Annotated in this window: 123 protein-coding genes and 1 rRNA gene (1 of these 124 only partly in view); 16 read left to right on the top strand and 108 right to left on the bottom strand. The window is 72.0% G+C overall.

Features of this window, described 5'->3' with window-relative positions; all coding sequences use genetic code 11:
* The 6 genes in view from tkt to pgl are tightly spaced (at most 46 nt apart) and all read left to right on the top strand, a layout consistent with a single transcriptional unit that may run on beyond the window.
* Positions 1–1,295, top strand: partial view of a transketolase gene (gene tkt / locus JOL79_RS07080; RefSeq protein WP_230984436.1) — the 3' portion only. 739 nt of this gene lie to the left of the window's left edge; the window shows 1,295 of its 2,034 coding nt (coding positions 740–2,034); its start codon lies off the left edge, out of view; the stop codon is at positions 1,293–1,295.
* Positions 1,296–1,303: 8 nt separating this feature from the next.
* A complete protein-coding gene (tal, locus tag JOL79_RS07075) occupies positions 1,304–2,407 on the top strand; it encodes a transaldolase (protein ID WP_210154872.1) in 1,104 nt (367 codons plus the stop codon).
* Between the two features lie 6 nt (positions 2,408–2,413).
* Positions 2,414–4,039, top strand: coding sequence for a phosphoglucose isomerase-related protein (locus JOL79_RS07070; protein ID WP_210154871.1), 1,626 nt, complete (start codon positions 2,414–2,416; stop codon positions 4,037–4,039).
* Positions 4,040–4,085: 46 nt separating this feature from the next.
* A complete protein-coding gene (zwf, locus tag JOL79_RS07065; RefSeq protein ID WP_230984398.1) occupies positions 4,086–5,801 on the top strand; it encodes a glucose-6-phosphate dehydrogenase in 1,716 nt (571 codons plus the stop codon).
* 34 nt (positions 5,802–5,835) lie between these two features.
* Entirely contained in the window at positions 5,836–6,759 is a 924-nt protein-coding gene (opcA, locus tag JOL79_RS07060) for a glucose-6-phosphate dehydrogenase assembly protein OpcA (RefSeq protein WP_307848367.1), read from the top strand.
* Positions 6,756–7,532 carry a 6-phosphogluconolactonase gene (gene pgl, locus JOL79_RS07055; protein ID WP_210154870.1) on the top strand — a complete coding sequence of 259 codons (777 nt, stop codon included), beginning with the start codon at positions 6,756–6,758 and terminating at the stop codon, positions 7,530–7,532. The genes opcA and pgl overlap by 4 nt, the downstream gene beginning before the upstream one ends.
* Before the next feature lie 111 nt (positions 7,533–7,643).
* Here the strand turns inward: pgl and JOL79_RS07050 are convergent, their stop codons facing one another.
* From JOL79_RS07050 to JOL79_RS06895, 32 genes are all read right to left on the bottom strand, one after another.
* Positions 7,644–8,576: a hypothetical protein gene (locus tag JOL79_RS07050; RefSeq protein WP_210154869.1), complete on the bottom strand. Its 933-nt coding sequence runs from the start codon at positions 8,574–8,576 to the stop codon at positions 7,644–7,646.
* Positions 8,577–8,709: 133 nt separating this feature from the next.
* Positions 8,710–8,979, bottom strand: coding sequence for a GNAT family N-acetyltransferase (locus tag JOL79_RS07045; RefSeq protein WP_230984397.1), 270 nt, complete (start codon positions 8,977–8,979; stop codon positions 8,710–8,712).
* Positions 8,980–9,430: 451 nt separating this feature from the next.
* Positions 9,431–9,835, bottom strand: a complete 405-nt coding sequence (locus tag JOL79_RS07040; protein ID WP_210154867.1) for a hypothetical protein — start codon at positions 9,833–9,835, stop codon at positions 9,431–9,433.
* Between the two features lie 37 nt (positions 9,836–9,872).
* Entirely contained in the window at positions 9,873–11,048 is a 1,176-nt protein-coding gene (locus JOL79_RS07035) for a hypothetical protein (protein ID WP_210154866.1), read from the bottom strand.
* A gap of 35 nt (positions 11,049–11,083) precedes the next feature.
* Positions 11,084–11,380: a hypothetical protein gene (locus JOL79_RS07030; RefSeq protein WP_210154865.1), complete on the bottom strand. Its 297-nt coding sequence runs from the start codon at positions 11,378–11,380 to the stop codon at positions 11,084–11,086.
* A gap of 219 nt (positions 11,381–11,599) precedes the next feature.
* A complete protein-coding gene (locus JOL79_RS07025; protein ID WP_210154864.1) occupies positions 11,600–12,019 on the bottom strand; it encodes a hypothetical protein in 420 nt (139 codons plus the stop codon).
* 7 nt (positions 12,020–12,026) lie between these two features.
* Positions 12,027–12,404, bottom strand: coding sequence for a DUF6283 family protein (locus JOL79_RS07020; protein ID WP_230984396.1), 378 nt, complete (start codon positions 12,402–12,404; stop codon positions 12,027–12,029).
* A 15-nt stretch (positions 12,405–12,419) separates the two neighbouring features.
* Positions 12,420–12,728, bottom strand: coding sequence for a hypothetical protein (locus JOL79_RS07015; RefSeq protein ID WP_210154862.1), 309 nt, complete (start codon positions 12,726–12,728; stop codon positions 12,420–12,422).
* Positions 12,725–13,096, bottom strand: a complete 372-nt coding sequence (locus JOL79_RS07010; protein ID WP_210154861.1) for a hypothetical protein — start codon at positions 13,094–13,096, stop codon at positions 12,725–12,727. Before JOL79_RS07010 ends, JOL79_RS07015 begins: the two co-directional genes overlap by 4 nt.
* A 14-nt stretch (positions 13,097–13,110) precedes the next feature.
* Complete coding sequence (locus tag JOL79_RS07005) at positions 13,111–14,064, bottom strand: hypothetical protein (RefSeq protein ID WP_210154860.1); 954 nt, start codon at positions 14,062–14,064, stop codon at positions 13,111–13,113.
* Positions 14,065–14,066: 2 nt separating this feature from the next.
* Positions 14,067–15,482 (bottom strand): hypothetical protein, encoded by a 1,416-nt coding sequence (locus tag JOL79_RS07000; protein ID WP_210154859.1) that lies wholly within the window; start codon positions 15,480–15,482, stop codon positions 14,067–14,069.
* Positions 15,483–15,595: 113 nt separating this feature from the next.
* Positions 15,596–16,063, bottom strand: coding sequence for a hypothetical protein (locus tag JOL79_RS06995; RefSeq protein ID WP_210154858.1), 468 nt, complete (start codon positions 16,061–16,063; stop codon positions 15,596–15,598).
* A gap of 132 nt (positions 16,064–16,195) precedes the next feature.
* A complete protein-coding gene (locus JOL79_RS06990; protein WP_210154857.1) occupies positions 16,196–16,501 on the bottom strand; it encodes a hypothetical protein in 306 nt (101 codons plus the stop codon).
* Positions 16,498–17,265: a peptidoglycan recognition protein family protein gene (locus JOL79_RS06985; RefSeq protein ID WP_210154856.1), complete on the bottom strand. Its 768-nt coding sequence runs from the start codon at positions 17,263–17,265 to the stop codon at positions 16,498–16,500. The genes JOL79_RS06990 and JOL79_RS06985 overlap by 4 nt, the downstream gene beginning before the upstream one ends.
* 3 nt (positions 17,266–17,268) lie before the next feature.
* Entirely contained in the window at positions 17,269–17,568 is a 300-nt protein-coding gene (locus JOL79_RS06980; RefSeq protein WP_210154855.1) for a hypothetical protein, read from the bottom strand.
* Complete coding sequence (locus JOL79_RS06975) at positions 17,565–18,281, bottom strand: glycine-rich domain-containing protein (RefSeq protein WP_210154854.1); 717 nt, start codon at positions 18,279–18,281, stop codon at positions 17,565–17,567. Before JOL79_RS06975 ends, JOL79_RS06980 begins: the two co-directional genes overlap by 4 nt.
* 16 nt (positions 18,282–18,297) lie before the next feature.
* Positions 18,298–18,597: a hypothetical protein gene (locus JOL79_RS06970; protein ID WP_210154853.1), complete on the bottom strand. Its 300-nt coding sequence runs from the start codon at positions 18,595–18,597 to the stop codon at positions 18,298–18,300.
* Positions 18,598–18,611: 14 nt separating this feature from the next.
* Positions 18,612–19,601: a hypothetical protein gene (locus tag JOL79_RS06965; protein WP_210154852.1), complete on the bottom strand. Its 990-nt coding sequence runs from the start codon at positions 19,599–19,601 to the stop codon at positions 18,612–18,614.
* Between the two features lie 95 nt (positions 19,602–19,696).
* Positions 19,697–19,948 (bottom strand): hypothetical protein, encoded by a 252-nt coding sequence (locus JOL79_RS06960; RefSeq protein ID WP_210154851.1) that lies wholly within the window; start codon positions 19,946–19,948, stop codon positions 19,697–19,699.
* Between the two features lie 190 nt (positions 19,949–20,138).
* A complete protein-coding gene (locus JOL79_RS06955; RefSeq protein WP_210154850.1) occupies positions 20,139–20,336 on the bottom strand; it encodes a hypothetical protein in 198 nt (65 codons plus the stop codon).
* Positions 20,337–20,347: 11 nt separating this feature from the next.
* Entirely contained in the window at positions 20,348–21,406 is a 1,059-nt protein-coding gene (locus tag JOL79_RS06950; RefSeq protein ID WP_210154849.1) for a hypothetical protein, read from the bottom strand.
* A 4-nt stretch (positions 21,407–21,410) separates the two neighbouring features.
* On the bottom strand, positions 21,411–22,751 hold the full coding sequence (locus JOL79_RS06945) for a hypothetical protein (RefSeq protein ID WP_210154848.1): 1,341 nt from the start codon (positions 22,749–22,751) through the stop codon (positions 21,411–21,413).
* A 12-nt stretch (positions 22,752–22,763) separates the two neighbouring features.
* A complete protein-coding gene (locus JOL79_RS06940; RefSeq protein WP_210154847.1) occupies positions 22,764–26,687 on the bottom strand; it encodes a hypothetical protein in 3,924 nt (1,307 codons plus the stop codon).
* Between the two features lie 68 nt (positions 26,688–26,755).
* Complete coding sequence (locus JOL79_RS06935) at positions 26,756–27,331, bottom strand: hypothetical protein (protein WP_210154846.1); 576 nt, start codon at positions 27,329–27,331, stop codon at positions 26,756–26,758.
* Positions 27,331–27,801, bottom strand: a complete 471-nt coding sequence (locus JOL79_RS06930) for a hypothetical protein (RefSeq protein ID WP_210154845.1) — start codon at positions 27,799–27,801, stop codon at positions 27,331–27,333. The genes JOL79_RS06935 and JOL79_RS06930 overlap by 1 nt, the downstream gene beginning before the upstream one ends.
* A 16-nt stretch (positions 27,802–27,817) precedes the next feature.
* On the bottom strand, positions 27,818–28,255 hold the full coding sequence (locus JOL79_RS06925) for a hypothetical protein (protein ID WP_210154844.1): 438 nt from the start codon (positions 28,253–28,255) through the stop codon (positions 27,818–27,820).
* Between the two features lie 17 nt (positions 28,256–28,272).
* Positions 28,273–28,533: a hypothetical protein gene (locus tag JOL79_RS06920; protein ID WP_210154843.1), complete on the bottom strand. Its 261-nt coding sequence runs from the start codon at positions 28,531–28,533 to the stop codon at positions 28,273–28,275.
* Positions 28,534–28,612: 79 nt separating this feature from the next.
* Positions 28,613–29,518 carry a WDGH domain-containing protein gene (locus JOL79_RS06915; protein ID WP_210154842.1) on the bottom strand — a complete coding sequence of 302 codons (906 nt, stop codon included), beginning with the start codon at positions 29,516–29,518 and terminating at the stop codon, positions 28,613–28,615.
* Positions 29,518–29,886 (bottom strand): hypothetical protein, encoded by a 369-nt coding sequence (locus JOL79_RS06910; protein WP_210154841.1) that lies wholly within the window; start codon positions 29,884–29,886, stop codon positions 29,518–29,520. The genes JOL79_RS06915 and JOL79_RS06910 overlap by 1 nt, the downstream gene beginning before the upstream one ends.
* Positions 29,883–30,239, bottom strand: coding sequence for a hypothetical protein (locus JOL79_RS06905; protein ID WP_210154840.1), 357 nt, complete (start codon positions 30,237–30,239; stop codon positions 29,883–29,885). The genes JOL79_RS06910 and JOL79_RS06905 overlap by 4 nt, the downstream gene beginning before the upstream one ends.
* Positions 30,240–30,260: 21 nt before the next feature.
* Positions 30,261–30,701, bottom strand: a complete 441-nt coding sequence (locus JOL79_RS06900) for a hypothetical protein (protein ID WP_210154839.1) — start codon at positions 30,699–30,701, stop codon at positions 30,261–30,263.
* Positions 30,702–30,830: 129 nt separating this feature from the next.
* Entirely contained in the window at positions 30,831–31,322 is a 492-nt protein-coding gene (locus JOL79_RS06895; RefSeq protein WP_210154838.1) for a hypothetical protein, read from the bottom strand.
* A gap of 237 nt (positions 31,323–31,559) precedes the next feature.
* Between JOL79_RS06895 and JOL79_RS06890 the strand changes: the two genes are divergently transcribed.
* Positions 31,560–32,072: a hypothetical protein gene (locus JOL79_RS06890; protein ID WP_210154837.1), complete on the top strand. Its 513-nt coding sequence runs from the start codon at positions 31,560–31,562 to the stop codon at positions 32,070–32,072.
* Between the two features lie 75 nt (positions 32,073–32,147).
* Here the strand turns inward: JOL79_RS06890 and JOL79_RS06885 are convergent, their stop codons facing one another.
* The 47 genes from JOL79_RS06885 to JOL79_RS06660 all read right to left on the bottom strand — a co-directional run bounded on the left by JOL79_RS06885 (position 32,148) and on the right by JOL79_RS06660 (position 71,477).
* The gene (locus tag JOL79_RS06885) at positions 32,148–33,182 is read right to left on the bottom strand and encodes a GNAT family N-acetyltransferase (RefSeq protein ID WP_210154836.1); all 1,035 of its coding nucleotides are present in this window, start codon (positions 33,180–33,182) and stop codon (positions 32,148–32,150) included.
* A 191-nt stretch (positions 33,183–33,373) separates the two neighbouring features.
* Positions 33,374–33,913 carry a hypothetical protein gene (locus JOL79_RS06880; protein ID WP_210154835.1) on the bottom strand — a complete coding sequence of 180 codons (540 nt, stop codon included), beginning with the start codon at positions 33,911–33,913 and terminating at the stop codon, positions 33,374–33,376.
* Positions 33,901–34,713: a hypothetical protein gene (locus JOL79_RS06875; RefSeq protein WP_210154834.1), complete on the bottom strand. Its 813-nt coding sequence runs from the start codon at positions 34,711–34,713 to the stop codon at positions 33,901–33,903. Before JOL79_RS06875 ends, JOL79_RS06880 begins: the two co-directional genes overlap by 13 nt.
* 75 nt (positions 34,714–34,788) lie before the next feature.
* Positions 34,789–35,490 (bottom strand): hypothetical protein, encoded by a 702-nt coding sequence (locus JOL79_RS06870; RefSeq protein WP_210154833.1) that lies wholly within the window; start codon positions 35,488–35,490, stop codon positions 34,789–34,791.
* 95 nt (positions 35,491–35,585) lie between these two features.
* Positions 35,586–35,810, bottom strand: a complete 225-nt coding sequence (locus tag JOL79_RS33800; protein ID WP_230984522.1) for a hypothetical protein — start codon at positions 35,808–35,810, stop codon at positions 35,586–35,588.
* Between the two features lie 254 nt (positions 35,811–36,064).
* Entirely contained in the window at positions 36,065–40,084 is a 4,020-nt protein-coding gene (locus JOL79_RS33795; RefSeq protein WP_230984395.1) for a hypothetical protein, read from the bottom strand.
* Entirely contained in the window at positions 40,081–40,440 is a 360-nt protein-coding gene (locus JOL79_RS06860; RefSeq protein WP_210154832.1) for a hypothetical protein, read from the bottom strand. Before JOL79_RS06860 ends, JOL79_RS33795 begins: the two co-directional genes overlap by 4 nt.
* Positions 40,441–40,451: 11 nt before the next feature.
* Positions 40,452–41,285: a hypothetical protein gene (locus JOL79_RS06855; protein WP_210154831.1), complete on the bottom strand. Its 834-nt coding sequence runs from the start codon at positions 41,283–41,285 to the stop codon at positions 40,452–40,454.
* Positions 41,286–41,398: 113 nt separating this feature from the next.
* On the bottom strand, positions 41,399–43,162 hold the full coding sequence (locus tag JOL79_RS06850; protein WP_210154830.1) for a major capsid protein: 1,764 nt from the start codon (positions 43,160–43,162) through the stop codon (positions 41,399–41,401).
* A gap of 62 nt (positions 43,163–43,224) precedes the next feature.
* Positions 43,225–43,590, bottom strand: a complete 366-nt coding sequence (locus tag JOL79_RS06845; protein WP_210154829.1) for a hypothetical protein — start codon at positions 43,588–43,590, stop codon at positions 43,225–43,227.
* Between the two features lie 187 nt (positions 43,591–43,777).
* Positions 43,778–44,032, bottom strand: a complete 255-nt coding sequence (locus JOL79_RS06840; RefSeq protein ID WP_210154828.1) for a hypothetical protein — start codon at positions 44,030–44,032, stop codon at positions 43,778–43,780.
* Positions 44,029–44,259 carry a hypothetical protein gene (locus JOL79_RS06835; protein WP_210154827.1) on the bottom strand — a complete coding sequence of 77 codons (231 nt, stop codon included), beginning with the start codon at positions 44,257–44,259 and terminating at the stop codon, positions 44,029–44,031. The genes JOL79_RS06840 and JOL79_RS06835 overlap by 4 nt, the downstream gene beginning before the upstream one ends.
* On the bottom strand, positions 44,256–44,573 hold the full coding sequence (locus JOL79_RS06830) for a hypothetical protein (protein WP_210154826.1): 318 nt from the start codon (positions 44,571–44,573) through the stop codon (positions 44,256–44,258). Before JOL79_RS06830 ends, JOL79_RS06835 begins: the two co-directional genes overlap by 4 nt.
* A gap of 22 nt (positions 44,574–44,595) precedes the next feature.
* Positions 44,596–44,760, bottom strand: coding sequence for a hypothetical protein (locus JOL79_RS06825; protein WP_210154825.1), 165 nt, complete (start codon positions 44,758–44,760; stop codon positions 44,596–44,598).
* A 60-nt stretch (positions 44,761–44,820) separates the two neighbouring features.
* Positions 44,821–47,994 carry a phage minor head protein gene (locus JOL79_RS06820; RefSeq protein ID WP_210154824.1) on the bottom strand — a complete coding sequence of 1,058 codons (3,174 nt, stop codon included), beginning with the start codon at positions 47,992–47,994 and terminating at the stop codon, positions 44,821–44,823.
* Positions 47,987–48,190: a hypothetical protein gene (locus JOL79_RS06815; protein WP_210154823.1), complete on the bottom strand. Its 204-nt coding sequence runs from the start codon at positions 48,188–48,190 to the stop codon at positions 47,987–47,989. The genes JOL79_RS06820 and JOL79_RS06815 overlap by 8 nt, the downstream gene beginning before the upstream one ends.
* Positions 48,187–50,076 (bottom strand): hypothetical protein, encoded by a 1,890-nt coding sequence (locus JOL79_RS06810; RefSeq protein WP_210154822.1) that lies wholly within the window; start codon positions 50,074–50,076, stop codon positions 48,187–48,189. The genes JOL79_RS06815 and JOL79_RS06810 overlap by 4 nt, the downstream gene beginning before the upstream one ends.
* Before the next feature lie 9 nt (positions 50,077–50,085).
* Complete coding sequence (locus tag JOL79_RS06805) at positions 50,086–50,376, bottom strand: DUF1360 domain-containing protein (RefSeq protein ID WP_210154821.1); 291 nt, start codon at positions 50,374–50,376, stop codon at positions 50,086–50,088.
* Positions 50,377–50,414: 38 nt separating this feature from the next.
* Complete coding sequence (locus JOL79_RS06800) at positions 50,415–50,618, bottom strand: hypothetical protein (RefSeq protein WP_210154820.1); 204 nt, start codon at positions 50,616–50,618, stop codon at positions 50,415–50,417.
* Positions 50,615–50,806, bottom strand: a complete 192-nt coding sequence (locus JOL79_RS06795) for a hypothetical protein (protein ID WP_210154819.1) — start codon at positions 50,804–50,806, stop codon at positions 50,615–50,617. The genes JOL79_RS06800 and JOL79_RS06795 overlap by 4 nt, the downstream gene beginning before the upstream one ends.
* Before the next feature lie 149 nt (positions 50,807–50,955).
* Positions 50,956–51,306, bottom strand: a complete 351-nt coding sequence (locus JOL79_RS06790) for a hypothetical protein (protein ID WP_210154818.1) — start codon at positions 51,304–51,306, stop codon at positions 50,956–50,958.
* Positions 51,307–51,359: 53 nt separating this feature from the next.
* A complete protein-coding gene (locus JOL79_RS06785) occupies positions 51,360–51,962 on the bottom strand; it encodes a hypothetical protein (RefSeq protein ID WP_210154817.1) in 603 nt (200 codons plus the stop codon).
* Between the two features lie 83 nt (positions 51,963–52,045).
* Complete coding sequence (locus JOL79_RS06780; RefSeq protein ID WP_210154816.1) at positions 52,046–52,954, bottom strand: hypothetical protein; 909 nt, start codon at positions 52,952–52,954, stop codon at positions 52,046–52,048.
* A 52-nt stretch (positions 52,955–53,006) separates the two neighbouring features.
* A complete protein-coding gene (locus tag JOL79_RS06775; protein ID WP_210154815.1) occupies positions 53,007–54,203 on the bottom strand; it encodes a hypothetical protein in 1,197 nt (398 codons plus the stop codon).
* A gap of 57 nt (positions 54,204–54,260) precedes the next feature.
* Positions 54,261–54,503, bottom strand: coding sequence for a hypothetical protein (locus tag JOL79_RS06770; protein ID WP_210154814.1), 243 nt, complete (start codon positions 54,501–54,503; stop codon positions 54,261–54,263).
* Positions 54,503–54,778 (bottom strand): hypothetical protein, encoded by a 276-nt coding sequence (locus JOL79_RS06765; RefSeq protein ID WP_210154813.1) that lies wholly within the window; start codon positions 54,776–54,778, stop codon positions 54,503–54,505. The genes JOL79_RS06770 and JOL79_RS06765 overlap by 1 nt, the downstream gene beginning before the upstream one ends.
* Before the next feature lie 27 nt (positions 54,779–54,805).
* Positions 54,806–55,054 carry a hypothetical protein gene (locus JOL79_RS06760; protein ID WP_210154812.1) on the bottom strand — a complete coding sequence of 83 codons (249 nt, stop codon included), beginning with the start codon at positions 55,052–55,054 and terminating at the stop codon, positions 54,806–54,808.
* Positions 55,051–55,263, bottom strand: a complete 213-nt coding sequence (locus JOL79_RS06755; RefSeq protein ID WP_210154811.1) for a hypothetical protein — start codon at positions 55,261–55,263, stop codon at positions 55,051–55,053. The genes JOL79_RS06760 and JOL79_RS06755 overlap by 4 nt, the downstream gene beginning before the upstream one ends.
* Complete coding sequence (locus JOL79_RS06750; protein WP_210154810.1) at positions 55,260–55,469, bottom strand: hypothetical protein; 210 nt, start codon at positions 55,467–55,469, stop codon at positions 55,260–55,262. The genes JOL79_RS06755 and JOL79_RS06750 overlap by 4 nt, the downstream gene beginning before the upstream one ends.
* A 142-nt stretch (positions 55,470–55,611) precedes the next feature.
* Entirely contained in the window at positions 55,612–57,219 is a 1,608-nt protein-coding gene (locus JOL79_RS06745) for a terminase large subunit domain-containing protein (protein WP_210154809.1), read from the bottom strand.
* Positions 57,216–57,647, bottom strand: a complete 432-nt coding sequence (locus JOL79_RS06740; RefSeq protein ID WP_210154808.1) for a terminase gpP N-terminus-related DNA-binding protein — start codon at positions 57,645–57,647, stop codon at positions 57,216–57,218. The genes JOL79_RS06745 and JOL79_RS06740 overlap by 4 nt, the downstream gene beginning before the upstream one ends.
* Positions 57,648–58,132: 485 nt before the next feature.
* A complete protein-coding gene (locus tag JOL79_RS06735; protein ID WP_210154807.1) occupies positions 58,133–58,564 on the bottom strand; it encodes a hypothetical protein in 432 nt (143 codons plus the stop codon).
* 98 nt (positions 58,565–58,662) lie between these two features.
* Positions 58,663–59,889: a helix-turn-helix domain-containing protein gene (locus tag JOL79_RS06730; RefSeq protein ID WP_210154806.1), complete on the bottom strand. Its 1,227-nt coding sequence runs from the start codon at positions 59,887–59,889 to the stop codon at positions 58,663–58,665.
* A gap of 250 nt (positions 59,890–60,139) precedes the next feature.
* Positions 60,140–60,541, bottom strand: a complete 402-nt coding sequence (locus JOL79_RS06725; RefSeq protein WP_210154805.1) for a hypothetical protein — start codon at positions 60,539–60,541, stop codon at positions 60,140–60,142.
* Positions 60,542–60,585: 44 nt separating this feature from the next.
* Positions 60,586–61,848 carry a hypothetical protein gene (locus tag JOL79_RS06720; protein WP_210154804.1) on the bottom strand — a complete coding sequence of 421 codons (1,263 nt, stop codon included), beginning with the start codon at positions 61,846–61,848 and terminating at the stop codon, positions 60,586–60,588.
* A 23-nt stretch (positions 61,849–61,871) separates the two neighbouring features.
* A complete protein-coding gene (locus tag JOL79_RS06715; protein ID WP_210154803.1) occupies positions 61,872–62,219 on the bottom strand; it encodes a hypothetical protein in 348 nt (115 codons plus the stop codon).
* Positions 62,220–62,430: 211 nt separating this feature from the next.
* Positions 62,431–64,821 (bottom strand): hypothetical protein, encoded by a 2,391-nt coding sequence (locus JOL79_RS06710; RefSeq protein ID WP_210154802.1) that lies wholly within the window; start codon positions 64,819–64,821, stop codon positions 62,431–62,433.
* Between the two features lies 1 nt (position 64,822).
* The gene (locus JOL79_RS06705) at positions 64,823–65,221 is read right to left on the bottom strand and encodes a hypothetical protein (protein ID WP_210154801.1); all 399 of its coding nucleotides are present in this window, start codon (positions 65,219–65,221) and stop codon (positions 64,823–64,825) included.
* Positions 65,222–65,225: 4 nt separating this feature from the next.
* Positions 65,226–65,723 (bottom strand): hypothetical protein, encoded by a 498-nt coding sequence (locus tag JOL79_RS06700; protein ID WP_210154800.1) that lies wholly within the window; start codon positions 65,721–65,723, stop codon positions 65,226–65,228.
* Positions 65,720–66,202: a hypothetical protein gene (locus tag JOL79_RS06695; protein ID WP_210154799.1), complete on the bottom strand. Its 483-nt coding sequence runs from the start codon at positions 66,200–66,202 to the stop codon at positions 65,720–65,722. Before JOL79_RS06695 ends, JOL79_RS06700 begins: the two co-directional genes overlap by 4 nt.
* 165 nt (positions 66,203–66,367) lie before the next feature.
* A complete protein-coding gene (locus JOL79_RS06690; RefSeq protein ID WP_210154798.1) occupies positions 66,368–66,733 on the bottom strand; it encodes a hypothetical protein in 366 nt (121 codons plus the stop codon).
* A 2-nt stretch (positions 66,734–66,735) separates the two neighbouring features.
* A complete protein-coding gene (locus JOL79_RS06685) occupies positions 66,736–67,137 on the bottom strand; it encodes a hypothetical protein (protein ID WP_210154797.1) in 402 nt (133 codons plus the stop codon).
* 74 nt (positions 67,138–67,211) lie between these two features.
* Positions 67,212–68,042: a hypothetical protein gene (locus tag JOL79_RS06680; RefSeq protein WP_210154796.1), complete on the bottom strand. Its 831-nt coding sequence runs from the start codon at positions 68,040–68,042 to the stop codon at positions 67,212–67,214.
* 12 nt (positions 68,043–68,054) lie between these two features.
* Entirely contained in the window at positions 68,055–68,294 is a 240-nt protein-coding gene (locus JOL79_RS06675; RefSeq protein WP_210154795.1) for a hypothetical protein, read from the bottom strand.
* 283 nt (positions 68,295–68,577) lie between these two features.
* A complete protein-coding gene (locus JOL79_RS06670) occupies positions 68,578–68,736 on the bottom strand; it encodes a hypothetical protein (protein ID WP_210154794.1) in 159 nt (52 codons plus the stop codon).
* Positions 68,737–68,875: 139 nt separating this feature from the next.
* Positions 68,876–70,336, bottom strand: coding sequence for a recombinase family protein (locus JOL79_RS06665; RefSeq protein ID WP_210154793.1), 1,461 nt, complete (start codon positions 70,334–70,336; stop codon positions 68,876–68,878).
* Positions 70,337–70,679: 343 nt separating this feature from the next.
* Positions 70,680–71,477, bottom strand: a complete 798-nt coding sequence (locus tag JOL79_RS06660) for an ACT domain-containing protein (RefSeq protein WP_210154792.1) — start codon at positions 71,475–71,477, stop codon at positions 70,680–70,682.
* A gap of 196 nt (positions 71,478–71,673) precedes the next feature.
* Here JOL79_RS06660 and JOL79_RS06655 point away from each other — a divergent pair, with 196 nt between their 5' ends.
* Entirely contained in the window at positions 71,674–73,071 is a 1,398-nt protein-coding gene (locus tag JOL79_RS06655) for an NAD(P)/FAD-dependent oxidoreductase (RefSeq protein WP_210154791.1), read from the top strand.
* A gap of 15 nt (positions 73,072–73,086) precedes the next feature.
* A complete protein-coding gene (locus JOL79_RS06650; protein WP_210154790.1) occupies positions 73,087–74,691 on the top strand; it encodes an amidohydrolase in 1,605 nt (534 codons plus the stop codon).
* 129 nt (positions 74,692–74,820) lie between these two features.
* Here JOL79_RS06650 and JOL79_RS06645 read toward each other — a convergent pair whose 3' ends face one another.
* The 11 genes from JOL79_RS06645 to uvrA form a co-directional block, all read right to left on the bottom strand.
* A complete protein-coding gene (locus tag JOL79_RS06645) occupies positions 74,821–75,168 on the bottom strand; it encodes an RNA polymerase-binding protein RbpA (protein WP_210154789.1) in 348 nt (115 codons plus the stop codon).
* 85 nt (positions 75,169–75,253) lie between these two features.
* On the bottom strand, positions 75,254–75,484 hold the full coding sequence (gene secG / locus JOL79_RS06640) for a preprotein translocase subunit SecG (RefSeq protein ID WP_210154788.1): 231 nt from the start codon (positions 75,482–75,484) through the stop codon (positions 75,254–75,256).
* A gap of 117 nt (positions 75,485–75,601) precedes the next feature.
* Positions 75,602–76,381: a triose-phosphate isomerase gene (gene tpiA, locus JOL79_RS06635; protein ID WP_210154787.1), complete on the bottom strand. Its 780-nt coding sequence runs from the start codon at positions 76,379–76,381 to the stop codon at positions 75,602–75,604.
* Positions 76,382–77,569, bottom strand: a complete 1,188-nt coding sequence (locus JOL79_RS06630; RefSeq protein ID WP_210154786.1) for a phosphoglycerate kinase — start codon at positions 77,567–77,569, stop codon at positions 76,382–76,384.
* Positions 77,569–78,573 carry a type I glyceraldehyde-3-phosphate dehydrogenase gene (gap, locus tag JOL79_RS06625; protein WP_210154785.1) on the bottom strand — a complete coding sequence of 335 codons (1,005 nt, stop codon included), beginning with the start codon at positions 78,571–78,573 and terminating at the stop codon, positions 77,569–77,571. The genes JOL79_RS06630 and gap overlap by 1 nt, the downstream gene beginning before the upstream one ends.
* A 243-nt stretch (positions 78,574–78,816) precedes the next feature.
* On the bottom strand, positions 78,817–79,797 hold the full coding sequence (whiA, locus tag JOL79_RS06620) for a DNA-binding protein WhiA (protein WP_210154784.1): 981 nt from the start codon (positions 79,795–79,797) through the stop codon (positions 78,817–78,819).
* A 63-nt stretch (positions 79,798–79,860) separates the two neighbouring features.
* Positions 79,861–80,817: a gluconeogenesis factor YvcK family protein gene (locus JOL79_RS06615; RefSeq protein WP_230984394.1), complete on the bottom strand. Its 957-nt coding sequence runs from the start codon at positions 80,815–80,817 to the stop codon at positions 79,861–79,863.
* Positions 80,818–80,985: 168 nt separating this feature from the next.
* Positions 80,986–81,855, bottom strand: a complete 870-nt coding sequence (gene rapZ / locus JOL79_RS06610; RefSeq protein WP_210154783.1) for an RNase adapter RapZ — start codon at positions 81,853–81,855, stop codon at positions 80,986–80,988.
* Positions 81,856–82,063: 208 nt separating this feature from the next.
* The gene (gene uvrC, locus JOL79_RS06605) at positions 82,064–84,118 is read right to left on the bottom strand and encodes an excinuclease ABC subunit UvrC (RefSeq protein WP_210154782.1); all 2,055 of its coding nucleotides are present in this window, start codon (positions 84,116–84,118) and stop codon (positions 82,064–82,066) included.
* A 74-nt stretch (positions 84,119–84,192) separates the two neighbouring features.
* On the bottom strand, positions 84,193–84,627 hold the full coding sequence (locus JOL79_RS06600) for a Rieske (2Fe-2S) protein (protein WP_210154781.1): 435 nt from the start codon (positions 84,625–84,627) through the stop codon (positions 84,193–84,195).
* Between the two features lie 166 nt (positions 84,628–84,793).
* The gene (gene uvrA, locus JOL79_RS06595) at positions 84,794–87,634 is read right to left on the bottom strand and encodes an excinuclease ABC subunit UvrA (RefSeq protein WP_210154780.1); all 2,841 of its coding nucleotides are present in this window, start codon (positions 87,632–87,634) and stop codon (positions 84,794–84,796) included.
* Between the two features lie 257 nt (positions 87,635–87,891).
* Between uvrA and JOL79_RS06590 the strand changes: the two genes are divergently transcribed.
* The 4 genes from JOL79_RS06590 to menC all read left to right on the top strand — a co-directional run bounded on the left by JOL79_RS06590 (position 87,892) and on the right by menC (position 91,548).
* On the top strand, positions 87,892–88,725 hold the full coding sequence (locus JOL79_RS06590) for a maleylpyruvate isomerase family mycothiol-dependent enzyme (RefSeq protein WP_210154779.1): 834 nt from the start codon (positions 87,892–87,894) through the stop codon (positions 88,723–88,725).
* 33 nt (positions 88,726–88,758) lie between these two features.
* On the top strand, positions 88,759–89,403 hold the full coding sequence (locus JOL79_RS06585) for an MBL fold metallo-hydrolase (protein WP_210154778.1): 645 nt from the start codon (positions 88,759–88,761) through the stop codon (positions 89,401–89,403).
* Positions 89,404–89,454: 51 nt separating this feature from the next.
* Positions 89,455–90,234: a GNAT family N-acetyltransferase gene (locus JOL79_RS06580; RefSeq protein WP_210154777.1), complete on the top strand. Its 780-nt coding sequence runs from the start codon at positions 89,455–89,457 to the stop codon at positions 90,232–90,234.
* Positions 90,235–90,447: 213 nt separating this feature from the next.
* The gene (gene menC / locus JOL79_RS06575) at positions 90,448–91,548 is read left to right on the top strand and encodes an o-succinylbenzoate synthase (protein WP_210154776.1); all 1,101 of its coding nucleotides are present in this window, start codon (positions 90,448–90,450) and stop codon (positions 91,546–91,548) included.
* Between the two features lie 34 nt (positions 91,549–91,582).
* On the opposite strand, the gene JOL79_RS06570 is transcribed toward menC, so the two are convergent.
* From JOL79_RS06570 to JOL79_RS06510, 13 genes are all read right to left on the bottom strand, one after another.
* Positions 91,583–91,879 carry a hypothetical protein gene (locus tag JOL79_RS06570; protein WP_210154775.1) on the bottom strand — a complete coding sequence of 99 codons (297 nt, stop codon included), beginning with the start codon at positions 91,877–91,879 and terminating at the stop codon, positions 91,583–91,585.
* A 101-nt stretch (positions 91,880–91,980) separates the two neighbouring features.
* The gene (gene pssA / locus JOL79_RS06565; RefSeq protein WP_210154774.1) at positions 91,981–92,817 is read right to left on the bottom strand and encodes a CDP-diacylglycerol--serine O-phosphatidyltransferase; all 837 of its coding nucleotides are present in this window, start codon (positions 92,815–92,817) and stop codon (positions 91,981–91,983) included.
* On the bottom strand, positions 92,804–93,463 hold the full coding sequence (locus tag JOL79_RS06560) for a phosphatidylserine decarboxylase (protein WP_307848417.1): 660 nt from the start codon (positions 93,461–93,463) through the stop codon (positions 92,804–92,806). Before JOL79_RS06560 ends, pssA begins: the two co-directional genes overlap by 14 nt.
* 137 nt (positions 93,464–93,600) lie before the next feature.
* Positions 93,601–94,581 carry a TerC family protein gene (locus JOL79_RS06555; protein ID WP_210154773.1) on the bottom strand — a complete coding sequence of 327 codons (981 nt, stop codon included), beginning with the start codon at positions 94,579–94,581 and terminating at the stop codon, positions 93,601–93,603.
* A gap of 192 nt (positions 94,582–94,773) precedes the next feature.
* Entirely contained in the window at positions 94,774–95,853 is a 1,080-nt protein-coding gene (locus JOL79_RS06550) for a glycosyltransferase family 4 protein (RefSeq protein ID WP_210155169.1), read from the bottom strand.
* Between the two features lie 8 nt (positions 95,854–95,861).
* The gene (gene murJ / locus JOL79_RS06545; RefSeq protein ID WP_210154772.1) at positions 95,862–97,565 is read right to left on the bottom strand and encodes a murein biosynthesis integral membrane protein MurJ; all 1,704 of its coding nucleotides are present in this window, start codon (positions 97,563–97,565) and stop codon (positions 95,862–95,864) included.
* Positions 97,562–98,491, bottom strand: coding sequence for a hypothetical protein (locus tag JOL79_RS06540; protein WP_210154771.1), 930 nt, complete (start codon positions 98,489–98,491; stop codon positions 97,562–97,564). The genes murJ and JOL79_RS06540 overlap by 4 nt, the downstream gene beginning before the upstream one ends.
* 64 nt (positions 98,492–98,555) lie before the next feature.
* Complete coding sequence (locus JOL79_RS06535) at positions 98,556–99,542, bottom strand: copper transporter (RefSeq protein WP_210154770.1); 987 nt, start codon at positions 99,540–99,542, stop codon at positions 98,556–98,558.
* Positions 99,539–100,735 carry a putative cytokinetic ring protein SteA gene (gene steA / locus JOL79_RS06530; protein WP_210154769.1) on the bottom strand — a complete coding sequence of 399 codons (1,197 nt, stop codon included), beginning with the start codon at positions 100,733–100,735 and terminating at the stop codon, positions 99,539–99,541. The genes JOL79_RS06535 and steA overlap by 4 nt, the downstream gene beginning before the upstream one ends.
* A 180-nt stretch (positions 100,736–100,915) precedes the next feature.
* Positions 100,916–102,688, bottom strand: a complete 1,773-nt coding sequence (recN, locus tag JOL79_RS06525) for a DNA repair protein RecN (protein WP_210154768.1) — start codon at positions 102,686–102,688, stop codon at positions 100,916–100,918.
* Between the two features lie 218 nt (positions 102,689–102,906).
* A complete protein-coding gene (locus tag JOL79_RS06520) occupies positions 102,907–103,809 on the bottom strand; it encodes an NAD kinase (RefSeq protein ID WP_210154767.1) in 903 nt (300 codons plus the stop codon).
* Between the two features lie 64 nt (positions 103,810–103,873).
* Positions 103,874–104,686, bottom strand: coding sequence for a TlyA family RNA methyltransferase (locus tag JOL79_RS06515; protein WP_307848360.1), 813 nt, complete (start codon positions 104,684–104,686; stop codon positions 103,874–103,876).
* Between the two features lie 31 nt (positions 104,687–104,717).
* On the bottom strand, positions 104,718–104,909 hold the full coding sequence (locus JOL79_RS06510) for a hypothetical protein (protein WP_210154766.1): 192 nt from the start codon (positions 104,907–104,909) through the stop codon (positions 104,718–104,720).
* A 326-nt stretch (positions 104,910–105,235) separates the two neighbouring features.
* Between JOL79_RS06510 and JOL79_RS06505 the strand changes: the two genes are divergently transcribed.
* Positions 105,236–105,583 (top strand): SCP2 sterol-binding domain-containing protein, encoded by a 348-nt coding sequence (locus tag JOL79_RS06505; RefSeq protein ID WP_210154765.1) that lies wholly within the window; start codon positions 105,236–105,238, stop codon positions 105,581–105,583.
* 108 nt (positions 105,584–105,691) lie between these two features.
* Here JOL79_RS06505 and JOL79_RS06500 read toward each other — a convergent pair whose 3' ends face one another.
* Positions 105,692–106,678, bottom strand: coding sequence for an HAD-IIA family hydrolase (locus JOL79_RS06500; protein ID WP_210155167.1), 987 nt, complete (start codon positions 106,676–106,678; stop codon positions 105,692–105,694).
* Positions 106,679–106,767: 89 nt separating this feature from the next.
* A complete protein-coding gene (locus JOL79_RS06495; protein ID WP_210154764.1) occupies positions 106,768–107,199 on the bottom strand; it encodes a tetratricopeptide repeat protein in 432 nt (143 codons plus the stop codon).
* A gap of 85 nt (positions 107,200–107,284) precedes the next feature.
* Between JOL79_RS06495 and JOL79_RS06490 the strand changes: the two genes are divergently transcribed.
* Entirely contained in the window at positions 107,285–108,511 is a 1,227-nt protein-coding gene (locus JOL79_RS06490; protein ID WP_230984392.1) for a DUF1015 family protein, read from the top strand.
* On the opposite strand, the gene JOL79_RS06485 is transcribed toward JOL79_RS06490, so the two are convergent.
* Positions 108,486–108,827: a single-stranded DNA-binding protein gene (locus JOL79_RS06485; protein ID WP_210154762.1), complete on the bottom strand. Its 342-nt coding sequence runs from the start codon at positions 108,825–108,827 to the stop codon at positions 108,486–108,488. The genes JOL79_RS06490 and JOL79_RS06485 overlap by 26 nt on opposite strands.
* 125 nt (positions 108,828–108,952) lie before the next feature.
* Between JOL79_RS06485 and JOL79_RS06480 the strand changes: the two genes are divergently transcribed.
* Positions 108,953–109,882 carry an MBL fold metallo-hydrolase gene (locus tag JOL79_RS06480; protein ID WP_210155166.1) on the top strand — a complete coding sequence of 310 codons (930 nt, stop codon included), beginning with the start codon at positions 108,953–108,955 and terminating at the stop codon, positions 109,880–109,882.
* A 132-nt stretch (positions 109,883–110,014) separates the two neighbouring features.
* Here JOL79_RS06480 and JOL79_RS06475 read toward each other — a convergent pair whose 3' ends face one another.
* Positions 110,015–111,058 (bottom strand): tetratricopeptide repeat protein, encoded by a 1,044-nt coding sequence (locus JOL79_RS06475; RefSeq protein WP_307848359.1) that lies wholly within the window; start codon positions 111,056–111,058, stop codon positions 110,015–110,017.
* A 1,993-nt stretch (positions 111,059–113,051) separates the two neighbouring features.
* Positions 113,052–113,160 (bottom strand): 5S ribosomal RNA (gene rrf / locus JOL79_RS06470); the annotation flags it as partial.

Raw genomic sequence — 113,160 nt, 5'->3', positions numbered from 1 at the left:
AGAAGCGGAACACCGGCAAGATCCACGGCTCGGCGCTGGGCGCCGACGAGGTGGCCGCGACCAAGAAGCTCCTCGGCATGGACCCGGAGAAGAGCTTCGACGTGTCGGACGAGATCCTGACGCACGTCCGGCAGGTCGTCGAGCGCGGCCGGGCGCTGCGCGCCGAGTGGGACAAGGGGTTCCAGGCCTGGCGCGAGGGCGCCGCCGAGCGGGTGGAGCTGTTCGACCGGATGCGGCACCGCCGGCTCCCCGACGGGTGGGACAAGGCCCTGCCCTCCTTCGAGATCGGCACGTCGGTCGCGACCCGCAAGGCGTCCGGTGAGGTGCTGTCCGCGCTCGCGCCGGTCCTGCCCGAGCTGTGGGGCGGCTCCGCCGACCTGGCCGAGTCGAACAACACGACGATGAAGGGCGAGCCGTCCTTCATCCCGGACGAGTACCAGACCAAGGAGTTCCCGGGCAACCGGTACGGCAGAACGCTGCACTTCGGCATCCGCGAGCACGGCATGGGCGCGATCCTCAACGGCATCGCGCTGCACGACGGCACCCGCCCGTACGGCGGCACCTTCCTGGTGTTCAGCGACTACATGCGGCCGTCGGTGCGGCTCGCCGCGCTGATGAAGCTGCCGGTGACCTACGTCTGGACCCACGACTCCATCGGCCTCGGCGAGGACGGCCCGACCCACCAGCCCGTGGAGCACCTGTGGGCGCTGCGGGCGATCCCGGGCCTCGACGTCGTCCGCCCGGCGGACGCCAACGAGACCGCCGCCGCGTGGAAGACGATCCTCGACAACAACAACCGTCCCGCCGGTCTCGCCCTCACCCGGCAGAACGTGCCCGTCTACGAGGGCACCGGCGACCCCGACAAGGTCGCCAAGGGCGGTTACGTCCTGCGCGACGCGTCCGACGGCCAGCCGCGGGTCGTGCTGATCGGCACCGGCAGCGAGGTCCAGCTCGCGGTCGAGGCCCGGGACGCCCTCGAGGCGCAGGGCATCCCGACCCGGGTGGTCTCGATGCCGTGCGTGGAGTGGTTCCGCGCTCAGGAGCCGGCGTACCGGCAGAGCGTCATTCCGCCGTCGGTCCCGGCGCGTGTCGCCGTCGAGGCGGGAATCGGCCTCGGCTGGCGGGAGTTCGTGGGTGACGACGGCGAAGTCCTGAGCCTGGAGCACTTCGGCGCTTCGGCCCCCTACAAGACCATCTTCGAGCAGTTCGGCCTCACGGCCGAGCGCGTCGTGGCCGCCGCGAAGGCCAGCCTGGCGAAGACCGGGGCCGACAAGGGCACCACGACCGGAAACTGAGGGAAGACATGAGCGAGAATCTGCAGCGTCTCACCGAGGCCGGAGTCTCCATCTGGCTCGACGACATCAGCCGGGAGCGCCTGCGGAGCGGCAACCTGGCCGCCCTGATCCGCGACAAGCGCGTCACCGGTGTCACGTCGAACCCGACGATCTTCGCCTCGGCGCTGAGCAAGGGCGACGCGTACGACGCCCAGACCCACGACCTCGCCGTGCGGGGCGTGTCGGTTGAGGAGGCCGTGCGCGCGATCACGACGTTCGACATCCGGTGGGCGGCCGACGTGCTGCGCCCGGTCTACGACGCCACGCAGGGCGTGGACGGCCGGGTGTCGATCGAGGTCGACCCGCGGCTGGCCCGCGAGACCGAGAAGACCATCGCCGAGGCCCGCGCGCTGTGGTGGCTGGTCGACCGGCCCAACCTGCACATCAAGATCCCGGCGACGGTCGAGGGGCTGCCCGCGATCACGCAGGCCCTGTCCGAGGGCATCAGCGTCAACGTGACCCTGATCTTCTCGCTGGAGCGGTACCGCCAGGTCATGGACGCGTGGCTGACCGGTCTCGAGCAGGCCAAGGCCAACGGGATCAACCTCGCCTCGATCGAGTCGGTGGCGTCGTTCTTCGTCAGCCGGGTGGACACCGAGATCGACGCCCGGCTCGACAAGATCGGCACGCCGGAGGCCGTGGAGCTGAAGGGCAAGGCCGGCGTGGCCAACGCGCGCCTCGCGTTCGCCGCCTTCGAGGAGGTCGTGAACTCGCCGCGGTGGCAGGCGCTGCGCGCCGCGGGCGCCCGCCCGCAGCGGCCGCTGTGGGCCTCGACCGGGGTCAAGAACCCCGACTACCCCGACACGCTGTACGTCGAGCAGCTCGTCACGGCCGGCATCGTCAACACGATGCCGGAGAAGACGCTGGACGCGGCGGCCGACCACGCCCGGATCTCGGGCGACACGATCCGGCCGTTCTACCAGCAGGCCTGGGACGTCATGGCGTCGCTGAAGCAGGCCGGCATCGACTACGACGACGTGGTGCGGGTGCTTGAGGAGGAGGGCGTCGAGAAGTTCGAGACGTCCTGGAACGAGCTGATCGAGACGGTCGACGCAGAGCTGCGGAAGGCCTGATTTTCCATGACTGTTGAGGTGACCCTCGGCGACGAGGCCGAGTCGGTCAGCCCCATCAGGGGCAAACTCGCAGGAGAGGGGGTCCCCGCGGCGCTCGCCGCGGGTGATCCCGCCCTCTGGGGGGCGGAGGCCCAGGCGGAGGCCGCCGTCCGGCTGGGCTGGCTGGACCTCCCGCGGACGAGCCGGGAGCTGCTGCCCCGGATCGCCGGGCTCGTGGAGCGGGCGCGGGCGGACGGCCTCGACCACGTGGTCCTCGCCGGGATGGGCGGCTCGTCGCTGGCTCCCGAGGTGATCTGCGACACGGCCGACGTCCCCCTGACGGTTCTCGACACGACCGACCCGCACCAGGTGCGGCGGGCGCTGTCGGACCGGCTGGAGCGAACGCTGGTCGTGGTCGCCAGCAAGAGCGGCGGCACCGTCGAGACCGACGCCCACCGCCGCGTCTACGAGCGGGCGTTCCGCGACGCGGGCATCGACCCCGCGACCCGGATCGTCGTCGTGACCGACCCCGGCTCACCGCTGGAGGCGGTCGCGGCCGAGGCCGGCTACCCGATCGTGACGGCCGACCCCGAGGTGGGCGGCCGCTACAGCGCGCTCAGCGCGTTCGGCCTGGTGCCGAGCGCCCTCGCCGGCGCCGACGTGAGCAGGCTGCTCGACGACGCCGCCGCCGTCCTGCCGCTGCTGGCGCGGGACGAGGACAACCCCGGGCTCGATCTCGGGGCCCTGCTCGGCGCGCAGGCCCTGGCCGGGCGCGACAAGCTGATCCTGCGCGACGGCATGTCGGAGATCGTCGGACTGCCGGCCTGGATCGAACAGCTCGTCGCCGAGTCCACCGGCAAGGACGGCACCGGCATCCTGCCGGTCGTCGGCGCGGAGGCCGCCGAGGACGACGACCAGTTCCTCGTCTCCATCGGCCCGGGCGACGGCACCTCGGTCGACGGCCCGCTGGGCGCGCAGTTCCTGGTCTGGGAGTACGCCACGGCGGTCGCCGGGCGCGTGCTCGGAATCAACCCCTTCGACCAGCCCAACGTGGCGGAGTCGAAGGACAACACCGCGAGGATCCTGGCGGAGGCCGGGGACGGCCCGCTGCCCACCGGGGTCCCGCTCCTGACGGACGGCCCGGTCGAGGTGTACGGCGAGGTGCCCGGCCACCCGAGGAACCTGGCCGACGTGCTGACATACGCGCTGCGGGCGATCCCCGACCGGGGATACCTCGCGATCATGGCGTACCTCGACCGGGAGGCGGCCTTCGACGCCGCCGTCGTCGGGGAGGCCTCGTTCGAGGAGATGGCGGAGACCTGGGCGAACGCCGACGTCGCCACGCTCCGCGCCCTGCTCGACTACCGGACCGACCGCCCGGTCACCTTCGGCTGGGGACCGCGATTCCTGCACTCGACCGGCCAGTACCATAAGGGCGGCCCGCAGGCCGGCGTGTTCCTGCAGGTCACGGGGGCGGTCACCGACGACATCGAGGTGCCGGGCAGGCCGTACACGCTGGGGAGACTGCAGCTCGCCCAGGCCCTCGGCGACCTGCGGGCCCTGGCCTCGCGGGGCAGGCCGGCGGTCCGCCTGCACCTCACCGACAGGGTGGCCGGGGTCAGGCATCTGCTGTCCGTGGCGGAGGAGCTCTGACCATGCGATGCGTTACTGGGGACGGGCCCGCCGGCAGGGAGGACACATGACAGAGCAACAGGCTCCGGGGACGGGGGCGACGCCGGGCGAGACCGCCGGCGCGCCGGAGACCGGGACCGGCACCGAGACCGGCACCGGGATCAACGCTGAGACCAACGCGGAGATCGGCGCCGACGTGAGCGTCGAGACCGCGATCCTGGCCGCCGCCCAGGCGGCCACGGCCGCCACGACGGAACAGCTGGTCGCGGCGAACCCGCTGCGCGACCCGCGCGACAAGCGGCTGCCCCGGGTGGCGGGGCCGTGCGTGCTCGTGCTGTTCGGCGTGACGGGCGACCTGGCGAAGCGCAAGCTGCTTCCCGCCATCTACGACCTGGGCAACCGCGGCCTGCTGCCGCCGGGCTTCTCGCTCGTCGGTTTCGCCCGCCGCGACTGGGCGCACGAGGACTTCGCCCAGGTCACGTACGAGGCCGTGAAGGAGCACGCGCGGACGCCGTTCCGCGAGGAGGTCTGGAAGCAGCTCAGCGAGGGCATCCACTTCTGCCCCGGCGAGTTCCACGACGACGGCGCCTTCGACGTGCTGTCGATGATGCTCAAGGAGATCGACGAGACCCGGGGCACCGGCGGCAACTACGCGTTCTACCTGGCCGTGCCGCCGAAGTTCTTCCCGACGGTCATCGAGCAGCTCAAGCGGACCGGCCTCGCCCAGGCCCCCGACGGCTCCTGGCGCCGGGTGGTCATCGAGAAGCCGTTCGGGCACGACCTCAAGAGCGCGCGCGAGCTGAACGCGATCACCAGCGCGGTCTTCCCCGAGAAGTCGGTCTTCCGGATCGACCACTACCTCGGCAAGGAGACCGTCCAGAACATCCTGGCGCTGCGCTTCGCCAACACCCTCTACGAGCCGATCTGGAACCGCGGGTACGTCGACCACGTGCAGATCACGATGGCCGAGGACATCGGCGTCGGCGGCCGGGCCGGCTACTACGACGGCATCGGCGCCGCCCGCGACGTGATCCAGAACCACCTGCTCCAGCTGCTCGCCCTGGTCGCGATGGAGGATCCCACGTCCTTCGACGCCGACGCGCTGCGGCGTGAGAAGGAGAAGGTGCTGCGGGCGGTCCGGCTGCCCGCCGACCTGGCCACCGGGACCGCCCGCGGGCAGTATCTGGGCGGCTGGCAGGGCGGAGAGCCGGTGGTCGGCTACCTGGAGGAGCAGGGCATCTCACCCGACTCCGCCACCGAGACGTACGCGGCCGTGCGGCTGGAGGTGGCCAACCGCCGCTGGGCGGGCGTGCCGTTCTACCTGCGCACCGGCAAGCGGCTCAGCCGCCGGATGACGGAGGTGGCGATCGTCTTCCAGCGGGCGCCGCACCTGCCGTTCAGCACGGACGACACCGAGATCCTCGGGCAGAACGCCCTGGTGATCCGGGTCCAGCCGGACGAGGGCATCACCGTCCGCTTCGGCTCCAAGGTGCCCGGCAGCGCCATGGAGGTCAGGGACGTCAACATGGACTTCGCCTACGGGGAGTCCTTCATGGAGTCGTCCCCCGAGGCGTACGAGCGGCTGCTCCTCGACGTGCTCATCGGAGACCCGCCGCTCTTCCCGCACCAGCGGGAGGTGGAGCTGTCGTGGACGATCCTCGACCCGGTCGAGGAGTTCTGGGCGTCCAACGGCAAGCCGGAGGGCTACGCGTCGGGCACCTGGGGACCGGCCTCGGCCGACGAGATGCTGGCCAGGGACGGGCGCGCCTGGAGGCGGCTGTGAACGGGCCGCGGGCGCTGATCGAGCGGAGGACCCGGTGACGACCTTCAACCTGACCGAGACGACGGCGTCGAAGATCTCCTCGACGCTCACCAGGCTCCGCCACCAGATGGGCGCGCCGGCCGTCGGCATGGTGCTCACGCTGGTGACAGTGGTGGACGAGGCGGGCCAGTACGACGCGCTGCGCGCGGCGACCGACGCGGCCCGCGAGCACCCCTCGCGCATACTCGTCGTGATCAAGCGGGACTCCGCGGAGGGCGACCGGCTCGACGCGGAGGTCCGGGTCGGCGAGTCCTCGCCCGGCGAGGTCGTGCTGCTCCGCCTGTACGGCGAGCTCACCGGGCACGCCGACTCCGTAATCAGGCCGCTGTTGCTGACCGACACGCCGGTGGTGGCGTGGTGGCCCGGCGAGGCGCCGGCGCTGCCCGCCAAGGACCCGATCGGGGCCCTCGCCGGCCGCCGGATCACCGACGCCAAGGCCGCGAGCGACGGCATCGCGGCCATCCGGAGCAGGGCCGAGTCGTACGTCCCCGGCGACACGGACATGGCCTGGACCCGCCTCACCCCGTGGCGCAGCCTTCTGGCCGCCGCCTTCGACCTGCCCGTCGGACAGGTCGAGGGAGGCGTCGTCGAGGGCGCGTCGGGCAACCCGAGCGGGCCGCTCCTGGCGGCCTGGCTCAGCGACCGGCTGGACGCGCCGATCGACGTGGCGGAGTCGGGCGGTCCCGGCCTGACCCGGGTGCGGCTGCGGCTCAAGGACGGCGGGGAGCTGGTGGTCAGCAGGACCGACGCGCGGCTCGCCACGCTGTCGCGGCCCGGCCAGCCCGACCGCCGGGTCGCCCTGGCCCGCCGGCCCACCTCGGAGCTGCTCGCCGAGGAGCTGCGCAGGCTCGACCCCGACGAGGTGTACGGCACGTCGATCCGCCGCCTGGCCGCGATCTCCGGACGGGAGGGACGGTGAGCGTCCCGACCGTCATCGTCCACCGCGACGCCGACCTGCTCGCCCAGGCGGTGGCCGCCCGGCTGATCACCCGCCTCGTCGACACCCAGGCGGCGCGGGGCTCCGCCCACCTGGTGCTGACGGGCGGCACGGTCGGCATCGCCACGCTCGCCGCGCTCGCCGGGACGCCCGCCCACGACGCGATCGACTGGCGGGCGCTCGACATCTGGTGGGGCGACGAGCGGTTCCTGCCGACCGGCGACCCGGAGCGCAACGAGACCGGCGCCCGGCTGGCCCTGCTCGACAAGGTCGACGTGGATCCGTCGCGGGTGCACGTCATGCCGGGCCCGGACTCGGGCCTCACGGCCGAACAGGCCGCCGAGGGCTACGCCGCCGAGCTGGCCCGGGCCGCCCGGCCCGAGGATCACGGCCCGGTGCCGTCGTTCGACGTGCTCCTGCTCGGCATGGGACCGGACGGCCACGTGGCCTCACTGTTCCCCGGTCAGCCGGCGTTGTACGAGGAGGAGCGCACGGTGGTGGCCGTGCACGGCTCGCCCAAGCCGCCGCCCACCCGGCTGTCGCTGACCTTCCCGGCCCTGCGGGCCGCCAGGGAGATCTGGGTCGTCGCCGCCGGGGCGGAGAAGGCCCAGGCCGTCCACCTCGCGCTCGCGGAGGCTGGGCCGTTCCAGGTGCCCGCGGCGGGCGCCCGGGGACGGCAGCGGACGCTGTTCCTGCTCGACCGGGCCGCCGCCGCGAAGATCCCGGCGACGATGGGGCGCATGGCCTCTCCCTGAGGGTCCCTGAGGAGATGGGCGCCTCGCTCGCGGGGCGCCCCACTCCCGGCCGCGCGCTGCCGGGGACCCCACTTTCAGGCGCTCGCTTCCGGGGTCTCACTCCCGGTGGGTTCACTCCCGGGCGGCCGCGTCCCGGCGCTCGGCGGCGCGGGCGGCCTCCCGGCGCGCCTTCTCGGCCGCCCGGCGGCTGCCGCCCTCCTCGCGGCGGGCGACGCTCAGCCGGTGTTCGGCGCCCGCCAGCTTGTCCCTGGCCCGGCTGAGCCGCTCCGACAGCTCGTCGACCTTCGCCGCCCGCCGGTCGCGTTCCCCGGCCGCCTCCGCCAGCTCGGCCGCCCACGCGGCGTGCCCCTCCTCCGCTTCGGCGGCGGTCCACTCCGCCTCCTCCACGGCCCGCTCCAGCTCCGCGATCGCGCGATCGCGCGCGGCCCGCCGCCGTTCGGCCTCATCCTGGGCGGGCTTCCCCCGAGCGGGCCTCTCCGGCTTCTCTGTCTTCTCGGTTTTCTCGGTTTTCTCGGTTTTCTCAGGTTTCTCAGGTTTCTCCCGGCGGGACGCCGGGCCCCGCACGACGGGTGCCGGGGTGAACCCGCTGTAGGTGAGTCCGTGGACGAGCCGCCCGCGGCGCACGCGCTCGGCCGCGTCCTCGTCCACCACGGCGGCGTCGAGCGTCCGTTCGATCTCCGTCGCCGCGCTCGCCCCCAGCGGGCGGCCGGACGACGCGGCGTCCTCCCGGACGGCGCGGGCGACGCGCGCGACCGCGGCCGACCGCTCGCGGCTCAGCTCGGACAGGGCCTCGGCGTTCTGGGATCGCCACGCCTCTCGCAGCCGCCGGCCGAGGTCGAGCAGCTCGTCCAGCTCGCCGCGCCGCCGGCGGCAGGCCTGGTTGACCGCCCAGGCGGCGACCGTGGGCCGCCGCAGCGCGCGGATCTCCGTCGACAGCCGCGCGTCGCCCGCCTCCCTCGCCTGCTTCGCGAGGGTGTCCCGGGCCGCGGTGAACTCGTCGGGCGGCAGGCCGTAGAGGCGGTCGGCCGCCTCGTCCAGATCCACAGTCCAGCTCTACCCGCCCGTTCGCGCCGCGTCCAGGTGGCCGCGCCCGTCCGTCACCTGTCAGCCACGCTCAACCGTTCCGGCCAGGCGACCCTGACCGCCGCCGGGCCGGAACGGTGGATTTGGGGAGTCGTCAGCCGGCGGCCGCCGTCATCACGCCCACGGCGATCCTGGCCTCCATCACGCCGGGGTCCTCGCTGTGGGTCAGCGTGGCGCCCATGGAGCCCAGCAACCTGCGCATCCGCATGTTGTCGAAGAGCAGCGTGGCCCGCACCTCGGCGAAGCCCAGGTCTCTCGCCTGGCCCAGGAGCATGCGGACCATCGCCGTGCCGATCCCCCGCCCCTGCCAGCGATCCTCGATGAGCAGGGCGATCTCGGCGATGCCCGGGTCGGCGGTGAACATGAGGCTCCTCATAGTGACGGGTGCATATAGGGGGTCTCTCGCCGGTCGACGGCAGGGGGGTATACAAAGCGCGCGTAAAGGCAGGCCCGGATACACAAAGGTCGCGACCGGTACGAATCAGATGTCGTTACCGGGTCGCGACCTGGGACCCCTACACCTCGAGGTTTAGATGCGCACGCACCTATCGGCGGCTCAAATACCGGCCCGCCTCGTACGGCCGCCGCCACCACCGCGGCGGCGCCATCCGACCGCAGTACCAACACCGCAGCAACGGCCGGCGGTGACGACCCGGGCGGGTCTCCATCCAAAAGTGCCCGAGCAGCAGGCACCCGATCCCCGCGGCCCGCCGGTACCGCGGGGGGACGATCAGGTACTCACTCATGGCAAGGAAAAGTAAAGGCCCGCCCCACCCAAACGGGCAGAAACGGGCCTCGACGCGCCGAGCGTGCCCCTACGTGCGTTGTGCCGATCGGCCGCGGCCGCGGCGGGCCCTGGCCTCGCGCAGATCAAGTACCTGCGCATCCGGCAGCAGGCCCGGGATCTCGGCCGGCCCCGCCGGCGCCGCGGCGGGCGCGGCCGCGGGCGGCTGAGGTTGGTGCAGTCGCGGGCACGTTTCGGCATGTGGCCGGTACACATGCTCGTGCGGCGCCGGGCCGAGGGCCCCCGCGCCGAGCAGCGATCGCGACGACCACACCCGGGCATCGACCCGGTACGCCGCCACGCTCCCCCGCTCGGCATCGGGCCGCGCGTCGAGGGGCTGCCGCTTGCCGCTCGCGGTGACCGTCCAAAGGATCTTTCGCCCGCAGCCGCCGTCAGGCCACTCACAGCGGGCGAGCTCGCGGTCGAGCGGGATCACGCCCCCACCCCCTTTACTGCGTAGATTTGCATTCGCTTTACCCTTCCGCCGCGGCGCCGAGGTCCTCGTCGGCGACGCCGAGCCGTTCGAGCACGCGTTCCCAATCGGTTTGATCATCCTGCGTCCACGGGCGATCCGGCGGCGGGAACGTCGGCGAGTCGCAGGGGCAGGCCGCCGGGTCTAACCCGTCGAGGGCGCAGGCGTCGCCGAGCTGCACGTCGCGGCCGAGGCGGCGCAGCGCCTCGCGGAACTCGGGAATGTGCTGGTGCGGCTCGAACCGTTCCTCGGCGGCGACCATGACGGCGTACCTCACGACCGCGTCGCGGCCGAACCGGTCGAGCGCCTGCGCAGCCATCGGCAGCAGGTGCCGCTGCCGGGCCCACCCGGGCGCACCGCGGTAGCGGCGCAGCTCGGCGAGCAGGGTCTGTGCCTGGATCGAGATTCCGGGTTGCGCCGCAGGCGCCTCGCGCGCACGCGCGGTACGGCGAGTAGGCCCGCCTACGGCGGGCAACCCGAGGTCTTTCTCTTCTCTCTGTTCTTCTCTCTCTAGAGAGTTCTCTCTTCTATGTCCGCAATCTGCGGCACGGCGGTTCCGCAAATTGCGGCCCGGCGGTTCCGCATTCTGCGGACTGGTCGCAACCTGCGGCGATGTGGTGTCTTCGCTGGTCACATCCATTCCGCAATCTGCGGAACGGTGCCCCTCGTCGCCGCCCGAGTTGTCCGGCTCTGTCCGTGCCGCATTTTGCGGACTGGTGCTGACCTGTGGTTTTGCCTCTGTCTTGGGCTGCCGCTTGCCGAGTGCTTGCTCAAGCTCGACGATTCTCGCCCGCATTTGCGCACTCTTGGTGTCTTTGAGCAGATAGCTACTTGTCGCCCAATTGCCCGTACTGGAGTCGCGCCGACGGTTCACCTCGACGAGGCCGTGTTTCACGAGTTCCTTGACCCCGCGGTCGAACGTGTCAGTACTGATCGACATGACGGCGGCGAGCTGCTCACGGGTCATCTTGCGTCGGCGCCGCCCCCATCCGAGGCCGCGCACGAGGCACACGTACGCGTCTTTCCCGACACGGCCGAGGCCCGGGAAGTCGAGTACGTAGTACATGACCCGGGCGAAGTAATCCGGCTCGTCGTCGCCGTCCTCGTACCCGACCTCGACCTCGCCGTCGAGCAGCTCGGCCTCGTCGACCGACGGCCATTCCTCGGGCAGCGTCACGGCCGCCCCCCGCGAGCCTGCGCGAAAGTGATCATCTATATCCCCCGGTAATGGGTGCAGTCGCGACCCGCCGTCCGCACCTGCCGCTCGGCCTGCCAGCAATGCGGGCACGCCGAATGCCCGTCGCGCGCAGCGACGAGCCGGTGCAGGTGGTCGAGGGCCTCGAACTCGGGAATCGGCGCGAGCGGTGCCGACCGGAACAGCTCGCGTTCAAGGTCAACGGGGTCGCCGAAACGCTCGCGGTACAGCCGCTCGACGTCGGGCCCCGGGTCAGATTGAGCCGCTTTGGGGAACGCCCCCTCGTCGGGGGGCACGGCCGCTAGACTCTCCATCGAACCTTTGACCTTTCGCAATCAGGTCGTCGCCCCGTCCGGTGGTAGCCGGGCGGGGCTTTTGCGTTCCGGGGGCCGGGCGCGCACCCTGCGGTAGAGCGCTACCCCCTCCTGTCCTGGCACCCTACTCGGCGATAGACATACAGGTGAGGGATACAGCCATGCCCCCGCAAAGCCGCGAGGCGCCCGCAGGGCCCCTAACCGGCGGGGCCCGGCCGGTCAGCGCGCGGGCGGCTTACGGGGCCGCTGCGGCCGCGCGGGCGGGGTATAGCGGGGCCCGGGGCGCATGCTGCCGGCCGCCTGCCCGGTCGTGATCCACCCGGCCCGCTGCAGCGCCTGACACAGCAGCTCGGCGTACACCCGCGGAGCGAGGTGGCCGAGCTCGTCGGCGGCGGCGCCGAGGTCGTCGACCACGTCGGGGCGGGCCTGCTCGCCGAGCTCGGCCCATCGCGGGCCCCGCTTGTGCTGCCGCCGGTAGCGGTCGACGTAGGCGGCGAGGCCGCGGCACAGGGCGTCGTCGGCGAGGTCCTCGGCGACGAGCGGATCGGCCCGCGGGCCGTACAGCTCGCGCGCCGCGCGCTGCGCCTCGTCTCTGCGCTCGCGGTATGCCAGGGTCGACGGCGACGGTTTACGACTCAACTCGGGATCACCTTTCTGGGGTTGGGGGCTGCATGCGGGCGTGGCACGCCTGCACCTCGAACATCTCGACCGCGGACGCATACAGCGGCGGCCAGTTCTCGCCGGGCTGCAGGTCCTCGACCGCCAGGACCCCGACGATCACGGCGAGACGGATCGTCGGATGGTTCGGGCCCTCGACGACGAGCCACCCGGCGCACACACGGCCCGGGTCAACCCCGGCCATGTGGCAGGCGAATAACGGGGCGCCGACCGCGGGCCCCATGCCGCGCTCGTCAACACAGGTGCCGTCGGCGTACTCGCGCAGGTTCAGGTACGCGCCGGCCACGTCGCGCCGGAAAGGGCAGCGCGGGCACGGCCGCGTCGTGCGGGGCAGTTGCGGGGGCATCTCTCCGCCAAAGGGTCAAAACAGGGGGGTCATGCCGCTCGGCAGAGCCTCGGCCCCGCCGCCGGCCTGGCGGGCCTGCTCGGCCCACTCGCCGGCGGCGGCCCGCGGCGTGAACGTCCAACCGGCGGGGGCCCGCTGCAGCAGGATCGACCCGACGTACCGCAGCTCGGCCACGAGCTGCGCCTGCTGCTCGTCGCTGCCGTCGTCGGTCCAATCGGCGAGGTCGACGAGGGCCCCGCGGGCCGCGAGCTCGGCGGCGTCCAGCAGCGGGGCGGCCCCCTGCCGCCGCCGCCGAGCCCGCCGCCGGGCCTCGCGGTCGTTCACGTCTCGCCCCGGGCCCGGTTGAGTTCCGTGAGCGATCGGCCGTCGATGAACCCGCGGTCGGCGTCCTCGACGCCCCACCTGCCGTCGGTGACGCCCCAGAACGCGACGATGGCCTCGGGGTCCATGTAACGGCTGTTCAGCAGCCAGTCGATCGCGGCGCCGAACCGCTCGTCGGTCTTGCGCCGCGCGATGTGCGAGTCGAGCAGGGCGGCGGCCTGCTCTCCGGTGAGGCCGGCGGCGAGTTTCGCGCAGGCCCGGTCGGCGAGGTAGGCGACGGCCTCGGCAGCCTCGTCGCGGGCCGTTCCCGCGTCAGGGTCGAGCAGGAATCGCAGGATCTTGTTCAAGTGAAACGACTCGGTGACGTTCATGCCTGCTCGCCCCCCTACTCGGCCACGGGCGGCGGGTCGAGGGCGATCCGCCCGGCGAGCTCGCCCGCCCGCCAGGCGGCGACGAGCTTGTCGCGGCCGCTCGTCGGGTCGTTCCGCTTGGGGCGCGTCCATGCGATCTTGCCGTCGCCGATCGCGGCGACCTTGACCCGCTCGGCGACCGTGACGAGCTCGCCGGTCGTCTTGTCGGGCAGTTGCCCCTGCGCGTCGAGTTCCTCGGCGAGCAGGTCGAGGTATGCGGGCCGTACGGCGTCGCGCACGAGCTCGGGATGCGTGAGCCGGATGTATTCGACGACGTCGGGATAGTTCAGCGCGGCCGAGTTCACGACGTCGTACACGTTGTGCGGGGCGTGCCGGCGGGTGTAGTCGAGCACGGCCGCCTCGTTCCAGGTGATGACGACCTCGGGCTGCGCGATGTTCCACGATCCGACCCGGGTGCCGTCGGGCAGCACGAGCTCGACCTGCCGCTGCCCGCCGAGGTTGGCGGCGTCGGCGAACAGCTCGGCGGCGGCGGCCCGCTTGGCTTTCAGCTCGTCGCCGATCCACTTGTGCAGGGCGTCGAGCATGCCGATTTCCTCGGCGGCCGCCTTGACGACCTTGACGTCGGGGGCGGGCCGCTCGGGCTGCTCATCGGCCGCCTCGGGCTCGGGCGCGGGGGCCTCGTCGGCCTGGCCTACTTCCGGGGCCGGCGGCTGCTCGTCGCCCACCCGGGCGGGTTCGGCCTGCTCGGCGGCGTCGGCAGCGAGGTCGGCCTCGGCGGCGGCCTGCTCGGCCTCGCCCGACGTGGCGAGCGACGACATGATCGCCTCGATCTCGGCCCGCTCGGCGGGGTCGAGGTCGAACCCGGCGAGCTCGGCGGCGTGCTCGGCCGACCACACGTCGGCCATGCTGGGTGAGGGGGCGGCCCCCGCCGACTCGGCGGGGGCGTTGCTCGTGCGATCGGTCGTCATGGTCAGGCTGCCTTTCGGTTCTTCATGGCCTGCGCGAGGGTGGCGGCCAGGGCTTGACGGGGGTTCTCCGCGGTGCTCGCCCGCAGCGCGAGGGCGCCGATCCGGTTGGCCTCGCGGCGGGTGAGCTCGGGCAGGACCTTGATCTGCCGCCCGGTGAGGGCGGCCGCGGCGGCGATCTGTGCCGGTTCCGAGGTCGTGCTGCAGGCGGCGAGGGCGGCGCGCATGCGGTCGAGCAGCTCGGCGGGGGCGGGCTCGTCGGGCGAGCTTCCCGCGGTCTCGGGCGCGGGAGGTACGGCCTGCGCGGCGCGGTTCTCGCGCTCGCGGGCGAACCTGTTGCGCGGCTGCTGCTGCGGGGCCTGCCGCTGCTGCGGCACCTGCTGCGGCGGCGGGGCGTCGAGGGATCGGCCGAGGCGCACGATCAGGTCGGTCAGGCGCTCCTCGCCGCCGGTTTCGTTAATGATCGTCGTCGTCGCGAGAGCAGGGTGCCCGGACTCGGCGAGCAGGGCGAGCAGCTTCTCGCGGTCGTGCGCGTGGTGCGCCTCGATCGCGTCGTCGCGCACCTGCTCGGGCGTGCGCTCGCGTCCGGGCTCGACGTAGTCGCGCCGTGCGGTCGCCTGCGGGTCGAACCGCAGGCCCTGAAAGATGAACTGTTCGAGGGTGAACCCGGGGACCTGGCGGGGCTTGTCGAACTTCGGGCCGATACGCAGGTGCTTGGACCGGCAGCCCATGATCATGGGGGCGTCGTCGCGGAACATGCGGATATGCGCGGTGACGGCGAATGGAATGTCGCGCTGCGTCTCGACCTTGTAATCGGCCTCGCCCGCGACGGGGCTTCCCGCCTTGTCGACCTTGACCGTCTCGCGGCCGCGGGCCGTGATCAGCAGGATTCCCTCGAATGTGATTAGCATTTTCAGGAATTCCATGTGTCGCTGGTGAACGTCGCCCCACACGTTCGGCGGGATCGTGATCTCGGCGTTCGGGTCGGCCTCAAGCCTCGCGCGGTTTTTCTTGCTCGACCGGGCCCTCACGTCGGCCCATGTCTTGAGCATCTCCCACATGATCGACCCTGAGTCGACGGTCAGGACGACGGGCTTTCCGCCGGCGGCTGCGACGGCGGCGGCGTGCGTGTGCACCTCGCGCGCCCGCTGCATGATCGCGTGCCACGTGCCGTCATGCCGCAGCAGCTTGTACGTGATCTCGCCCTTGATCGCGTCGCCGTACTCGTCGCCCGCGCCCTCGCCGAGGTCGAGCCAATACGAGTCGCCGACGAGCGGGGACGCGGTGAGCTCTGCGCACAGCCACGATTTGCCGCTCTTGTCGCCGCCCTCGATCAGGATCGACGGGGGCGGCACGAGGCAGGTAGGCAGCCGTGCGTCGATCGCGGCGGCGGTCTGCTCGGGGGTGAGCGTTGCGGGCATTCCGGGGTCCTTTCCACGGGACTTGTCGATCTTAGGTGTCTGTGACGTTGGATGTTCACAGGACATGAGACGGTAGAGGTCGCCCACGACGGAAAGTCGGGGGTGACCAGTGGTTATGTACGCTCGGCGGCTTTCAGCCGGTCGCGGCGTACCTTTCGTAGCCGGGTAAGACTCCAGGGCCGTCCTGTCAGGCGCGCGAATTCCTGCCAAGACTCGGCCCACCACACCGGCGTACGGCCGACGAGCGTGTACGGCTGCGGCGTCGGGATGTCCTTTCGGCCCCGGGCCCGCATCTGCTCGACCGTGCGTCGCTGCACGTCGAGGCCGACGGCGATTTCCTCCATGCCGACGAGGTCGGGCAGGCCCTCCCGCGTGGCCGTGTCGACCTCGCCCGTAGCCTGCCCGAACCGCTCGGCGAGCCACACCGGTACGGCGTCGCCCTCGGCGGTCACGCCGACGTACCAATCGGGTTCGCCGAATTTCCCGCGGCGGTTCATGGAATAGACCGCCTCTCGGGTCTTGCCCCACAGAGCGGCGATCCCGCCGAGGCCGATGAGCTCGAACGATGGCTCTTGCGTCACATCATCACCCCCTCTCTCACACGTGCACACTGGACCCTACACCATGTGACCGATGAACGCGACACCTATGAGTGTGCGGAACTGATCAAGGTGTCGTATTGGGTATGCTGCGACGCGCTGCACCCGCGATGCTCACTGCTCGCGGGCGGTGTTCCTTTCCACGGGCAACACTGCAGCAGCCGAGGGGCCGGTACCGCGCGAAGGTACGCCGGCCCCTCTGCGCGTTCTGGCGAGGCTGCCGAGCAGCGACGCGAGGGCGCCGCCGGCGCCGAGCAGCAGCACCTGCCGGGCCTGCCCGATCGGGATCACGTCGAGGGCACCGGCGCCGAGGCCCGCCAGGGCGGCCGACGCCCCGTGCGTGATCGCGTCGTCGAGGGCCCGCAGCCAGAAATCCGCGCTGCAGATCTGCGGCCGCCGCCGGCGGCGGGACCTGCTCACGTGACTGGCAGTTCCCAAGCCGCATCCCACACGGCGCGGGTCACGCGGCCGCCGCCGGGCAGGTCCTTTCGGCGGGCGAACTCGGCGGCGACGGCGGCCGAGGCGGGCCCGTACAGTCCGTCGTCGTCGATCGCCCACCCGCGGCGGCGCATCTGCCGCTGCCACTGCCGTACGTCGTCGCCCTCCATCAGCGGCGGGTACGACAGGACACGGCGGAATGGCGGCGGGTCCGAGCTCGCCGAGCTCGCCGAGCTGCCGGGCAGCCCGTCACGCCCCCACCTCTTGACGATCTTGTATAGGGGGTCGCCGGGGCAGTCGGTCGCGTAGCCGTCGCGGTGCCCCTTGATCTCGGGCCCGGCGCCGCCCTCGCGCCGCAGCCATCGGATCGCGTCGGCGAGGCCGGCGAGCAGCTCGTCGGGCGGCTCGACGAGGCCGGCGTTCCCGACGAGGCACAGCACGGCGTAATGGCTGCTGTTAAGGCCGGCGCCGTTGGCCGCAGGCAGGTGCCCGGGGCCGCGGCCGACCATGACGCGCCCGTGCACGCACGCGGTCGCCGTGTACCCGAGGTCGAGCCACCCGTTTTCGATCATGTGCTGCCGCTGGAACGACCGCTGCAACAGCTCGCACAGCTCGTGATCCCCAACGATTCCGGGGTCGACTCGGCCCCCCGTGTAATGCACCTTGACGCCGCGCGGGCTGCTGACGGCGTCGTACGCGCCTTTCGGCGGCCGCGCCCCCCACTCGGCGCGGGTTTCGAGCTGCACCGGTCATCCCCCCTTGACTTGCATGACTGCGGTGATCACGGCGGCGACGGCCGAGAACAGGGCGCACAGGGCCGTCATGGGCAGGGCGTATCTCCATTTCTCGTCGGCCCGCTGCCGCCCTTCCAGGTCTTGCACGATCGTCGGCAGGCTCGACAGGGACACGACCGCGGTCTCGACGAGCCGCAGCCGCCCCTCGTGATCGGTCAGGCGTTCGGCGTGCGCGGCCTGCTGCGCGACCGACACGGCGACCTGCGCGGCGACCTGCGCGAGGGCCGCCGCATCGGTCGCCTCGGGCATGTTCACGCGTACAGGTCCACGATCACGATCCCGTCGCCGCCCTCGAATCCGGGCTGCGCGGTGCCGGTCGACAGGGCGCCGCCGGCGCCACCGCCGAACCCACGCGACGCCGTACCCGGGCCCTCGGAGCCGCGGGAGAACCCGCCATGCCCGAGGCGGCTCTCGCCGCCCTCGCCGGCCATGCCCTCAGTTGCCGACAGGCGGATCGCGCCGCCGCCGCCCCCGCCGCCCTGCCGGTAATCACCGGTGCCGGCGAACGGGCCGGCGACGCCCGTCGCGCTGTTGGGCGTCGTCCCGCTCGCCATGAACACCGTGCCGCCGTCGCCGCCGGTCGCGGCGACGAGGGTGCCGAACGAGGAGTCGCCGCCCTTGCCGCCCGCGGTCGTCGACCCGCCGGCCAGACCGCCGGCGCCGACGGTGACCGTCACCGCGGCGGGCAGCGACGCGACGTCGAGCAGGCTTTCGGAGTAGCCGCCGCCGGCGCCGCCGGGGCGGGCGACGAGCTGCCCCGATGCGGCGTTGGCGCCCGCGCTGCCGCCGCCGGCGCCCTGCACCTGCACGAACACCCGGGCGAGCCACGGATAGGTAGCCTTTTGGAACGTCGCGGTGCCGGGCGTGCTGAATATCAGCCGTTGCCGCCAGCCGAGCGATCCGGGGACGACGCACAGGTGCCCGTTCTCGTCGACCCGCAGGTAATCGGGGCACACGCATACAGCCATGATCAGTCACCCCCTGTCAGGCGGTCGCCGGCTCGCCGGTCTGCGGAGCGGGCAGTTCGAGGTCGGGGGGGATGTTCAGCACGCGCCGCGCGGTCGCCTCGGTCATGCCGCCGGCCATGAGCTCGGCAAGGGAGTCCGCGAGGCTCTGCAGCTCGGCCTGCTGCTGCGCCTCGCGGGTGGCCTCGTTCTCGGTCTCGATGCGCGCGAGGTCGGCCTCGTACTCGGCTTGGCTGATCTCGGTCGACCCGGCAGGCAGGGTGTAGGTCGCGATGCCGACCGACCCGTCGTCGAACCGCAGGTAAAACGTCTTCTCCATTAAATTCCCCCCGATTACAGGATGATTCCGAAGCAACGGATGAAGTGTTGGATACGGTTGTACGTCGCGCCGCCCGAGCCGCGGCCCATCGTGATTTCGAGAGGCTCGACGAGCGTCGCACCCGCGGCGATGACGCGGTTATAGACCTTCGTCGTCTGGCAGTGCACGTCGCTCGCGGCCGTGCTGCCCCGGTTGGCGAAATACGCCATTTCGTCCGTCGTGATGCCGTACGCGGCGCCCGAGGCGGCGGGCAGGTCGAAATCGACGTCGACCTCGACCTCGAAAATGCAGAACATCGGCCGGCAGGGGTCGGGGTTGGTGACCGACAGGTTCCGCGTGACGATCACGTTGTCGAACCCGGACGGGACCGCGGTCGAGGAAAGGGTCTGATTCAGCGAATCCTGCTGGTAGAAGGTCTTTCCGCGCGGCTCGCCCCGCAGGTTGCCGGTCGAGTCGCAGTACACGCCGCCGGCGTTCGCGTCGACCGGGCACGTGTACGGCCACGCCTGCACCTTCGCCGCCAGTGGTGAGGCCGCCGACCCGTTACCGGACAGACCACACGCGCCGACCGCCAGCGCGGCCCGCATGCCGCTCGGCGTGCAGGCGAGCAGGTTGCCCGCCGCGGCGTCGACGATCGGCGCCGCGGTGAGCGGCTGCCCCGCAGTGCCGAGGCCGCCGAGGTCGATACAGGGCGTGTCCTGCACGGCAACCGAGGTCAGGCCGCCCCCGCCGCCCGAGTTCGGTGTGTACAGGCCGCCGTCGCCCCCGTTGATCAGGGCGTTACCGGGGTCGGTGGAAATGCGGGCCGAGATCACGCCGGTCGCCGCGTTGTAGGCGGCGCCGGGGCCGGCGGAGATGCACGGCCGCACGTCGTCGCAGTCGACGGGCGCCGGCGTCGCCGAGATCACGACGGGGTCTGCGGTCGAGCCGGTGCCGGCGAGCGTGATGCCGGGGCCGGCGGCGAAATTGCAGGCGCAGGTGCCAGAGCAGCCGCAGCGGGCCATAAGGGCGAACCTCTCGGTCGTCGCGTTCGCCCGGCCCCATCACCAGCGGCACATTCAGCGTACGGGCAGCAGCTCGGCGGCCCGCGCAGGCGGGCCTAGATCGGCAGGGCGATCTGCTCGACGGGCACGGCGAGCTGCCGCGCGGCGATCAGCCGCTGGCACTTGCGGCAGTTGATCGGGGCGTCGGTGAAGCGCAGCCGGCGCGGGTCCCACCCGGCCAGGCCCGTGTTACAGCCGGGCGACGGCAGGACCTCGCCGTGATGATCGGTCGAGCTGCCGGCGAGGTGCACGACGCCGGAGCCATCGACGTGTATGCCGCGGGCCTGCTGCGGATCGGGGGTCAGCACGTACACGAGCGTAGCAAGATCGTTACAGTCCGCTTGGTTGGAACGCAACACATGCCCGTTTTCGGGTGCTACCTTCGGGGCGTTCCGGGTCGTTCCGGCGGTTGGCCCCGTAACACGATCCCGACCGCCGGGCACCTTGCCGGGGGCCCCGCGCAGCCCAAGATGCGCGGGGCCCTCTCGCGCGAGACGTCTACGGCAGCGCGACGACCGTCGCCGTGCCGCCCGAGCTCGTCGCGACAAGCTGCCCGGCGTCGTCGACCTGCAGCACGTACGCGTTCGGCGGCACGCCGATCTGTACGAACTGCCTGTTTTCCAGCCTGCGCAGCCGGTCGTCGAGGTCGCGAATCAGCTCGGCGTCCGTCAGTGCCCGCTGCCTGCGCTTGACCACCCCGGGCCCCCTTACTCGAACTGCGCGCCGACGGGCACGAGCGTCACGCGCACCTGCTCGCCGCCGCCGTCGTCGCTGCCGTTGCCTGCGTCGAACGTCACCTGCAGCCGCTGCAGCCGCAGGTCGGCCGACAGGGTGTAACAGGTCTCGCTACTGGTCACGGGGATCACGACCCCCGGAATCAGTTCGTTGATCGACACGGGGGCGTCGGGGTCGAGCTGCGCCCCGTCGGGAACCTGCAGCATGACCGGGAACGTGCCGGCCTGCACGATCGAGACGGCCTCGGCCTGCGCGCTGATGTCGTCGAGGATTTCCTGCTCGTTCGCGAGGGTTTCGAGCAGGCCGCACGGGCCGATCCCGCCCGCGGTCGCGGTCACGCCCTTCCCGACGACGGTCGCCGCGGTCGCCGCCTGGCGGCCATCCTTGACGACCTGCAGGTCGCCGACGAAATGCTCGTCGGCGAGCTGCGGCAGGCGGGCGACGGGCACCTCGCCGGCGATGATGATGCGCCGGCCCAACGCGGTGAAATCGACCCCGGTGCGGGCGAGCTCGGCGAGCTCGTCGTACACGATCGAGCCGTTCGCCGGATACCGGCGCTCCCCCGTGACCCCGGCGAGCTTGGTGTGCAGGTACTGCAGCACGTTCGGGTCGTCTTGGTCGAGGCCGTGCCGCACGAGGGCCTCGGCGATCAGCACGAGGTCGGCCGGCCCGGCGCCGGCGGCCGAGTAGTCAATCAGATCTTTGATCACCCGGTGGTACAGCCAGGCCGTCACGTCTTTCGCCGTGATCGTGGTGACCTCACGCCCGTACGTGATCGTCTCGACGGGCCCCTGCCATACGAGCAGGTCGTCGCGGACCAGCACGATCTCGTTACACCACGGCCATGCGTCGGCGAGCAGGCCGCAGCAGTCGGCGCCCTGATACGGCACCTGCACGACCGCGTCGCTTGTGTCGTCGACCACACGCCCCCACGTCAGGGCCGAGGCGTCGAACAGCTCGCCGAGCTGCCGCGACCCGGTGCGGTCGAACACGCCGATCTTGTACTCGTCGGCGCAGCCGAGATTCGCCATGTCGTCACCTCTCCCGTACGACGACCTGCAGGCCGGCCGTCGCGCCGTCGATCGTGTCGGCGTCGGCCTCGACGCAGATCGTGTACGACGTGCCGCATTCCAGGGTCGGCCACGATAGCGGGCCGCCCTGCTCGCCGAACGTGACACTCGCCCCCGATGTTTCGGCCCGCCCGGGGCACTGCACGATCGACCGCCGGCGGGTGCCGTCGAGGATGTAGGTCGCGCCCGGCGGGATGTACGACACGTTGACCTCGCTGCAGTACGAGCAGGGGTCGAGCTCGTCGGGGGCCTGGCCGAGGGGGTTGGCGTACACGCGGATACGCGCGGCTTTCAGCGGCTTGTCGGGGCCCGCCTTGAGCACGAGCACGGGTACAGCGTCAGTCCAGATCGGCGCCGCGCCGGCGGGCACGTCCACACACAGCCGGGCCCGCCCGGCGAGGGGGTCGCAGTTGCACGGGTTGAACGGCACGGGAATCTGTGGCACGACGGCGGGCGGGCAGGCAGGGTCGAGCGGGCACGGCACAGGCTGCAGGGCGGCGCATTCCTCGGCTTCGGTCAGGCAGTCGGGATCGTCGGACCACTCGATACAGCCGGTCGTCGTCGCCGGGTCCCACGTCAGGCCGGTCGCGATCGTGACCGGCTCGCGCAGCGCGTGCGGCAGCCCGGCGAACAGCGTGAACTCGATTTCGAGGGCGGGGCAGTCGCCGCCGCCGGCGCACCCGGCAGCTGCGGCCGCGGTGAGGCTCGTGCCCCCGCCGATCTCTGAGATTTCGTTCGGCCCATCGATGAGGCCGACCTCGCGCAGCGTGCGCAGATAGGGGGTCGCACACGCGTACGGGTCGGCGGCGTCGTCGCACTCGCCGGGGCAGCAGGTCAGGTATCGCAGGTCGTCGCCGCCGCAGCTCGTCGAGCCGCATCCGAGGCTGCCGTCGAGCGCGCTCGCGAGCCATCGCATGCCATACTCGATCGCGCAGCACGAGGCGCCGAGCAGCAGGCCGCGTACGACGATCGTGCGCCCCGCCCGGCGGCGCCGGCCGAGCACGGCGCCGTCGCCGAGCCGGTCGGTACGGCCGCGCTGCACGGGCGAGACGCGCGCCCCGTCGATGCGGGTCACGAGCAGGCCGCCGAAATCCGCACTCGCAGGCTCGGCAGGGTCGTACCACGGGGCCAGGTCGGCCGCCGGCGTCGTGTACGCCGGGTCGCCGAGCATCTGCCGCAGTCCGGGGCACTCACAGCCGTAGAGCTGCATTGTCGAGGGTTTCAGCCCGGCGGCCGCGTACGCCGCGGTGCGGGCGTTGTTGGCGACCTCGACGCCGCCGAGGCATAGCCAGTCGATCGCAGGCACCCGGGAACCCCCTTATCGCAGGGCCGCGACGAGACGGCCCTCGACGATCGACGCGATCGCGTTCGGATCGGTCACGTTGTGAATGTGGTTGGTCTGGTTGACGACGAGCTGCCGCGCCGCGGCGGTCGCGCCGGTCGCCGCGGTGCGGGCCCGGTCGGCGACGGTCTGCCGGTTCGGCACGAGGGCCGAGGCGCGTTCGACCTGCCGCCCGGGTCGTACCGCGGTCGCGACCTGCGTCTGTATCCGCTCGCGCAGGCGCTGCCACCCTCGGATGAACCCCAATGCGGCGTTCACGGCGTCGTCTTCCAGGACCCGCGACGGCGATTTGATCTTGAGTGTCTTCTTGACGGTTTTGGACACGCTTTCCGCAATGTCCGTCATGAGTGAGACGATCTCTTTCTGCTGCGCCTTCAACCCGGCGAGGAACCCCCGGGCCGCTTGCTTGCCCGAGTCGAACAGCAGGTCGGCCGTATCGCGGCCGAGCCGGCTCGTCGCCGAGTTGATCTCGCGCTGCGTGCGGGTGATCTCGCGCAGCGTCGTCGAGCTCGCCTGCCGCAGCGTGCGGGCGAGGTCGGCGCCCTCGTCGGGGCCCGCCTCGACGAGCTGCTGAATCACACTCTTGTCGAGGCCGCGCGCCCCCAACGCCTTGATATCGGCGGCGAAAGACTTGATCCGGGCGAGGCGATCTTTCAGGGTCTTTTCGATGCTTACGCCGGTCGACCGCTCGGCGTCGCCAAACCCTGCCAGGCTGGCGAACCGGCGGGCCTCGGCCGTCGTGTTGGTCGCGAACTGCTGCGCGTCCTCGATCGCCTGAATGATCTTGTCGCGTTGCTTCGCCAGGCCGGTAAGGCGGGTGTTCAGCCGTTCGAGCCGCGCGACGAGCTGATTATCGACCCGGGTTTTGATCCCCGCGAAAGCCTTGGTGACCTGCTTTTCGAGGCCGCGCAGGGTCGAGGAGATCTGCGACGGCGTGCCGAGCAAAGACGACGTGAACTGCCGACCGAGGTTGGTACCGATCGTCTGCAGCCGCTTCGCGAGGGCCTTTTCGAGCTGCGGCGAGATGTCGATGCCGAGGGCGACGGCGATGCGGTGCGCGTTCGGGTCGACCTTGACGCGCCCGCCGCCCGCGAACCGCGGCAGCGCGGCCGCCGCGGCGCCCGCCAGGCCGCCGCGGGCGAGCCGCCCGGCATTGATCGCCGCCAGCAGCGGCAGCCATCGCCGGGTCGCGCGGGCGTTCACGACGAACTCGTCGCGCGACAGCAGGGCGAACACGTCGTCGCTCGTTGAGGTGCCCGGCCCGGACACGCGGCCGCGGGGCCGCTTGGGCGCGCCGCCAGCGGCCAGGCGCACGATTGCCCCGGGTACGGCGAGGCCGCCTGTCGCGCCGGTCGCGAGCACGCCGACGGTCTTCTGCTGCGGCACGGCGTTGATCAGCGATAGGAACCGGTGCAGGGCGCCCTCGGCCTGCGCCGTGTCAGCCTTGATCTTGACGATCTTGCCGTTCGGCAGAACCCGCACGGCGTGCCCGAAATCGTCGATCACGGTGATCGCGCCGGATGCGTCCTGACGGGCCCCGTCGAGCGACCTCGCGAGGTTGTATACCGCTTTGCGCCCGACGTCGGAATTACCGGCCAGACGGGACAGGGCCGGTAGCAGTTTCAGCGTCTCGGCGGTCGCCGCCCGGGTCGCGCCGGTCGCCTGCTGCTCGGCCGTCAGCTTGTCGCGCAGCGCGGCGATCTCTTGCGACAGGAACTGCTGCCGCTGCAGCGACGTCACGTTCCCCTCGCGGAACGCCTTATTGACCTGCCCCTGCACCTCGCGCAGGCGGTTGTTCGCGTCGAGCAGCGCGAGCGACGGGTTAAGAAACCGGTTGAACACGTCCTGCAGCGCCTGCGTCTGCGCCGTCAGGCCGAGGGCCTCATTCTTGGCGCGCGACCACGCGTCGGCGAGCACGGCCGTCGTATCCGACGCGGTGCGAATGCTGGATGAGTACAACGCGATCCGGGCCGTCGCCGACCCGGACACCTGCCCGTTCTCGTCAAGTGCCTTACTGAGGTTGACGCCGGCGGCGTCGGCGAGCTCGCGCGCCGCGGCGATCGTGGGGGCGAACCCGGCGGCCGCGAGCTGCCGGGCCGCCTCGTCGACCCGCTTGATCGACGCTGCGTTCGCGTCCATCGCGGCCCGTAGCGGCGACCCTTGGAAGTCGTCGAGCGCGAGGGCGCCCTGCGCGAGGGCGATGTTCGTCGCCGTCGTCGCCTTTGTGACGCGGGTCTGCGCCGCGGCGAGCTGCTGCTGTACCGGGACCAACTTGGACGCGAGGGCCTTGTTCGCCGCCTCGTACCCGGCGACGTTGTTCCCGAATGCCTTGTTTTGCGCGTTGATCGAGTCGATCGTCGAGTCGATCGCCCGTTTCGCCGTAAGCGTCTTGATCGCGAAAAACGCGATCGCGGTGCCGGCGGCGAGGTAGATGTTCGGCCCCGCCCCCGCGATCTTGTTCAGCAGCTTCGCAGCCGCCCCCGCCTTGCCCGCGCTGCTCGCGAACGACGCCGCCTTGCCGGCCCCCTTCCCGAGCAGGTTCTGCGCCGCCGCCAACGGCGAGCGCAGCGCGATCGCCGTCACGGCGAGCTGCGCGAAACCCGGATTGATGTCGTTGAGCACCGTGACGAGCCGTGCCAGGCCGCCGACGAGGCCGATCGCGGTCGACGCGAGCGGCGCAATCGCCTCGACAAGGCTCACGCTCGCGCCGGCGGCGTCCATCAGCAGCCCGGTAACCTGATCGATCGCCGGGCCTGCGTTGGTCTGCAGGAACTCGAAAAAGTCGCGGGCCCGGGGCGAGTCCAGCCCCTGGCCGAGCGTCTGCGTCGCCGCGGTCAGCGCGTCGGCGGCGTTCTCGGCGATCGGCTGCACCCGCGGCAGCAGCCGGATCGTCTCGGCGAGCACGCCGTTATAGACCTGCAGCGTGCGCGGCTCGATCGCGGCCGACGTCGCCTTGAACACCTCAGCCGCGCGGGCCGTCGCCGCCGTCGCGATCTTCTGCTCGTCGGTCAGGCCGTCCCACGCGTCGGCCATATCCTTCGTGCCCTTGACGACCTGCGCGATCGACGGGACCGACAGGGCGATCGCCGCCGACACGCCCGCGCCGGCGGCGATCAGCGGCGGCGCGGCCGCGGCCGCGAGCGAGATCGCCGAGGCGAGCAGCGACAGGCGGCCCGTGTACCGGTCGAGACTGATACCCGACTTGTCGGCCGAGCGGCCGAGGCCCTCGGCTTTCCTGCCGAGGTCGTCGAGGGCGCCGGCGCCGCGGCCCTCGATCAGGGACCGCAGCCGATCCCGCACACCGAGCAGGGCGGGCGACAGGCGCTCGCGCAGCGTCCGTGACGCCCGCCCCGCCGAGGTCTCGATCCGGTCGATCGGCACCGAGTCGAGGTCGAACAGGGCGGCCTGCACGCCTTTCAGGTCCCGCTGAACCTCGACGATTGACCCCTGATCGAGGTCGAACAGGGCGCCCTGCGGCTCGTCGAGGCCCTGCCGGATCGTCTGCACCGCGGCGGCCGCTTTGCGGGCCGCGGCCTCGGCCCGCACCATCTCGGCCACGGCCCCGCGCAGGCCCGACCGGGCGCCCCGCGCGCCGTCTCCGATGTCGTCGACCGCGGCGCCGGCGGCCTCGGCCGCGGCCGCCACCTTGGCGAGGTCGGCCTCGGCCTGGCGGGCCGCCCGCTTGACCTTCCGTGCGGCGGCCGCGGCGCCGCCGCCGACCCCCGCGTCGATGTCCTCGCCGGCCTCGCGCCCCGCCTTACCGACCTTGTCGAGGTTGCGCTCGGCCTCGGCCGCCGCCTTTTTGACCTTGGCCTGCAGCCCTCGTTTCAGTTCCTCGTCGAGGTTGTCGAAGTCGATCGACAGGGATACCTCGGATGAGGCGAGCGGCTGTTCGGACACGGCGGCACCCCTCGAAACGGCGGGTCGCCCGGCCCTGCCACCAGCGGCGCAGTATCAGGCTACGGCGATCACGACCTGCCGCCCTGCAGCGCACCCATTGCCGCCATGAATGCCGCCCCCTGCTCGGCGTCCGTCATGACCTGCGTGCGCCGCACGTCGACCCCCCGGGGCGGCCGCCGCAGCCGGAACTCGAACATCTCGCGGTCGGTCTTGCCGAGGCCCTCGACGATCAGCCGGTGCATGACGTTGCACAGCCGCGCCGGCGCGGCGCGGGCGAGCTCGACGAGGTCGACGCCGCGCAGCAGCAGCATGCCGTCGAGCTCGTGCCAGTCGTCGGCCGCACTCGCGATCAGGCGCTGCGCGACCCACCAACGCCGCCCGGTCGCGGCCTCGACGAGGCCCTCGGCCACCCGCGCGCATTCGCGCAGGGTCAGCGTGTCGAGCTCGTCGTCGAGCCGGTCGTCGATCCGGTCGGCCCCCGCCTCGTCGAGCAGGTCGTGCAATAGGTCGAGCTGCCAGGTCTCGAACCGCAGCCGGTCGAGCAGCACCGACCAATCCGAGACGATCACGAAGTGCTCGCCGTCGAGCTCGAACGCCCGGGGCGGGCCGGCCACTGCGGCCCGCCAGGGCGCGAGCTCGGCCACTACCGGCGCCGCCCCCGCTGCCGTTCCTCGGCCTTGGCCTCGACGACCTTGACCAGCTTGCCGAGGATGTCGTACAGGTCGCCGATCCGGAACTTATCGGCGTCGTCGTCGAGCCGCGCCTGCAGCCGCGCGAGGGACTCGGGCGCGATCACGCGGTGCATGAACTTCATCCCGGCATACAGGGCGTCGGCCGTCGTCGCCCGGCGGGCGTTGGCCTCGATCAGCCCGGCGAGGACCTCATCGACCTTCCGCGGGATGATCGCCGTGTACGTGACGTCGTCGATCTCGAACTCGACCGGCTCGGGCGCCTCGCCCGCCTGGTCGTCGTCGCGGCCGCCGGTCGTAAACCGCAGCTCGGGCGGGATCACCCGCGACGGTTCGAGCGTCTGCTCGCCGGCGGTCGTCTCGTCGAGTTTGGTCGCGGCGGCCGCCGCGCGGGCACGCCGCGCGGGCGCTGCACTGGTTCCCATTGGTTCCCCCGATCACTCATCGTTCGCGCACAGGGTAGGGGCACGCATCCTTGAACGCGCGCACGAGCCACTTGTCGCCCTTGACGCCGCGCACGTACAGCGCGAACACGACAGGCCGCCGGCCTTTCGCCGACACCTTGCCGACGGCCTCTTTCACCTCGAACCGCAGCGCTTTCGCCTGCACGGGCCGGATCACGCGATGCTTAGGCCCGTAGATGCCCGTGCCCTCGTGCAGGTACAGGCCGTAGTCGAGCGGCGACCCGGCCCGCATGAGGACCCGCCCCGGCAGGACCGCGACCGTGTGCGAGATCGTGCTACGCAGGTGCCCGTCGTCAACTCTCACGTTCCGCTTGGCCCCGTTCACGGTGCGGCGGCCGATGCGCTCGGCCTGCCGCACGACCGGGCCCGCCGGCGACTGCGTCAGGCGCCGGTACTCGGCCTGATTGATCGTCACGCGCACCCGCGACACGACTACCCCCCGCCGAGGCCCTCAGCGGCCCCCACAGGCCCGCGCCGCTTGCCCGCCGGGTGATGCGCCCGACTACGCGCCTCGGCCGCCTCGTCGTCGCTCTCGGCCCCGCCCGGGGCAGATTCCGCGTCGCCCTCACCTGTCACGGTGAGGTACCCACCCGCGACGGCCGCTCGCAAGAATGGCGTGTCCTCGAACCGCTCGCGCCGCCCCGGGCGCAGCCCGAGCACGTGCGCCGTCGCCTCGACCTCGATCTCTGCCATGCCATGAACATACGCACAGGCCCGCCCCCCATCGGGGAACGGGCCTGTGCGTGTGTCGTCGTCGTACGCAGTGCAGACCCTACATGCCGCCCTCCGCCGGCGCCCGCTCACGCAACACGGTGCGCTCGACGAGCTGCTGCAGCCGCACGTACTTCTCGCCCGTGTTGTGCCCATCCCACGCGGCCCGCACGTCGCCGCCGTCGACCCGCTGCACGTGCTCGAACAGGTAGAGATCGCGCTCGGCGATGTGCCACGACAATTGGCCGCACGGCGTGTCGACATACACGACCGGCCACTCGGGCGACTGCTCGTCGTTGTAGGCGATCACGGCGGGGAACACGGCGGCGAGGAACGCGACGAGGCGGGCACGTTCGCGGTACGCCTCGTTCAACGCCTCGCCGTCCTCGTACGTGCGCGCGACCTGCTGCCGCAGTTCGGCGACCTCGGCGGCGATCCTGGCAGCGCCCGTCGGCGGCCGCTCGGCGAGTTGCCCGGCGGCGAACCGCAGCCACTCACCGATATCGATCGTCCCGTACAGGTTCACGCCTCGCGCGTCTCTCCGCAGCACGGGGCCGCTCGTCGCGTCGAGGTGGATATGCCGCGAGTGCAGCAGCGCGAGCGCAGCCTGCACGTCGTCGGCCGACCCGGCCAGGCGCACCCGCACGAACCGCTCGCGCGGGGCGGTCACCCAACGCTGCAGCGCCTCGTCGCTGATCGGGCCGAACCCGAGCTCGTCGTCGTCGAGCACGGGCGGCGGCAGGGCCGAGGGCAGGGCGGGCTGCTCGTCGAGGCGGCCCTGCGCCTCGACGAGCTGCACCTGTAGCTGCGAGACGAGGCCGCGCAGCTCGGCGTTCCATCGGTCCTGCGCGGCGTGCGCCTCGGCGTGCAGCCGCACGCGGTCGTTCGGCGTGGGCACCTCGCAGCGGCTGCAGATGCTGTATCCGGGCAGGGTGTCGGCCGGCCGAAAATGTGTCTCCGTCGTCATCAGGGGGTCTCTCCAAATCGGTATCCGAGGTCGTGCCGCACGTAGGCGCGCACGAGGTCGAGATCGCGGCGCAGCCGGTTGACCGCGTCGGGGTCGACGTCCTTTCCCGCGATGTGGGCAAATGCGGCGTCGCTGTAGGCGCCCGCCGCGGCGCCGATGATGTACGCCGCCTCGTTCTCGGGGAGGGCGTTCGAGGCGAGCCACGCGGCGCGGGCGGCCTGCGCGGTCTGCACGGCCTGCTCGGCGTGCAGCAGCAGCCGCTCGGCCTCGCGCACCTGCGCGTCATAGTGCGAGGTGATCACCCCGCGGGCCGAGATGCGCTCGACGTCGTTCAGCGGCGGCAGCGGCTGCGGGCGGGAGCGGGTCACGCCTGCCGCCCCCGCGAGTAATCCATGCTCTGCGTGTCGCCCGGGTGCGCGGCCATCACACGCAGCGCCTCGGCGTCGCGCATGTTGACGGCCTGCCTGCTCGCGCCCTCGGGCGCGGTCAGGCCCACGCCGCCGGCGGTCGCGAGCTGCGCGCGGAGCATGCCCGCCCACAGGCGCAGCGTCGCGAGCGTTTCCCAATCCGCGCCGCGATCCTGCTCGATCTCGGCCTGCTCGATCTTGGCGATCGCGGCCTCGGCGTTGGCGGCGTGCAGGTTCGCGAGGTGGTAGTTCTCGGCGGCCGACAGCACCCACTCGTCGAGCTCGGGCGCGATCAGGGGGGGTCCGATCTTCATAGGGTGTGTCTCCGATCGTGGTCAGGGGGTCGTTACCGCGGTGTCGAGTTTCGAGATCAGCTCGGCCTGCACCTCGGCGAGCGGCTTACCGGTGTCGATCTGCAGGGCGGCGAGGGAGATGTCGACGGCGAACATGCGCAGTTCGGCGGCCTGGCGTCGCGCCGTGTCGTCGGCCTCGCAGGCGGCGAGGGCGGTTTTCCAGCCGGCGCCGCCGATCACCTCGCCCGCGTCGGTGCCGGCGTCGTTCAGGGCCTGCTGCACCTGGCGGCGCGAGGTGGAGTCGAGGAACGCTGCGAGGGCCCGGTCGCGGAACGGCTGCACGTAGGCGGCGGCGGCCGAGCACGGGGCCGGCGGGGGCGTGTTCGGCGCGGCGGGCGCCGGTGCCGAGGGAGCGGCCGAGGCGCCGCAGCCGCTCACGGTGAGGGCGGCGGCCGCCAGGGCGGCGAGAGCGCGTAGGCGCATCGGGGGGTTCCTTCCCGCCCCACGAGGGGCGTACGGGGCCGTAAATCGCCAGTGGGTTACGGGTCAATCGCGGACAGTAGCCGCTGCGGGCGGCCCGGGTGCGCGGTTCCCGGGCCGACCCCCGGGGGGTCAGGGCTGCAGGGCGAGAACCTCGACGCGCTCACGCGCGGCACCGAGCCGCGAGGCGACCTCGTCGAGGTCGGGCCCCCACGAGTGCGGCAGCAGGTCGCAGCCGTAGCTGCGCAGCACCTGCCGCAGCGCGAGGGCGAGCACGTCGGGGTCGTTGAATCCGGGGGCGACGACGGCTGTGACCACGAGCGTGCGGCCGCCGTCGGGCACGGGGTCGACGGTCCATTGCGACCGGCCCTCGGATGTGATCTTGACGTGCTCGCGGGTGATCTCCCAGCCGTCGCCGTCGGCGGGCCCCTCGGGGATCGGGCCGCACGCGACGATCAGCGCGGGGGCGCCGCTGCGGGGCGTGGCGATCACGACGCCCGTGCGGGCGAAGTGCGGCGCGGCCGCGGTGCCTTCGAGGGTCGAGCCGTCGAGGTACAGCGTCACGCGGACCGTCGCGCCGAACTCGGGCCACTCGATCGGGTCGGTCGCATCCTTGATGACCATATGTGCTGCCTTTCGTCGAGAACCTGCAGGGGGCGGGCAAGGGCCTCGCGTGGCGCGCACGCGAGGCCCCCGGGGCGATCAGGCCCAGCTGATACCGCGGGTGATCATGTGCCCCCCTTTCCACGGGCCAACTTGCACGATGAACGCTACACGTGTAGGGCTCGACTAACAACCGTGTATCACCTATGCGTCGTGTTTCGTTACACCCGCGTCTCGCCCGGGGGCATCATGGCGGGCATGACCCAACCCCCCGACGGCGCCGACGTCGTCACGATGCAGACCCGCGCCCTGCATCTGAACGACGACCTGCCGCTGCTGTACCTCGCGCTGTGCCCCACGACCGATCCCCACATGGCCGAGGGCCTGCCCCTGGTCTGCCACACCTACGGGCTGCCCCCGTTCAACGCCGCGGCGGCCCAACGCGACGGGCACGGCATCATCGCGCCCGCCGCCGCAGGGTGGCAGATCAGGCTGACCGACGACGGGCAGCAGGTGCCGCGGCTCGCGGTCGACTGGCCTGCCATGTCCGAGCCGCTCGTGTTCGACGTCCGCATGACCACCCCGCCCGGGTGGACACCCGACGTGATCCGGCTCGGCCGCGCCGCGGTGATGGTCGGCCCCGCGCTCGATTGGGATGCCCTGACGATCACCTACGCCGAGGGCGACGCCCTCATGCCCGCCTCGCGGCTACTCGACGCCCTCGCCGGGCGGTACGCCGCCTGCGGCGTCATGCCGGTCGTCAGGGCCTGAACACGCCGAGGGCGCCGCCCGGCCCGCCACCCCTGACAGTGGCGGATCAAGCGGCGCCCGGCAGAGCGCGACAGGTCAGATCGGGGTACCGCCGGTCGCGACACCCGCGGCGATTCTCGCGTCGAGAACTCCCGGGTCGTCGGTGCGGGTGATAGTCGCGCCGAGCCGCAGCAGCAGGCGCCGCATGCGGGCATTGTCGGCGAGCAGGCTCGCCCGCACCTCGGCGAACCCCTCGTCGCGGGCGGCGGCGACGAGCTGCCGGGCAAGGCGGCCGCCGAGGCCGCGGCCCTGCCAAGAGTCTTCGACGAGCAGCGCGAGCTCGGCCGCGCCCGGGTCGCAGTACACGAGTGTCGCCAGAGCGACGACCTGCCCGTCGTGGCAGGCGACGAGGGCCTGCCCGCGGCCGCGGTCGCACATCCGATCGAACGCCGCCGGCGGCAGGTGCGGCTGCGAGGTGAAGTACCGGAACCGGCGCGACTCGGGCGAGCAGCGCTCGTACAGGTCGCGCACGGCCTCGCGGAACGCCGACGTCAGGGGCCGCAGCTCGACCTCGGCGCCGTCGGCCAGGCGCACGGCCCGCTCGGCCGGCGCCGCCTCGACCGGCGGCACGGCGAGCCGCACGAACGCCGCGGCGCGGGCGGCCTCGGTCAGGGTGAACGGCAGGCCGGACCGGCGCAGCCGCACCTGCCGGCGAGGCGCCACGGGCACGAGCAGCAGATGCGGATCGGGCAGCGCCTGCTCGGCGGGGGGCTCGCCGTAGGCCCACCCGGCGGCGTCGGCCCGCAGCAGCTCGGCGAGGACCTCGGGCAGGTGCCAGGGGGCAGCCTGCAGCGCGGCCGCGAGCAGCAGGGCCCGCGTCGGTTCGTCGGTCAGCTCATGCGCGGCCGCGGGCACGACCTGCACGCGGCGGCCGCCGGCGCCCTCGATCGCCGCGGCGACGACCTCGGGCGGCGCGGCCATCTCGGCGACAAACTCGTCGACCGTGCCGTCGGTGTCGGGCTGCACGGATAGGGCGAGAATGTTGCCGCCGTGCTGCGCGAGCGCGGCCGTCAGCTTGGCCAGGCGCCCGGGGCGTTCGTCGACCGTCGTTCGGATGCGCAGGAAAGCCATACCCGTATCGTGCGCGATGTCTGTTACGCCCCTGCTACGCCCGGGGGGCCGCAGTGTTGCTTATGCCCGAATCATGCCGAGGGCGCCACACCCGGCGAGGGTAGAGCGGCGCCTCGGTCAGGTTGCCAGTACGCCGCGGCAAAGCCTGGGAAGTTCCCCGCGGTTCGCGTATCGCGCGACCGGGCCCGACCTTACCCGCCCCCACCGGCGGGCGGGCAGCAATCGCCCGACTCGACCGTCACGAGCAGGGCGCCGCCGGCGCAGCCGCCCTCGGGCGCGATCGGCCGCCACTCCCCCACGACCACGGCGCGGCCGCGGCCGAGCTCGGTGCGGGGGAAGCAACAGGAGACGGCGCGGCGCATCGCCGCGGCGTCGTCGAGCAGCTTGACGGCGTCGGCCGTGCGCTGATCGCAGCTCGGGGGGGTGCCGTCGTCGTCGATCGTCGCGACGCAGCGGTACACGCCGAGTTCGAGCTCGACGGCGTACGACCCGTCGGTCGCGCACCTGCCCGGGTCGACAGCCGGCAGCGGGAACCGGGCCGAGGTCGGAAAGATCCTGGTGACGCGGACCCATGCGCGGCCCTCGCCCCCGGGGCAGGTGCAGCAGTCGGCCGGCTCGGGCCCGGGGGCGAGGCAGCACACGCACACGGGCCCGGCGACCGTGTCATCGAGCTCGGCGCACAGGCATGCGAGCAGGGCCTCGGCCAGGGGCAGCGCGGTTACGTCAGCCATGACGCCCCCGTGATCGTGCGCGGCGGCCGCCGATCCGGCGAGTAGACCCGGGGCGCCTGCAGCAGGCCGCCCGGGTTCACGGTGCGCAGCCACAGGTCGACCTCGTACAGGCCCGTCAATCCGTCCGTGAGAAACGACATGGGGTCGAGGAATCCCACGGTGACGCCCTCGCGGGTCAACGTCTGCACCCGCTTAGGCAGCTTGCACCCGCTCGACCCGCTGCACGCCTTGCCGAGCTCGCACGCGAGCATGCCCGCCGCCATCAGGCCGCCCGGCGGCACGGGTATCCCCTGCCGGTAGGTCACGCTCCACGTGCCGACCTCAGTGTCGGGCAGGGTCAGCGCCTGGCAGCTCGGCCAACACTCGGGCGGCACCCGGGCGAGGGTGCGGTGATCGAACACGACGTACTCGGCCTCGTCGAGCACGGCCCCGTCGAGCTTGACCTCGACGATCGAGTCGACCGGCCCGGGTAGCACGATCTCGCAGAGGCTGCCGCAGGCGCACTCGTCGCCGCACTTGCCGCACGCCATGTTCAGCCATACGCCGCCGGTCATGACGGGCGAGAACGCGCCCGGCGGCGAGCTCGTCGGGTAGGCGGGCATCATGCTCGGCGTCGCGCACGGCTGCAGGCAGGGCCGAACGGTGAGCTCGCACAGCCCGAACCGCCGGCCGGATAGCCGCCACAGGATTTCGGTAGCGACGTCGAGGGCGAACTGCTGCTGCTCGGCCGGCAGGCCCTCCCACGTGGGGCAGCAGCCCATGTCGACGTCCCAATCGCAGGGGGTCGTACGGATCGACACGCCGTCGCCCTTTCGTTCGTAGGGGCCGGCCCCGGGCGGGGGCAATCTCGCCCGGGGCCGGTCACGCAGCTCGGGTCAGGCCGCGAGCGGCACGCACCCGCAGTTGTCCTCGTCCACCGTCGGCGGCTGCACGGTCGTGAGCTGCATGTGAAGGTGATCCTTCGCGCCGATCGGGGTCAGCAGCGGGCCCGCCGTGTTGGTCGCGTCGGTCGCGACGACGTCGTACGGGCCGGTCCCCCACCCGCTGCCCTTCTCGGTCCTGGCCGTGATCTCGAACGTCGCCGCGTCGTTTTCCAGGGTGAACGAGTTCAAGATCGCCGACTTGATCCACGGGGCGAGGAAATACCCCCACGGCCGCGCGGCGTTCGCCGTCGTCGAGCACGCCTGCCCCGGAATCTTGGTCCACGTCTCCAGCGCGACGCCGCCGTTACACAGGATCTCCTGACCGATCCTGTTGCCGACGCCCGCGCCGGAGTAGTCGAGCACGGTCTCGTACCCGGTGAGCATGGAAAACAGGTCCGGGTTCACCTGGCAGAACGAGATCGTCAGGTTGATCCACTTGAGCTCGTCGCACTGCTTGTCGGACACGCAGAGCTGCCCGTTCGCCTTGAGAACCTCGATATCGGTTCCCTCTTTGATCTCCGATTCCCATGCGATGCTCACGAACCCGTCAGACACGACGGTCGAGCACGGGCCGATCACGGGGGCGCCGCAGGCGTCGAGCCGAGTCGCCCGCATGACCTCGCCGCCGATAGATGACCAACAGGTCGCCGGCATATCGGCACACCTTTCGTTACGTGAATGGTGCGCCCGGCCCCTGCACCAGCGGCGATCTATCCGTCAGGGTAGCCGCCCGGGGCGGCTGCAGCTCGTCAGGGCGCGACGGCGACGAGGTGCACGGTCACGCCCGAGGTGGGCACGCCCGCAGCCAAGACGCCGATGCCGAGGACCGTCACGCTCGCCGCGGCGAGTACGCGCACGGTCGTCGAGCTCGGCGAGTTCGCGGTGATCGTGGCCGAGCGGAACCCGGCGGCGCCCTGCACGCCGACGGCGACGACCGGCGCCGCGGTGAAGGCGGGCGACCATGCGAACGTCACGTCGCCGTTTGAGTCTGTGACGGCCGTGCGCCGCTCGATCCGGGGGCCGGCGGGTGCGGGGTCGCCGGGCGGCCCCTGCAGTCCCTGCGGGCCTTGTGGTCCCTGCGGGCCTTGTGGTCCCTGCGGGCCGGTCGCCCCCGTCGCACCGGTCGCGCCGGGCAGGCCCTGCGGCCCGGGGTCGCCCTGCGGCCCTGCAGGACCAGCGGGGCCGGCGGGGCCCGGGGGCCCCGGTATCGCTATCGACGCGTCGGTGCTCACGCCCGCACCCGGACAGTGAACACGATCGAAACCGTGCCGCCCGGGTCCGCCGTGATCGTGAGCGGGCCCCGCAGTTCGAGGTCGTCGTCGCGGCCGACTCCCCACGTCGCCGATTCGCCCTCGTGCAGGGCCGCGCCGCCGCCGGCGTCGGTCACGGTGCCCGTGCCGGTCACGGCAAGCGCGGTTACCGACTGCAGCCGCGGCCAGGCGGCCGCATCCCAGCTATCGCCGGGCGCGAGCACGACCCGCCGGGCCTGCACGGCGAACAGCGGCTCGGCCCCCTCGACGGGGCACGGCGCCGGCGCGACCGGTGCGTACGGCCCCGTGAGGTCGGTCGTGTACGTGCCGAGCGTCGTCATGGTGCCGTCGTCGGCGACGGCGAGCAGCTCGACGTACTCGACGTCGCCGACGCCGTCGAGGTCGGTGTCGTCGCACCTGCACTGTTCGAGCACGGTCACGGGCCGGTCGTCGTCCGGCTCGGGCTCGACGGTTGTGCAGGTGCCGACGTCGCCCGTGACCGTGTACGGGTCGCCGTCGAGCGTCGTGTCGCTGGTCGCGATCACCTGCCCGTCGCAGTCGACCGTGACCGTGCGCAGGAACTGCGTGGTCGCGGCGGCCGTGCAGCCCTCCATCGTGAGCGACGCTGAGAACTGATCAGCGGTCCAGCCCTTGGCCGAGATGTGGAAGGTTTCCAGGATCAGCGCAGCCCGGATATCGCCGCCCGTGAGGTCTGCGGGGGTGACGGGCACCGACACGGTAAGCGTCTTGACGTAGCCGACCGGCGCGAAGTGCGCGACGTCCGCGGCGGCGAGCATCGTCGTACCGCGGAACACCCTAAGCGCGCCGTCCCACTCCTGACCGGCGCCCGGCCCGTTCTGCGTGACGCGCACGGAGATCGTCAGTGTGCCGGTTGCGCTCTCGCAGCCGGTTACGTCCGCGGTGAACCTGCCGGTCGCGGCGAGGTACTGCTGCGCCGGGCCGGCCCCCGCGGGGAAGTCCAGGGAACCGCCCGACCACAGCGGGGCGTACGACCCTGGCAGGTTCTGAAACTGCGTCTGCCCGACGCTCGCGACGGTCGAGTCAGCAATAGCCGGCGTGATGGTTCGCGTTGAACCGCTGGGGGCGTCGCACAAAAGCACGGTGGCGGCGTTGCGGCACGGCTCGGCCTCGCCCGCCCCGGTGTCCGCGCATTGGCGAACCGGCCCGATGGGGGTGTACGGCGTGACGCCGTCGAGGTCGGTGTCGGTGACCGATACGACGCCGCCCGAGCAGTCGCGGCAGATCGCGCGCAGGAACTGACCGGCCCCGGTAACCGTGAACGCGCCGATCTTGTAGCTGCCGAACACACCGCAGTTCGCGATGCGCTGCCCGAGGTAATGCGCGGTAACCGCGGTGACCGGGTTGGGTGTCCGGAACCGTGCCGAGGTCGCCTTATGCGGGTCGGCGAGGTAGCTGCAGGGGTCGCCGGCGGCGGCCGTCACGGTCAGGACACCGGTAACCGGGTTATAGACGTACCCGGTCGGCAGGCTGACGACCTCCAACCCGGGCAGTAGCTGCGCGGTATCGGCGCCGGCTATGGCGATACCCGTGTACCGCATGTATACGGAGAACTCGACCTCGACGGGGCGGGAGAACGACCACGTGCTCGCCGGAAACACGGGGTTGGGGAACGTGGCGATTCCCCACCATGCGCCGTCGGCGTTGGTGTAGGTCGACGGGAGTGTCGGCGCGCTGCCCCGCGACGACCACGTGATCCCGTTCGGCAGGGTGCCGGTCGAGACGCCGAGAGCGGTGATCGTTGCGGGATCGTCGGCGCCGTCGTCGCACAGCAGCAGCGTCTCGCAGCCCGTGCACGTGTCCCCCCCTTGCGGGCACGGAACGACCACTGCGTGTGTCAGGTCCACCGCATCGCCGCTGACCTGATCAATCCATGTCGTCTCGCCGGTCGCGCAGTCGCGAAGCCCATACGCCGCCCGGATCTCACCGGCCCCGGTGACGACACCGGTCGCGGTCACGTTGCAGAACCGCTCATCGTTGCCTGCCGCCGGGTCGGCGAAACCCTGCGTGCCGAATTTCATCGTGACCGGCGACGAGAACGACACCTTGAAATGCTCGGTGCCGCCCATCCGCAGGTATTGCGTACCGGTGGTGATCGCCTGCGCGGTGAAGACTTCCAGCGTGACCGTGATGCCGTTGACAACTGCGGTGCCCGTATACGGGGCAGGGATGCCCGCGCTCGGAACCGATGGGATCGGCGGGTTGAACGCGCCCCAGTTGATGAATCCGCCGAGCTCGGGGGCGGATATCTCGACGTTCGACGCGGTGCCCGTGTTCGACGTGTACGTGCCCTCCCACGCGGTGATCGGGTCGTTGTACTGGATGAACGGGAAGTCGCCGTCCATTGAGTCGAGGCCGACCAGACAGCCGGGATAGGTCGGGTTGGCGTCGTTGAACTTGTGCAGTGTGAACGACGGGTCGGCAGTGGCCGGTTCCTGATAGCAGAGCGTCCCGACGTACTGTGCGCACTGCTCGCCCGTGCACGGCACGGTCGCCCACCCGGCCGGCAGCTCGTCCTGCCGCACGCCCTCGTCGTCGAGGTAGTACACGGTGCCGTCGGTGCAGGCAATCCGGGTCCACAAAATGAACGCCGACGGGTCGACGTCGTACTCGGCGATTACGTGCAGCAGCAGGCCCGCGGCGCCGCCGCCGGCGACGGTCTCGCGGACGTGTACGACGATCTCGTTCAGGCCCGCCTGCGCGCCGGCGACCGCGGTCGGGGGCAGCACGTACGGCGGTTGCGTGTGATTGCGGTTGACGGCCTGCCAGGGGCCCCCGTTGAGCCGCCACTCGACCGCGATTTGATCGGCGTTCAGGGCCGTTGTGCTGATCCTGATCGTCGCGGGGTCGGCGTTGGCGGGCAGGTTGAACGCCGCCTTGACGTACCAGTCGCCCGAGCTCGGCGGGGCGGGCACGTCGGGGCCCTCCCCCGGGCGCCCGGTGTTGAACAGGCCGCCGCCCGGGTGGGGGGCGACCCAATGCGCTTGCCCCTCGGCCGTGCCCCCGTCGACGGTCGACCAGCCCGGGAACGTCGACAGGCGGTAGGTAGGCCACCAGGGGCCGGCGAGGCTCGGCGACCACGTCCAATCGGTGTCGACACTGCCGTCGTTCAGATTCTCGGGATTGGTGAGGAACTCGACCCGCCCGTTCGGCCGCACGCACACCTGCGTCGACTCGCAGGTCGCGCAGACGTCGACCGTGCCCGTCGGCGTGAACGGGGCGCCGTCGAGGGTGTAGTCGGCGTGCCCGACGATCACGCCGTTCTCGTCGCGTCGGTAGTCGCGGACGATCCGGGTAACGGTGCCGTCGGCCGCGGTGTGGCACAGGATTTCGAGGTCCGACTCGGGCTGCTGCACGTCGGCGGGGCACACGCTGATCGTGCCCGCCGGCGTGTACGTCGCGCCGGTCGTCGCGTTCACGAGGCGCACGCTCGCGATCGACCCGTCGGGGGCGTACGAGTATTCGATCAGCACGAGGCCGAGCACGGTGCCGTCGGGCGCGAGGTCGCAGAACGTGCCCGACACCTGTATCGAGCGGGTGTCGCCGCAGGCGATCGTGCCCGCCGGCGGCGCCCCCGCGGCGTACGCCCCGGTGATCAGGTTGATCCAGCCCTCGGCCGTGATCGCGCCCGAGCAGTCCCGCACGACGGTCACGGCGATCGGCGTGCCGTCGGCGAGGCACAGGCCGGTCGTCGCGACGGGTTCGGTCGGCGAGGTGCAGGGCGGCTCGCAGGTCGTCGTGCCGGCGGGCGGCGGGCCCGCCGTGTACGCCCCCGACAGGAGGTTGATCCACCCGGTAGCGGCGGGGGCCGCAGCGGGGGCGCCGCAGTCGCCGCAGGGCGACACGGCGAGAACGCTGATGGGTGTGCCGTCGGCGAGGCACAGGCCGGTCGAGGCGATCGCCGGGCTGCAGCACGGCTGCGGCGGCTCGCACGGCTGCGGGGCGAACGGTGTGGTCACTTGCGGCCCGCCCTACGGCCGCGCACGGGCTCGGGCAGGTCGGCCGGCGCCTCGCCCTCGACGGGCTGCTCGTCGCCCTCGCCGGGCCCCTTGTCGCGGGTGTAGGCCACGCGGCCGCGCGGCGGGTGCGCCGCGGCGAGCTGCGCCCCGGGCAGCGGCCCGTCGTGCCCGGCGGCCGCGAGCTCGACGTCGGCCCCATCGGCCACGCTGACGGGCACGACGTACCCGGTCGACGTCGACCGCACGACCTCGGCGGGCAGGCCCTGCGATGCGGCCGCGGCGAGCAGCGCGCGGGCCGTACGCGGCCGCTCGGCCGCGGGCACGAGCAGCTCGACAGTCTCGGCTGCCTGATCCATGCGGGTTCCCCCTAGCAATTGATCGAGATGAGTACGGCCGCGAGCAGGCAGTCGAACCCGACGACGTACTCGCGCTCGGCGAGGATCGCGACCTCGTTTGTCGTGCGGTTCAGCGCCTGGCCGATCGAGTCGGGATTGATGAACACCTCACCGCGGCGGATCGCGACCGGGCCCGTGCCGTACAGCCACGCCGTACCGGCGGGCGCCGGGTTGCCGTCGGGGCCCGTGTTCACGACGTAGCCGCCGCCGGCGGCGACCGGCGTGCCGAGCCAGGTGCGCAGCGGCGCCGTACAGGTGCCGCAGAACTGCTGCGCCTGCGCGAGAACGGGCACCGCGCCGGCGGGGGCGTGGATCACGCCCGTTCCGCCGTAGCTCTCGCGCAGGTAGCTCTCAAGGGCGGCCAGGCCCGCGACGGGCGACAGGGCGTCGCCGGCGTCTGCGGGGATCACGCCGCCAGGGTTCAGGATCACCGCGCCCGGGTCTGCCAGGCGGGGCGTGTTGCCGAGCTCGCCGGTCCAAAACGCGTGCTCGACCGCGCGCTGCTCGCCGAGCCTGACGGCCTGCCGCACCCGGTCGAGGATCTGCTGTTCGGTTCGGCCGACCGTGCGGCACAAGTAGCTGCCGTACACGGTGAATGCCGACGCACTGACCAGCGGCACGCCGTCGTCGAGCACCTTCTCGACGGGCGGCAGGTGGCAGTCGTCGGCGATCGTGCGCGCCGGGTCGCACGCGTAGGGTTCCCACTCGACGCCGCACCTCCAATGACGATCCGTCTCGACCGGGAACTGCGCCACGCTGAACAGGCCGTACCCGTACGGCTCGACGGTCGGCGGCGAAACGTACAAAGGCGGGCAGGTAGGCATACGGGCGGCCCTCTTTCAGCGCGCGGGGCGGGCGGGTGAACGGGGGGCGCGGCCGCGCCCGACGAGCAGGGGCGCGGCCGCACGTGCAGCGGGGGTCAGACGCCGACGCAGACCGGCTCGATCTGCGCCGAGCTGTGACCGGTCGGGCAGATCGGGATGACCAGGCGGCGCGAGTCGGGACACCTCATGATCACGCAAACGCCCTCTTCCGTGAAAAGGGCGTTGTACCGGTTGATCTTGAACAGGGTCGAGTCGTACACGGCGTCAAGCGTGATGATGTCCTGCGTTGCGCGGACCCACGTACCCGCCGCGTACAGCAGCAGCTCGACCGTCGCCGGCCACTGCGTGGGAGGGGTCGCCCCGCCGATCGTTCCCGGGGGCGTGCCGTACCCGTCCTGCCAGTCGTACACGAACTGCGCCGACACACCGCGCATCGCGAACCACGACCGAATGTCGGCGTCGCTCACGTTCAGCGGGTCGTCGTAGGCGTTGCGCTTCGCCAGGTCCGACCGCAGCACGCCGAGCAGCCAGAACGGCGCCACCATTTCGAGTGTCGCCTCGGGCGACATGCGGTGCCGGTAACGGTAGTCCCACACCTGCAGCTCGATCGCGCCGAGCGTGTCGACAGCGGCCGAGAACTGGTTCGCGGGCACGTTGATGGTCGTCGACCCGGCGACCATGCGCCGGATCGTCTCGGCGTTGTACCGGTGCGCGTGCGCGACGAGGGTGCCCCGGATGAACCTCGCGATGAGCTCGGGCCAGGCCCGGTTCGTGAGGATGCCCGCCGACAGACAGACGCCGATGGCGTCGAGGCGGCATTCCTGGAAATCCTCACAGGGGATCTCGAAACAGGGTTTCGGGGTCGCGGCCTCGGCTTGCGCCTCGGTCTGGATGAAGTAGCCCGAGTGCGAGTACAGCTCGGAGAAGTCGGGGCCCTGCGTCCACCTGATCCCGCCGCGGGTCGCGTTGACCTCCGGGATCGACAGCAGGCCCGCCATTGTCTCGCGCTCGCAGGCGATGTCGTACCACGTCTCGGACGGGGCGCACCAGCCGCCGGCCGCGGTCAGCGACCCGCCGGGCAGCCTGTGCTCGTCGGCCGCCAGGGCGAGCACCTCGTCGTCGTTGGCGCCGTCGGCGCGCAGCTCGTCGGGCACGTCCTTACGGATCACCGCGAGGCCGTGCTGCACGCGGCCCGAGTAGTTCTGGTTCGGCGTCGGCATGGTGCCGAACCGGGAGATCGCGGCGACGGCGAGCTGCTCGACGTCGAGGGTCTCGCCGGCGTTCACGCCGGGCACGTTCGCCGCGGCGAGCAGCGCGGCGCCACGTGGGTTCGGCGGCGTCTGCGTGGGGGCGTGCCGGCGGATCTGTGACAGGTTCACCCGCGGCGCCGGGCGCGGTGCGGGCAGGCTCGGCTGCTGCGGGGCGGGCGGGGTCGCCGCGGCGGCGACGGCCTCGACCTGCTGCTCGCCCTCGGCGGGCTGCTCGCCGCCCTCGTCGGCGACCTGGTCGCCGCTCTCGCCGCCCTCGCCCTCACCTGCGGTTTCGCCGTCGCCGGTCTCGCCCTCGGCCGACGGCGTGATCCGGGCGGCGATCGCGTCGGCGGCCGCGGCCTGCTCGGCGATCGCCTGCTCGCGGCGGCCGTCCTCGGCGCGCACGGTCTCGACCGCGGCCGCGAGCGCCTCAAGGGCGTTCATGTCGTCGTCGGTCAGGCCCTCGCCCTGCCGGGCCCTGATCGCCTGGAAAGCGTCGAGCGCTTCGTTTTCGAGGCCGCGCAGGTCGAGCGACTTGTCGGCCAGAGCAGCGGCGAGGGCGTCGGTGTTGCCTGCCGCGATGAGATCGAGCAGTTCCTGCAGCGTCACTGCCGGGCACCTCTCGTGTCGAGACTGCGCGCCCGGCCCCCTCACCAGCAGCGATCTAGTCGTCAGGGTAGAGCACGCTCCCCCGTTTGGCGGCGTATGGCCTGCTCGATCTGCGCGGCGAGCCTCTGAGCCGGCGGCGCGGGTGAGGTGTTCAGACCTTTGTCGATCGTCTCGCCCTCGCCGGCCTGACGGTCGCGCAGGTACTGCAGCGCCCCCGTACCGATCGACTTGACGGCGAGTAGCTGCTCGTCGGATGCGGCGGCGATCTGCTCGGGCGTCGTATACGGCGGGTCAGCCCGCAGCAGGGCCTTAAAGATGCGACGTCCCCACGGGGTATCGCCGACATGATCACGCAGGGCCTCGTGCGGCGTGCATATCCAGCACAGCGCGTCACGGCACGGGGCGGTTCGGGGGTGCCAGGGTGCCACGGTCGCAGGGTGCCGCACAGGGGCCGGATGCGCAACGCGCCCCCCGGGGGACCCGGGGGGCGCGTCACATCTCACAAATGGGGGGCCCGCAAAGAGGACAGCGGGCCGCTTAGGCGTTGCCCACCCTGACGCACTGCGCGGCCCGGGTCGAGCACCCGGGCCCCGCTCGGCGTGTCACTGCGCAGGGTCACCCGACACGTTCGGGCCAATGCCACGACGGCCGCACGGCCCCCTCGCCCGCTCGCGCCTCGTCGGCCTCGACCTGCGGCACGTCGAACACGCCGAACACGGCCGACATGCCGGCCCGCCCGAACACGGTCAGGTCGACAAACCGCTCACCGTCGAGATACGCCGGCAGGCCGACGACCATCGCGGCGACGCAGCGGCCCTCGTGATCGCAGTAGTGCACGATTCGGCCGATCGACGGCGGCGGGGCCGTCATAGCGGGTTCCCCTCGTCGTCGAGCTCGTCGGCGTGCCCGATCACCCATGCGGGCGAGAACGACCCGGGCTCGCGGCCGTACGGCGGGTCGGCGAGGCCGTAGAACGCGCCGCTCTGCCCCCACCATCCGACCTGCCGCATCACGTAGCGCATGCGGCGGCCGTCGGGGGCGGTGCGCTCGACGGTCATCTCGTCCGCGGTCGCGGTTACGGTTCTGCTCGCGGTCATGCGCGGCCCCCTCTGTTCGATCCCGGGGCGGGCGAACTCTCGGGATGTTGGGGCCCCAAGCACTCGAGGTCTTCCGGGTGCGACGCCTCGTACGCCGACCTCGGCCCCGCCCCCCATGACGGCGCCCGGCCCTCGACGAGCACCTGCTGTACGGCCTCGGCCGCCGCGACCCATGCGTTCCGCTGCGGCGCCGGCAGCTCGCGCCATGACGGCATCGGGTTGCCGGCGTAGTTGGTCCAGTCGGTGAACCCCCCGTATGCCCGGTACGCGACCTCGGCGAGGTCGAGCGGCCCCGGGTCCCCCGTGATCCTCATGCGATCCCCCGTCCGCACGCTGCTACTTGCCCGCCGCGACCCGCACGGCGCGCACGGGCCCCGTCGCGCCGAGCTCGGCCTTTGCCTTGTTCGCCTCGGCCGGCGTGGCGTAGTCCTTCGTTTCGCCGTTCGGCGCGGTGACGCGGTACTTGATCGTCGTGTTCGAGTTCTGGCACCCGCAGGCCATGTCTCCCCCTTGTCTCGTCGAGCACGGGGTCGTATCCCCAAATGATCGACAGTAGTTCTTTCACTGCTGCACACGGGCGTCGAGGCGGGCGAGGCGGGCCTCGATCGTCTCGCCGAGGCGGTTCGCGAGCTCGTCGGCCCGGCGGCCGCGCTGCGCGAGCGCGTGCTGCTCGCGCACGATCTCCCGGGCGAGGCGGGCATAGTCCAGCGGCGCCCCCGCGGCCGCTGCGGCCCGCCTGCGCTTGCGCCGGGCCGCGGCCAGGGCCGAGGCGCCGGCGGCGACGAGCGACACCTGCTCGCCGAGCTCGCCCGAGGCGGCGAGCATGCGCGGGATCGGGAACCCTGGCACGTTCACGGCCAGGGCGCCGACGAGTTCGAGGTTCCCGTCGACCCGCCGCCAGTCGCCCGACAAGGGGCTGCGCATGAGGGTCTCGACCTGCTCGGACGTGACGCCCTCGACCAGGCGCCCGGCGACCCATACGCCGTGCGCGTCCTCGCCGGCCCGCACGACAGCGACCGCGGTGCCGGTGTGGTCGTAGTGCTCGGCCGCGGCCCGCACGCCGGCGTGCGGGTCGGCGTGCCCCGTCCCCAATGTGATCTTGCCGACGCCGACCGGGCCCTCGTCTGTCGCAACGGCCCCGACGTGAAACAGGGCGTAGTTCGTCGCGCTGTGCGGGGCCGTGACGCAGGTGCCCGGGTAGCCGATGTGACAGGTCGACCACCCGGCGAGGTGGCCGAACACCCTGCCATCGTCGGTCACCTGCAGCGGCGTGAGCTCGCCGAGCTGCGGGTCGGCGAAATCCGCGGCCGCGTACACCCGCACCTCGGCGGCCGAGGCCGCGAGCGCATCACCCGCAGGCGCGTAGTCGTACACGGGCTCGATCCGGGCCTCGTCGAACGCGGGCTGCGGCGTCATGGTCGCGCCCATCAGCCGCCAGTCGCTGAACACGGTGACCGGCTCGATCTCCCCCGACTCCCACGCCGACCAGAACAGCTCGTCGGGCATGGAATCGATGTCGACCGGCAGGTTCGTCGAGGTCGAATACCAGCGTTCCTCGAACCGGATGTCGTCGAGATCCACGCTCACGCCGTTCGACAGGCCCTCGCCGAGCAGCCGCGCCGCCTCGGCGCCGGCCTCGCCGTCGAGGTCGAACGGGCCCTCACCCATGAGGTAGGTAACGCCGTCGACCGTCTCGACCCATGCGCGGTCAGCGCGGCCGACGACGACGGCGCCCTCGTGCCCCATGCCTAGGGCCTCTTGCCACAGCAGCGACAGGGGCGGCTGCCGCAGCCGCAGCCCGTCGGGCGGCGTTGCGAGTATCCGCCCGTCGCCGGTTCGGATGTCCAGGGCGGCGAGCGGGCCGCGCCAACCGTTCGGCAGGTCTCCCATTGGTGCGCCTCCAGCGCTGATCGTGGCCGTGTCGGCCGGCGGGTTGTTCAGGGCCTGCCGCTCGTCGTCGTCGAGGTCGTCGAGGTCCTCGTACAACGCGGTGCAGCGGCAGTTATGGGCCGCGATTCCTGCGGCGATATAGCTCTCGTCCTCGGCTACAGCGAAGTTGAACAGAGGTGCGTCGGTTACCGTCTCCGTCCAGCACCGTGCTATGGGCAGCGGTACAGTCCTGATGTGAACCCCATCACTGCCGCCTATATCGCGGCCATGATCGACGGCGAGGGCGTCGTCACCCTCGGGCGCCGCCGGGTATCGCAGGTGCGCGGCCGCGAGTTCCAATTTCAGCCGCGGGTGCTCGTCACAAACAGCCATGAGGGCCTTATTCGGTTCCTGCGCGAGGCGACCGGTTTCGGCGTCGTCTACGTCAGCCAACCCCCCGCCCATCGGGAACGCTGGTCTGCCGTGCACCGATGGCAGGTCGCCGCCGGGCAAGCCGTCGAGCTCGTCAAGCTCGTACGGCCGTACCTCATCATCAAGGCGCGGCAGGCCGACCTGCTGCTCGACTTCCCCAAGCAAACCCCCGGGGGCCGCGATCCGCGCAGCGCTTTCGTCTACGCCGAGCAGGCCCGGCGATACGACGAGATCACCGGTCTCAACGCTCGCGGGCGCAAAGACGACCCGGGCAGTGTCGAGTTCCCGCGCGATCACCCAGCCTTGACGGGTCAAGATCGGGTGATTCGGAGTCACCCGCAGCACGCCGGATGCTGTCTCGATACAGACGATCTCGCCGCTGTACCGGCGCGGCTGCGCGAGCCGTAGCACGGGCCGCAGCCGGCCGAGGTGCGTCACGACCAGGTCGCCCGGTCGTATCGACGCGACCGGGCGCCACCCGTCGGCCGTCAGGATCGGCGCACCCGGGTCGGGCAAGCATTGGATGACCTCATGTGGGGGGCCGGTCGGGTCGCCCGGGAACGCCAGGGTCGCGGCGCCGACCGTGAACGGGTCGGTCAACCTGACGACCTGGCCGTTCGCCTCGCGGTGCGTGCGCCGAACCCTCGTGTCGAGCGTGGCGAGCCAGCGTTTCGCGAGGGGCAGGTCGAGGACCTCGGCCCGGAACAGGGCGCCCTCGTGCGCCCCGCCGTTGTACGCGCCGATCGTCTCTGTGCGGGCGATCCTGCGGGCTTTCCACTGCCAGCGGCGTTCCGACTCGTGCAGGTCCTCGTACGCCTGCCGCCGCTGCGCTCGCAGCTCGGCCGCGCGCTCGGGCGGCGTCGCCGGGTCGTCGAGCTCGGCCTCGATCCGCCGGATCTTCGCCCGCAGCCGCTTCGTACGGTCGTGCTCGGCCGTGCCGGCGGCGTCGGCCGCGGTGTCGAAATCGAGAATGGATTCGATACGGGCCCGTATCTGATCCATCGTTTCGCCCTCGCTCACGGCCTCGGCGAGCTCGGGCCGCAGTTCCTCGAACGCCTCGCGCGGAAACAGCACGAGCCGCGAGGCGACCTCGTCGAGGTACGCCTGCACGTACGGCTGCGTCGAGTCGACCGCGGTGCGCGCCACCTGCAGGAACCGTTCCGAGAACAGCTCGGCGACGTCGGGCAAGATGAGTTCTTCCATCGCAAGGACCCATGCCGGTTCGGCCGCGGGGAACTGCTCGGGCTGCGGCGGCGGCGCCTCGGCGGCCGCGGACAGGCCGCCCTCGCCCTCGCCGAGCACGAGCTCGCGCACCCGCTGCAGCCAACGCTCGATCGCCGCGCGCACCGCGGCCTCGATCTGCTGCTCGGCCCGCACGAGCTCGGCGTCGGCCCGCAGCCTGTGCGGCAGCCACGGGTCGACGTCGTCAGCCATCGGCCCGCCGCAGCCGGACGTCGAAACCCGGGTGCCCGCAGGGGCGTTCGCAGCCGATCGCGATCGGCACCTCGCCGGGCGAGTCCATCGTGCGCACGGCGTGCATGGTCCAGTCGTGCCCGCGCTGCTCACACTCGCGGCGGGCGAGCTCGGCCGCGGCCTCGTCGAGGGTGTACCGCGGCTCGTCGCCGGTCATGGGCACACGCCGAGCTCGTCGCACAACGCCCGGATCAGGAACCGCGGCTCGTGCCGTACGCCGTGCTGCAGCAGCTCGCGCACGTAGCGGTCGCAGACCTGCACGACGTCGTCGCGGTCGGGCAGCACCTGCTGCAGGGCGGTCCATGCGTCGGCCGTCAGCACATCCATACGGGCCGTGTTCGCGGGGATGTGCAGGTGCAGCTCGTGCTGCGGGATGCGGGCGTAGTCGGATCGGCCGGCCCTGCTCTGGTCTCGCAGCAGGCGGCGCCCGGCGTAGGTGAGGGCGCGCATCACGGCGACCTCGGCCGCGGTGACGATCGCGACCGGCGGCAGGTCGCCCGGTGCGGCGGCTGCGGTGCGCGAGGGGGCCTCGCCGTCGCCGGCGCGGGCCTCGTCCTGCGTCTGCGGCGGCCCATCGTCGGCGGGCTGCTCGTCGTCGGGGGCCTGGCGGGGCGCGGGAATCGCCGGCGGCGGGGCGAGGTCGGGTATCCCGCTCGTCGAGATGCCGAGGGCCTGCAGCAGCAGGCCCGGGTCGCTGACCCGTTCGAGGAACGAAAGAAGGATCATGTTCCGCAGCTCGTCGGGCGTAGGGGCGTCGTCGTCGCCGAACCCTGTCTCGCGGCGCAGCGTGTCGGGGCCGATCGCGAACCGGTCGTACAGGTCTTTCGCGGCCGCCGACTTGTCGGGCTTGAGTTCGAGGGGCGTCGTGTCGTACCACACGAGGTATTCGTCGGCGTTGGGCACGCCGGAGGCGGCGAGGGCGGGGCGGAACCATCCGACGGTCAGGGCGAGCGACAGAACGCCGAGCAGGGGGGCGACGTGCATCTGCACGGCATCCTCGCCGATCGCCCACGCTGACCAGTGGTTCGAGTCGGACAGGCCCTTGATCACCTCGGCGGGCAGGTCGGCCGCGCGGGCGAACCGGGCGAGGGCTTCCTCGCGCAGCTCGCGCGAGCGGTCGTCGAGCTCTGACCAGAACCGGATCAACTGCGCTTGCCCGATGTGCTCGCCGGGCGCGGTGATCACGAGCGGGACGACGGCCGCGGGTGTGTCCCTGTCCTTGATCGGCGTGACCATGTAATCGATCAAGGTTTCGACGAAATCGCCGTCGCCGTCGCGGGCGTCGCCCGACTGCGCGGCCTGCCCCTTGGGGAAGTCGAACTCTTGCGGCAGGATCAGCAGCCCGGCGCCGGCGAGGCGCGAGTCGATCTCGGCCGCGACCCGCTGCGTTAGGCCGTGCAGCTCGCGCAGCACGGGCAACGCCGACCGCACGCTCGACTCGGCCTCGATCCACTTACGCGGGTGCGGCAGCCAACAGCGAAAGATCACATCATCAGGGCCGAGGGCGATCGATCCGTCGCCCGGGTTGACCTGCCACCCGCCGCCGTTCCATGTCGTCTCTTCCGTCGAGTACGCCCGCCATTCCTCGGCGCCGCCCTCGCCCGCCGCGACGTCGACCGTGCGCCCGACGAGGTAGGTGTCGCCGGCGACGACGAGCTGCTGCGTCGCCCGGCGCAGTAGCTGCGACTGCCCGGCGGGGCCGCCGGCGAAGTCGGCGAGCAGCTCGGCCGGTAGGCCGTCCTCGACGAGCTCGGGTTCGTCTACGCCGGGCACCTGGCGGGCTGCGACGAGCCGGCAGCGGCCGACGGCCGAGGCTTCCCAATTGACGGCGAACCGCAGCTCGCCGACGAGGTCGTACATCGTCCATGCCTCGGCCTGCCAGGGCTGCGAGGTCGGCGTGCTCGCCATCTTGGGCCCGCGGTTGATCCTGCGGGCGTTCAGCGGCTGCACGGCCGCGGTCAGGCTGCGCTCGTTCCTGCCGTCGCGGGTGCGGGTCGTGTGCGTGACCTCGTATCCGGTGCCGCGCCGGTCAATGCTGCCCATGCCCGCCCCTTAGTCGTCGAGGTTGGTGGAGATGAGGCCGACGAGGTACGAGGCGGTCGCCGCGGCGGCGAACACGACGAACAGCGGGTGCTCGCCCCATGCGTACGCGGCCGCCATGACGGGCACGGCGACGTACGGCGAGGCGCACCACGGGCACGACAGCAGGTAAGAGATCTTGGACGCGTCGCCGTACCGGCGTTCGACGGCCTCGCGCACGGGCGCGAACAGCACGTCGCTATTGATGAACCGCACGACCCGCAGCACGACGCCGAGGGCGAGCAGGAATACACATATGGTCACGGTCCAAAACGATAACCATACAGGCCGGAAAGGCCCGGTCAGCGCGACCGCAGCGGCGCCGGCGGCCGCGGGGGCCCGGGTAGGGCGTGCGCCTTGCACAGCCACGCGTTAAGGAACCGCACGGTCGGCGCGTGCCCGCAGTGCTCGTCGCGGCCGCCCGGGTCGACGACGTGCGTGCACGGGTGCGGGTCGGACGGCACGAGCTGCACCCGCTCGACCTCGACGTCGCCCTGCGCGGTCATGTGCAGTACGGGCCGCCGCCGCCCGGGTCGGCCGCCGCGCCGAGCACGGCGACGAGCATCACGCCGAGCACGATCTGCACGTACGAGGTCAGCAGGGCGAGGGCGGCCTGATAGACGGCCCACACGAGCACGGCGGCCAGGGCGGCCGCGGCTGCAGCGGTCAGGGCGAAGCGCAGGCGAGAGTGCACAGGGGTCCCCCGGGGGAAGCGCGCAGGATCGGGGCGGTACGAGCAACCCTATCGACACGCAGAGGCCGTCACGGTCAACCGTGACGGCCTCATAGGTGTGTCGTAGCGTTCCGAACCGGCCCGGACTGTTCCGGGCCGTACGGGCGCGTTCAGAGCCGTTCCGGGCCGTTCCGGATCGTTCCGGATCGTCCCGCCGCCGCGGCCTCGGCGGCGTCGAGCGCGGCGTCGAGCGCGGCCTGCGTGCGCAGCAGCTCGCCCGCCTCGCGCAGCGCGGCCGCGAGCTTACGGGTACGGCGGCCGCCGACGAGGTCGAGCACCCGGGCGAGGGCGATCGCGTCGGCCGGCGGCAGCGATGCCGGCCCCGCGGCCGCGCCGCCGTGCCCCATGACGAGCACGCGCGGCTCGATCTCGGGCAGCGCCTGCGGCGAGTCGGGGTCGCCCGGGTGCATCGCGGACACCCACACGTCGCCGGGCACGGGGTCGATCCTCTTCGTGTGCACCCACAGCGTGGCGTGATTGGCCTCGCACCACGCCGGGCACCCGCGCCGGCCCTTCATGAGGCGGCCGCCGCCGCGCCGAGGTGCTGCGCGGCCGCGGCCTCGCGGTGCATGTGCTGCAGGTGCTCGGCGGCCTCGCGCAGCAGGGCGACGGCCCGCACGCCGTGCGTCTCGGCGCCGGCCCAATGCCGCACGTCGAACGGCGCCGTCTCGTCGTCCGGGTGCGCCCCCTCGGACATGTCCGCGACGATCTCGACGACCCGCTCGACGAGTCCGCCGACGTATCCCGCGGTCTCCCCCGACCGGGCGGCGATCTCGGCCAGGTCGCCGAGGAACGGCGGCCCGTCGAACTCGGGCTGCGAGGTCAGCGACGACGCCTGCCGGGCGGCGTTGCGCATGGTCTGCAGCAGGGCCCACGGATCGCGCGGCAGCGGGGGGATCAGCAGTTCCTGTTCGCGGTTCGCGATCAGTATCTCGGTGTTGGGGGCCGGCGTTCGGGCGCGCAGCTCGGCGATCGTCATTGCCGTTATCGCCTGGTTGCGGTCGTACAGGCCGTGCCGGCCGGTCACGGTCCACCGGTCGGGGGTGGTCTGCACGCGCTGCGCGGTCACGTCGGTCAGGTCGCTTGTCATCAGGTCATCCCTGATCTCCATAGCCATGATCGTTTCTCCTTGTCAGGTACCGGCGGAAGCTGGGAGGGGGCCGCCGCCCCGCCCCCTCGACAGGGCGGCGGTAGCAGGGGTTATCGGGCGGGCAGGGCGGCGGGCTCGCGCAGCTTGCCGGGCTCGCCGATCGCGTCGCCGGCGACTGTGACGACGTGCCAGTCGCCGGCCTGCTCGATGTCGGTCGCCGGGATGCGGGCGAGCAGCTCGGCGTCGACCGGGTCGCCGAGGGCGGCCTGCTGCTGCCGGGTCGCGCGCACGGCGTGCGCGGCGTAGGCCAGGCCGGACACGACGACGGTCGTCTGCGCGCGGGCGCCGTTGCGGGTGAAGCGCAGCGCGTACTCGACCGGGTCGCCCGACGTGCGGGCCGCCTGGCGGGCGGCGGCGAGGTCGAGCTCGGCGAACCGCGGCGTGCCGAGCCGCGCGGCCTGCGAGGTCTCGACGATCGCGATCGTCGTGCTGCAGGTCTGCAGGTCGCGGCAGGCCGACACGACCGGGCGGTCGGGGGCGTCCCAATAGGTGTGATTGTGCGCGGCGTCGCGGGCGAGCTCGTCGGGCAGCGCGGGCACGGGAATCGGCTCATAGATCGCCCATGCCTCGGCGGCGTCGTCGTTGTAGCTGGCGAGCACGGCGTCGGCCTGCAGCCCGGCGGCGTCCTGCACCTGCTGCGCCTGCTGCACGATCAGCCACGTGTCATGGTCAGGGCGGGCGAGGTGGTGCAGCGGTACGTGCACGACGCCGTTGGAGGCGGTCAGGCGCACGCCGTAGCCGATGCCGTACGCGAGTAGGGCGGGGGTCGGGGCGGGGTCGGCGGGCCGCAGGTCGCGCGCCTCGACCGTCGCCGTCAGGCGCAGGGGCCCGGCGCCGTCGTAGACCTTCTGGACCCGGGCGGCGCCGCCGCCGATGATGGGGGCCTGCGTAATCAGCCACACGCCGGCGATTCCGTCGATAGCGACGGCGTCGCCGCCGCCGAACTCGTGCTCGTACATCGTGTTCGACTCCTGTTCGAGTGTTGCGGGGGTTGCTGGTCAGGTGTGGGGGTCATTCGCGGACGCGTACGGGGTGCGTGATGTGTGCCTGTGCGATCAGCTCGTGCACGATCTCGCGGCCCCGCGCGGCGGCGGCCTCGGCGGGCGCGTCGGGCGCGGGGCCCTGCAGGCGCAGGAACGAGGTCGGCGACGTCGTCTCGACGCCCCACCCGATCGGCTGCGCTGCCTCGCGCAGCGACTCGACCTCGACCGCAAACCAGGGGCCGCCGTCGGCCTTCATCACGTGAACCGTGACGGTCTCGGCCTGCTGCGCGCGGGCGTCGGCCTCGACCTGCGTGATCATGCCGCGGGCCTTGGCGGCGTCGGTGCAGCGGCTGCACCCGACGGCCTGTTCCCACGGCGACCAGGGGTCGAGTTTGGTCGAGGGGGTCGTGTACCACGCGCCGGCGCCGCACAGGGTGCGCTGCCCCGCCTCGCCCTCGTCGAGCTGCGCGCGGGGGTCGACGACGTGCCGTACGCCCCCGTTGCAGCGGGTCATAGCCCACGTGATCACCGCGGGGGCGGCGTCGTCCTGGCCCTGTTCGGCGGGCGGCTGCTCGATCGTCCACCCGTAGAACGCGAAGTCGGCGCCGCCGAGCCGCATGCGGCGGCCGCCGTCGACCGGCTCGGCCCACCAATAGGCGAGGTGGTCGCCGTCAGGGTGCCGCGGCAGGAACTCGATCAATGCGTACCGGGTGCCCGTCTTGGGCACGACGACGGTTCCGGGGGTGAGCGCGGCCAGGTCGAGCGGCTCGGCGGCCTGCTCTGCGGCGGCGTACTCCTCGGGCGTCATGTACCCGTCGTCGGACGCGCGGGTACGGCACTCGCGGCACGGCCGCAGGTGCGCAACGTCGTCGCGGTCGCGCCCCGCCTCGTCGCCGACGCCGTACCCGCAGACGGTCGAGGGGTAGTCGACGTTTTTGATGCACGCGGTGCCGCGGAACCGCTCGACGTACCGGATGATCCGGGGGGCGTACTCACGGTAGATCTCGGGCCCCTCGACGAGGCCGCGCCGCTGCGCCGAGCGCTCGCACTTGCCGCAGGTGTCGAGGCCGTACGTGTAGTCGCGCGAGTGCGGCAGGCAGCCGGCGAACTCCAGCCGTACGACGTGCCCGCACAGCGTGCGCTCGCGCTTGTCCGGGTTGATCACGTGCTTTGTCGTCGCCGAGTGGGTCCGGGCGTACTCGCGAACCGGGGCCTGCTCACTCATCGGGGGTGTCTCCTGTCGTCGCTCGCTCTTGCACGATGAACACTACGCCCGTAGGGGTCATCGGTCAACCGTTACAGGACAGGAGCGGGAAAGATTTACCGGCGGCACGTCGTCGTCGGCCTCGACGCGCCACCTGATCACCACGTCGAACTCGAACCCGGCCTCGACCTCGTCGACCATGCGCCGGTACGCCGCGGCGTCGTCGGGGTAGCCCTGCCGGTCGGCCGCTGCAGCCCAACGGCCGAGCAGGCGGCGGGCCTGCTCGACCGTGATCGGGTGCCTGCGCTCGGGTGGCTTCATCACTCGACCGGCAGGTCGGCGGCCGCGAGGACTTGCCGGGCGCAGTGCCAGGTGCCGAGGCGCAGGCCCTTGTCGCTGTAGCGGGTGACGCGGGCGAGCTCGTCGGCGAGCGCACCCGGGCGGGTCTTCCAGTGCCGCCCGATGTCGGTGCCGGCGAGTTGCTTGCGCAGCACCTGCGAGTCGGTGCCGCGCAGGTGCTCGATCGCGCGGGCGATCGTGGCGAGCTGCTCGGCGGCCCGCTCACGGGCGGTCGGGCGGGTCTGTGTGCTGTTCATGCGGGACGTTTCCGTTCTCGTCGAGTCTCAGGAGGTCGGCAGCCCGGCGGCGGCGAGTACGCGCTGCGCGAGCTTCCACAGGCCGAATAGGCGGGCGGGCTCGTCGTCGGCCCTGGCGTCGGCGAGATAGTCGGCGAGGCCGTCGGGGTTGGTTTTCCAGTGGGGGCGCATGTCGGCCGCGGCGAGCTGCGCGAGCAGCACGTGCCGGTCGGTGCTGCGCAGGTGGGCGACAGCGCGGGCGATCGTGGCGAGGCGGGCGGCCCTGACGTCGATCACGTGGGCGTCTCCGTTCCGGCGGCGGGTGTGTGACGGGCGACGAAATCGAGCCACGCCGGGTCATGTGCGCCTGCGATGTAGGCGGCGAGCTCGTCGTCGGGCAGGCCGCGGTCGATGGCGGCGAGCGCGTCGGGGTCGGTGCAGTAGGGGCAGGTGCCGACGTGGGCGCGCATGTCGGCGACCTGCGCCGCGGTGAACGGGGCGGTCACAGGGCGGCGGGGATGCTGTGCGTGCCGATGGGCCAGGGGCCGCCGTGCTGCCCCATGCGGCCGAGGGGGGACTGTGCGAGGCGTACGAGGTTGTGCGCGATCGTGGCGTCGGCGGTGGCCTCGCGGGCCAGGCCGCCGTCTGCGGGTACCTCGCAGCCCTCTCCCTCGCAGACCTGGCAGGGGCAGGTGATGATCTGCACGTTCACGGGTCTTCCCCCTTGTGGGTCGGATCGGTTTGCACGATGGACGCTACGCCTGTAGGGCTTATCGTTCAAGCGTTACACATCTATGCAGCGGCCCCTAGTCTGCCCGCTGCCACTTTTGCAAGATCGTTTGAGGGGCGGGGCTTTACCCGCGGTCGATCCGCCGGCGGTGAATCGGGCTCTTGCCCGACGGCCCCCCCTTGGGCGAGCTCACGACCGTGTCGGTTCCCGGCGGCCGCAGCAGCGCGAGCGTCAGGTGCACACTCGCGTCGATCCGGCCCGGCGACAGGCTGCTCGTCGGCCGCCAGGTGAGCCACTGCCCGACGAGCTCGGGCATGCGCGCGGTCATGAACACGCGGGCCTCGACGACCTGCGCGGCGACCGGCTCGGCCCGTAGCAGCTTGCCTCGCTTGCTGTGCACCTCCACGATCCGGGGCGGCAGCCGGTCGGCGTAGGGGTTCGGCTCGCCCGGGCGCCGCTCGGCCCACTCGCGGGCGAGGGCTTCCCACGATGTGCGGATCGTCAGGCGTGCCATGTCTTTGCCGTAATTGCCCTCGAAAATGATCCGGTCGGCGTCGATCTCGGCCGCGAGCTCGCACGCGGCCCGCCCCCACTGCTCGGCCGTCATGCGCCCCGACCGGTCATGTGTCCAGTAGCAGGCGCCGTCGTCGCCGCGGAAGCCGCCGACGACACCGGCCTCGTCGCGGCCGCCGCCCGAGGGGTCGACGGCGACGGCGACGATCTGCGGCTCGACGACGGGGCGCGGGTTGTATGCGGCGTCGAGCTGCTCGGCCGTCAGCAGGGCCCCGGATGCGTCGATCGGGTCGCACATGAACAGGGCGGCCCAGTCACGCGGCGTCGAGGTCCTGCGCTTTTCTTCCCAGTGAGCGCGGGCCGCCTCGACGCCACCCTCGGCAATCTTGGGGTGCGGCAGCGGGTCGCCCGGTTCGCGGCCGAGGGGGTCGTCGGTGCCGGCGAACGCGGGCAGGGTGATCACGACCCATCGGCCGCCCTCGTCGACCGTTCCCTCGGCCTTGATCAGGCGGCCGCGCAGGTCGTCGGGATGCCACGGGGTCATGATCACGAGCAGGGGGGCGCCGGGCGACAGGCGGGTCGAGAATGTCGAGCTGTACCAGTCCCATACGTTTTCGCGGATCTCGGCCGAGTCGGCCTCGGCCCGGTCTTTGTGCGGGTCGTCGATCACGCCGAGGTCGCCGGGGATGCCGGTAAGGCTGCCGCCGACGCCGGTCGAGCGCATGCCGCCGCCGCAGGTCAGCAGCCAGTCATTCACGGACGCGTATTCGGGGTCGAGTTCGAGGCCGTAGGCGAGGCCGTGCTCGCGCACGTACTGCCGTACGCGGCGGCCGCGGCGGCGGGCGAGGGCGTCGGCGTAGCTGCCGACGATCACGCGGTCTCGGGGCCGATGGCTGAGCCACCAGAACGGGCACCACTCGCCCGCGAGGCTCGATTTCCCGACCTGCGGCGGCGTGTTGATCATGACGCGCATGCCGGGTTCGCCGGCCTGTCGCGCGGCGAGCATCCGGGCGAGGGTGGCGTCGATCAGGCGCAGGTGCGCTCGGCTGACGAACTCGCGGTCGAGGCGCCGGGCGAGCTCGCCGGGCATGGCTGCGTCGCCGAGGCCGATGCCGACCCGGGCGCAGGCGACGGCGAGGCGTTCGGCGTACAGGGCTTTCTGATCGGGGGGCAGGCCGCGCCAGTCGTCGCCCGGGTCGAGCGCAGGCGCTGCGGTCATGCGCGGTCGGGGGCCGCCGCCGCGGCGCGCATCCGGTCGAGCAGGCCCTCGATCCGCTCGTCGAGCTCGCTCGTCATGACGTGCTTGATCGTGGTCGCGGCGTCGGCGCCCGTCAGGCGGGCGCGGCGATCCATGACGCGCAGGATGACCCGGGCCGCCTTGTCGTCGCCGGCCATCGCTTGCGACCAGAACGCCGCCTGCAGCGCGGCGAGGGCGAGCAGGTCGCGGTCGCGCATCTCGACGGCGGTCGTGATCGTCTCGGCGTGCATCTGCTGCAGTGCACGGTCGACGTCCTTGTGCGCGGCGTTGCGGCCGCTGTAGCCGAGCATGTCGGCGATGTCCTGCCAGGTGTAGCCGGCGAGGTGCAGCTCGATCGCGCGGCGTCGGCGAGCTGCCGTCTTGGCGCGTTGCGCTGTGCTCGCGGGCATCGTGACCTGCGCTTTCTCCGATCGTGTCGGCGCGTTTCATGGGTCGGCCTGTTTCTGTGATCACGATGGTAGAGCGGTCTGCCCTGATAGGGGGTTATGCCGGGGCCGTATTGGCGCGGCAGGTAACAGCTCGTTAACGGGGGCGCCCCGTCAGGCGGGGGGCCTGACGGGGCGCGGTTCCGGCCGAGCGACGCATAACCTCACCCTTCAGGGGTTATGCGCCTTGATGGGCTCGGCCGGCCCGGGTGTCACGAGCGGCCCGGGGCACTGCGCTGACCCCTGTTGGTGGACCGTGTGACACGTTTTCGGGGTTCCGGGGATCGGCTGCGGCGACTATTGGTGCGGGACACGGGGACGAGGCCGCGATGCGGCTGTGCCCCGGGAGGAGTCCGCCCCCGTGTCCCCTCACGTTCCGGGAGGGAACGTCAGGCTTTTCGCCTGTTGGGGGCGAGGCCACTCTGTTTCGCCCGGAACGTGAGGGACACTTAGTTTTGCACGCCGGCCACTCCCAGCACATGCGCTACACGTGCGGCTGCCGTTGTGATGTCCTCGCCGGCACAAAGGATTTCCGCGGAAGTTCCGTCCGTGCCGCGGAATCCATCGCTCCAGAGCCAGTACCACGCGTACAGGTTCGGTCGGTTGACCGGGTCGGGGTCGGGCTGCAGGATCACGGCCTGTGTCAGGCCGCCGCCGCGGGCGAGTAATCCGCGCGGCTCGCCGACCCGGTCGGATGCGAGCGGGCGAGTCACGACGTCGAGCTGTGACAGTGCGGTGCGCAGGGCCTCGGCGAGGGACGCGCGGTTGCGGGGGTCGACTACGGGGGCCGGCGCGGCGGCCGCGGCTTCGGGGGTGTCCGCGGGCGTAGAGCCGGTGTGGTGCGGGTTGTGCTGGGGTGGCGCCTCTTTCCGATCGGTCATGGTCAGGTGTCCTCGGTACGGTCGGTTGGCGTGCTCACCGACCGTATCGAGGCAGTCGCGGGGCGGAGGGAGACAAGATGTCGCCCTTTCAAGGGGGGTTACAGCACGCCGACGCGGGCGCCGAGCTCGGCCAGGCGGCCGCGGGGCGCGGTCCGGATCATCGCCCCGACCGTCTCGCGTACCGCGGGATGTAGGCGGGTCATTTGCGGGGCGATCTGCTCGGCCGCGAGCAGGCAGTCGAGGGCCTGCTCGCGCTGCCCGTTCATGTAGTGAGCGCGGCCGAGATCGATCTGCAGGGTCGATCGGCGCTGACCGGAATAGCCGGTCGGTAGCGTGATGCGCTCGCCGCGGCGTACGGCCTCTCGGCCGCGGCCGAGTTCGACCTGCATGCTTACTGACCAGATGGCGACGTTCGCCGGCCCGAATGACAGGCCGTAGTCGTCGCGGTCGGCGCGTAGCAGGTCGGCGGCGCGTTGTGCGTGTTCCAAGCCCTGTGTCATGCCGCCTGCGTCGGCCGCCCTCGCGCTGTTGAGTGCGGCCTTGAGCGCAAAAGCGCCCTGCAGTGACAGCACCTCGGGCTGCGTCGCGTCGGCGGGCGCCCCGCTCACGTCGTTGAGAGCCTGATCGATGATGTCGGCTGCGGCGTCGTGCTCGCCTACCCGGATGAACTCGTCTGCCCAGGTCCATTCGGCCGCGGCGGCGAGTAGCGGGTCGTCGGTCTGCCGCGCGGCCAGGCGGCAGCGCTCTGCGGCCATCGTGGTGATTGCCGCGTGGCCGAGGGATCGGGCGAGGGATAGGGCGCATTTGTACCCGTAGCACAGGAGCCGGTATGCGCGCCGTTGCTGGTCGCCGGTCAGGGTGTGGGCGGCGATCTGCAGGTCGCGCAGCAGGCCCGGCAGCAGCTCACCCGATCGCGCGAGGGTGACGTCCCGCCGGTAGATCATCGCTTGCCGCACGCGGCCCGCGAGCGCGTCGAGGTCGACGGCTGCGACGTCCTGCTCGGCAAGCCTCGGAACCTGGCCGTGCATGAGCAGGGCCCGGTGCACGGCGGCGATCGTCGATGATGCGTGCTCGGCCTCGGGGTCGGCGTCGGGCAGGTAGGGGACGCCCGTGATGTCCGTCGGGGCGCATTGGAGGGCGCGGGCGAACGCCAGGATCACCGAGCCGCGGTCGAGGGGCCGGCGGCCCTGCTCGATCGCCTTGATCGTCGCGGTCGCGTAGCCGACGGCGAGTCCTAGCTGCTCTTGCGTCAGCCGGCGGCGGCGGCGCAGGTTGGCGAGCCGCTGCCCGTTGGTGGTCGCGTCGTAGGTAGGGGCGTGGCGCATGAGTACCTCGCGGGGGCAGTTGTCAGGTGCCTACTCTGCCGAGGCTACGCCGGACCTCGCCGCCCTGTCGCGCCCCAGGTAGCATGACGTCGTCAGGTGCCCCGCCTCGGCGGCGGCGTTGGGGTCCGGTACGCGTTCGGGGGTTCGCGACCGGGCCCCCTTGCTTTTCCGGGCCGGAACATGGCAACGGCCCCGGGCGCGGGGCTGTTCAGGTGCCCCGCCCGGGGCCGTCGCGGCAGTCGCTTTCGGGCTATCCGTCGCCGGACGTGCGGGCCTGCCTGCGGCTGCGTCGGCGCGTCGGCCGGTCCTCGACGATCCACCGTACGAGGGCGTCGGTCAGGCCGAGCAGCTCGGCGACGTCGCCCCGGGTCGTCTGCCGCTTGAGCCGGCGCACCGCGGCGTACATCGCATCCTGCGCGGCCGAGGTCGTCGTCTTGGCCGCGGCGTGCGCGGCGATCGCAGCGCGGCACTCGGGCACGAGCTCGTCGCGGCCGCGGGCCGGCAGGGCGGCCAGGTCGGCCGCCCCGGTGTCGATCAGCGTGCGGGCCTCGGCGAGCAGGCGCCGGGCCTCGCGGAACCGGCCGAGCGCGGCGGCGACCGGGTCGTCGTCGTCGGGGGAAGCGTTCAGGTCCTCGCGGGGGCCGTCAGTCACGCGGCGAGTGTAGGGCCTGGCGGGCACGGCGACCATGCTGCAGATCACCCTGCCGCCTGTCCGGCGGCGTCGTCGGGGCCTACCACGATGAACGGTTTCACCTCGCGGATACGGGCCCGCCCCCACGAATCGGAACGCCCGTACGCCTGCCCGAGGTCGCGGCCCGAGGGGTCGAGGCCGTCGAGGCGGGCCCGCTTGTACGTCTGCCGGGCGGCCTCTTGGATCTGGTCGTCGGTCATCTCGGCGAGCTCGTCGGCCTGCGGCACGAGTGGCAGCTCGACGTCGCCCTCGGTCTCGGTCTCGTCGTCGTCGGTCGGCGGGGGCAGCTCGGGCCGCCGCTTGGATGCGCGGTCGAGCTCGCGCTGCCGCTGCCTTTCCGCCCGTTCCGCTTGCCTGGCGGCACGGTGCTCGACGGCGAGCTCGACCGCGCGGTCGGGGTCGGTCAGGTTGAGCCGCACGGCCTGCCGCTTGGCGGCGAACGTCTCGGGAAACCACAGGACCCAACGCGCGAGCGGGAACCGGGCGAGCTCGTTTCCGGCGGGGGCGGTAGGCGTTCCGGAAGGGGCGGCAGGCATTCCGGAAGGGGCGGAAAGGGCCGCGGTAAGGGCCTGCTCGGCGTCGCGGGCTGCGTGGTACCACGCCCACAGGACCGGCGAGATCAGCGACATGATCGCAAACGGGATCGCGAGGCCCTGCCGCCCTTCCGTCACGCTCCAATGCGAGTAGTTCAGGTAGGCGACTGTGCCCGCCATCAGGGCGGATACGGCGAACGCGAGGGCGTAGGGGCGGCCCGCTTTCCGGGCGGTCAGTCCGTAGTCCAAGACGGTTACCGCGATCAGTTCGAGCAAACCGGCAAGGGCGGCAGCCCAACCGGTAGGCAGACCGGCCTGCTCGATCAGGTACAGCGCCTGCCCGTATCCGGCGGCCGAGTTCACGCCGAGATTGATCACGAGGCGGCGCAGCCGTGCCGAGTTCGCGGCGAGGGTCTGCCGCCAGTGTGCGAAGGTCTGCCGCCTGCTGCCGCGCCGGGCGGAAACCTCGGCAGCGCGTGCCGCCTCGGCGTCGCGGGCCTCAGCGAGGGCGGCCGCGCGCTCGCGTTTGCGGCGGGCGATCTCGGCCCGGTGCGCGATCTCGTCGAGGCGCGCTTTCCGCTCGGCTGCGGCGAGTTCCGCGTCGCCGATCGCGGCCTGCCGCTCGGCGTCGGCGCGGGCGGCGAGGGCGGCGGCCTCGATCGCCTCGGCCTCGGCGAGCGGGTCGAGGGGGGCGGGGGCGGGCGAGGGGGTGCGCCGGCGAATCAAGTTGATCATGTCAGGTGCTCTCCGTAGGGGGGTCAGGCGAGCGGGCTGCCGAACAGGGCGAGGGCGAACAACGTCACTCCCCCGCCGACCGTCACGATCATGAGCGTGTACGGGTTCAGCCGCAGCCGCAGGATCGAGCGTGCCGCAACGTCGGCGGCCGCGAGGCCAACAACGGCGAGACCGATCCGGTAGGCGTCGAACTCGAGCGGGGCGATCAGGCGCATGATCTGCTCGTGCGCGGCCCCTGCGACAAGTGCGACCGCTAGGGCCATGATCGCGTTTACGATGCCGCCGGCCCTGCTCGGGCGGCTGTGCAGGTGCCGTCGACCGGGGCGGGCGGGGGCCTCATCGGGGGTTCCGGCGGGGGTCTGCTCGATCATGATGACTCCTGCTTGTGATCTTGTTCGGTTACTGTCCGTGCGCGGGCGCCGACCCATGCGCGGGGGCGGCTGTGACTGTGCGGGCGACTGTGACGTGATGGCTGTGACGCCCCGTGTGCTTATAGGGAGTGCGGGGAGCGCGCCCGATTTGCCCCGCCTCACTGTGCGGCGATCTTGCCCCTCACAGTGAGGCGATCAAGGCCCTCACAAGTCACTGTCCGTAGTCGGGCTCGGTCGGCTCGCCGCGGTCGCCCCGCTGCGTATGGATCACGACGTACGAGCCGTAGTCGTCATGGCTGCGGACGCATCCCCACTCGCGCAACGTCTTGAGCTCGTGCCGCACCCATGAGTCCGACCGGCGGGCCCGCGCCCGCACGAGGTCGTACAGGTCCTGCGGCTTGAACGTGCCGCCCTCGCCGATGTCCTCGGCCAGGATCGCGAGCAGGATGTCGACCGCCTCGTCGCGGTCGACGATCGCCTGCAGCCCCTCGTCGCCCTCGGCCGGCGGGAATTCGATGTCCTCGAACCGCTCGCCCGCGGCGCCCTGCGGCTCGTCGTCACCCGGGCGGCCCATGCGTTCGAGGCCGTCGACCATCTGCTGCAGCACGCCGCGGCGTTCCGGGTCGCCCTCCAACCCGAGGGCGACGTCGCCGACGAGGTTCTCGGCCTGCGTGGCGACCTCGTCGGCCTCGTACTCCGGCCCCGGGGCGAGCTCGTCGTCGAGGCCCTCGCCGAGGTCGAACCCCTCGACCGGCATGTCGTCGGCCGGCGCAGCCGCGGGGGCGGGTGTGCTGCGCCGCACGGCCACCGGCGGGGCCGCAGCAGCCGCCGGGGGCGTTGGCACAGCGGGGGGCGCTGCGGGGGCCGCAGCCGGGGCGGGCGGCTGCTCGTACGGGTCGGCGTACCGCGGGGCGGGCGGCCCGGCGAACGCGTGCTGCCGCGGCCGCCGGTCGCGCTCGGCCTGCCGGGTCGCGTCGAACTTCGCGTACGGCTCGCCCCATGATGCCGCGGTGATCGGGTCGAGCGGCGCCTCCACGAACGGGCGGTACTCGGCCAGGGCGGCGGCGACGTCGGACCCGTCGCGCGAGCGGCGGGCGAACCGAGCGGGGATGACCTGACGGTTCAGCGGCAGGTGGCCGAGGACCGTGTAACACATGCCGGGCTGCCTGTTCTTCCACACCCACGGCTGCGCGCCCATGTCGACGAGCTCGGGCGGCATCACGAGCTTCGCGTCGTCGGCGTCGTTGCACCCGAACATGATCAGATCGGCGGCGTTGCTGCGCACGTTGGTGTCGACCCGGTCGTGCACGCCGCGCTGCGCCTCGACGATCAGTTTGATTCCGACACTCGCGGCCCGTTCTGTGATCTTGACGAGGTCGGCGTTCCCGTACAGCGCGGCCGCCTCGTACGCGTGCACCTGCAGCCACGTCAGGCCGCAGCCGGGCACCCACTCGCGCAGCATCCGGCCGAGCGGGTTACGCCGCGGGTCGCCGAGGAACGCCGCCCGGTTCGGGATCGTGACGTTCACCAGCTTCCACATGAACGACCTGATCGCAGGCACGCTCGTCACGACGTACACGGCGCCGTCGCCGATCACGCCGAGCTGCTGATCGCCCTTGACGGCGTCGAGCACCACGACCCCCGCATCGGCGCGGCACGCGACGTTGCAGTCGATCAGCTCGCCCGCGTCGCCCTTACCCGCCCGCGACATGCCGACCATGAGCAGGTGCGACTGCTGCACGTCCTCGTCGTCCGGGGTCGCCGCGGCGACGTAGGGCATGACGAGCGACAGGTCGGCATTGTCGCGGTAGCGGCCGAGTCCCTCGACCAGCTCGACGATCGACTCGCCCGGCGCCGACGGGCCCTGCCAGTCGAACGGCTTACGCAGGGGGTCGGTCTTCATCACGTGCACGCCGACCTTGTCGAGGTGGTCGCCGATCGCGAGGGTCGTGCCGCCCCGGATGCCGCCGAAGAACTTCGTAATGCGGTCGATCAACTGCGCCGACAGGTCGTCGGGCACCTCGCCGGGCCCGAGCTGCAGCCCGGCGACGGCGTCGACCGGGGTGTTCCTGATCACCGTGAGTTCGCTGTCGGCGATCGACGGCATGTAGTCCTGCACGAAGCCGCGCCACTCGGCCGAGCCGCCGCCACCGTGCCCGCGGCGTTCGAGCTCGCGCAGCGTGGTCGAGGTGTGCCGCTTGTGCCAGATGATCGCCGAGGTCATGCCGAACGTAAACGCGCCGATCATGACGTACGTGTCGGGTCCCTGCAGGATCGTGTACGAGGTCACGCCGGTCGGCGCGGCGAAGTTGAGGGCCTCGTGTACGCGGTTGAACGTCAGGCGGCCGCGGTTGAGGTACAGCGACGACCACACGAGCAGGGCACCGCAGACGATCACGCAGGTCGCGGTGAAGCCCTGCACGTCGCGGGCCCGGGTCAGCAGCCACGCGAGCGGGGCGACGCCGATCGACAGCAGCAGCAGCAGCCACGGGGCGAGCAGGCGCAGGGCGGCCGAGATCTCACCGGTCTCGGACATCTGCCGCTTGAGCTTGCGCGCCTCGCGCCTGCTCGTCTTCGGGCTGCTGGTCAGGAACGCGACCATGTCACACCGTCATTCCGGTGTCGCCGCCGCGGCGCATCTCGGCGGCTTTCGCCTTGCCGTACTTGCGCTCGCGCAGGCCGTCGATCGCGACCCCGCAATACTTCTCCATGTCCGGATACACCCGCCGGACGCCGGCCCGTGCCATGCGGCAGCCAAGACTCGCCGTCAGCAGCCCGAGGGTGCTGGCCATCGCGCGGGCCCACCTGTTGTCACCCGGGTCGACGCCCTGTCGCTTGGCCTCTTTCAGCAGGGCGTGCAGCCGCCCGGCGAGTTCCTTGCGGCGGCAGACGAACTCGTTCGCCATGTCGCCGAGCAGCTCGTCGGCGTGGCGTCCGTAGTTGCGTACCTGCTCGGGCGTGCGGGTCGGAACGTTGACGAGGTCAGCAGCGCGACGAGGCATGCCGTCACACCTCCAGAGTCAGGGGTCGGGGGTTGTCAGGGTCGTCGCCCTCGCCGGCGGCTGCGGGGGGCACGGTGCCCGGGGGCAGCACGACGACGTCGGGCCTCGGCGGCCACACGGGCACCTCGCCGGCGGGGGGCGGGTCGAGGTCGGTGCGCTCGGCGAGGAACTCGCGGGGGGCGAGGGCGGCGGCGCCACGCTGCAGGTTCCACCATGCCCACGCCCCGGCGAGGCCGCAGGCGGCGAGCAGCGCGACGGCGGCGACGGCCAGGGCCGCGACGGTGAAAGCGAGCAGCAGCAGCGCGGCGCCGAGCAGGGCCGCGAGGGCGCGGGCCGCGACGCGGCGGCGGGTGCGGTACATGCGCTGCTCGGCCCACCACACGCGCGCCGGCGTGCCGTCGTACTTGCTCGGCCGCAGGCCCGCGGCGAGCGCGGCGAGGCCGCAGGCGGCGAGGAACAGCTCGAACGGGCCGAGGTCGTGCCCGAACAGGTGGACGGTCACGGCCGCCCCCCGCCCGGGTGGATCGCGGCCGCCAGGCGGACCCGTGCGGCCGTCAGCCATGCGCCGGCGCGGGTCGTCAGCCCGGCGGCCAGGCCGGCGGCGACGAGGCACCAATCGCGGGGCGCCTCGACGACGCGGTGCAGCAGGACGTACACGGCCCATCCGACGGCGGCCATGACGAGCAGGGCGCCGAGGCCGAGCTCGGCGCGGCGGCGCCGCTGCGGCCGCTTGGCCGCGCGGGTCGGCTTGGCTTGCGCGCGGGCGGGTCGCTTGGTTGCGCGGCCGCCGGCGCGGCGGGGGCTCACCTGCCCCTCGCTCTCGCTGCCGTCGTCGGGCACGGGGTCGAGCTGTTGGGTCTCAGCCGCCGGGTCGTCGCGCAGCTCGCGCACGGACACGAACGCGTACCGCTTGTCGGGCGCGGCCGCGACTGGCGGCAGAGGCGCGGTTGGGGGGTCACGGTCATCATGTGAGGTCCTCATAGGCTCGGAGGGTAGCACGCTACCCACGATGGGAAGGGGGGTCGCCGGGCGCATGTGGCCGAGGGCGACGAACTGTATTCCTCAGGGATACAGAAAAGGGCCCTACCCGTCGCGCCGGCCAGCCGAGGTATCGACGCTTAGGAGTAGGGCCCTACAGGGTGAAGATTACCGGGATCGCGCCTGTCGGCGCAGTCGGCTCGACGCCCTCGGCAGGCGAATCGGGCGTGCCATGCTCGCGCGCCGGTCGAGGCAGTACAGCCACCCGAGCAGCAGCGCGGCCGAGCGCAGCAGCTCGGCCCGCAGCTCGCCCTCGTCGTCGCGGGTCAGCATCATCGCGACGGCCTCGCGCACCTGCTCGGCCCACGTGAGGGCGCCGGCCTCGCGGGCGGTGTCGAGGTGGAACGTCGCTGCCTGCCAGTCGAGCACGTGATGCGCCCCCGTGCCGTCCGGGTAGTCGACCGACAGGTCGAGCTCGGCGAACGCCGCCGCGAGGTCACGGCCGACGCCGTCGCGGGGCAGCCGGGGGCGCACGGCTACCTCGCCCCGGGGACGGCGCCGATCGCAGCGGCGGCGTCGCCCTGCTGCGGCACGCCGCCCCGTGCGGCCGCCAGGGCGGCGGCCTCGACAGGTCCGGCGGCGAGCGAGCTCGACGGCCCGTTCAGACCGGCCCCCGCGGCGGCCTGACGGGACGCCGGAACGCCCCGCGGGCCGATCCTGCCCTCGGCGGCCTGCGGCGTGTCGGCGATCGGCGCGGCGCAGGCCCGGTCGACGGCGAGCACGAGCGGCGCGCGAACGCTGGAAATCTTCTCGCCGTCGGCGTCGTAGAAATCGACCCATTCCTCGTCGTCACTCAGGCGGAAAGTGTCCGCCCAAATGATTTTGGGCTCGTTCTCGCCCCGATCGAATTCGACCGTGAAGCATTTCGTTCCTGCCATTTGCGTTTCTCCATTGATGTTTCGTCGGGTGCCGTTTCCCGTTGCCTTGCGGGGTAACGGTTGTACGGGCGGGGTCAGTGTTGCGGCGCGGGCAGTACGGTCGTCGCCGCGGCGGGGTCGACAGCGACGAGCCGGTCGCGCCGCCTGCTGTGATCGCCGTCGTCGCTATGCGTGGTGTCCTCGCCCGCGAGGCCGAGGCCGTCGTCGAGGCCCTCGGCGAGGGCGTCGCCGGCGAGCTCAGCGGGCGGCTCGGGATCAGGCGGCGCCGGCAGCGACAGGTCGAGCGGCGGGCCGTAGTGCACCGCGTCGTATAGGCGGCGGGCGAGGTCGGCCCGGCGCAGCGCGTGACAGGGCAGCTCGGGATCGGGGGCCGCGAGTACGCCGAGCGACACGGCGAGCCGCTCGGCGTCCCAATCGTCGCCGAGCGGCCGCCAGTCGACGACGCATCCGCGGGCGTCGTTGCGCGAGGTGTGCATGATCCCGGCGAGCAGCCCGGCGGCCGCCGAGGTGACGTCGGCCGATCGCCGCCATCCGGGTAGCTGGTTGTGCGCCTCAAGCCACGCGCCGATGAACGGCAGATCGCGGCCCGGGTCGCACGTGACGACCTCGGCGCCGAACAGCCGGCTCGCGAGGTCGGCGGCGAGCAGCCGCGGGTCGACGGGCGAGGGCGTGCCGAGGTTGACGTCGATCGCGGCGGCCGAGTGCGCGGCGGTCGGCTGATCGAAATACCGGGTGCGGCGCAGGTGTTCGGCGTCGGCGTCGGGCAGGCGCTGCGGCCGTAGCCGCCACAGTGACAGGCGCTCGGCGCCGCCGGGGGTGCGCTCGATGAGGGCGAGTTCGTGCAGCTCGTGAATGCGGGGGTTAGGGCCGGTACGGCCGGCCGCGAGGAACGCGATACGCGTCACGGGGGTACCTCCTCACAGAACAGGGATGAGGCGACGCAGGCCGCGATAGGTGCGGGTGACGTCGAGGCGTCGCCGCGGAGGGTGAGAGGCGAACATAGCGACGCCCGAGTCGAGCTCGCACTCGATCCCGACCGTGCGGCGGCTACGCTCGTGGATCTTGACGACGCGGCAGCCCGCGCAGGGGTAATGGATGTAGTCGCCGGGCCGCAGCGACCGGGCGCGCAGGCGACGGCGCCGGATGAGGGGCAGCATCAAACCCCCTGGTCAGGGTCGGTTTCGATCAGGTGGTCGTACCGGTCGTCGGCCCACTCGTCTACGCGGTCGTAGAAGTCGGGGTCTTGCAGCAGGTCGGCGAGCGACATGCCGTGCTCCTTTCCACGGGTGCACGACGGACGCTACACCCGTATGAGAAACACGCGCAACGGTTACCACCCTTCCGAGGGTTTGAGCTGCGCAAACGAAACGGCCCCGAAGGTAAAGAAAAATCTTCGGGGCCGTTCGGTTTCGCGCGTGTCGGGCGAGGTAGTGGGCGGCGTCAAGGGTGCGGCGGCAGGACAACCCCCCCTGTGTCCTGCCGGCCGCAGCCGCTCCAGATCTGGACCGCGCGCACGACCGCCTCGTCGCTGACCTCGGCGTCGGAGGAACGTTCCAATGCGGCTTCGATCATCGCGGTCAGGTCCTCGGCTGTGATCATCACTTGCTCTCCCTGGTGCTCGCGAAAGCGGGCTCAGGGCGGCCGTCATCCTCCCGGGGACTCCTGCCTAGAACACAAAGGGTGAACGTTCTACTACCGTACGTTTCTCTACTTTACCGTTTCGTTACCGTTTCCAGGGTCATTTCCAAACGAAGGCAAGCCGGTCAGGCTCAAACCCGTTGAACCCCCGCCGGACGCTCGGCCCGACCGACACATGATCAAGAACGGTCAAAATCAGGTCCCGCTGCTGGTCGAGCGTCGTCGTCGGCGCCGTCCACCACTCGGCCAGGGCCGCCGGCGTCGTCGGCATCGCGACCGGCAGCGACGACACCCGCTCACGATCGCGCATCGCCTGCTGCAGCCGCCGCCGCTCGCGCTGTAGCTCGTTCTGCGCGGCTTCCAGCGCGACCCGATCGAGGGTGCCCCGGGCCCAATCACGGCCGAGCTCGGCGAGCCGCTCGTCGACCCGCCCGAGTTCCATCGCGACCGAGGCACCGTCGCCGGCGGCCGCCGCCATCACCTGACGGCGAACCTTGGGACTCGCGAACCGGGCGAGGACCTCGGCCGCGACGTAATTGTCGAACGCCTCGCCCTGGATGCGGATTTTCCCGCACCCGCCGTACGGAACAGACGTACGGCAGACGTAACCGCGGCGGCCCGAGTTGCTCGGCTGTGCCTGCAGTTTGCTTTCACATAACCCGCAGATTGCGATTCCGCCTGACAGCAGGTACCGGCGGCGCGGCTCGTCGAACGTCTTGCGGCTTCCATCGTTCAGGAACGCCATGATCTGCGCGTGTTCCTCGTCGGTGAAGACGCGCGGGAACGCATCCTCGGCGACGACTTCCTCGTGATAGGTGCGGGCGCCGCGCAGCCTGTGATTTCTCAGTAGCCGCATGATCGTCGTCGGCGTGAACGGACGCCCGGTCACAGTGAGAATGCCGCGCTCTTGCAAGTCGCGGCACAGGCTCCGCACCGACTCGGGCTGAGGGGGCAAAATCCGCTCGGCCATTTCCCGGATGATCGCGACCTCGTCGTCGATCAGAGCCGAATTGTCGTCGGTATATCCATAGCACCGCATGCCGCCGCTGTGCGCCTTTCCGCTTCTCGCCCTGTTTTCATAGGCGAGCTCCATGCGCTCGATTTTTAGGTCGCCCTCGTATGCGCCCCACGTGACGAGCATCCGGCCCATTGCCCGACCGGTCGACGTGGCGAGGTTGATATCGCCTGTCTTGCAGTGGAACAGGGTTCCGTGCTCGTCGTAGATGTCGAGCATGTCCTCAAGTTCGCGCGGCCGGCGGGTGTACCGGTCGAGGTGCCAGGCCGCGACGGCCTGCACCGCGCCCGCGCGGGCATCGTCCCGCATCTGGTCAAAGTCGTCACGAATCTTGCGTTTGGTCATCCTGCCCGAGGCGGGAATGTCGTTGTCTACGTAGACTTTGACGATCTCCCCATGCGGGTCTTTCTCCGCAACGTATTCGCGTAACTTTGCGAGCTGGTTTTCTACGCTCTCGCCCTCATCCTCGGTGCCTTTATTTTTGTCCTTGGATATGCGCGCGTAGAGTCCCCACCGCAGGCCGGTTCTTTTCTGTTGCCTTCTCATCAGGGGTTTCGATTCCGCTATTCAGTTGTCAGGCGACCGCCTTTACCGGGGGCAGCGGTAGGCCGGCGGCGACGGTCGCCCGCCGAGCGGCGGCGGGAACCGGGGCCCTGCGCCGCGCACAGGCGGCCGAACTCGCCGTGCCGCGACTCTCGGGCCGCGAGGCGGGGGTTTCGTGGCCCTGCGTGGCTCTCAGGGCCGCGCGAGCCTGGTCGGGGGTTTCCATCAGGTCTCCAATCGCGCTGTGTGACAGGGCGAGTGTGCCCACAGCGTAGGACGGACACGCCGATGAACCGTCACAGCACAGGGCTATGACCTAGATGGTTACCAACCGTGACAGGTTCACCTATGCGCCTTGCATAGATGAGTCTGTCACGGTGGGGCTGGCGATCGCCACCACCTGACCGTCGTGCCCGGCGACCAGCGACTGCCCCTTGCCCCGGTCGCACAGCTGGTCGAACAGCCGGGGCGACAGGGCCGGGGCCGAGGTGAAGTAGCGCAGCCTGCGGCTGTCCGGCGAGCACCGCTCGTGCAGGTCGCGCACGGCCTCGCGGTAGACGGGGGTGAGCGTCTTGATGACGACTTCGGCTCCGTCGGCCAGCCGCATCGGGCCCTCGGCCGGCGTGGCGTCGGCGGGGGGCTGGGCGAGCCGCACCATCGCCGCCGCGCGGGCCGCCTCGGTGAGCGTGAACGGCAGGCCCGACCGGCGCAGCCGGATCGACCGCCGCGGCGCCACGGGCACCACCAGCAGGGTCGGGTCGGGCAGTTCGCCCACCGTCGCGTCTCTCCCGTACACCCAGCGGGCGTCGTCGGCCCGCAGCAGCTCGGCGAGGATCTCCGGCAGCCGCCACGGGGCCGAGCGCAGGCGGGCGGCCAGCAGCAGCGCGCGGGTCGGCTCGTCGGTGAGCTCGTGCGCCGTCGCGGGCACGATCTGGACCCGGCGTCCGCCCGCGGCCTCCAGGGCCTCCCGCACGGCGGCGGGCGAGGCGGGGATGTCGGTGACGAACTCGTCCACGGTGCCGTCCGTGTCGGGCTGCACCGACAGGCCGAGGATGTTCCCGCCCTTGTCCGCGAGCGCCGCCGCGAGCGAGGCGAGCCGCCCCGGCCGCTCGTCCACCGTCGTCCGGATCCGGAAGAACCCCATCGCTACCCGCTCCCTCCCTAACGCCGGGCTTCAGCATGCCGGAGGGGTGTTACGCGATTGCTACACACCGGTGAGCCGACCGTTTCCTTATGATCCATCCCGATATAGCCGCTGTTATCGGCGGCCAGAGGCCGCGTCTCCGACGACTTCCGTCGTGATATGTCCTTCGAAGCACGGATACAGCAGGATGTGTGCCATGAACGCTCCCCTGTCCCCGGACTTCGTCAACGGCGAGGTGTCCTTCTGGTATCGATCCATTGGCGTTCCGGAACCGGGCGATCCGCTCGGCGGCGACCGCGAGGCGGACGTGGCGATCGTCGGAGCCGGCTACACCGGACTGTGGACGGCCTACTACCTGAAGAAGGCCGATCCCTCGCTCCGGGTGGTCGTGCTGGAGAAGGAGTTCGCCGGGTTCGGGGCGTCGGGCCGCAACGGCGGCTGGCTCACCGCCGCGCTCGCGGGGTCACCCGGCCGGTACGCGCGGACCCACGGCCGGGACGCCGCCCGGCGGTTCCAGCACGCGATGTTCGAGAGCGTCGACGAGGTGATCCGGGTCGCCGGCGAGGAGGGCGTCGACGCCGACATCGTGAAGGGCGGCCTGCTCACCGTGGCCAGGGGCCCGGCCCAGGCCGCCCGGCTGCGGGAGGAGCTGGCGAGCCAGCGTGAGTGGGGCTGGGGTGAGGACGACGTGCGCCCGCTGTCGCGGGACGAGCTGGACGGACGGCTCCGCGTGACGGGCGCGCTCGGTGCCACCTGGACGCCGCACTGCGCCCGCGTCCAGCCCGCCAAACTGGCCCGCGGGCTCGCCGCGGCCGTCCGCAGGCTCGGCGTCGAGGTGCACGAGCGCACCCCGGTCGTCCGGATCGCCCCCGGCCGGGCCATCACGCCGTACGGGACGGTACGCGCGTCCCACGTGCTGCGCTGCACCGAGGGGTTCACCGCGACCCTCCCCGGGCACCACCGCGACTGGCTGCCCATGAACAGCTCGATGATCGTCACTGAGCCGCTGCCGGAGGACGTCTGGACGGCGCTCGGGTGGCACGGCCGGGAGCTGCTCGGCGACATGGCGCACTACTACATGTACGCCCAGCGGACCGCCGACGACCGGATCGCGTTCGGCGGACGCGGCCGGCCGTACCTCTACGGCTCTCGCGTCGACGACCGGGGCCACACGCACGCCTGGACGGTCGGCGCGCTGTGGGAGCTGCTGACCTCGTTCTTCCCCGCCGTGGCGGACGCCCGGGTGGCGCACGCCTGGTCGGGGGTGCTCGGCGTGCCCCGCGACTGGTGCTCGGCCGTGCACCTGGACCCCGGCACCGGCCTCGGGTGGGCCGGCGGGTACACCGGCCACGGGGTGACTGCCGCCAACCTGGCCGGGCGGACGCTGCGCGACCTCGTCCTGCGGCGGGACACCGAAACCTCCCGGCTGCCGTGGACCGGGCGCCGGGTGCGCGCCTGGGAGCCGGAGCCGCTGCGCTGGCTCGGCGTGCATTCCATGTACCGTCTGTACCGTCTCGCCGACGCGCGCGAGAGCAGGGGCATGCGCAGGACCTCGGCGCTCGCCCGCATCGCCGACATGATCACCGGTCACTGACGAAGGGGCGCCGGCTTGAGCTCGCACATCCTGTTCCGCGGCGGTCGCGCGTTCACCCCCGGCGGCTTCGCCGAGGCCGTACTCGTCCGCGACGGGGTGATCGCCGCCGTGGGCCCCCAGGCCGACCTCGAACGGCTGTCGCCGCGCGCCGAGCCCGTCGACCTCGGCGGCGGACTGCTGGTGCCCGGGTTCACCGACGCGCACGTGCACCCCGTGCAGGCGGGGCTTGAGCGGGCCAGGTGCGACCTGTCCGAGGTCTACGGGCCGGACGCCTACGTCGCCGCGGTGGCGGCGTACGCCGCGGCCCACCCTGGCCGGGAGTGGATCGACGGCGGCGGATGGGACATGTCGGCCTTCCCCGACGGACTGCCCCACCGCTCCCGGCTCGACTTCCTCGACCGCCCGGCGTACCTGATCCAGCGCGACCATCACGCGGCCTGGGTCAACTCCCGGGCGCTGGAGCTCGCCGGGATCACCCGCGACACCCCCGATCCCGCGGACGGGCGGATCGAGCGCGACCCCGACGGCACGCCGAGCGGTGTGCTGCACGAGGGCGCCATGGACCTCGTCGGCCTGCTCACGCCGCGCCCGGCCCCCGACGACCTGCACGCCGCCCTGCTCGACGCCCAGGAGCACCTGTTCTCCCTCGGCGTCACCGGCTGGCAGGACGCGATCGTGGGCTCCTACGCCGGCTCCGACGACCAGCTGCCCGTCTACCTGTCCGCGGCGGCGGCCGGACGGCTGAGGGCCCGCGTCGTGGGCGCCCTGTGGTGGGACCGCACCCGGGGCGCCGAGCAGATCCCCGAGCTGGTCGAACGGCGCGCCCTGGCGGAGGGCCTGGACCGGTTCCGCGCCTCGGCCGTGAAGATCATGCAGGACGGCATCCCGGAGAACTTCACCGCCGCCGTCATCGAGCCGTACTGCCGCTGCGGCGGCACCGGCCTGTCGTACGTCGACCCGGCCCTGCTCACCGGATATGTCAAGGAACTGGACGCGCTCGGCTTCCAGGTGCACTTCCACGCCATCGGCGAGCGCGCCGTGCGGGAGGCACTCGACTCCCTGACCGGCACCGACCCGGCCAACCGGCACCACATCGCGCACGTGCAGATCATCACGCCCCAGGACGTCCCGCGCTTCGCCGCGCTCGGCGTGACCGCGAACCTCCAGCCGCTGTGGGCGACCCACCACGCCCAGATGGACGAGCTGTGCATCCCCTACCTGGGCGAGCAGCGGTCCTCCTGGCAGTATCCCTTCGCCGATCTCGTACGGCACGGCACCCGCGTCGCCGGGGGCTCCGACTGGCCGGTGTCGTCGGCCGATCCCCTCCAGGCCATGCACGTCGCGGTGAACCGCACCGAGCCGGGCGGGTCGGTGCACGCCTCCTACCCCACCGCGGGCACGCCGTTCCTGCCCGAGCAGAGCCTCGATCTGCGGACCGTCATGACCGCGTACACGGAGGGGTCCGCCTGGCTGAACCGCTCCCCCGCCGGCGTGATCGAGGCGGGCCGCCCGGCCGACCTCGTCGTGCTCGACCGCGACCCGTTCACGCTCGACCCCGCGGACATCTGGACCACCCGCGTGCGGACGACGTTCGTCGACGGCGTCCCGGTGCACGGCTGAGCCCGCCACCCGGGCCTGAAAGGAGAGGGGCCTGAGGACGAAACGGGCTCCGTCCGCCGTGGCGGAGGGAGCCCGGATGCCGTCCCGATGCCCGTCCCGGGCCGTACGGCCCGGATCCCGGCGGGGACTCTAGTAGATCGGACGCGAGGAGGAGCGCAGGCGCTCCAGCGCCTCGGCGAGGATCTGCGCGCCGTCCTTGTCGCTGCGACGCTCCTTCACGTACGCGAGGTGCGTCTTGTACGGCTCGTTGCGGGGCGGAGCCGGGGGGTTCGCCTGGTCCTGGCCCGCCGGCAGTCCGCAGCGGGGGCAGTCCCAGAACTCGGGCACGGGCGCGTCGCTGGCGAAGCTCGGACGCGTCTCGTGCATGTTGGCGCACCAGAACGGGACCCGAACCCGGGGGGCGGCCTCGCCGCGCTCGGCCTCTCCCATGGGGCCGGCACCGACGCGGCTACCACGGATCGCGTTGCCACTACCCACCGATGAACTCCTTGCTCGATCGCCCCGAGGACGGGGGGAAGGTGAATCTCTGTCACGCGGCCGGGGGACGGCCGGGGACGGCCCGCTACGGCTTGAGGAGCAGGCCCAGCGCGATGATGCAGACGAACCAGACGGTCCCGGTGATGATGGTGAGCCGGTCGAGGTTGCGCTCCACCACCGACGATCCGCCGAAGGACGACGAGAAACCGCCGCCGAACAGGTCCGACAGACCGCCGCCCTTGCCCTTGTGGAGCAGGACGAGCAGGACCATCAGGGCGCTCGACAGGATGAGGGCGATGGAGATTCCGATTGTCACCGTAGACCTGTTCCTATGTCGGGCACGGCGCGTGCGCACGAGCCGTGGGCGTGACGATTCAATCTTGCACTTCGAGGGTACGGCCTGAAGTCAAGTCGCACCCTCGAAACGGCTCAGCTAACGAGAGATCTCACCAAAACGGCAAATCTTGACGAATTCTCCCGGGTCGAGGCTGGCCCCTCCGACGAGGGCGCCGTCGACGTCGGTCTCCGCCATGATGCCGGCGATGTTGTCCGACTTCACCGAGCCTCCGTAAAGGATACGGACATCGGCCGCCACATCGTCCCCATAGAGCTCGGCGAGTCGCACCCGGATCGCCCCGCACACCTCCTGGGCGTCCTTCGGCGTCGCGACCTCACCGGTCCCGATCGCCCACACCGGCTCGTACGCGATCACGATCGTCCTGACCTGGTCGGCCGGGACGCCGTCGAGGGCGCCGTCGAGCTGGCCGAGCGTGTACTCGACCTGGCGGGACTCCTGCCGGACCGGCAGTCCCTCGCCCACACACAGGATGGGCGTGATCGAGTGCCGGTAGGCGGCCTTGACCTTGGCGTTGCAGAGCGCGTCGTCCTCGTCGTGGTACTGCCGCCGCTCGGAGTGCCCGACCAGTGCGAAGGTGCAGCCCAGCTTGGCGAGCATGGCCCCGGAGATCTCCCCGGTGTAGGCCCCGGAGTCGTGGCGCGACAGGTCCTGCGCGCCGTACACGATCCGGAGCTTGTCACCGTCGACCAGCGTCTGCACGCTGCGCAGGTCGGTGAACGGAGGGATCACGGCCACGTCGGCCGCGTCGAAGTCCCGGGGGGTGAGCGAGAACGCCAGCTTCTGCACCAGGTTGATGGCCTCGAGGTGGTTGAGGTTCATCTTCCAGTTGCCGGCGATCAGCGGCTTGCGGGCCATCTACTCCTCCAGCGCGGCGAGTCCGGGCAGCGTCTTGCCCTCGAGATACTCGAGGCTGGCGCCACCTCCGGTGGAAATGTGCGAGAAGCCGTCCTCGGGCAGGCCGAGCAGGCGCACCGCCGCGGCGGAGTCGCCGCCGCCGACCACGGTGAACGCCTCCGAGCCGATCAGCGCCTCGGCGACGGCGCGGGTGCCGCCGGAGAACGCCTCGAACTCGAACACGCCCATGGGGCCGTTCCAGAAGACGGTCCTGGCGTCGGCGAGCTTGCTCGCGAACAGCTCGCGGGTCTTCGGGCCGATGTCCAGTCCCTCGCGGTCGGCCGGGATCGCCGTGGACGCGACCACCTCGTGCGGCGCGTCGGCCGCGAAGTGGGTGGCGGCCAGCACGTCGACGGGGAGCACCAGCTCCACGCCGCGGGCGGCGGCCTCGTCGAGGAAGCCGCGGACCTGGTCGAGCTGGTCCTCCTGCAGCAGCGACTTGCCGACCTCGTGGCCCTGGGCCTTGAGGAAGGTGTAGGCCATGCCGCCGCCGACGAGCAGGCGGTCGACCTTCGACAGCAGGTTGGCGATGACGCCGAGCTTGTCGGAGACCTTCGCGCCGCCCAGGATCACCACGTACGGCCTGGCCGGGTCCTCGGTGAGCCGCTTGAGCACCTCGACCTCGGCCAGAACCAGGTCGCCCGCCGCGTGCGGCAGGCGCTTGGGCAGGTCGTAGACGCTGGCGTGCTTGCGGTGCACCGCGCCGAAGCCGTCGCCCACGTACAGCTCGGCCAGCGCGGCCAGCCGGTCGGCGAACTCGCCCCGGACGGAGTCGTCCTTGGACTCCTCGCCCGGCTCGAACCGCAGGTTCTCCAGCAGGGCGACCTGCCCGTCCTGGAGGGCGTCGACCGTGGCGCGCGCCGAGTCGCCGACCACGTCGGTGGCGAACGCGACGTCCTCGCCGAGCAGCTCGGCCAGCCGCCGGGAGACCGGGGCGAGCGAGTACTTCGGCGTCGGCGACCCCTTGGGCCGGCCGAGGTGGGCGGCCACGACGACCTTCGCGCCGCGCTCGATCAGCTTCCTGATCGTCGGCACCGACGCGCGGATCCGGCCGTCGTCGGTGATCGTCTCCCCGTCGAGGGGGACGTTGAGGTCGGCGCGCACGAAGACGCGCCGGCCCTTCACGTCGAGCTCGTCAATCCCGATCATCAGAGGGTGGCGCCCACGAACACGATCAGGTCGGCGAGGCGGTTGGAGTAGCCCCACTCGTTGTCGTACCAGCCGACGGTCTTGACCTGGTTGCCGATGACCTTGGTCAGACCGGCGTCGAAGATGCAGGACGACGGGTCGGTGACGATGTCGCTGGAGACGATCTCGTCCTCGGTGTAGGTCAGGTAGCCCTTGAGCGCGCCCTCGGAGGCGGCCTTCAGCGCGGCGTTGACCTCCTCGACGCTGGTCTCGCGCTTGACCTCGACGGTGAGGTCGGTGGCCGAGCCGGTGGGGATCGGCACGCGCAGCGCGAAGCCGTCGAGCTTGCCCTTGAGCTCGGGCAGCACCAGGCCGATGGCCTTGGCGGCGCCGGTCGAGGTCGGCACGATGTTCAGCGCGGCGGCGCGGGCGCGGCGCAGGTCCTTGTGCGGGCCGTCCTGCAGGTTCTGGTCCTGCGTGTAGGCGTGGACCGTGGTCATCAGGCCCTTCTCGATGCCGAAGGTGTCGTTGAGGACCTTCGCCATCGGGGCCAGGCAGTTGGTCGTGCAGGAGGCGTTGGAGATGATCGTGTGAGCGGCCGCGTCGTACTTGTCGTGGTTGACGCCCATGACGATCGTCACGTCTTCGTTCTTCGCCGGAGCGGAGATGATGACCTTCTTCGCGCCGTTGTCGGCGTGGACCCGAGCCTTGGTGGCGTCGGTGAACAGGCCGGTCGACTCGACCACCACGTCGACACCCAGGTCACCCCAGGGCAGCTTGGCGGGGTCGCGCTCGGCGAAGGTCTTGATGGCCTTGCCGTCCACCGTGATCTCGTCGGCGGAGGCCTTCACCTCGTACGGCAGGCGGCCCAGGATGCTGTCGTACTTCAGCAGGTGGGCGAGCGTGGCGTTGTCGGTGAGGTCGTTGACCGCGACGATCTCGATGTCCTTGCCGCTGGCCGCCACAGCGCGCCAGAAGTTGCGGCCGATACGGCCGAAGCCGTTGACGCCTACGCGGATGCTCACGGATCCGATCTCCTCGTACGTCGTGCGCCGGGCCCCCCGGCGCTTGGCTGTGTTAAACCTCAGTGACAGACCTTATCGGACCCAAATTGGTGTAGACCAACGGGCCATGCCTTGGGCCGGGTCAAGGTCGGTCCGCCGGAGGACCATGCCGGGGCACGTGCCGGGGCACCTGCCGTGACACGTGTTGCGGAGCCGGCCGCGGCACCGGCCGGGTCGTGGGGGGACGGCACCCGGCGGGCGTGTCTACTGCGCCATCATGTCGGCGGTCAGATTGGCCTCGGTGTTGGCGATGCCGAGGTCCTGCGCCCGCTTGTCCGCCATCGCCAGCAGCCGCCGGATGCGCCCGGCGATCGCGTCCTTGGTCAGCGGCGGGTCGGAGATCTGGCCGAGCTCCTCCAGCGAGGCCTGCTTGTGCTCCACCCGCAGCCGGCCCGCGATCACCAGGTGCTCGGGGGCGTCGTCGCCGAGGATCTCCAGGGCCCGCTGCACCCGCGCGCCCGCGGCCACCGCAGCCCGGGCCGACCTGCGGAGGTTGGCGTCGTCGAAGTTCGCCAGCCGGTTGGCGGTGGCCCGCACCTCGCGGCGCATCCGCCGCTCCTCCCACGCCAGCACGCTGTCGTGCGCGCCGAGCCGGGTCAGCAGCGCGCTGATCGCGTCGCCGTCGCGGACCACGACCCGGTCGACCCCGCGCACCTCCCGGGCCTTCGCGTGGATCTTGAGCCGGCGGGCGGAGCCGACCAGCGCGAGCGCGGCCTCCGGCCCCGGGCAGGTCACCTCCAGCGACATGGAGCGGCCCGGCTCGGTCAGCGAGCCGTGGGCGAGAAACGCGCCCCGCCAGGCGGCCTCCGCGTCGCAGGTGGCGCCGGAGACGACCTGACGCGGCAGGCCGCGCACCGGGCGGCCGTGGTTGTCGATGAGCCCGGTCTGCCGGGCGAGCGCCTCGCCGTCGTTGTAGACGCGCACGACGTAGCGGGAGCCCTTGCGCAGGCCCGCGGGGGCCAGCACCAGGACCTCGGCCCGATGACCGAACACCTCGCCGATGTCCTTGATCAGCCGCCGGGCGGTGGCGTTGGTGTCGAGCTCCGCCTCGATGACGATCCGCCCGCCGACCAGGTGCAGGCCGCTCGCGAACCGCAACAGCGTCGACACCTCCGCCTTGCGGCAGCAAGGCTTGAGCACCGATAGGCGGCTCAGCTCGTCCTTCACCACACCTGTCATGGCCATCTGCGCGTGTCCTCCCCCAAACAGACTCTGCCCGTCAGTCTCTCGCACCTCGATGCCAGGCAATCACCGCTTCTCACGGAAAATCTCGTCCAGGACCGTGGCAAGACGTGGTCCGTCATGCTTCGGAGATCCGTCACCGGCGGCCACATCAGCCAAAACCAGACGCCCGCCGAGGGACCACGCCGCCTTCTCCAGCGCGCGGACGTCCCCGACGACGCCCTCGTCCGCCACCACCGCGTCGACGGACAGCCAGGGGGCGTGCTCCCGCAGCACCTCCAGGTGCTTCTCCGGGGAGAAGCCGTCCGTCTCACCCGCCTGGGGGGCCAGGTTGAGGATCACCACGCGGCGGGCCGCGGTGGACTGCAGCGCCGCGGCGAGCTCGGGCACCTTCAGGTGGGGCAGCACACTGGTGAACCACGAGCCCGGCCCGAACACCACCCAGTCGGCCTCCTCGATGGCCGTGACGGCCTGGGGGCAGGCCGGGGGGTCGGGAGGCAGCAGCGAGATCGACCTGACCCGGCCGGGCGTCAGCGCGCAGGCGACCTGGCCCCGCACCGTCGTGATCCGTCCGTCCAGCTCCACCTCGGCCTGAATGTCGAGGGGCACCGACGCCATCGGCAGCACCCGGCCGTGGGCGCCGAGCAGGCGGCCCACCCAGTCGAGGCCCGCGACGGGGTCGCCGAGCAGCTCCCAGAGAGCCACGATCAGGAGGTTGCCGACGGCGTGGCCGTGCAGCTCGCCCTCGCTGCGGAAGCGATGCTGGACGACCTCGCTCCAGGTCTTGCCCCACTGGTCGTCGCCGCACAGGGCCGCGAGGGCCATCCGCAGATCGCCGGGCGGCAGCACGCCCAGCTCCCGCCTGAGGCGGCCGCTGGAGCCGCCGTCGTCTGCCACCGTGACCACGGCGGTCAGGTCGGGGGCGACCTTCCGCAGGGCCGACAGGGAGGCGTGGAGCCCGTGACCGCCGCCGAGCGCCACCACTCTGACGCCCGGGGGGGTCGCCGGCTCCGTGCTGTTCAACTGGGGACCGGGGGCTCGGGGGGCTCCTGGCCGGAATCCTTCATCGTCCTCCTCGCCTGACCGGCGCCCCGTGACACGGGACTCCGGCGGGTCGTGCCGTGCCCGCCGGGTGCTCCGGCGAGGCAACCGGGAGCCGCCGGCCGTGGCGGCGCCCGACTCTCGCTCCGATCACTCGCGGCCCACGTCCCGGTGGCCGACCTGGACGTCCATGCCGCGCTCCCGCAGCCGGGCCGCGAGCTGCTCGGCCATCGCGACGCTGCGGTGCTTGCCGCCGGTGCAGCCCACCGCGAGCGTCGCGTAGCCCTTGCCCTCCCTGGTATAGCCCGCCGCGACGATGCCGAAAACCTCCTCGTACCCGTCGAGGAACTCCTTGGCGCCCGGCTGACCGAGGACGTAATCGCGCACGGGAGAGTCGAGCCCGTTCATCGGGCGGAGCTCCGGGACCCAGTGCGGATTGGGCAGGAAACGGCAGTCGACGACGAGGTCGGCGTCCACCGGCAGGCCGTACTTGTAGCCGAACGACACCACGTTCACCTTGAGGCCCGGCCGGTCCTCACCGCCGAAGAACGAAACGATCTTCTTGCGGAGCTCGTGCACGTTCAGCAGGGACGTGTCGATGACGAGATCGGCGTTCGCCCGGATCTCGCGGAGGACGCCGCGCTCGCGGTCGATCCCGTCGACCAGTCGTCCGTCGCCCTGCAGGGGGTGCGGCCGGCGGACGTTCTCGAACCGGCGGACCAGCTCCTCGTCGCTCGCCTCCAGGAAGACCACCCGGACGCCCACGCCGCGGCCGATCAGCTCCCCGATCGCCGCGTTCAGGTCCGTGGTGAACGCCAGGCTCCGCACGTCGACGACCGCGGCGACCTGGTCGGCGGCCAGCTTGACCCGCCCCGCCTCCTCGGCCAGCGACGACAGCATCCCCGGGGGCAGGTTGTCGATGACGAACCACCCCAGGTCTTCCAACGCCTTCGCGGCCGTGCTCCGCCCGGCCCCCGACATGCCCGTCACCACGACGAACGCCGGCTCAGTCGTGCTCATCGCCCGCTCACCGCCCTGCTTGAGATCGGCACCGCCATGCCGCCGGACGGCACACGCCGGCCCGGGTGGAGCGCCCCTGCGCTGTGAACGGCGCCTCCGCGCCGGAGCATGACAGCTTCCCGCCTGATCCCGTCGCAGGCGCGCCGCACGTCGAGGCTAACGGCCCAGCCGGGGAAAACCTTCCCGGCCCGCCGGGGGGCGGCCCCCTTCACGACCCCTGCCCCGCCGGTGAGGGGCTCTCTCCCCGCAGGGCGGCCACGATGGCGTCGGCGGTGGCGGGACCGATGCCCGGCACGGCGCGGATCTCCTCCGCGCTCGCCTCGCGCAGCCGCTTCACCGAGCCGAAGTGCCGCAGCAGCGCCTGCCGGCGCGCCGGTCCGAGGCCCGGCACCTCGTCGAGGGCGCTCTCCTTGAGGCTCCGGGACCGCTTGGCCCGGTGGTAGGTGATGGCGAAACGGTGCGCCTCGTCCCTGACCCGCTGCAGGAGGTAGAGACCCTCGCTGGTCCGGGGCAGGATCACCGGCTGGTCGTCGCCGGGGAGCCAGACCTCCTCCAGGCGCTTGGCCAGGCCGCAGACGGCCACGTCGTCGATGCCCAGTTCGTCGAGCGCCCGCTGCGCGGCCGCCGCCTGCGCCGGGCCGCCGTCCACGACCACCAGGTTGGGCGGATAGGCGAACTTGCGGGGGCGGCCGGTCTCGGGGTCGATCGGCGTCCCCGCGCCGGCCGCCCGGCCGGCCCCCGGGCCGTTCTCGGCACCGATGTCCGCACCGATCTCCGCACCGTCTTCCGGGCCGTCTTCCTGGCCGCTCCTCTGGCCGGGCGGGACGGCGCCGATCTCCTCTCCGGCCTCCGGCCCGCCGTCGAGCTCGCCGGTGGCCACCCGTTCCTCCAGGTAGCGCCGGAACCGGCGGCAGATGACCTCGTAGATCGAGGCGACGTCGCCCTCGTCGCTCCGGACGGAGAACCTGCGGTACTCGCTCTTGCGCGCCAGGCCGTCCTCGAACACGACCATCGACGCCACCACGTTCGACCCCTGGATGTGCGAGACGTCGTAGCACTCGACGCGCAGCGGGGCCTGGTCGAGGTCGAGGGCGTCGGCGATCTCCTGCAGCGCCCGGCTGCGGGTGGTGAGGTCGCTCGCGCGGCGCAGCTTGTGCTGGGCCAGCGACTCCTTGGCGTTGCGCTCGACCGTCTCCATCAGGCTCTTCTTGTCGCCGCGCTGGGGAACCCGCAGGTCGACCCGGGCGCCGCGCCCCTCGCTGAGCAGTTCGATCACCGCGTCCAGCTCGGGGGGCAGCGCCGGGACGAGGATCTCGCGCGGGATCGCGGCCTCGCCGTACATCTGCAGGAGGAAGTGCTCGACGAGCTCGCCCGGCGTCGCGTCCTCGACCTTGTCGACCACCCAGCCGCGCTGGCCCCGGATCCGGCCGCCGCGCACGTAGAAGACCTGGACGGCCGCCTCCAGCGGGTCCTCCGCGAGGGCGACGACGTCGCAGTCGGTGTCGTCGCCGAGCACGACGGTCTGCTTCTCCAGCGCCCGCTGCAGGGCCTGAACGTCGTCGCGGAGCCGGGCTGCCCGCTCGTACTCCTCCACGGCCGCCGCCTCGCGCATCTGGCGCTCAAGCCGCTTGATGAACCGGCCGGTGTTGCCCGCCATGAAGTCGCAGAAGTCCTCGGCCAGGGCGCGGTGCTCCTCCGGCGTCACCCGGCCGACGCACGGGGCCGAGCACTTGTCGATGTAGCCCAGCAGGCAGGGACGGCCGACCTGCCCGGCCCGCTTGAAGACCCCCGTGGAGCAGGTGCGCACGGGGAAGACCCGCAGCAGCAGGTCGACGGTCTCGCGGATCGCCCACGCGTGGGAGTAGGGGCCGAAGTAGCGGGTGCCCTTGCGCTTGGCGCCGCGCAGGACCTGCACGCGGGGGAACTCGTCGGCCATGGTCACGGCCAGGAAGGGGTACGACTTGTCGTCGCGGTACTTCACGTTGAACCGGGGGTCGAACTCCTTGATCCAGGAGTATTCGAGCTGGAGCGCCTCGACCTCGGTGTTGACGACGGTCCAGTCCACCGACGCGGCGGTGGTCAGCATCGTCTGCGTACGGGGGTGCAGGCCGGCGAAGTCGGCGAAGTAGGAGTTCAGCCGCTGCCGCAGGCTCTTCGCCTTGCCCACGTAGATCACCCGGCCGGCCGGGTCATGGAAACGGTAGACGCCTGGAGATTCGGGAATCGATCCCGGCGCTGGTCGGTAAGTTGCCGGATCCGCCACGACGCAAGCCTACTTCTCCGGGCCGACAATCCCTCCGGCGACGATCGCCGCCGGAGGGATCGCCGGCGACGGCGCTAGGCGAGCGTGATGCTGTCGCCGCTCACCTTGATCTTCTGCTCGGCCAGCGGCTGGGTGGCCGGGCCGTCGACGACCGAGCCGTCCTTCACGTTGAACTTGCTGCCGTGGCAGGGGCAGTTGATCGTCCCGTTCGAGACGCTGGCGACGGTGCAGCCGCGATGCGTGCAGATCGCGCTGAAGGCCTTGAAGTCGCCTTTGGCGGGCTGCACGATGACGAGTTTCCGGTCCTCCAGGATCTTGCCGCCGCCCACGGGGATCTGGGAGGTCTGCGCGACGGCGCCGTCGCCACCACCGTCACCACCGCTACCGCCCCCGGCCGGCGCCGCCGTGTCCGTGTCGCCCGAGCCGCCTCCGGCGCAGGCGCTCAGCGCCACGGCCAGGCCCGCCCCTCCGGCACTGAAGATCACCGCACGGCGTGTCGTGTCCGTCATACTCGTCCCTTCCCTGGCGAACGGCCGGGCGGGCGGGGGTCCGCCCGGGTCCGGTCGCAACGCATCCGACGTTGTCTCACCTAGTACGGCCGACGCCGTACCACCGGTTCAGCATGACGCGGTCAGTTCGGGAGAAATATGAAGATTTACCTGTTCAGGAGATTCGTCACACGCCGAGGATCTTGCTGAGGAAGCGGCCGGTGTGGCTCTCGTCCTCCTTCGCGATCTCCTCGGGCGTGCCGGTGGCGACGACCCTGCCGCCGCGGGAGCCGCCCTCGGGCCCCATGTCGATGATCCAGTCGGCCGTCTTGATGACGTCGAGGTTGTGCTCGATCACGATCACCGTGTTCCCGGCGTCGACGAGACGGTTGAGCACGCCGAGCAGCCGGCGGATGTCCTCGAAGTGCAGGCCCGTCGTCGGCTCGTCCAGGACGTAGACCGTCCGGCCGGTGGACCGCCGCTGCAGTTCGGAGGCGAGCTTCACCCGCTGCGCCTCGCCGCCCGACAGCGTGGTGGCCGGCTGTCCGAGCCGCACGTAGCCGAGCCCCACGTCGTTGAGGGTCTGCAGGTGCCTGCGGATCGCCGGGATGGCGTCGAAGAACTCGAGCGCCTCCTCGATCGGCATGTCGAGCACCTCGGAGATGGTCTTGCCCTTGTAGTGGACCTCCAGCGTCTCCCGGTTGTACCGGGCGCCGTGGCAGACCTCACAGGGGACGTAGACGTCCGGCAGGAAGTTCATCTCGATCTTGATGGTGCCGTCGCCCGAGCACGCCTCGCAGCGCCCGCCCTTGACGTTGAAGCTGAACCGTCCCGGCAGGTAGCCGCGGACCTTCGCCTCGGTCGTCGCGGCGAACAGCTTCCGCACGTGGTCGAACACGCCCGTGTACGTGGCCGGGTTGGACCTCGGGGTCCGCCCGATCGGCGACTGGTCCACGTGGACGACCTTGTCGACCAGATCCGTGCCGACGACGCGGGAGTGCCGGCCGGGGACCGTGCGGGCGCCGTTCAGCTCCTTGGCGAGCGCGCTGTAGAGGATGTCGTTGACCAGCGTCGACTTGCCCGAACCTGAGACACCGGTCACCGCCGTGAAGACGCCGAGCGGGAACTCCACGTCGACGCCGGTCAGGTTGTGCTCACGGGCGCCCTTGACGACGAGCTGCCGCTTGCGCTGGCGCGGCCGCCTGGTGGGCGGCACCGTGATCGCCTTGCGGCCCGAAAGGTACGCGCCGGTCAGCGAGTCCTCACTGGCGAGCAGCTCCTCCACCGTGCCGGAGACCACGACCTGCCCGCCGTGCTCGCCCGCGCCGGGGCCGATGTCGACCACCCAGTCGGCCGCCGCGATCGTGTCCTCGTCGTGCTCGACGACGATCAGCGTGTTGCCCATGTCGCGCAGCCGGACGAGCGTCTCGAGCAGGCGCATGTTGTCCCGCTGATGCAGCCCGATCGAGGGCTCGTCCAGGACGTAGAGGACCCCGACCAGGCCCGAGCCGATCTGGGTGGCCAGCCGGATGCGCTGCGCCTCGCCGCCCGCGAGCGTGCCGGCGGCACGGTCGAGCGTCAGGTAGTCGAGGCCCACGTCGAGCAGGAAGCCGAGCCGGGCGTTGATCTCCTTGACCACCCGTTCGGCGATGTGCATGTCGCGGTCGGACAGCCGCAGCGCGCCCAGGAACGTGGCGCACTCCCCGATCGACATGCCGGAGACCTCGGCGATCGAGGCGTCGCCCACCGTCACGGCCAGCGACACCGGCTTCAGCCGGCGTCCCTTGCAGGCCGGGCACGGCACCTCGCGCATGAAGCCCTCGTAGCGCTCCCTGCTGGCGTCGCTCTCGGACTCGGCGTGCCTGCGCTGCACCCACGGCACCACGCCCTCGAAGGTCGTGTAGTAGGAGCGCTGCCGGCCGAAGCGATTGCTGTAGCGGATGTGGACCTGCTCGTCGTGGCCGTGCAGGATCGCCTTCTGCGCCTTCTTCGTCAGCCGCTCCCACGGGGTGTCGAGGTCGAAGCCCAGCGCGTTGCCGAGCGCCTCGATCAGGCGGACGAAGTAGTCGCTGGTGTGGCCGTTCGCCCACGGGCTGATCGCGCCGTCGCCGAGCGTCCGCTCCGGGTCGGGGACGACCAGGTCGGGGTCGACCTCCATGCGGGTGCCGAGACCGGTGCACTCCGGGCAGGCGCCGAAGGGCGAGTTGAACGAGAAGGACCGCGGCTCCAGCTCCTCGAACGACAGGTCGTCGTACGGGCAGTAGAGGTGCTCGGAGTAGAACCGCTCCCGGTTGGGGTCGCCGTCCGGCAGGTCGACGAAGTCGAGCGTGATCGTGCCGCCGGACAGTTGGAGCGCCGTCTCCACCGAGTCGGTCAGCCGCCGGCGCGCGCTCTCCTTCACCGCGAGCCGGTCGACGATCACCTCGATGTCGTGTTTCTCGTACTTCTTGAGCGTCGGCGGCTCCTCCAGGCGGACGACCGTGCCGTCCACTCTGGCCCGGGCGAAGCCCTTCGTCTGCAGCTCGCGGAACAGCTCGGCGTACTCGCCCTTGCGGCCGCGGACGACCGGGGCGAGCACCTGGAACCGGGTGCCCTCCGCCAGTTCGAGCACGCGGTCGACGATCTGCTGCGGGGTCTGGCGGGCGATGGGACGGCCGCACTCGGGGCAGTGGGGCTTGCCGATGCGGGCCCACAGGAGCCGGAGGTAGTCGTAGACCTCCGTGATGGTGCCGACGGTCGAGCGGGGGTTGCGGCTGGTGGACTTCTGGTCGATGGAGACGGCCGGGGACAGTCCCTCGATGAAGTCCACGTCGGGCTTGTCCATCTGGCCCAGGAACTGCCGGGCGTACGCGGAAAGCGACTCGACGTACCGCCGCTGCCCCTCAGCGAAGATCGTGTCGAAGGCCAGGCTGGACTTGCCGGAGCCCGAGAGCCCGGTGAAGACGATCAGAGCGTCTCGCGGCAGGTCCAGCGAGACGTCCTTCAGGTTGTGTTCACGTGCGCCACGCACGATCAGGCGGTCTGCCACGGTGGTCCCGATAGGTCGATATGGAGTGAACGGAGGTGCACGGGCAGGCTATCCAGAGCCACCGACAATTCCGGGGGGCTCGTCCGGCGGCCGGTTCGCGACGGGCGGGCCGGCGGCGCCACGACCGGTCCCGTTCATTCAGGGTATGGGTTTCGCCGGGCGCTCGCCCGCCGTCCGGTGGAAAGCCCCAGTTGATAGAACCCTGTTCGGGACCCCGCTCTTCCCCGCCTCCGCCCGGCCTGGTCCATGATTGCCTCATGTCAGTCATCGAGGACTTCCGCACCGAGCTCGCCGCGGCGGACGAGCGCCTGCTGGAGACGGCGGCCCGGCTGTCGGACGACGACGTCCACGCCCCATCCCTGCTGCCCGGCTGGACCCGCGGGCACGTCCTCGCCCATCTCGCCCGCAACGCCGACAGCCTCGTCAACCTTCTCACCTGGGCCAGGACGGGGGTCGTCACCCCCCAGTACCCCACCCCCGACGCCCGCGACGCCGGAATCGCGGCCGGGGCGCCGCGGCCCGCCGCCGAACAGCTGGCCGATCTGCGCGAAAGCTCCGCGAGGATGGCCGCCGCCATCGGCGAGATGCCCCCTGAGTGCTGGCGCGCGGAGGTGGGCGGCCCGCCCGGTCACCCGGCCTGGTACCTGCTCGCGCGCCGGATCCGGGAGGTCGAGGCCCACCACGCCGACCTCGGCGCGGGGTACGGCTGGCCGGACTGGCCGGAGACCTTCGTCTGGCGGGAGCTGCACGACACGCTGCTGTCGTGGCCGCGCGGGCGCGGACCCGTGGCCGCGATCGTGGCGAGGGAGCCGCTCCCCGGCGGCGAGGAGGTGCACGCGTGGCGGGGGCTCGGTGGAGGACCGGTCGTCCACGGCATGCCGCTTCATCTCCTGGCCTGGCTCACCGGCCGCTCCGGGGGCGAGGGCCTCGTCGCGGAACCGGACGGCCCGGACCGCTCCGGCGACTCGGGGCGAGGGAGCGACGCGAAGGACACGCCGCTTCCCCCGCCGCCCCCGTGGCCCCCGAGGTCGGCCCCGGAGGGACTGCCGGCCGATCCGCCGCCCGGCTGGCCGCTCCCGCACGACAACTGACCAGGACAGAACCGACCAGGACATAGGGGAACCATGAGCTACACCGGAGACGTGACGAAGGGCGGCCCCGCCGACGTCCGTGAGGTGCCCGGACTGACCATCTCGAAGATCGAGGTCGGCGATTGGGGTAACAACGCGTACCTGCTGCGCTGCGCGAAGACGGGCGACGGCCTGCTGATCGACGCCGCGGCCGAGCCCGACCGGCTGCTCGGCCTCATCGGCGGCACGCCGATCAGCGCGATCGTGACGACCCACCAGCACGCCGACCACTGGATGGCCCTGGAGGACGTGGCGCGGGCGACGGGCGCGCAGGTGATCGCCCACCCCCTCGACGCCCCCGAGCTGCCCGTCCCGGTGACCCGGGAGGTCGGGCACGGCGACCGGATCACGGTCGGGGTGGTCACGCTGGACGTGATCCACCTGCGCGGGCACACCCCCGGCTCGATCGCGCTTCTCTACCAGGACGGGCACCTGTTCACCGGCGACTCCCTGTTCCCCGGCGGCGTGGGCAACACCCAGAAGGACCCGGCCCGGTTCGAGCAGCTCTACACCGACGTCGTGGAGCGGATCTTCGACCGGCTGCCCGACGAGACGTGGGTCTACCCAGGCCACGGCCGGGACACCACGCTCGGCGCCGAGCGGCCCTCCCTGCCGGAGTGGAAGGCGCGCGGCTGGTGACGGCCGGGTGAACGCGTCCGCGCCGCCCGCCGGTAGGAGGGAGACCGGACGATGACCGGCCCGGACGTGCGGGAGCTGTGCCGCATCGAGGAGTTCGAGGACGTCCTCCGGCTGTTCGACGAGATCTGGCGCCCGGATCCGGGAGGCGCGCCCGTCACGGTCGAACTGCTCCGGGCGCTGTCCCATTCGGGCAACTACGTGGCCGGCGCGTACGACGGCGAGACTCTGGTCGGCGCGTCGGCGGGGTTCTTCGCGGCCCCCGCCGGCGAGGCGCTCCACTCGCACGTGACGGGGGCCGTGGGCGGGCGCGGCGCCGGCCTCGCGCTCAAGCTGCACCAGCGGGAGTGGGCCCTGGCCCGCGGGCTCGGCCGGATCACCTGGACCTACGATCCGCTGGTGCGCAGGAACGCCCATTTCAACCTGACCAAGCTCGGCGCGAGGCCGGAGCGCTACCTGCGGTCGTTCTACGGCGCGATGTACGACGCGATCAACGCGGGTGACGAGTCCGACCGGGTCCTGGCGGTGTGGCGGCTCACCGATCCGCGGGTCGTGGCCGCCGCCCGGGGCGAGAGGTGGCCGGTCGAGGTGCCGGAGGGGGCGGTCGCCGGGCTCGCCGACCGGGACGGCGCGCCGGAGCGGGGCCGCACCGACGCGCCCGTCGTGCTGGTCGGGGTTCCCGCTGACATAGAGAGCCTGCGCCTGCGGGATCCCGAAGCGGCCGCGAGCTGGCGGCACGCCGTCCGCGAGGTCCTCGGCGGCCTGCTCGACGAGGGTGCCCGCGTCACCGGTTTCCACGGCTCCGGCTACGTCGTCGAGCGGCGCGTCCCGTGACCGTCCGCCCGTTCCGCGTGGCGACCACGACACGGTGATCCCCGGGGCGTCGTCGGCGGGTGACCGCCGTACCGGCCGCGGAACGCACGGCGGTGCCGCGAACCGTCCCGCCGCCGTGGGATGCTCGACCTGACCTGCCGCGCGACGGGGCGCGTGCCGTGCGGCACGCCGACGCCCCGGGCGCGGACCCGACCACCGGAAGCCGCACGCCACATGAAGATCACCGGAATCGAACTGCGCCGCGTCGCGATGCCGCTGGTGTCGCCGTTCCGAACCTCCTTCGGCACGGAGACCACCCGCGACGCGCTGCTCGTCCACGTGGTCACCCCCGACGCGGAGGGCTGGGGCGAGTGCGTGGCGATGTCGGAGCCCCTCTACTCCTCGGAGTACGTGGAAGGGGCGGCCGACGTGCTGCGCCGGTTCCTGATCCCCGCGCTGCCCGGGTCGGCCGACGCGTACGCCGTCGGCCGCGCGCTCGAACCGTTCAAGGGGCACCCGATGGCCAAGGCCGCCCTGGAGACGGCCGTGCTCGACGCCCGGCTGCGCGCCTCCGGCGAGTCGTTCGGCCGCTTCCTCGGCGCGGCCCGCGACCGGGTGCCGTGCGGCGTCTCGGTCGGCATCATGGACTCGGTTCCCGAGCTGCTCGACGCCGTCGCCGGCTATCTCGACGAGGGCTACGCGCGGATCAAGCTGAAGATCAAGCCGGGGTGGGACCTGGCTCCCGTGCGGGCCGTCCGCGAGCGTTTCGGGGACGACCTGCTCCTCCAGGTCGACGCCAACGCCGCGTACACCCTGTCCGACGCCCGCCACCTCGCCCAGCTCGACGCCTTCGGCCTGCTCCTCATCGAGCAGCCGCTCGCCCACGACGACCTGGTGCAGCACGCCCGGCTGGCCCGCCTGATCGGCACCCCGATCTGCCTCGACGAGTCGATCTCGTCCGCGGCCCAGGCGGCCGCGGCCATCGCCCTCGGCGCGTGCTCGATCGTCAACATCAAGCCCGGCCGGGTCGGCGGCTATCTCGAGGCACGCCGCATCCACGACCTGTGCCGCGCCCACGGCGTCGCGGTCTGGTGCGGCGGCATGCTGGAGACCGGCATCGGCCGCGCCGCCAACCTGGCGCTGGCCGCGCTGCCCGGGTTCACCCTGCCGGGCGACACCTCCGGGTCACGCCGCTACTTCACCACCGACATCACTCCGCCCTTCGTGATGTCGGACGGACACCTCGACGTGCCCACCGGTCCCGGGCTCGGGGTGGATCCCCTGCCGGACGTCCTCGACGCCGTCACCACGTCGGCGGAGTGGATCGCGCTCTGACCCGCGCCGGACCGGCCGCGCCGAGATTCTGGTCTCAGCCGTCCCCGAGACCCGGATGCGGCCGGGACTCACCCGTGGTGAACACCTTCACGATGCGGTCGGCGGCGGCGGCCGGCTCGTCGGCGCTCTCCACCACGTCGCCCCAGGACCAGCGGTAGAACCACCCGTCGGACATGGCGACGCAGTCGACGGTCTCGCTGAACAGCGCCGCGTCCGGGTCGCGCACCTTCAGCGACGGCGGATCTGGGCGCAGAGACGCCTCAAGCCCTCGGATCTCCAGCTCTCGTGCGAGCTTGCCGAGGAAGTATGTCCGGGTGTGCTCACGAGGCATGGCCAGGGCTCCATCGGGTGACGCGTTTTGTCGACCTGCCGGCCGGCCCCATGAGAAAGGGGCCCGCCGAGCGACCGGGGGCCCCTGTCCGTTTTACGACGTCAGCCCACGTTCTCCGAGCGTCGTTCCCTGCGCTGCTGCTGTTTGAACATCAGAACGCGAAGCGGGATGGCCGAGACGATGGCGATCTGCATCGTGGCCCCCACTGTGATCAACTGGTCGCCCCCGGCGAGGCGGCAGGCCCAGATCGTCAGACAGGCGACGTTGATCAGCATCCAGCCGAGCACCACCGCCGCCAGGTTTCCCTTCGGCTTGGGGTACTCGATGCGGCTGACCATCAGCCAGGCGACCGCCACGATGCCGGCGATCGTCAGGTAGCTCGGCTGGAAGAGCAGCACGATCGACACGACCGTCATGGCGCCCATCGGGATCGGCAGGCCCATGAAGTCGCCGCTCTTGGTCTTCACGCAGGCGAAGCGGGCCAGCCGTACGACGCCCGCGAGCAGGATCGAGCCGGCCGCGAACAGGACCACCAGCAGCGGCACCCGTCCCGAGAAGCCCGCCCACACGACGACCATGAAGGCGGGCGCGAAGCCGAAGCTGATCACGTCGGCCAGGTTGTCCAGCTCGGCGCCCATGGCCGACGCCCGGAATTTCCTGGCCACCAGGCCGTCGAAGAGGTCGCAGGTCGCGCCGATCAGCAGCAGCACCACGGCCGTGCCGAAGAAGCGGGGGTCGGGCTGGAACTTGACGCCCGACTGCAGGTCGGTGATGGCGGACCAGGCGAGGACGCAGACCGCCAGGAAGCCGCTGAGCGCGTTGCCCAGGGACAGTGAGTCGGCGGCCGACAGGCGGAAGGCCTTGCCGACCGGGCCGCGCGGCTCCTCCTCCACGTCGCCGCACTCCCAGGCGTCGGCGCCGAGATCAGACGCGGTCAAGACGGGTCACCCCCGCCGTGGTCCGCTCGCCGACGGTGACGGCCGGGGCCATCCCCTCGGGGAGGTAGACGTCCACCCGGGAACCGAGGCGGATGAGCCCGATGCGGTCGCCCTGCGCGACCTTGGCGCCCCTCGCGAGGTACGGCACGATGCGGCGGGCCACGGCTCCGGCGATCTGCACGAGCTCGACGTCGCCGAGGGCCGTGTCGAAGTGCCAGACCACGCGCTCGTTCCGGTCGCTGTCCTTGTTGAAGGCCGGGGCGAATCCGCCCGCGACGTGCTCGACCGAGGTGACGGTGCCCGCCGCGGGAGCACGGTTGACGTGCACGTTCAGCGGGCTCATGAAGATCGCGACCCGGGTCCGGCCGTCCGGCCAGGGGTCGATGCTCTGCACCACGCCGTCGGCGGGTGCGATCAGCCGGCCCTCGCCCGGCGCCCGCTCGGGGTCGCGGAAGAACCAGAGCATCCCGCCGGTGAGCGCGGCGAGCGGGATCGCGGCCACCGCCCAGCGAGGGGAACGGCGGACCAGGAGTGAGCTGGCGACCGCCGCGGCGGCGGTAGGCGCCAACCAGGGGGACACACCGCGCGCGAGCCGGACACGCCCCCGGGGACTGTCCGCGGGCCAGGAGCCGGGCACGCGAGGCAACGATTCGTTGGACACAGGGAACCTTTGTACTCTTTTGTCGACTAGGAACCGGACTGCGCGTCAGTGAGCGATATTACCGATCCTGCCGTCTTTTTATGGCACAACGGGACAAGCAAACAGGTTTGGTGCCCGTTTCGCTAGCCCTGGGGGGCTTCCGCCGAAGCGACCGCCTTATCACCCTTGCGGGCCTTGATCAGACTTGCCACCGTCGTGACGGCCATGGTGGCGCAGATGACCGCCAGCGACACCCAGATGGACACCTGGGGAGCCCCAGTCACATGGCTCTCGTGCAACGCGTCGAGGATCAGCTTAACCCCGATGAAGCCGAGGATGAACGCGAGACCGTAGCTGATGTAGACCAGCCGCTGCAGCAGACCGCCCAGCAGGAAGTAGAGCTGACGCAGTCCCATCAGCGCGAACGCGTTCGCGGAGAACACGATGAAGGCGTCCTTGGTGAGCCCGAAGATCGCCGGAATCGAGTCGAGGGCGAACAGCAGGTCCGTGGTCCCGATCGCGATCATGATGATGAGCATCGGAGTGACCATCCGCCTGCCGTCGACCCGCACGGTGACCCGTGAGCCGACGAAGTCGGGCGTGGTCGGGAAGAGGCGGCGCGCCCAGCGCAGCAGGACGTTCTCGCTGAACTCCTCGTCCTGCTTACCGTGATCGCGGATCAGCGTGTACGCGGTGTAGAGCAGGAACGCCCCGAAGACGTAGAACAGCCAGCTGAACCTCGTGAGGGCGGCCGCGCCGATCGCGATGAAGACGCCGCGCATGACGAGCGCCAGGACGATGCCCACCAGCAGGACCTTGTGCTGGTAGATCCGCGGTACGCCGAACCGGGACATGATGATGTAGAAGACGAACAGGTTGTCGACGCTGAGGCTGTACTCGGTCAGGTAGCCCGCGAAGAACTCCCCGCCCGCCGGTCCCCCGCTCCACAGGGTCAGCGCGCCGCCGAACGCCACGGCGAGGGCGACGTAGAAACCGACCCAGATCCCCGCCTGCCGGACCGAGAACTCGCGGGGCTCGCCTCGATCCACGATCCAGAGGTCGACGGCGACCACGACCATCAGTCCCGCGATGACCGCGATCCACATCCACAGGGGAAAGCTCATGTTCCGAAGACCTCCGGCGCGCGCTGAACACACTGCCGGAAGTCTCTCCCGCCCGCACGCGCTTCCGCGGACCGGCAGCCCCGGGCCGATGCCGTGATGACGGGACTGCCGCGAAGGGATACTCCCCCCCAACGGGCTTCAGTATAGGGATCGGGCGTTGCCCGTCCTAATCGTCTTCGCGATCCGCGACGGTCAGGCCGATTCGTACGCCTCCAGCGCCGAGCGCAGCGCCTCCCGCTCGCCGGGCAGCTCCGCCCCCCGCCGGGCGGACGCCGTCGCGAGCCGCTCCGCGAGGGCGGGATCTCCGAGAACACGGCCGATCTCGCGGCTGAGCGCGCCGGCGTCCCCCGGAGGGACCAGCAGAGCAGCGTCGCCGACCAGGCCGGGGATGCCGCCGACGCGGGTCGCGATGATCGGCCGTCCCGCTCTCAGCGCCTCCTGCACGTTCAGCGGCTGCCCCTCCCACCGGCTCGGTACGAGGAGGGCGGCGGCCACCTGGAGGAGCTCCGCGGTGGCGGCCCAGCCGTACAAAATCACGGGCAGCTTCTCGGCGTCGATCCGGGCCTGGAGGGCGGGCCGCAGCGGCCCGTCGCCGGCGATCACGAAGACCGGCTCCCCCTTGTACGGCCCGGCGGCCGCGTCGAGCAGCGTCTCCAGCCCCTTCTGCTGGGCCAGCCGGGCCACCGTGAGCAGCACCGGACGGTCGCCGGTGAGGCCGGGCAGCCGCTCGCGCAGCTCGGCCCGCACCTCCTCCGGGGTCCGCGCGGGTCGGGCCAGCGCGGGCGCGGGCACCACCGCGGGCGACACCGTCCGGGCGCCCGCGGCGCGCAACCGGGCGCCCAGGTCGGGGGACACGACGAGCACGTGGTCGGCCCGCCGCGCGACGACGCGCTCCAGCACGCGGTAGACGGCGCCGATCGCGCCTCCCGCCGTGGCGGCGTTGTGCAGGGTGACGACGAGACGCGGGCGGCGGCGCGCGGCCAGGAGCGCGAGGGCGGCGAGCGCCCCGGCCCGCAGTCCGTGGGCGTGCACCGCGCCGGCCCCGCGGGCCAGCGCCCGCAGCCGGGCGGCCGATCGGAGGTCGGCGGCCGGGTGCGGCCGGTCGGAGATCTCCACCCCGGCGAAGACCGCTCCCGCGGCGGCGAACCCGAACGCCTCCTCGGTCGCGGCCGGCCCGGCGACCAGCACGTCGTGACCCATGCCGGCGAGGCCCCCGGCCAGCATGCGCACATGGCGCCCCACGCCGCCGGAACTCGTCCCGAGCACCAGCATGATCCGGCTCACGGCCTGCCCCCTCCTCGCCGCGACAGGACGCGGCCGTCCGGCTCGGACGCCCGCCCGCGACGGAACCGGGCCACGATCACGTCGAGATCCTCGCGGTCAGCGGCGGCCGCGACGATCACTCCGGCCAGCAGGGCGGTCACCCCGGCCACCGCCGCGGCGGCCAGCCCCGCCCACGGGCCCTCACCGCCCACCGCGAGCACCGCGCCCGACCCCGCCAGGAAGCCTGCCCCGCCGCCCAGCGCCGCGGCCGGAGCCGCCCGCCGCACTCCCCGCACCGCCGCGCCGCCGCGCGCCCGCAGGACCGACCCCAGGAGGAGGGCGCCGCCGGCCGTCATCCCCAGGGCCTGGCCGGCCGCGAGGCCGCCGAGCTTCCATCCAGCGGGTAGCAGGAGCACGAACGCGGCCTGCGCCACTCCCGCGACCAGCCAGCCGGCCACCATCCCGCGCGCCGCCGCCCTGCCCCGGTCGGCGGCGTACAGGACGCGGCTGAGATGGGCCGTCAGGCCATACCCCACCAGACCCGGGGCGAACAGCGCGATCGCCCGCGCGAACTCGTCCGGCCGCACGTCGGCGTCGGCCTGGCCCAGGAAGACGTGCGCCACCGGCCCGGCGACCGCCGCGAGCGCCCCCGCGGCGAGGCCGCAGATCAGGATGACGGCCCGGGTGGTCCGGGCGGACAGCTCCGCGAAGCCGTCGTGATCGCCGTTCTCGGCGTGGGCGGACAGCACCGGGAACGCGCTGGTGGCGATGGGCACGGCGAGGACGGCGTAGGGCACCTGGTAGATCGCCCAGGCATAGTCGTACGCCGGGAGCGCGCCGCCGCCCACCCGGTTGGCCAATGGGATGACCATCGCCATCACCGCCTGCTGGGCGAGCAGGGCGCTCAGCCCGGCCAGCGCGAGCCGCCTGACCTGTGCACCCACGCCGTCGGGGAACCGCAGCACCGGCCGCCAGCGCAGGCCGAGCCCCAGGCCGGGACCGATCACCGTCACGACCAGGGCGAGGACGCCGAGCGTCGTGCCGACGGACAGAACGGTCTGCGCCGCCGCGGGGACCGCGGCGGGGTCGCGGTCGCCGCCGCTCAGCGGAGTGAAGGCGAGGTAGGCCACGATGACGACGACGCTCGACACCAGCGGGGCGAGGGCGGGCCCGGCGAACCGCCGGTGGGCCTGCAGCACGCCGTAGAGCACGACCGCCATGCCGTAGAGGGGGATCTGGGGCGCGAAGACGGCGAGCATGCGCCCCGCGACCGCGGCGACCTGGCCGGCCTCGCAATCGGGGACCGCTCCGCCGACCAGCAGCCGCGCCAGCGGGCCGGCGGCCAGCGCCGTCAGCGCGCCGAGCGGCACGAGCAGCACCAGCACCCAGGTCATCAGGGCCGACGCGATCCGGGACGCCTCCTCCCGCGACTCCCCCATAGCGCGGGCGGCGGGACCGGCGAGGACCGGGACGACCATCCCGGCGAGCGCGCCCCCCGCCACGACCTCGAACACGATGTTCGGCACGTGGTTGGCCGTGTAGTAGGCGGAGGCCAGGCAGTTGGTGCCGACCGACCGGGCGAAGGCCAGTTGCTTGGCGAAGCCGGTGACCCGGGCCAGGATCGTGATGACGCCGATCAGGACCGCGGCCCCCACCACTCCGCCGCCGAGCCGTCCCGCCCATCCGGCCCGGGACGATCCCGCGCCCCCGCCCGCTGTCACGCCGACGGCCGCCGGGAGCCGGGGTCCTGCGGCGGACGGCGGCCGAGCAGGTCGAGCCGGTTGAGCACGCGGTTGCCCGCGATCACCTTCGTGAAGCTGACCCGCTCCGAGGCGGCGGTGAGCGCCACGACCACGCCGAGCGCCGCCAGGCGCGCGGGCCGGCTGAGCCGCGCCGTGGCGGCGAGCCCGAGGAGGGCCCCGAGGGCGTTCGCCCCGGCGTCGCCCAGCATGGCCCGCTCCCCCAGGTCTTCGGGCAGCAGCGCCGCGGCCGCGCCCAGGGGCACCGCGGCCAGTACGGCCGCCTCCCGAGCGCCGGGCCCCGCGGCCGAGGCCGCCAGCAGCGGGCCTCCGGCGAGCAGGCCCACCTTGATGGCCCGTCCGGGCCGCAGGTCGAACAGGTTGGCCAGATTGGCGCTCCCGGCGATCAGCGCGCCGTCGGCCAGGGTGTCGAGGGCCCGGACGGCCGGGCGGGACACTCCCGGGTGGGGCGGTGCCACCGCGGCGGCGGCGAGACCCGCCGCGCCGATGCCGAGGATCTTCACCGCGCCGCTCGTGACCTCACCCCTGGCCAGCGCCGTGAGGTGGCCCTTGAAGCCCTTCGACGAGCCCGTGCCCGAGATGTCGTCGTACGCGCCGAGCGCCCCGCTTCCCGCGCCGGCCAGCAGCGCGGCGGCCCGGGATCTCGTGGACAGGCCGGGGGCGACGACGGCGGCTGCCGCGGCGCCGGCGGCGAACGCGGGCCCCTCCAGCAGCGTCACCGGCTCCCCGCGGTGGTTGGTCCGGGTCCAGTATTCGTCGGCCGTCTTCTCGTCTCCCAGGGGCGGCCGCCGCCGGAAGGCCGCGTAGGCGGCGCGGGCCGCGACGGCGCCGAGCGCGGCGCCGATCAGGGCGGCGGCCGGTGCCCCGGCCGGGAAGCGTCTGGCCACGGCTGGTCCTCTTCTCGGGTTCGTGAGGTGGGTTGGCGGGGTGCGGAACGTCGGTGCGCGCCGGTCAGCCGCGCGTGGCCGCGGTACTGGCCGCCGTACTGGGGGTGGGGCTGGCGACCACGGACGGTTCGAACGCCGTGGACCCGCTGCCGATGCCGTACGCTCCCGACCGCCCGGCGAGCTGCTCCCGCAGAGCGTAGACGATCGTGATCCGGCCCGCTGGAATATCGACGGTGTCGACGGTCGTGACGTTGGAGGCCGCCTCGCCGGTGTCGTGCAGGGCCGCGATCACCCCGGCCCCGGCGGAGGCCGTCGTGTTGCCCGCAACCACCGTGCCGAGGTCGGCGGAGTCGAGCCCGGCCGCGATCGACACGATCGCCGCGGTCTGCGTCTCCGCCTCCTCCCCCTCGTACGGCTGGGCCGGGGTGAGCACGATCGCCAGCGTCGCCCGCTGCGCGGGGGAACCGTTGATCGTCAGGAAGTCGCCGGCCTGGAACGCCTCAAGCACACCGGTCGCCGCGGGGTTGGGCCGCCCCGCCTGGGTCCGGTCGCCCGTCACGATCGCGCTGGCCAGCATGGCCGCCGCCTTGTCGTAGGCGCTCGCGCCGTCGGGGAACTTCGTGCCGACAGGCGCGACGTTGGTGGCGAGCCCGTCGACCACGGCCGCCTGGTCGCCGGCCGTGAACTTGTCGGTGAGGCTGACCCGCCCGGTGTAGACGGCGCCCGCGTCGGTGACCAGCCGCTGGATCGAGTCCCGCAGGCCGGCCGGCGCGCCGGGCGCCTCCACGAGCACGACCCGCTCGCCGGCGAGCTGGCCGCGCACGAGGTCGGCGGTGTGGCCGACGATCAGCGAGTCCGCCCCCTCCTCGCGCGACTGCAGATCGGAGATCTGGGTGATGTACTTCTCGTTGGCCTGCCGCAGCGAGGCCGTCATGTCCTCGGCCGACTTGTAGAACGTGGGTTCCAGGACCGTGCTGCCGAGCACGATGCCAACCGTCAGCGCGAGGAAGATCGCCACGATCGAGACGAGGTGATAACGGAAATCGATCACGAGAAGAGTCCGACCAGCCAGAAGACGAAGCCGTTCCACGCGACGCGCAGGCCGTTCAGCCAGACCTGGCCGATCGGCGAGACCGACAGCACGACCCCGATGGTGATCATGGTGGTCGCCACGAGGAGCAGCAGGGATGGGGTGGAGATGCGGCTGCGGTAGAGCCTGCTGACGCCCTTGGCGTCGACGAGCTTGCTGCCGACCCGCAGCCGGGTGAGGAAGGTGCTCGCCATGCCGGACCGGCCCTTGTCGAGGAACTCGTCGAGCGTCCAGTGGGTGCCCACCGCGACGATCAGCGACGCCCCCTTGTCGTCCGACAGCAGCATCGCGATGTCCTCGCTGGTGCCGGTCGCGGGGAAGACGACGGCCTGCTGGCCGAGCCGGCGCACGCGCTCCAGCCCCGGCGCCCGGCCGTCCGGGTAGGCGTGCACGACCAGTTCGGCGCCGCAGCACAGCGCCTTCTCCGAGACCGAGTCGAAGTCGCCCACGATGATGTCGGGCACGTAGCCCGCCTCGATCAGCGCGTCCGCCCCGCCGTCGACGCCGATGAGCACCGGGCGGTACTCCCGGATGTACGGCCGGAGCGTCGCGATGTCCTCCTTGTAGTGGTATCCACGGACCACGATGAGGACGTGCCTGCCGTCCATCGAGGTGCGGATGTCGGGGACGCCCACGCCGTCGATGAGCAGGTCGCGCTCGCGCCGGACATACTCCATCGTGTTGGCGACGAACGCCTCCATCTGGACGGCGAAGCCGGCCCGGGCCTCGGTCATGGCCGCCTCGACGGTCTCGGCCGTCTGCTGCTGGCCCTTGCCGACCAGCTCGTCACCGAGGTAGATCATCCCGTCGTGGACGCGGACGACGTCGCCGTCCTTGATCCGTTCGAACAGCTCGGGGGTGGCGCTGTCGACCAGCGGAACGCCGGCCTCGATGAGGATGCGGGGCCCGAGGTTGGGATAGCGCCCGCTGACGCTGGCGGCCAGGTTGACCACCGCCGCGGCGCCACATGCGACCAGTGCCTCCCCGCTGACCCGGTCGATGTCGACGTGGTCGATAATCGCGATCTCCCCGGCCTGGAGGCGCTTGGTCAGCCTCTTGGTCCGCCTGTCGATTCTCGCCACTGCCGTCACCCCGGGAAGGTCGTCTGCCTTCCTGCGGCGGAGGCCCGGAACGTTCAAGCTCGGGACCTTCATTATGACCATCCTGCCAGAGGGGGCGACCGGCACGCTCCCAGACCCGGCCGCCCGTCGCTTTTGTTACGGCAAGTGCACAGCCTTCCCGGCTCGCCAGGATACGTCTTTATGGACCGGTATCGACGAACCACGAACGGCCGGAGGCGGGTTTCGGGCGGCCCGGATGTCCGCCGCGGGCGTTCAGCGTGATTTGCGGCGGGACACCGGCTTGCCCGCGCCGACGGCGGCCTCGCGATCCCAGGCGTCCTTGTCCGCAGCGGCGATGGACATCAGCTCCGCCGCGTGGGCCCGGCCGAGCTCGGAGTCTTCCAGACCCGCCAGCATGCGGGACAGCTCACGTTCCCTGGCCTGCCGGTCGAGGGCGACGACGCCGCTGCGGACCACTCTGCCGTCGTTGGCCTTCTCCACCACCAGGTGCTGGTCGGCGAACGCCGCCACCTGCGGCAGGTGCGTGACCACGATGACCTGGGCGCTGCGAGCCAGCTTGGCCAGCCGCCTGCCGATCTCGACGGCGGCCTTGCCGCCCACCCCCGCGTCCACCTCGTCGAAGACGAACGTCGGCACGGGGTCGGCGCCGGCGAAGACCACCTCGATCGCGAGCATGACCCGGCTCAGCTCACCGCCGGACGCCCCCTTGGTCAGCGGCAGCGCCGCCGCCCCCGGGTGCGCGGCCAGCCGCAGCTCCACCTCGTCGACCCCGTGGGGTCCGAACCCCTCCGTCCGCGTGATCGCCACGTTGACCCGGGCGTGCGGCATCGCGAGGGCGGTCAGCTCCCGCGTGACGGCGTCGCCGAATCTCTCGGCGGCGGCCGTCCTGATCGCGGTGAGATCGCCCGCGAGCTCGCCGAGCCGCTCGCTCAGCTCGCCGTGCTCACGCGTCAGCTCCTCGATCCGCTCGTCGTCCCCGTCGAGCTCGGCCAGCCGCCGCGCGGCCCGCTCCGACCACGCGAGCACGGCGTCGACGTCCTCGCCGTACTTCCGGGTCAGCCCGTTGAGCAGGGACCTGCGCTCCTGGACGGCGGCCAGGCGGGCCGGGTCGGCCTCGACGGACTCGGCGTAGGCGGCCAGCTCGGTCGCCACGTCGGAGATCAGGTAGCCGGCCTCGGCGAGCCGCTCGGCCAGTCCGGCCAGGGCCGGATCGAACTCCCGGACGCCCTCCACGGCCCCCCGCGCCTGCCCGATCAGCGACACGGCGTCCTGCGCGTTCTGGGCGGCGGACATGGGGTCGCCGAGTAGCGCGGTGTGGGCGGTGGTGGCGGCGGTCTGCAACGCGTCGGCGTGGGAGAGCCGCTCGGCCTCCTCCTTGAGCTCGGCGTCCTCACCCGCTCTGGGGGCGGCCTTCTCGATCTCCTCCAGGCCGAACCGCAGCACGTCGGCCTCCTGGGCCCGCTCCCGGGCCCGGACCGTGATCTCGTGGAGCAGTTCGCCGACCTGCTTGTGCCGCTTGTAGGCCTGCTCGTAGGAGCGTAGGGGCTTGACCAGCTCGTCGCCGGCATACCGGTCGAGCGCGGCCCGCTGCCGTCCCGGCTGGAGGAGCCGCTGCTGGTCCATCTGCCCGTGCACGGCCACCAGATCGTCGGCGATATACGTCAGCGTCCCGACGGGGACGGCGCGACCGCCGAGCCAGGCGCGGGAACGGCCCTCGGACGACACCGACCGCGAGATGATGAGCTGGCCCTCCTCGATCTCGCCGCCGACGTCCGCGACCTGCTGGGCCACCCGTCCGTCCGGCTCGATCACGAGAGTGCCCTCGACCAGGGCCTTGTCGGCTCCGGGGCGCACGCGGGCGGGGTCGGCCCGGCCGCCGAACAGCAGGCCGAGCCCGGTGACGACCATGGTCTTGCCCGCCCCCGTCTCACCGGTGACGACGGTGAAACCAGGGGACAACTCCAGCACGGCCTCGTCGATGACGCCGAGCCCCTGAATGCGGACCTCCTCGACCCGTGGCCGCACTGGTCCCTCCCGATTTGCCGACCGAATCCGCCAGAGATCCTACGCGCAACTCGTCAAGATTTTCGAGGAGACGGGCTGCCAAGGAAGGTCCGTACGGTGAACTGTGGACGAGAATCCCCAGGCCAGCGCGGAATAAGGGACAACAGGGGCAGATCGCCGCCGACGACCGCCGGGCGGCACCGCGTGGCGCTGTCGGTGCGCCGGGGATGACAGCCCGATCAGGAGCGGACGCGGCCCCGCCATCCCTGGACCGGGAGGGCGAACTTGGCGACCAGCCGGTCCGTGAACGGCGCGCCGGTCGTCTCCACACCCAGCAGGCGGGCCAGCCGGACGGGGAGATCGCCCCGGCGGACCTCCACCCGCGCGCCCGGAGGGATGTCGAAGCGGCGGCGCCCGTCACACCAGAGCACGGCCGGACTGGTGGCGGGCACGATCTCCACGGCGAGCGTGGACCTCGGGGAGACCACCAGCGGCCGGGCGAACAGCGCGTGCGCGCTGTTGGGGACCAGCAGCAGCGCCTCCACCTCCGGCCACACCACCGGGCCGCCCGCCGAGAACGCGTAGGCGGTCGAACCTGTCGGCGTCGCGCAGATCACCCCGTCGCAGCCCCAGCGGGACAGCGGGCGGCCGTCGATCTCCGCGACGAGTTCGAGCATGCGGTCCACCTTCTCGACCGACGCCTCGTTCAGCGCCCACGTACGGGCGAGCACCGAGCCGTTGACGCGGGCCACGACCTCGATGGTCATCCGTTCCTCGACCTCGTAGCGCCGGTCGACGACGAGGTCGACGGCGGTCGTGAGGTCCTCCACCTCGGCCTCCGCGAGGAACCCCACATGTCCCAGGTTGACGCCCAGCAGCGGCACGCCCGACGGACGGGCCAGCTCGGCCGCGCGCAACAGGGTGCCGTCGCCGCCCAGGACGATGATCAGTTCGGCGTCCTTGAGCGCGCTGCCCTCCGGCACGACGTCGGCTCCCGGGCAGCCGATCTCCTCGGCCTCGTCGTCGAGCACCCTGACCTCGACGCCCGCGGCGACGAGACGGTCCATGACCAGCCTGGCGCTCTCCACCGCGGCCTCCCGGCCGGTGTGCGCCGTGACGAGGACCGTCCGCTTCGTGTTCATCCCTCGCTCACCGTCTTTCCCCATGACCGCCGCGAACACCGGGACCCTCTCACCGGGGAGCCTCTCATTGGGGGCCCTCCGCGACGGCGCGCCGCACCGCGTCGTCGATGTCGGGCACCTCGGCGTGGCCCGGTCCCTTGCCGAGCCACAGGACGTACTCCACATTGCCGGACGGCCCCGGCAGAGGGCTCGCCGTCACGCCCTTCACCACCAGCCCGAGCCCCCGGGCGGCCGTCGCCACATCCCGTACGACCTCGGCGCGCAGAGCGGGGTCGCGCACGACGCCGCCCGCGCCCACGCGCTCCTTGCCGACCTCGAACTGCGGCTTCACCAGCATGGCGAACTCCGCGACGTCGGCGGCGCACGCGACGAGCGCGGGCAGGACGAGGCGGAGCGAGATGAACGACAGGTCGCCCACCACGAGCGAGGGCGGCTCCCCCACCAGCTCGGGCGTCAGCTCGCGCACGTTCTGCCGCTCCATGACCGTGACGCGCTCGTCGTTGCGCAGCGGCCAGGCGAGCTGCCCGTAGCCGACGTCCACCGCGAGGACGTGGGCGGCGCCGTGCCGGAGCAGCACGTCGGTGAAGCCGCCGGTCGAGGCGCCCGCGTCGAGACATCGGCGGCCCTCCACCTGGAGCCCGTCGAAGGCGCGCAACGCTCCGAGCAGCTTGTGGGCGCCCCGGGACACGTAGTCGGGCCCTTCCTGCGTCTCGGCGACCACGATGGCCGCCGCGGTGTCGACCTGGGTGGCGGCCTTGCCCGCGACCCGGCCGCCGACGCTGACCCGGCCGGCCTCGATGAGCTGGCCCGCCTGCTCACGGGAGCGCGCCAGCCCCCGCCGGACGAGCTCGCTGTCCAGCCGAACCCGCTTCATCACGCCCACCGATCTCCGTCCGCCCCGGCCGCGCTCACCGCTCGGCCTCGGACGCCGGCTCCTCCACCGAGGCGAGCACCGCCTCCAAGCCGCTCAGCACCTCTTCGAAGACGGCCACGTGCCCGGACACGGGCGTGGCGGCGAGCCGTTCGAGGGGAGCCAGCGCCGCCTCGGCGCCTCCGGCTCCCGTGACCGGCCCCGCCGGCGTGGCGCCGCTCTCCGTCATCGGTCCCTCCAACACAGCGCGCGATCACGCTCTCCGTCTCCGGTCGCCCCGACGTTAGCGGACGCCGCCGACACGACGCGCGGCAAAGCCACCTCGGGGCGTACTCCTCCGGGCTTCTCCCGCCGCGTCACCACGTCGGCCACCGCCACTTTCGTGGCGATTCCTCCGGGCTTCCGGGCGCTTTGTGACGCCTGTGCCGACGGAACGGCCCGCGACCCGTCGTTTGTTCCTGATTCGGGATCACGTATTTCGCGCGCGGGTCACATGGAAAGCTACTGTCGGTGGGTAGAGGGCATCGCAGAGATCGATGAAGGAGAGGCGGGGGTATGGCGACCGTCGAGGAGTGCCGGGCGGCGCTGGAGAAGCTCGCGGAGCGATTCGACGAGATAGGCGCCGAGGATCGGACGAGGCATGTGGTCGAGCGCAGGCTCTCCTGCCGCATCTCCGACCTCGAAGTCACCTTCTATGGGCGCATCCACCACAACGGCCTCGACCCCTTCAAAGAGGTACCGCCGGACGACGGCCGCCCCGCCGAGGTCAAGCTCACGCTGAAGAGCGAAGACCTCATCTCCATGGTCAACGGTGATCTGGACATGGGCCGGGCCCTGTTCAGCGGACGCGTCAAGATCGACGCCAGCATCGGCGACCTGCTCCGCCTCCGCAAGCTGCTCTGAGGCTTTCCCCGCGGACGCCGGGGAAGCCACGGATCCCACGCGGGCTCACGGGCCGCCCCTCCATGGCCGGCCCGTGAGGCGGCCCCCTGTGGGCCGGGGCGGCCCGCGTCAGAAACCGAGTCGCGCGAGGACGGGTTTCACCGCGTCCTCGTCGGCACCGCCGTCGCCGGCCGCCTCCCAGGCGGCGGCGCACGCGGCGCGCAGCCCGTCCATCCGGTCGCCGTCTCCCGACAGCGTCAGGCGGCCGTCCTGCCGGCGCGCCGTCCAGCCTCCGCACGCGTGGCCGCCGTCCTCGGCACGGGTCCACGCCGGCGGGGCGTGCAGACCGGTCAGGTCGAGGGCGATGTGGGTGGGACGGTGGCGCGGCTCGGCCGTGAGCAGATCCAGCGGACCGGTGACCCCGGTCATGACGAGCAGGCTGTCCACCCCCGCCCGGGTGGCCCCCTCGATGTCCGTGTCGAGCCGGTCTCCGACGATGAGGGGCCGCCGCGCCTCCGTACGGATCATGGACTCGCGGTGGAGGGGCGGTTCCGGCTTGCCGGCGACGACGGGCTCCACACCGGTCGCCGTCGCGATCACCCGGCTCATCGATCCGTTGCCGGGCAGCTCGCCGCGCCCGGTCGGCATGGTCGAGTCACCGTTCGCCCCCACGAACCAGGCGCCCTGGCGCACGGCGAGGGTCCCCTCGGCGAGGAGGCCGTAGGACAGGCCGTCCCACATTCCCTGGACGACGGCGACCGGAGCGTCCAGCGCGGTGGTCACCGGCCGCAGCCCCTGGGCCCGCACGGCCGTGCGCAGTCCCATCCCGCCGACGACGAGCACCGGCGAACCCGGCGGCACCCGCTCGGCGATCAGCCGCGCAGCCGCCTGGGCTGACGTGACGACGTCCTCGGAGGCGGCCGGTACGCCCAGGTGGGTCAGGTGCTGGGCGATAGCCGCAGGGGTGCGGGACGCGTTGTTCGTCACGAACGCGAGCCGCACTCCCCCGCGACGGGCCCGCTCCAACGCCTCGGGCGCCGAGGGAACCGCGTGTTTGCCGAGGTAGACCACCCCGTCCAGGTCGAGCAGCAGGGTGTCGTACGCGTCGACCAGCACGCCGCCGCCCCGCTCCGTTCGCGACGCGCCCGCGTCGCCGCCGTGATCCTCCGCTCCTGGAGATCCGGATGTCTGGCCCGTATCGTTCGTCACGCCTGCCTCGCTCGCAGCGTCGCCCGCACCTGCTTCAGTGCCGAGACATAGTGTCGCAGGTCGGGACGCATGGCTACGGCCACGGCCAGGGGTTCCTGCGCGGCCTCGACGTCGCCGCTGCGCCACAGCGCCATGCCGAGTCCGAAGTACGCGTAGTCCTCGGCCGGATTGGCGTCCACGATCAGGCGGAAGCTCCCCGCCGCCTCGCTGTATCTCCGGGAGTTGAACTGGGCGCGGGCGAGGGCCTCCCGGATGCTGCGGGAGGCCGGTTCGGCCTGCGCGGCGCGCTCGAGAATGGCCGCCGCCGCGGCCGGGCTGCCCTCCTCCAGCAGTTTCGTCCCTCGCATGAACCACTCGTACACGCCGCCGGTGGGAGCGCCACCCGGGTCTCTGGAGTCGCCGGCCGCCTCGTTTCGGTCAGGAATCATCGGGTAGTGCCTCCCGCAATCCGATTTCATCAAGAACCGGGCACCGCAGCGTCGGGGAGTCCGGGCCTATGGCAACATGCCCGGTATGGAGAGATCTGAACGGGCGGGTCTTGCGCTGCGTCCGTTCCACGGTGTCCGATTCACCGTCGACGACCTGGCCGCGGTCACCTCGCCACCGTATGATCTCATCTCACCGGACGAACTCCATGAACTACTGCATCGTCATGCGAACAACGTGGTGCGCCTCATCCTTCCCGAGGCGGGACACTACGGCGGGGCGAAAGCGGAACTGAACGGCTGGCTCGACTCCGGCGTGCTCACGGTGGACCCGCTGCCCGCGCTGTACGTGTACGAGCAGAGCGGCGCCGGAGTCCTGCAACGTGGCCTGATCGGAGCGCTCGGCGTGGGGTCCACGTCGGTCCTGCCGCACGAGAACGTGATGCCGGGACCCGTCGCCGACCGGCTGGCCCTCATGCGCGCCACACAGGCCAACCTTGAGCCGATCTTCCTGGTGTACGAGGGCGGCGGCAGCGCCTCCCGCCTCGTCGGCGATGTCGCGCGCCTGCGCCGTCCGCTGGTCGAGGTGCGCACCGGGGACGGGATCCGCCACCGGCTGTGGGCGGTGACGGACCCCCATGAGATCGCCGCCGTGGGCGAGGATCTCCGGGACCGCCAGGCGCTGATCGCGGACGGGCACCACCGGTACGCCACCTACGAGAGGCTGCAGAAGGATCACCCGGGGCCCGGCCCGTGGGACTACGGCCTCGCCTTCCTCGTGGACTCCACCCAATACCCGCCCGATCTTCAGGCGATCCACCGGGTGATCCCCGACCTCCCACTGGGGGAGGCGGCCGCCCGCGCCAAGGGCGCCTGGCAGGTGCACGAGTTCACCTCCCTGGAGGACGCACTGGCGGGTCTCGCCGACGCGGCCGGGCCCGCGTTCGTGCTCGCGGGTGACGGCCCATCCCACCTGCTGACCGACCCCGACCCCGTGCAGATCGAGCACGCCATGCCCGCCGGCCGGTCGGCCCGGTGGCGGTCGCTCGCGACCTCGGTCCTCACCGAGTTCCTGCTGCCGAAGGTCTGGGGGATCGCGGACGACGAGCAGTCCGTGCTGGTCGTGCACCACGACCCGCTCGCCGCCGTGAAGCTCGCCCGCCGCCGTGGCGGGACGGCGGTGCTGCTCAACCCCCTGTCCACGCCGGACGTGCTCGCCGTCGCCGCTCAGGGTGAGCGGGTGCCGCGGAAGTCCACCTCCTTCGGTCCGAAACCGCGGACGGGCCTGGTCATGCGGGTGTTCTCGGCGGAGTGACGGTCTGTCGCGGAGCTTCCTCCTCACGCCGTGCCGCCCGGACCTCGACCTCGAAGCGGCTGCCGCCACGCCACCAGCGGCGGCGCATCGCGCCCTCCACTCGGACGACGTCGTCGACGCTCCAGCCCGCCAGCATGGCTCGTACGTCGTCGTCGAACGTGGCGCACTCGATGGCATCCGAGCGCCGGTGACCGGGGTGATCGTCCGGCCGTCGCACGGCCAGCCGCCACTGGGTCAGCACGGTCCCGCTGGGCAGTTCCTTGTCGGTGGGAGCCATCGACAACCGGCCCACCAGCGTCACCTCGTTGCGGTGCATCCCGCCTCCATTCCGGCCTGCGGGGCCCCGGCAGGGCCCCCTGCGGGTCACTGTGCGCCATCGGCGTGCGCACGCGGGAAGTGGAATGGCATTCTGTGTATACCGGCTCGACTTCTGGGGTGCCTGTGGACAACGTGACGCCGCTCGGCGGTGATGTGTACGAGATCGACACCCGGATGGCCGGATACTCGGGGATCACGGCCGGATATCTCATCCTCGGCGACCGCCCCTGCCTCGTCGAGACGGGTACGTCCACCTCGGCGCCTGTCGTACGAGACGCCCTGACCTCACTCGGCGTCGGGGCGGAGGATCTCGCGACCGTCGTCGTGACGCACATCCACCTCGATCACGCCGGCGGTGTGGGCGACATCGCGGGCTTCTACCCATCGGCCGAGATCGTGGTGCATGAGAAGGGGGCCCGCCACCTCGCGGATCCGTCGCGCCTGATGAAAAGCGCGCGGAGAGTCTGGGGAGACAAGCTCGACGTTCTGTTCGGCACCCTGTCGCCGACCGACTCCGCGCGCATCCGCGCCCTCGGCGACACCGGGGAGATCGATCTCGGCGGCGGCCGGACCCTGTCCAGTCACTACTCGCCGGGGCACGCGAAGCATCACGTCGGGCTGCTGGACTCGCGTACGGGAGACCTGTACGTCGGCGACGCGGCAGGGGTGTACCTCCCGGAGACCGGCGACCTGCGCCCCGCCACCCCGCCGCCGGACTTCGACCTCGACGTGGCGCTCGGATCTATCGCGACCTTCTCCGCGCTCGGCCCGCAGCGCCTCCTGTTCAGCCACTACGGACCGGTCGGAGAGGTGGCGGCCACCCTCGAACGGTCGGCCGAGGAGCTCCAGATCTGGGTCGATCTCACCAAGCGGGCCCGGGACGAGGGGCTCGATCTCGACCATGCCGTGGCGATGGTCCGCGACCGCACCAGGGAACGCTACTCGGCCCTGCGTGCCGACGACGAGACCGCCGAACGCTTCGAGCTGCTGAGCGGGGCGCCGTCCAACGTCGGCGGCATCCTGCACTGGCTCAACCGCGTACCGGAGGCGTGAACCGGCCCGCGAGGGTGTGACGGATCCCGGCAGGGAGCGACGCCCGCGCGGCCCGGACGGCGGAAACGCAGGCGGGCGCCGCCACCTCTCCGTCGAGGTGGCGGCGCCCGCGCTGAGTGACGTCACATAACGTCAGGGCGTGTGGTCCGCCCGGCCCGCGCCGCCTTCCGGCTCGTCGACCACGTCGCCGAAGTTCGGCTCGATGAACGCCGGGCCGTAGGCGGAGCTCGGGGAAGCCACAGCGGCCGAGGCCGTCGCGTCCTCCCGGCCAGGACGGTCTTCTCCTGCGGAAGCCGCCGCCTCACCGGCCGCGGCGTCGTCCGCGGGGCCCGCCGGGCCGTCGGCGTCGTCGCGACCCGCCGGCGCGAGCGGCTGAACGGCGGACACGGAGTCGTCGTCCGTCTCGTCCCCGTCCTCTTCGTCGTCCTCGGAGTCGTCGTCCTCGTCGGCCTCCGTGGCCGCGCGCTCGACATCTCCGGGAGCCGCCTCCGGAAGATCCCGGCCCTCGGCATCGCCGGCGTCGCCGCCGATGCCGTCGGGGTCGACGTCGTCTTCCAGGTCGTCGGCCGCGTCCCCGTCGACGTCCTCCTCGAAATCTTCCTCGACGTCCTCGATCACCGAGCCGGTGAGCTCGGCGTACCGCTCGGCGGCGTCGGTCTCGCCGTCCTCGTCGAAGGCCATGGCACGGGCGAACCAGTCGGTCGCCGCCTCCTGGTGTCCGGCGTCCGCCAGCGCGTCGGCGTACGCGAAGGCGAGGCGAGCCGACCAGGGCTTCGGTTGCGGGTCCCGGAGCTCGGGCAGGCGCTGCAGCGTGATCACCGCCGCGTCGTGCTGGCCGAGGTCACGGCGGGCCCCGGACTCCACGATGGTGAGCTCGATCTTCGCGGCCCGATCGAGCCGTTCCGCCTCCGGCGAGCGCACCAGGTCGAGTGCTCGCTCCGGCCGTCCCAGTCCCCGCTCGCAGTCGGCCATGATCGGCAGGTACGCGTCGGAGCCGCTGATCCTGCGGGCCGCCCGGAGGTCGCCGAGCGCCTCGGCGTACTCCCCTGCGTGATAGGCGGCGATGCCCACGGCCTCCCTGACCACACCGATCCTGGCGGCGAATCGACGAGCCACCTTCGCGTGCTCGTACGCCCGCTCGGGCTCACCCTCGCTCAGGGCGCGCCCCGCCGCCACCAGGTGTGCGGCGACGAGATCGGCGAGGTCGTTCGGCAGGGAACGCAGCTCATCGCGCGCGTCCCGGTCGAGCTCATCGGGCGAGATGTCCGGGGCGAGCTTGGGCAGCTCCTCCCGGGGCTTCGGCTCATCGGTCCTTCCGTAGCGGCTGCGCGTGCCGCCCGGCTCGCCCCGGTCGGACGACCGCGGGCCTCCGTCGCGGCTGAACGGCCGGGGACCGTCTCTGTCGTCACGCCGGAACGACCGCGGACCGCCCCTGTCGTCACGCCGGTCGCGCGGACCCGAGGATGAGCGATAAGAGCGCTCGCCGGAGTCCCGCCCCTGACCGCGGCCCCCGGCCCGGTCACGGCTGCGGTCCCCGTAACGGCCCCGCTCGTCGTCACGCCCGCGGAACGGCCTGTCTCCGTCACGAGGCCCACGCTCGGAGCGGTCCGCGGCCCGGTCGTCACGATTGGGACGACTCGCGGCCTCGGTTCCCTCCGAGTATGTCCGTCGCTCTGATCCGGCCTGCGGCGTCTCGTTCTCCCCGCGAGCAGGATATGTCCGTTCCTGATTGTCCTCACGGTCGCGTGACGGACGGCCGTCACGATCGTCGCGGAACGAACGCTCCCGCCTCTGATCGGACTGGAACCCGCGACTCTCGTCCCGGTCCCGGAATCCGTACCGGCCGCCGAAACCGCCGCCCTGGCGCGGACGCCGCTCGCCGTAGCCGCCTTCCCGGGGCCCGCTGTCGCGGAACCCGCCCTCACGACGTCCGCCCCCGCGGGAATCGCCCTGGCGATCTCCCCCGTAAGCGGGACGGTCCGAGCGGAAGGGCCGGTCGCCTCGGTCGTTCCGGTAAGGCCGGTCGCTCCGCTCACCGGAACGGAAGCCGGAGTCACGGCCCTCCGGGCGGAACGGCCTGCCCCCGCTGTCGTCGCGATCGCGGGGGAAGCGGTCGGCACGGTTGCCGTCGCGATACGGACGAGGGCGGCTCTCATCAGACCGTTCCCTGTCGCCGTACGGACGGGACGGGCGACCACCATCACGATCCCCGTACGGACGGGACGGGCGACCACCATCACGATCCCCGTACGGACGGGACGGCCGACCACCATCACGATCCCCGTACGGACGGGACGGCCGACCACCATCACGATCCCCGTACGGACGGGACGGCCGACCACCATCACGATCCCCGTACGGACGTGGGGAGTTCCTGTCGAAGTCGCGGCGGGGCGGCCGGCCTTCGCTGCGGTCGTCCCGGCGGTCCCTGCCGCCGAAACCGCCCCTGTCGTCTGAACGCGGGCCGCGATCGGGCCGGCTGTCCCGATCCCGATACCCGAAGCCGGAGCGAGAGCCGTTACGGTCCCCGTACGAGCGCCCGCCTTGGTCGCCGCCGTCACGCCGAGCGGGAGACCGCTCTCCGGCGCCGCGGCCTCGGTCCTGGAAGTCACGTCTATCGGAACGGAAGGGGCGCTCGCCGCGATCCCCGCGCGGCGCATCGCGCCTCACCCCGTAACGGCCTTCGGAGCCACCCTGACCCTCGTTGCCTCGGGAGCCACCGGCACGCCCGTACCGGCTCCCGCTCTGATCGCGGTTGTCGTCGCCACGGCCCGTGCCGTCGCGCCCGTCGTCTCTGTTCACTTCTGTCCTCTGTTACTTGCTCACCGCGTACGACTCTTCGTCCGATTCGGTGATCGCAGTGCCGCGTCTTCTCGTCCTGACAAACGACGAGGACGCCTTCTACCCGCCGGGCCCCGGCGCAGACGCTGTTCTCTCAGGTCTGTCGGAGGCATCACATGCTGAGATCCAGCTCGTCTCATGCAACGAGGGCCACCCCGTAGCGATGGCCCGGAGACTCAGCCTAGCGCGCCGCCCTGACCGTCTGGGCCTCAGATGAGAAGTCGGGAACGGCGACAGCCGATCTGCTATCCCCATATCGTGGGATAAGCGATCGAGCCCAGAAAGCATGAAGGGCCACCCCAAAACGGGATGGCCCTCCACAAAAATTGTCCGGCGGCGTCCTACTCTCCCACACCGTCCCCAGTGCAGTACCATCGGCGCTGGAAGGCTTAACTTCCGGGTTCGGAATGTAACCGGGTGTTTCCCTACCGCTATAA

Source organism: Microbispora oryzae (assembly GCF_017896165.1).
GTDB lineage: Bacteria > Actinomycetota > Actinomycetes > Streptosporangiales > Streptosporangiaceae > Microbispora > Microbispora oryzae.
Note: the sequence above shows the minus strand (reverse complement) of the source record. Positions and strands in the feature narration are given on the sequence as shown.

Coding starts and splice junctions, on each gene's coding strand:
- tal (WP_210154872.1), top strand. CDS start 1,304: ATGAGCGAGAATCTGCAGCGTCTCACCGAGGCCGGAGTCTCCATCTGG.
- JOL79_RS07070 (WP_210154871.1), top strand. CDS start 2,414: ATGACTGTTGAGGTGACCCTCGGCGACGAGGCCGAGTCGGTCAGCCCC.
- zwf (WP_230984398.1), top strand. CDS start 4,086: ATGACAGAGCAACAGGCTCCGGGGACGGGGGCGACGCCGGGCGAGACC.
- JOL79_RS07045 (WP_230984397.1), bottom strand. CDS start 8,979: ATGTTCACCGCCGACCCGGGCATCGCCGAGATCGCCCTGCTCATCGAG.
- JOL79_RS07030 (WP_210154865.1), bottom strand. CDS start 11,380: ATGGAGAGTCTAGCGGCCGTGCCCCCCGACGAGGGGGCGTTCCCCAAA.
- JOL79_RS07020 (WP_230984396.1), bottom strand. CDS start 12,404: ATGCCCCCGCAACTGCCCCGCACGACGCGGCCGTGCCCGCGCTGCCCT.
- JOL79_RS07010 (WP_210154861.1), bottom strand. CDS start 13,096: ATGAACGTCACCGAGTCGTTTCACTTGAACAAGATCCTGCGATTCCTG.
- JOL79_RS07005 (WP_210154860.1), bottom strand. CDS start 14,064: ATGACGACCGATCGCACGAGCAACGCCCCCGCCGAGTCGGCGGGGGCC.
- JOL79_RS07000 (WP_210154859.1), bottom strand. CDS start 15,482: ATGCCCGCAACGCTCACCCCCGAGCAGACCGCCGCCGCGATCGACGCA.
- JOL79_RS06975 (WP_210154854.1), bottom strand. CDS start 18,281: ATGGCTGTATGCGTGTGCCCCGATTACCTGCGGGTCGACGAGAACGGG.
- JOL79_RS06970 (WP_210154853.1), bottom strand. CDS start 18,597: ATGGAGAAGACGTTTTACCTGCGGTTCGACGACGGGTCGGTCGGCATC.
- JOL79_RS06965 (WP_210154852.1), bottom strand. CDS start 19,601: ATGGCCCGCTGCGGCTGCTCTGGCACCTGCGCCTGCAATTTCGCCGCC.
- JOL79_RS06950 (WP_210154849.1), bottom strand. CDS start 21,406: ATGGCGAATCTCGGCTGCGCCGACGAGTACAAGATCGGCGTGTTCGAC.
- JOL79_RS06930 (WP_210154845.1), bottom strand. CDS start 27,801: ATGGGAACCAGTGCAGCGCCCGCGCGGCGTGCCCGCGCGGCGGCCGCC.
- JOL79_RS06920 (WP_210154843.1), bottom strand. CDS start 28,533: ATGGCAGAGATCGAGGTCGAGGCGACGGCGCACGTGCTCGGGCTGCGC.
- JOL79_RS06915 (WP_210154842.1), bottom strand. CDS start 29,518: ATGACGACGGAGACACATTTTCGGCCGGCCGACACCCTGCCCGGATAC.
- JOL79_RS06905 (WP_210154840.1), bottom strand. CDS start 30,239: ATGAAGATCGGACCCCCCCTGATCGCGCCCGAGCTCGACGAGTGGGTG.
- JOL79_RS06900 (WP_210154839.1), bottom strand. CDS start 30,701: ATGCGCCTACGCGCTCTCGCCGCCCTGGCGGCCGCCGCCCTCACCGTG.
- JOL79_RS06895 (WP_210154838.1), bottom strand. CDS start 31,322: ATGGTCATCAAGGATGCGACCGACCCGATCGAGTGGCCCGAGTTCGGC.
- JOL79_RS06890 (WP_210154837.1), top strand. CDS start 31,560: ATGACCCAACCCCCCGACGGCGCCGACGTCGTCACGATGCAGACCCGC.
- JOL79_RS06885 (WP_210154836.1), bottom strand. CDS start 33,182: ATGGCTTTCCTGCGCATCCGAACGACGGTCGACGAACGCCCCGGGCGC.
- JOL79_RS06880 (WP_210154835.1), bottom strand. CDS start 33,913: ATGGCTGACGTAACCGCGCTGCCCCTGGCCGAGGCCCTGCTCGCATGC.
- JOL79_RS06870 (WP_210154833.1), bottom strand. CDS start 35,490: ATGCCGGCGACCTGTTGGTCATCTATCGGCGGCGAGGTCATGCGGGCG.
- JOL79_RS06860 (WP_210154832.1), bottom strand. CDS start 40,440: ATGGATCAGGCAGCCGAGACTGTCGAGCTGCTCGTGCCCGCGGCCGAG.
- JOL79_RS06840 (WP_210154828.1), bottom strand. CDS start 44,032: ATGACGGCCCCGCCGCCGTCGATCGGCCGAATCGTGCACTACTGCGAT.
- JOL79_RS06835 (WP_210154827.1), bottom strand. CDS start 44,259: ATGACCGCGAGCAGAACCGTAACCGCGACCGCGGACGAGATGACCGTC.
- JOL79_RS06830 (WP_210154826.1), bottom strand. CDS start 44,573: ATGAGGATCACGGGGGACCCGGGGCCGCTCGACCTCGCCGAGGTCGCG.
- JOL79_RS06825 (WP_210154825.1), bottom strand. CDS start 44,760: ATGGCCTGCGGGTGCCAGAACTCGAACACGACGATCAAGTACCGCGTC.
- JOL79_RS06820 (WP_210154824.1), bottom strand. CDS start 47,994: ATGGCTGACGACGTCGACCCGTGGCTGCCGCACAGGCTGCGGGCCGAC.
- JOL79_RS06815 (WP_210154823.1), bottom strand. CDS start 48,190: ATGACCGGCGACGAGCCGCGGTACACCCTCGACGAGGCCGCGGCCGAG.
- JOL79_RS06810 (WP_210154822.1), bottom strand. CDS start 50,076: ATGGGCAGCATTGACCGGCGCGGCACCGGATACGAGGTCACGCACACG.
- JOL79_RS06800 (WP_210154820.1), bottom strand. CDS start 50,618: ATGACCGCGCAGGGCGACGTCGAGGTCGAGCGGGTGCAGCTCGTGCCG.
- JOL79_RS06785 (WP_210154817.1), bottom strand. CDS start 51,962: ATGGCTATGGAGATCAGGGATGACCTGATGACAAGCGACCTGACCGAC.
- JOL79_RS06780 (WP_210154816.1), bottom strand. CDS start 52,954: ATGTACGAGCACGAGTTCGGCGGCGGCGACGCCGTCGCTATCGACGGA.
- JOL79_RS06775 (WP_210154815.1), bottom strand. CDS start 54,203: ATGAGTGAGCAGGCCCCGGTTCGCGAGTACGCCCGGACCCACTCGGCG.
- JOL79_RS06770 (WP_210154814.1), bottom strand. CDS start 54,503: ATGAAGCCACCCGAGCGCAGGCACCCGATCACGGTCGAGCAGGCCCGC.
- JOL79_RS06765 (WP_210154813.1), bottom strand. CDS start 54,778: ATGAACAGCACACAGACCCGCCCGACCGCCCGTGAGCGGGCCGCCGAG.
- JOL79_RS06745 (WP_210154809.1), bottom strand. CDS start 57,219: ATGACCGCAGCGCCTGCGCTCGACCCGGGCGACGACTGGCGCGGCCTG.
- JOL79_RS06740 (WP_210154808.1), bottom strand. CDS start 57,647: ATGCCCGCGAGCACAGCGCAACGCGCCAAGACGGCAGCTCGCCGACGC.
- JOL79_RS06735 (WP_210154807.1), bottom strand. CDS start 58,564: ATGACCGATCGGAAAGAGGCGCCACCCCAGCACAACCCGCACCACACC.
- JOL79_RS06730 (WP_210154806.1), bottom strand. CDS start 59,889: ATGCGCCACGCCCCTACCTACGACGCGACCACCAACGGGCAGCGGCTC.
- JOL79_RS06720 (WP_210154804.1), bottom strand. CDS start 61,848: ATGATCAACTTGATTCGCCGGCGCACCCCCTCGCCCGCCCCCGCCCCC.
- JOL79_RS06715 (WP_210154803.1), bottom strand. CDS start 62,219: ATGATCGAGCAGACCCCCGCCGGAACCCCCGATGAGGCCCCCGCCCGC.
- JOL79_RS06710 (WP_210154802.1), bottom strand. CDS start 64,821: ATGGTCGCGTTCCTGACCAGCAGCCCGAAGACGAGCAGGCGCGAGGCG.
- JOL79_RS06705 (WP_210154801.1), bottom strand. CDS start 65,221: ATGCCTCGTCGCGCTGCTGACCTCGTCAACGTTCCGACCCGCACGCCC.
- JOL79_RS06695 (WP_210154799.1), bottom strand. CDS start 66,202: ATGAGGACCTCACATGATGACCGTGACCCCCCAACCGCGCCTCTGCCG.
- JOL79_RS06685 (WP_210154797.1), bottom strand. CDS start 67,137: ATGGCAGGAACGAAATGCTTCACGGTCGAATTCGATCGGGGCGAGAAC.
- JOL79_RS06675 (WP_210154795.1), bottom strand. CDS start 68,294: ATGCTGCCCCTCATCCGGCGCCGTCGCCTGCGCGCCCGGTCGCTGCGG.
- JOL79_RS06670 (WP_210154794.1), bottom strand. CDS start 68,736: ATGATCACAGCCGAGGACCTGACCGCGATGATCGAAGCCGCATTGGAA.
- JOL79_RS06665 (WP_210154793.1), bottom strand. CDS start 70,336: ATGAGAAGGCAACAGAAAAGAACCGGCCTGCGGTGGGGACTCTACGCG.
- JOL79_RS06660 (WP_210154792.1), bottom strand. CDS start 71,477: ATGGGGTTCTTCCGGATCCGGACGACGGTGGACGAGCGGCCGGGGCGG.
- JOL79_RS06655 (WP_210154791.1), top strand. CDS start 71,674: ATGAACGCTCCCCTGTCCCCGGACTTCGTCAACGGCGAGGTGTCCTTC.
- tpiA (WP_210154787.1), bottom strand. CDS start 76,381: ATGGCCCGCAAGCCGCTGATCGCCGGCAACTGGAAGATGAACCTCAAC.
- JOL79_RS06630 (WP_210154786.1), bottom strand. CDS start 77,569: ATGATCGGGATTGACGAGCTCGACGTGAAGGGCCGGCGCGTCTTCGTG.
- whiA (WP_210154784.1), bottom strand. CDS start 79,797: ATGGCCATGACAGGTGTGGTGAAGGACGAGCTGAGCCGCCTATCGGTG.
- rapZ (WP_210154783.1), bottom strand. CDS start 81,855: ATGAGCACGACTGAGCCGGCGTTCGTCGTGGTGACGGGCATGTCGGGG.
- JOL79_RS06600 (WP_210154781.1), bottom strand. CDS start 84,627: ATGACGGACACGACACGCCGTGCGGTGATCTTCAGTGCCGGAGGGGCG.
- JOL79_RS06590 (WP_210154779.1), top strand. CDS start 87,892: ATGTCAGTCATCGAGGACTTCCGCACCGAGCTCGCCGCGGCGGACGAG.
- JOL79_RS06585 (WP_210154778.1), top strand. CDS start 88,759: ATGAGCTACACCGGAGACGTGACGAAGGGCGGCCCCGCCGACGTCCGT.
- JOL79_RS06580 (WP_210154777.1), top strand. CDS start 89,455: ATGACCGGCCCGGACGTGCGGGAGCTGTGCCGCATCGAGGAGTTCGAG.
- menC (WP_210154776.1), top strand. CDS start 90,448: ATGAAGATCACCGGAATCGAACTGCGCCGCGTCGCGATGCCGCTGGTG.
- JOL79_RS06570 (WP_210154775.1), bottom strand. CDS start 91,879: ATGCCTCGTGAGCACACCCGGACATACTTCCTCGGCAAGCTCGCACGA.
- JOL79_RS06555 (WP_210154773.1), bottom strand. CDS start 94,581: ATGAGCTTTCCCCTGTGGATGTGGATCGCGGTCATCGCGGGACTGATG.
- JOL79_RS06550 (WP_210155169.1), bottom strand. CDS start 95,853: ATGCTGGTGCTCGGGACGAGTTCCGGCGGCGTGGGGCGCCATGTGCGC.
- steA (WP_210154769.1), bottom strand. CDS start 100,735: ATGAAGGTCCCGAGCTTGAACGTTCCGGGCCTCCGCCGCAGGAAGGCA.
- JOL79_RS06520 (WP_210154767.1), bottom strand. CDS start 103,809: ATGAACACGAAGCGGACGGTCCTCGTCACGGCGCACACCGGCCGGGAG.
- JOL79_RS06510 (WP_210154766.1), bottom strand. CDS start 104,909: ATGACGGAGAGCGGCGCCACGCCGGCGGGGCCGGTCACGGGAGCCGGA.
- JOL79_RS06505 (WP_210154765.1), top strand. CDS start 105,236: ATGGCGACCGTCGAGGAGTGCCGGGCGGCGCTGGAGAAGCTCGCGGAG.
- JOL79_RS06495 (WP_210154764.1), bottom strand. CDS start 107,199: ATGATTCCTGACCGAAACGAGGCGGCCGGCGACTCCAGAGACCCGGGT.
- JOL79_RS06490 (WP_230984392.1), top strand. CDS start 107,285: ATGGAGAGATCTGAACGGGCGGGTCTTGCGCTGCGTCCGTTCCACGGT.
- JOL79_RS06485 (WP_210154762.1), bottom strand. CDS start 108,827: ATGCACCGCAACGAGGTGACGCTGGTGGGCCGGTTGTCGATGGCTCCC.